99 protein-coding genes and 1 tRNA gene (2 of these 100 cut by a window edge) are annotated in these 115,343 nt (G+C 57.7%); 45 read left to right on the forward strand and 55 right to left on the reverse strand.

What is annotated here, in order from left to right:
* Positions 1–917: the start of a right-handed parallel beta-helix repeat-containing protein gene (locus IT444_02350; protein ID MCC7191598.1), read on the reverse strand. It extends 1,984 nt beyond the left edge of the window; 917 of the gene's 2,901 nt are visible here — the first part of the coding sequence; the start codon lies at positions 915–917; the stop codon falls past the left edge of the window.
* Positions 918–1,120: 203 nt separating this feature from the next.
* The gene (locus IT444_02355) at positions 1,121–1,927 is read right to left on the reverse strand and encodes a prepilin-type N-terminal cleavage/methylation domain-containing protein (protein MCC7191599.1); all 807 of its coding nucleotides are present in this window, start codon (positions 1,925–1,927) and stop codon (positions 1,121–1,123) included.
* 390 nt (positions 1,928–2,317) lie between these two features.
* On the opposite strand from IT444_02355, the gene IT444_02360 reads away from it, so the two are divergent.
* Positions 2,318–3,298, forward strand: a complete 981-nt coding sequence (locus IT444_02360; GenBank protein ID MCC7191600.1) for a helix-turn-helix domain-containing protein — start codon at positions 2,318–2,320, stop codon at positions 3,296–3,298.
* Between the two features lie 65 nt (positions 3,299–3,363).
* Here IT444_02360 and IT444_02365 read toward each other — a convergent pair whose 3' ends face one another.
* Together IT444_02365 and IT444_02370 are read right to left on the reverse strand one after the other, a co-directional pair.
* Positions 3,364–4,152 carry a prepilin-type N-terminal cleavage/methylation domain-containing protein gene (locus IT444_02365; protein ID MCC7191601.1) on the reverse strand — a complete coding sequence of 263 codons (789 nt, stop codon included), beginning with the start codon at positions 4,150–4,152 and terminating at the stop codon, positions 3,364–3,366.
* A gap of 135 nt (positions 4,153–4,287) precedes the next feature.
* Entirely contained in the window at positions 4,288–5,130 is an 843-nt protein-coding gene (locus tag IT444_02370; GenBank protein MCC7191602.1) for a PEP-CTERM sorting domain-containing protein, read from the reverse strand.
* A 537-nt stretch (positions 5,131–5,667) separates the two neighbouring features.
* Here IT444_02370 and IT444_02375 point away from each other — a divergent pair.
* Positions 5,668–6,456, forward strand: a complete 789-nt coding sequence (locus tag IT444_02375) for a polymer-forming cytoskeletal protein (GenBank protein MCC7191603.1) — start codon at positions 5,668–5,670, stop codon at positions 6,454–6,456.
* A 133-nt stretch (positions 6,457–6,589) separates the two neighbouring features.
* On the opposite strand, the gene IT444_02380 is transcribed toward IT444_02375, so the two are convergent.
* The 5 genes from IT444_02380 to IT444_02400 form a co-directional block, all read right to left on the reverse strand.
* Positions 6,590–6,919: a helix-hairpin-helix domain-containing protein gene (locus IT444_02380; GenBank protein MCC7191604.1), complete on the reverse strand. Its 330-nt coding sequence runs from the start codon at positions 6,917–6,919 to the stop codon at positions 6,590–6,592.
* Positions 6,916–8,448 (reverse strand): endo-1,4-beta-xylanase, encoded by a 1,533-nt coding sequence (locus IT444_02385; protein MCC7191605.1) that lies wholly within the window; start codon positions 8,446–8,448, stop codon positions 6,916–6,918. Before IT444_02385 ends, IT444_02380 begins: the two co-directional genes overlap by 4 nt.
* A 271-nt stretch (positions 8,449–8,719) precedes the next feature.
* Positions 8,720–9,256, reverse strand: a complete 537-nt coding sequence (locus tag IT444_02390) for a DUF456 domain-containing protein (GenBank protein ID MCC7191606.1) — start codon at positions 9,254–9,256, stop codon at positions 8,720–8,722.
* A 79-nt stretch (positions 9,257–9,335) separates the two neighbouring features.
* Positions 9,336–10,589: a phosphopyruvate hydratase gene (eno, locus tag IT444_02395; protein ID MCC7191607.1), complete on the reverse strand. Its 1,254-nt coding sequence runs from the start codon at positions 10,587–10,589 to the stop codon at positions 9,336–9,338.
* A gap of 77 nt (positions 10,590–10,666) precedes the next feature.
* Complete coding sequence (locus IT444_02400) at positions 10,667–11,722, reverse strand: aminoglycoside phosphotransferase family protein (GenBank protein MCC7191608.1); 1,056 nt, start codon at positions 11,720–11,722, stop codon at positions 10,667–10,669.
* 155 nt (positions 11,723–11,877) lie between these two features.
* Between IT444_02400 and IT444_02405 the strand changes: the two genes are divergently transcribed.
* Positions 11,878–12,432: a LemA family protein gene (locus tag IT444_02405; protein ID MCC7191609.1), complete on the forward strand. Its 555-nt coding sequence runs from the start codon at positions 11,878–11,880 to the stop codon at positions 12,430–12,432.
* A gap of 77 nt (positions 12,433–12,509) precedes the next feature.
* Entirely contained in the window at positions 12,510–13,445 is a 936-nt protein-coding gene (locus IT444_02410) for a hypothetical protein (protein MCC7191610.1), read from the forward strand.
* A gap of 46 nt (positions 13,446–13,491) precedes the next feature.
* Here the strand turns inward: IT444_02410 and IT444_02415 are convergent, their stop codons facing one another.
* The 5 genes from IT444_02415 to IT444_02435 all read right to left on the reverse strand — a co-directional run bounded on the left by IT444_02415 (position 13,492) and on the right by IT444_02435 (position 20,043).
* The gene (locus tag IT444_02415; GenBank protein ID MCC7191611.1) at positions 13,492–14,619 is read right to left on the reverse strand and encodes an ABC transporter ATP-binding protein; all 1,128 of its coding nucleotides are present in this window, start codon (positions 14,617–14,619) and stop codon (positions 13,492–13,494) included.
* A 63-nt stretch (positions 14,620–14,682) separates the two neighbouring features.
* Positions 14,683–15,852 (reverse strand): ABC transporter permease, encoded by a 1,170-nt coding sequence (locus IT444_02420; protein ID MCC7191612.1) that lies wholly within the window; start codon positions 15,850–15,852, stop codon positions 14,683–14,685.
* 25 nt (positions 15,853–15,877) lie between these two features.
* On the reverse strand, positions 15,878–16,948 hold the full coding sequence (locus IT444_02425) for an ABC transporter permease (GenBank protein ID MCC7191613.1): 1,071 nt from the start codon (positions 16,946–16,948) through the stop codon (positions 15,878–15,880).
* A 12-nt stretch (positions 16,949–16,960) separates the two neighbouring features.
* Positions 16,961–18,991, reverse strand: coding sequence for a hypothetical protein (locus IT444_02430; GenBank protein ID MCC7191614.1), 2,031 nt, complete (start codon positions 18,989–18,991; stop codon positions 16,961–16,963).
* A 110-nt stretch (positions 18,992–19,101) separates the two neighbouring features.
* Positions 19,102–20,043 carry an ABC transporter permease gene (locus tag IT444_02435; GenBank protein ID MCC7191615.1) on the reverse strand — a complete coding sequence of 314 codons (942 nt, stop codon included), beginning with the start codon at positions 20,041–20,043 and terminating at the stop codon, positions 19,102–19,104.
* A 111-nt stretch (positions 20,044–20,154) separates the two neighbouring features.
* On the opposite strand from IT444_02435, the gene IT444_02440 reads away from it, so the two are divergent.
* Positions 20,155–21,861 carry a cation:proton antiporter gene (locus IT444_02440; protein ID MCC7191616.1) on the forward strand — a complete coding sequence of 569 codons (1,707 nt, stop codon included), beginning with the start codon at positions 20,155–20,157 and terminating at the stop codon, positions 21,859–21,861.
* Positions 21,862–21,912: 51 nt separating this feature from the next.
* Here the strand turns inward: IT444_02440 and IT444_02445 are convergent, their stop codons facing one another.
* From IT444_02445 to IT444_02455, 3 genes are all read right to left on the reverse strand, one after another.
* Positions 21,913–22,302 carry a hypothetical protein gene (locus IT444_02445; protein MCC7191617.1) on the reverse strand — a complete coding sequence of 130 codons (390 nt, stop codon included), beginning with the start codon at positions 22,300–22,302 and terminating at the stop codon, positions 21,913–21,915.
* Between the two features lie 116 nt (positions 22,303–22,418).
* Complete coding sequence (locus tag IT444_02450; GenBank protein MCC7191618.1) at positions 22,419–22,940, reverse strand: hypothetical protein; 522 nt, start codon at positions 22,938–22,940, stop codon at positions 22,419–22,421.
* A gap of 258 nt (positions 22,941–23,198) precedes the next feature.
* On the reverse strand, positions 23,199–24,233 hold the full coding sequence (locus tag IT444_02455) for a LacI family DNA-binding transcriptional regulator (protein ID MCC7191619.1): 1,035 nt from the start codon (positions 24,231–24,233) through the stop codon (positions 23,199–23,201).
* 180 nt (positions 24,234–24,413) lie between these two features.
* Between IT444_02455 and IT444_02460 the strand changes: the two genes are divergently transcribed.
* The 3 genes from IT444_02460 to IT444_02470 all read left to right on the forward strand — a co-directional run bounded on the left by IT444_02460 (position 24,414) and on the right by IT444_02470 (position 29,589).
* A complete protein-coding gene (locus IT444_02460; protein ID MCC7191620.1) occupies positions 24,414–26,087 on the forward strand; it encodes a LamG domain-containing protein in 1,674 nt (557 codons plus the stop codon).
* Positions 26,088–26,174: 87 nt separating this feature from the next.
* A complete protein-coding gene (locus IT444_02465; GenBank protein ID MCC7191621.1) occupies positions 26,175–27,305 on the forward strand; it encodes an aminopeptidase P family protein in 1,131 nt (376 codons plus the stop codon).
* 52 nt (positions 27,306–27,357) lie between these two features.
* Positions 27,358–29,589, forward strand: coding sequence for an excinuclease ABC subunit UvrB (locus tag IT444_02470; protein ID MCC7191622.1), 2,232 nt, complete (start codon positions 27,358–27,360; stop codon positions 29,587–29,589).
* Positions 29,590–29,609: 20 nt separating this feature from the next.
* Here the strand turns inward: IT444_02470 and IT444_02475 are convergent, their stop codons facing one another.
* The 3 genes from IT444_02475 to IT444_02485 form a co-directional block, all read right to left on the reverse strand.
* A complete protein-coding gene (locus IT444_02475) occupies positions 29,610–30,416 on the reverse strand; it encodes a prepilin-type N-terminal cleavage/methylation domain-containing protein (protein ID MCC7191623.1) in 807 nt (268 codons plus the stop codon).
* 257 nt (positions 30,417–30,673) lie between these two features.
* A complete protein-coding gene (locus tag IT444_02480; GenBank protein ID MCC7191624.1) occupies positions 30,674–31,489 on the reverse strand; it encodes a ferredoxin--NADP reductase in 816 nt (271 codons plus the stop codon).
* Between the two features lie 135 nt (positions 31,490–31,624).
* The gene (locus IT444_02485; GenBank protein ID MCC7191625.1) at positions 31,625–33,967 is read right to left on the reverse strand and encodes a hypothetical protein; all 2,343 of its coding nucleotides are present in this window, start codon (positions 33,965–33,967) and stop codon (positions 31,625–31,627) included.
* A 283-nt stretch (positions 33,968–34,250) separates the two neighbouring features.
* On the opposite strand from IT444_02485, the gene IT444_02490 reads away from it, so the two are divergent.
* The 5 genes from IT444_02490 to IT444_02510 all read left to right on the forward strand — a co-directional run bounded on the left by IT444_02490 (position 34,251) and on the right by IT444_02510 (position 37,795).
* Positions 34,251–35,009, forward strand: coding sequence for an NTP transferase domain-containing protein (locus tag IT444_02490; protein MCC7191626.1), 759 nt, complete (start codon positions 34,251–34,253; stop codon positions 35,007–35,009).
* An 18-nt stretch (positions 35,010–35,027) separates the two neighbouring features.
* Positions 35,028–35,573, forward strand: coding sequence for a hypothetical protein (locus tag IT444_02495; protein MCC7191627.1), 546 nt, complete (start codon positions 35,028–35,030; stop codon positions 35,571–35,573).
* Between the two features lie 30 nt (positions 35,574–35,603).
* Positions 35,604–36,494 (forward strand): dTDP-4-dehydrorhamnose reductase, encoded by an 891-nt coding sequence (rfbD, locus tag IT444_02500; protein MCC7191628.1) that lies wholly within the window; start codon positions 35,604–35,606, stop codon positions 36,492–36,494.
* 11 nt (positions 36,495–36,505) lie between these two features.
* On the forward strand, positions 36,506–37,546 hold the full coding sequence (rfbB, locus tag IT444_02505) for a dTDP-glucose 4,6-dehydratase (protein ID MCC7191629.1): 1,041 nt from the start codon (positions 36,506–36,508) through the stop codon (positions 37,544–37,546).
* A gap of 174 nt (positions 37,547–37,720) precedes the next feature.
* Positions 37,721–37,795 (forward strand) — tRNA-Pro (locus IT444_02510).
* A gap of 280 nt (positions 37,796–38,075) precedes the next feature.
* Here IT444_02510 and IT444_02515 read toward each other — a convergent pair.
* Positions 38,076–38,831, reverse strand: a complete 756-nt coding sequence (locus IT444_02515) for a prepilin-type N-terminal cleavage/methylation domain-containing protein (GenBank protein ID MCC7191630.1) — start codon at positions 38,829–38,831, stop codon at positions 38,076–38,078.
* 125 nt (positions 38,832–38,956) lie between these two features.
* Positions 38,957–39,685, reverse strand: coding sequence for a prepilin-type N-terminal cleavage/methylation domain-containing protein (locus IT444_02520; protein ID MCC7191631.1), 729 nt, complete (start codon positions 39,683–39,685; stop codon positions 38,957–38,959).
* Between the two features lie 483 nt (positions 39,686–40,168).
* Here IT444_02520 and IT444_02525 point away from each other — a divergent pair, with 483 nt between their 5' ends.
* Positions 40,169–40,663: a hemerythrin domain-containing protein gene (locus IT444_02525; GenBank protein MCC7191632.1), complete on the forward strand. Its 495-nt coding sequence runs from the start codon at positions 40,169–40,171 to the stop codon at positions 40,661–40,663.
* Positions 40,664–40,719: 56 nt separating this feature from the next.
* Here IT444_02525 and IT444_02530 read toward each other — a convergent pair whose 3' ends face one another.
* Positions 40,720–42,420 (reverse strand): LamG domain-containing protein, encoded by a 1,701-nt coding sequence (locus IT444_02530; GenBank protein MCC7191633.1) that lies wholly within the window; start codon positions 42,418–42,420, stop codon positions 40,720–40,722.
* 138 nt (positions 42,421–42,558) lie between these two features.
* Here IT444_02530 and IT444_02535 point away from each other — a divergent pair, with 138 nt between their 5' ends.
* Positions 42,559–43,116: an N-acetyltransferase gene (locus IT444_02535; protein MCC7191634.1), complete on the forward strand. Its 558-nt coding sequence runs from the start codon at positions 42,559–42,561 to the stop codon at positions 43,114–43,116.
* A gap of 22 nt (positions 43,117–43,138) precedes the next feature.
* Here IT444_02535 and IT444_02540 read toward each other — a convergent pair whose 3' ends face one another.
* From IT444_02540 to xseA, 8 genes are all read right to left on the reverse strand, one after another.
* Positions 43,139–43,846, reverse strand: a complete 708-nt coding sequence (locus tag IT444_02540) for a hypothetical protein (GenBank protein MCC7191635.1) — start codon at positions 43,844–43,846, stop codon at positions 43,139–43,141.
* 17 nt (positions 43,847–43,863) lie between these two features.
* The gene (locus tag IT444_02545) at positions 43,864–44,436 is read right to left on the reverse strand and encodes a prepilin-type N-terminal cleavage/methylation domain-containing protein (GenBank protein ID MCC7191636.1); all 573 of its coding nucleotides are present in this window, start codon (positions 44,434–44,436) and stop codon (positions 43,864–43,866) included.
* A gap of 123 nt (positions 44,437–44,559) precedes the next feature.
* Positions 44,560–45,666 carry a DUF89 family protein gene (locus IT444_02550; protein ID MCC7191637.1) on the reverse strand — a complete coding sequence of 369 codons (1,107 nt, stop codon included), beginning with the start codon at positions 45,664–45,666 and terminating at the stop codon, positions 44,560–44,562.
* Positions 45,667–45,793: 127 nt separating this feature from the next.
* Positions 45,794–46,429: an imidazole glycerol phosphate synthase subunit HisH gene (gene hisH / locus IT444_02555; protein MCC7191638.1), complete on the reverse strand. Its 636-nt coding sequence runs from the start codon at positions 46,427–46,429 to the stop codon at positions 45,794–45,796.
* 162 nt (positions 46,430–46,591) lie between these two features.
* Entirely contained in the window at positions 46,592–47,326 is a 735-nt protein-coding gene (locus IT444_02560) for an OmpA family protein (GenBank protein MCC7191639.1), read from the reverse strand.
* 153 nt (positions 47,327–47,479) lie between these two features.
* Positions 47,480–48,775 carry a prepilin peptidase gene (locus IT444_02565; GenBank protein MCC7191640.1) on the reverse strand — a complete coding sequence of 432 codons (1,296 nt, stop codon included), beginning with the start codon at positions 48,773–48,775 and terminating at the stop codon, positions 47,480–47,482.
* Between the two features lie 98 nt (positions 48,776–48,873).
* Positions 48,874–49,185: an exodeoxyribonuclease VII small subunit gene (xseB, locus tag IT444_02570; GenBank protein ID MCC7191641.1), complete on the reverse strand. Its 312-nt coding sequence runs from the start codon at positions 49,183–49,185 to the stop codon at positions 48,874–48,876.
* 68 nt (positions 49,186–49,253) lie between these two features.
* Positions 49,254–50,693, reverse strand: a complete 1,440-nt coding sequence (gene xseA / locus IT444_02575) for an exodeoxyribonuclease VII large subunit (GenBank protein MCC7191642.1) — start codon at positions 50,691–50,693, stop codon at positions 49,254–49,256.
* A gap of 384 nt (positions 50,694–51,077) precedes the next feature.
* Between xseA and gap the strand changes: the two genes are divergently transcribed.
* A complete protein-coding gene (gene gap / locus IT444_02580) occupies positions 51,078–52,103 on the forward strand; it encodes a type I glyceraldehyde-3-phosphate dehydrogenase (GenBank protein MCC7191643.1) in 1,026 nt (341 codons plus the stop codon).
* A 95-nt stretch (positions 52,104–52,198) separates the two neighbouring features.
* Here the strand turns inward: gap and IT444_02585 are convergent, their stop codons facing one another.
* Positions 52,199–53,326 carry an exo-alpha-sialidase gene (locus tag IT444_02585; GenBank protein ID MCC7191644.1) on the reverse strand — a complete coding sequence of 376 codons (1,128 nt, stop codon included), beginning with the start codon at positions 53,324–53,326 and terminating at the stop codon, positions 52,199–52,201.
* 122 nt (positions 53,327–53,448) lie between these two features.
* Here IT444_02585 and carA point away from each other — a divergent pair, with 122 nt between their 5' ends.
* From carA to IT444_02620, 7 genes are all read left to right on the forward strand, one after another.
* A complete protein-coding gene (gene carA, locus IT444_02590; GenBank protein ID MCC7191645.1) occupies positions 53,449–54,684 on the forward strand; it encodes a glutamine-hydrolyzing carbamoyl-phosphate synthase small subunit in 1,236 nt (411 codons plus the stop codon).
* A gap of 230 nt (positions 54,685–54,914) precedes the next feature.
* On the forward strand, positions 54,915–55,886 hold the full coding sequence (locus tag IT444_02595; GenBank protein MCC7191646.1) for a hypothetical protein: 972 nt from the start codon (positions 54,915–54,917) through the stop codon (positions 55,884–55,886).
* Positions 55,887–55,945: 59 nt separating this feature from the next.
* Positions 55,946–57,064 (forward strand): sigma-54-dependent Fis family transcriptional regulator, encoded by a 1,119-nt coding sequence (locus IT444_02600; protein ID MCC7191647.1) that lies wholly within the window; start codon positions 55,946–55,948, stop codon positions 57,062–57,064.
* Positions 57,065–57,283: 219 nt separating this feature from the next.
* Complete coding sequence (locus tag IT444_02605) at positions 57,284–59,128, forward strand: carbamoyltransferase (protein ID MCC7191648.1); 1,845 nt, start codon at positions 57,284–57,286, stop codon at positions 59,126–59,128.
* 123 nt (positions 59,129–59,251) lie between these two features.
* A complete protein-coding gene (locus IT444_02610; GenBank protein ID MCC7191649.1) occupies positions 59,252–59,818 on the forward strand; it encodes a hypothetical protein in 567 nt (188 codons plus the stop codon).
* An 11-nt stretch (positions 59,819–59,829) separates the two neighbouring features.
* A complete protein-coding gene (locus IT444_02615) occupies positions 59,830–60,039 on the forward strand; it encodes a hypothetical protein (GenBank protein ID MCC7191650.1) in 210 nt (69 codons plus the stop codon).
* Positions 60,040–60,063: 24 nt separating this feature from the next.
* Positions 60,064–61,434 (forward strand): hypothetical protein, encoded by a 1,371-nt coding sequence (locus tag IT444_02620; protein ID MCC7191651.1) that lies wholly within the window; start codon positions 60,064–60,066, stop codon positions 61,432–61,434.
* Here IT444_02620 and IT444_02625 read toward each other — a convergent pair.
* The 3 genes from IT444_02625 to IT444_02635 are packed head-to-tail and all read right to left on the reverse strand — an operon-like array spanning position 61,410 to position 62,935.
* Positions 61,410–61,673 (reverse strand): hypothetical protein, encoded by a 264-nt coding sequence (locus IT444_02625; protein ID MCC7191652.1) that lies wholly within the window; start codon positions 61,671–61,673, stop codon positions 61,410–61,412. The two genes, IT444_02620 and IT444_02625, sit on opposite strands and share 25 nt — an antisense overlap.
* Before the next feature lie 25 nt (positions 61,674–61,698).
* A complete protein-coding gene (locus IT444_02630; protein ID MCC7191653.1) occupies positions 61,699–62,547 on the reverse strand; it encodes a hypothetical protein in 849 nt (282 codons plus the stop codon).
* Positions 62,548–62,557: 10 nt separating this feature from the next.
* Entirely contained in the window at positions 62,558–62,935 is a 378-nt protein-coding gene (locus IT444_02635; GenBank protein ID MCC7191654.1) for a RidA family protein, read from the reverse strand.
* A 221-nt stretch (positions 62,936–63,156) separates the two neighbouring features.
* Between IT444_02635 and IT444_02640 the strand changes: the two genes are divergently transcribed.
* Complete coding sequence (locus IT444_02640) at positions 63,157–64,092, forward strand: PEP-CTERM sorting domain-containing protein (GenBank protein ID MCC7191655.1); 936 nt, start codon at positions 63,157–63,159, stop codon at positions 64,090–64,092.
* A 61-nt stretch (positions 64,093–64,153) separates the two neighbouring features.
* Here IT444_02640 and IT444_02645 read toward each other — a convergent pair whose 3' ends face one another.
* Both IT444_02645 and IT444_02650 read right to left on the reverse strand, forming a co-directional pair.
* On the reverse strand, positions 64,154–64,486 hold the full coding sequence (locus tag IT444_02645; GenBank protein MCC7191656.1) for an MGMT family protein: 333 nt from the start codon (positions 64,484–64,486) through the stop codon (positions 64,154–64,156).
* A 124-nt stretch (positions 64,487–64,610) separates the two neighbouring features.
* Entirely contained in the window at positions 64,611–64,895 is a 285-nt protein-coding gene (locus IT444_02650; GenBank protein MCC7191657.1) for a YhbY family RNA-binding protein, read from the reverse strand.
* Between the two features lie 45 nt (positions 64,896–64,940).
* Here IT444_02650 and IT444_02655 point away from each other — a divergent pair, with 45 nt between their 5' ends.
* The gene (locus IT444_02655) at positions 64,941–65,300 is read left to right on the forward strand and encodes a YkgJ family cysteine cluster protein (protein ID MCC7191658.1); all 360 of its coding nucleotides are present in this window, start codon (positions 64,941–64,943) and stop codon (positions 65,298–65,300) included.
* 35 nt (positions 65,301–65,335) lie between these two features.
* Here the strand turns inward: IT444_02655 and IT444_02660 are convergent, their stop codons facing one another.
* Positions 65,336–66,148, reverse strand: coding sequence for a PEP-CTERM sorting domain-containing protein (locus IT444_02660; protein ID MCC7191659.1), 813 nt, complete (start codon positions 66,146–66,148; stop codon positions 65,336–65,338).
* A 304-nt stretch (positions 66,149–66,452) separates the two neighbouring features.
* Positions 66,453–67,856 carry a 3-isopropylmalate dehydratase large subunit gene (locus tag IT444_02665; protein MCC7191660.1) on the reverse strand — a complete coding sequence of 468 codons (1,404 nt, stop codon included), beginning with the start codon at positions 67,854–67,856 and terminating at the stop codon, positions 66,453–66,455.
* Positions 67,857–68,342: 486 nt separating this feature from the next.
* Between IT444_02665 and IT444_02670 the strand changes: the two genes are divergently transcribed.
* Positions 68,343–70,211 carry a TolC family protein gene (locus tag IT444_02670; GenBank protein MCC7191661.1) on the forward strand — a complete coding sequence of 623 codons (1,869 nt, stop codon included), beginning with the start codon at positions 68,343–68,345 and terminating at the stop codon, positions 70,209–70,211.
* A 107-nt stretch (positions 70,212–70,318) separates the two neighbouring features.
* Here the strand turns inward: IT444_02670 and rdgB are convergent, their stop codons facing one another.
* Positions 70,319–70,978 (reverse strand): RdgB/HAM1 family non-canonical purine NTP pyrophosphatase, encoded by a 660-nt coding sequence (gene rdgB, locus IT444_02675; protein MCC7191662.1) that lies wholly within the window; start codon positions 70,976–70,978, stop codon positions 70,319–70,321.
* 91 nt (positions 70,979–71,069) lie between these two features.
* Entirely contained in the window at positions 71,070–72,785 is a 1,716-nt protein-coding gene (locus tag IT444_02680) for a DUF1957 domain-containing protein (protein MCC7191663.1), read from the reverse strand.
* 221 nt (positions 72,786–73,006) lie between these two features.
* Here IT444_02680 and murC point away from each other — a divergent pair, with 221 nt between their 5' ends.
* From murC to IT444_02705, 5 genes are all read left to right on the forward strand, one after another.
* Positions 73,007–74,518 carry a UDP-N-acetylmuramate--L-alanine ligase gene (gene murC / locus IT444_02685; protein MCC7191664.1) on the forward strand — a complete coding sequence of 504 codons (1,512 nt, stop codon included), beginning with the start codon at positions 73,007–73,009 and terminating at the stop codon, positions 74,516–74,518.
* A gap of 112 nt (positions 74,519–74,630) precedes the next feature.
* A complete protein-coding gene (locus IT444_02690) occupies positions 74,631–75,524 on the forward strand; it encodes a hypothetical protein (GenBank protein ID MCC7191665.1) in 894 nt (297 codons plus the stop codon).
* A gap of 149 nt (positions 75,525–75,673) precedes the next feature.
* Positions 75,674–76,933 carry a DegT/DnrJ/EryC1/StrS family aminotransferase gene (locus tag IT444_02695; GenBank protein ID MCC7191666.1) on the forward strand — a complete coding sequence of 420 codons (1,260 nt, stop codon included), beginning with the start codon at positions 75,674–75,676 and terminating at the stop codon, positions 76,931–76,933.
* 81 nt (positions 76,934–77,014) lie between these two features.
* The gene (locus tag IT444_02700; protein ID MCC7191667.1) at positions 77,015–78,298 is read left to right on the forward strand and encodes a neutral/alkaline non-lysosomal ceramidase N-terminal domain-containing protein; all 1,284 of its coding nucleotides are present in this window, start codon (positions 77,015–77,017) and stop codon (positions 78,296–78,298) included.
* A gap of 126 nt (positions 78,299–78,424) precedes the next feature.
* On the forward strand, positions 78,425–79,384 hold the full coding sequence (locus IT444_02705) for an alpha/beta fold hydrolase (GenBank protein MCC7191668.1): 960 nt from the start codon (positions 78,425–78,427) through the stop codon (positions 79,382–79,384).
* 36 nt (positions 79,385–79,420) lie between these two features.
* Here IT444_02705 and IT444_02710 read toward each other — a convergent pair whose 3' ends face one another.
* The 8 genes from IT444_02710 to IT444_02745 form a co-directional block, all read right to left on the reverse strand.
* Entirely contained in the window at positions 79,421–82,774 is a 3,354-nt protein-coding gene (locus IT444_02710) for a hypothetical protein (protein MCC7191669.1), read from the reverse strand.
* A gap of 38 nt (positions 82,775–82,812) precedes the next feature.
* Positions 82,813–84,366 (reverse strand): hypothetical protein, encoded by a 1,554-nt coding sequence (locus IT444_02715; GenBank protein MCC7191670.1) that lies wholly within the window; start codon positions 84,364–84,366, stop codon positions 82,813–82,815.
* 333 nt (positions 84,367–84,699) lie between these two features.
* The gene (locus tag IT444_02720; GenBank protein ID MCC7191671.1) at positions 84,700–86,151 is read right to left on the reverse strand and encodes a sigma-54-dependent Fis family transcriptional regulator; all 1,452 of its coding nucleotides are present in this window, start codon (positions 86,149–86,151) and stop codon (positions 84,700–84,702) included.
* Positions 86,152–86,337: 186 nt separating this feature from the next.
* Entirely contained in the window at positions 86,338–89,217 is a 2,880-nt protein-coding gene (gene ileS, locus IT444_02725; GenBank protein ID MCC7191672.1) for an isoleucine--tRNA ligase, read from the reverse strand.
* 264 nt (positions 89,218–89,481) lie between these two features.
* Positions 89,482–89,829 carry a DUF1232 domain-containing protein gene (locus IT444_02730; GenBank protein ID MCC7191673.1) on the reverse strand — a complete coding sequence of 116 codons (348 nt, stop codon included), beginning with the start codon at positions 89,827–89,829 and terminating at the stop codon, positions 89,482–89,484.
* Positions 89,830–89,940: 111 nt separating this feature from the next.
* Positions 89,941–90,450, reverse strand: coding sequence for an HYExAFE family protein (locus IT444_02735; GenBank protein MCC7191674.1), 510 nt, complete (start codon positions 90,448–90,450; stop codon positions 89,941–89,943).
* A gap of 83 nt (positions 90,451–90,533) precedes the next feature.
* A complete protein-coding gene (locus IT444_02740) occupies positions 90,534–91,829 on the reverse strand; it encodes a histidine--tRNA ligase (GenBank protein MCC7191675.1) in 1,296 nt (431 codons plus the stop codon).
* 70 nt (positions 91,830–91,899) lie between these two features.
* Entirely contained in the window at positions 91,900–92,709 is an 810-nt protein-coding gene (locus IT444_02745; protein ID MCC7191676.1) for a class I SAM-dependent methyltransferase, read from the reverse strand.
* Positions 92,710–92,789: 80 nt separating this feature from the next.
* Between IT444_02745 and rsmD the strand changes: the two genes are divergently transcribed.
* The 14 genes from rsmD (at position 92,790) to IT444_02815 (ending at position 108,545) form a co-directional block, all read left to right on the forward strand.
* Positions 92,790–93,356, forward strand: coding sequence for a 16S rRNA (guanine(966)-N(2))-methyltransferase RsmD (gene rsmD / locus IT444_02750; GenBank protein MCC7191677.1), 567 nt, complete (start codon positions 92,790–92,792; stop codon positions 93,354–93,356).
* Between the two features lie 76 nt (positions 93,357–93,432).
* Complete coding sequence (gene ffh / locus IT444_02755; GenBank protein ID MCC7191678.1) at positions 93,433–94,956, forward strand: signal recognition particle protein; 1,524 nt, start codon at positions 93,433–93,435, stop codon at positions 94,954–94,956.
* A 223-nt stretch (positions 94,957–95,179) separates the two neighbouring features.
* Positions 95,180–98,368 (forward strand): valine--tRNA ligase, encoded by a 3,189-nt coding sequence (locus IT444_02760; GenBank protein ID MCC7191679.1) that lies wholly within the window; start codon positions 95,180–95,182, stop codon positions 98,366–98,368.
* 16 nt (positions 98,369–98,384) lie between these two features.
* Positions 98,385–99,155, forward strand: a complete 771-nt coding sequence (gene recO / locus IT444_02765; protein ID MCC7191680.1) for a DNA repair protein RecO — start codon at positions 98,385–98,387, stop codon at positions 99,153–99,155.
* Positions 99,156–99,223: 68 nt separating this feature from the next.
* The gene (locus tag IT444_02770) at positions 99,224–99,631 is read left to right on the forward strand and encodes a hypothetical protein (GenBank protein MCC7191681.1); all 408 of its coding nucleotides are present in this window, start codon (positions 99,224–99,226) and stop codon (positions 99,629–99,631) included.
* Between the two features lie 82 nt (positions 99,632–99,713).
* Positions 99,714–100,721 (forward strand): SDR family oxidoreductase, encoded by a 1,008-nt coding sequence (locus IT444_02775; GenBank protein MCC7191682.1) that lies wholly within the window; start codon positions 99,714–99,716, stop codon positions 100,719–100,721.
* 148 nt (positions 100,722–100,869) lie between these two features.
* Positions 100,870–101,697: a glucose 1-dehydrogenase gene (locus IT444_02780; protein MCC7191683.1), complete on the forward strand. Its 828-nt coding sequence runs from the start codon at positions 100,870–100,872 to the stop codon at positions 101,695–101,697.
* Between the two features lie 8 nt (positions 101,698–101,705).
* Positions 101,706–102,632: an N-acetylglucosamine-6-phosphate deacetylase gene (locus IT444_02785; GenBank protein ID MCC7191684.1), complete on the forward strand. Its 927-nt coding sequence runs from the start codon at positions 101,706–101,708 to the stop codon at positions 102,630–102,632.
* A 130-nt stretch (positions 102,633–102,762) separates the two neighbouring features.
* On the forward strand, positions 102,763–103,410 hold the full coding sequence (locus IT444_02790) for an acyloxyacyl hydrolase (protein ID MCC7191685.1): 648 nt from the start codon (positions 102,763–102,765) through the stop codon (positions 103,408–103,410).
* Positions 103,411–103,469: 59 nt separating this feature from the next.
* A complete protein-coding gene (locus IT444_02795; GenBank protein MCC7191686.1) occupies positions 103,470–106,343 on the forward strand; it encodes a leucine--tRNA ligase in 2,874 nt (957 codons plus the stop codon).
* Positions 106,344–106,348: 5 nt separating this feature from the next.
* A complete protein-coding gene (locus IT444_02800) occupies positions 106,349–106,666 on the forward strand; it encodes a multidrug efflux SMR transporter (GenBank protein ID MCC7191687.1) in 318 nt (105 codons plus the stop codon).
* Positions 106,667–106,689: 23 nt separating this feature from the next.
* The gene (locus IT444_02805) at positions 106,690–107,130 is read left to right on the forward strand and encodes a hypothetical protein (GenBank protein ID MCC7191688.1); all 441 of its coding nucleotides are present in this window, start codon (positions 106,690–106,692) and stop codon (positions 107,128–107,130) included.
* A 5-nt stretch (positions 107,131–107,135) separates the two neighbouring features.
* Positions 107,136–107,750, forward strand: a complete 615-nt coding sequence (locus IT444_02810; protein ID MCC7191689.1) for an aminodeoxychorismate/anthranilate synthase component II — start codon at positions 107,136–107,138, stop codon at positions 107,748–107,750.
* A 57-nt stretch (positions 107,751–107,807) separates the two neighbouring features.
* Positions 107,808–108,545 (forward strand): hypothetical protein, encoded by a 738-nt coding sequence (locus IT444_02815; GenBank protein ID MCC7191690.1) that lies wholly within the window; start codon positions 107,808–107,810, stop codon positions 108,543–108,545.
* A gap of 234 nt (positions 108,546–108,779) precedes the next feature.
* Here the strand turns inward: IT444_02815 and IT444_02820 are convergent, their stop codons facing one another.
* The 6 genes from IT444_02820 to IT444_02845 all read right to left on the reverse strand — a co-directional run.
* The gene (locus IT444_02820; protein ID MCC7191691.1) at positions 108,780–110,243 is read right to left on the reverse strand and encodes a flagellin; all 1,464 of its coding nucleotides are present in this window, start codon (positions 110,241–110,243) and stop codon (positions 108,780–108,782) included.
* A 171-nt stretch (positions 110,244–110,414) separates the two neighbouring features.
* Positions 110,415–110,675, reverse strand: coding sequence for a carbon storage regulator CsrA (gene csrA / locus IT444_02825; protein ID MCC7191692.1), 261 nt, complete (start codon positions 110,673–110,675; stop codon positions 110,415–110,417).
* Positions 110,676–110,875: 200 nt separating this feature from the next.
* Positions 110,876–111,349, reverse strand: a complete 474-nt coding sequence (locus tag IT444_02830) for a flagellar assembly protein FliW (GenBank protein MCC7191693.1) — start codon at positions 111,347–111,349, stop codon at positions 110,876–110,878.
* A 115-nt stretch (positions 111,350–111,464) separates the two neighbouring features.
* On the reverse strand, positions 111,465–113,453 hold the full coding sequence (locus IT444_02835; GenBank protein MCC7191694.1) for a hypothetical protein: 1,989 nt from the start codon (positions 113,451–113,453) through the stop codon (positions 111,465–111,467).
* A gap of 27 nt (positions 113,454–113,480) precedes the next feature.
* Positions 113,481–115,175 (reverse strand): flagellar hook-associated protein FlgK, encoded by a 1,695-nt coding sequence (flgK, locus tag IT444_02840; GenBank protein MCC7191695.1) that lies wholly within the window; start codon positions 115,173–115,175, stop codon positions 113,481–113,483.
* A 3-nt stretch (positions 115,176–115,178) separates the two neighbouring features.
* A protein-coding gene (locus tag IT444_02845) for a flagellar protein FlgN (GenBank protein MCC7191696.1) crosses the window boundary here: on the reverse strand, positions 115,179–115,343 show its 3' portion. Its footprint extends 363 nt past the window's final position; the window shows 165 of its 528 coding nt (coding positions 364–528); its start codon lies beyond the right edge, outside the window; the stop codon is at positions 115,179–115,181.

The following is a 115,343-nucleotide window of genomic DNA, read 5'->3' on the forward strand; positions in this document are numbered from 1 at the left end:
TCGCGCAAGACCACATGTTGCGTCTCCTCAAGGGAGATCAACGGGCCAGCCAGATAGGAGACGACGATCCGCGCCTGCTGCCAATTTGGGGTCGGATAGATATAGAGGATGCGCGCGGAGCGATCCAGCGCCCAGTCGCCGGGCTGGGTGATCTCTTCGACAGCATTGAGTACGCAGTATTTTCTTCCCTCCCAGATACCGTAGTGAGTTTCGGTGGCCAGACGAATCAGGCCGCGTTCGTGGTCGAGTTCCGCAACGGGTTGCGTCGCAGGTGACCATGCGTGTTTCCAGTAACCAAAGCACCGCAAACTCTCAGCACGAGACCATCTGCGGATTCGATCAATGTCGCCGGTAAAGATCGCACATCTGGAACCAGTTGGATTGGGATCGAGCGATGTCGCGCCGACCTCAAGTACCTTTCCGACGATGGCGTATCCCTCTCGCGGCCAGCGAGACATCGGCAGCGGACGGTCATCGCCGAAAACTTCCATCTCTGCGGGAGTTTTGGGAAACCAGAAGCCCCGCGGGATAGCATCACCAATTTCAGTCAGTCCCAGAGCAGCCAGATCAAGTTGGAGAACTCCAGCAGGCAACTTGTGCCGTAGAACATCATCAGTGATGGGGGTAAATTTTTCAGGAGCGATGCGACGGCCGCCGGAGATGCGCACTTCATCACCCGGCCAGGCGCGGTAAACCACCGGAGACACCTCGCTGCCTGAGTCCTCAGCCGTCAATACAAACGGTTCTACCAGTTCATAACAACCCGCGTGAATCCAGACGGTAACCGGGGTGTATACCCGGCTCTGCCGTCGCAAGGAGCGGATGCGATCGCGTGCACCTGTTAACGTAGCTACCGGCTGACAGGGGGAGCCGTCCCGGCCATCACAGCCGGTTGGCGAAACGTGGATATCGATCATGTCTGGGGTACTCATTGATGAGAGAATTCACGGAGATACTACATGATTCAACTACTAGAGGAGCTACCCGAAAAGTATCAGGTCGAGCTGTGACCGCAAATGAAAGGTTAAAACTTTCTCATAGGAAGGTTCGCTTCCTTGAGGATGTGGCTTGTCACAAAGGTGATTTTCAGAAGATCCGCCGTCCTGTCGCTGCACACCCATCACGGCTCATATTGGCGGTGAGCAAAATACAGGCCGGAGCCCCAGGTATTCCAAAGTGCCCATTTGAAGTCTTTGGTCTGAGAAAACGATACGGACCCATCGTAGTAACCACAATATGCGCCTATCACATTACGAGCATTTTCGGCTGGCGTACCGGGATACAGGTTGTTGTCATTGGTGCCAAAAAATGCGAATGATGGATTCCCCGCGCCGCCTTCGATGCGCCGAACCGCGACATTACTCACCTGTACGGCCTGCCATCGAAGCGGAGCTGGATGTCCGCGTGCGTGAACCAGAAAATCCTGCATCATTTGATATCGGGAGTTCGACGAGGCACGAAGCGGTCCCTGCGCTACTTTGGTGGTCGCAGCCATTGATGGCACGAGATAGCCGGGCAAGTACTCCCAGCTTGCCCCCAGGAACTGACTGGTTTGGATGTTGGCGGCGTCTGACAAAGCAGGCGTACCAACCACCGGATGCGCGGTCGCGGAATCAAATCCATAAGACTTGGCGATGTCCAGCAGATTGACTTTGTCGCCGCCATGATTCACCTGAAAATACCAAGGTCCAAAACCCCAGGGATGGTTATTACTTCGAGGCAGTGTGTCGCGGCTATCGACAGCATAGGTCAGGAATCCCAACTCCATCTGCCGCATGTTATTCGCGCCTTTAAGACGCAGGACCTGTGTCCGGGCTTGTGCCAGCACGGGCAGCAGGATCGCGATCAGTAGCGCGATGATCGAGATCGACACCAGCAGTTCCACCAGCGTAAAAGCAGACAAACTCTGCCTGGTTGGATGTTTCATTTCGCAATCCTTCCCCCGGATCGCGTCGTTCATCTTGATACCCTTTTCGGGCTAGTAAAGGATCGCCCTGAAAGGTACGCGAGGACGATCATTACCTGAGATAAAAGCATTTTACTAATTGACACGGCTTGTCAACAACCCCCTGAGCACTTTTAAGGTAAAAAATTGATCCGATATTCCAACCGCTAGCCCCCGGTCGGCTGCGTCCTTTGGCTCTGATCGTGCCGCGAGCGGCTGCGCCAAATTATTCGTCGCAGCATGAGGTCGAAACCTTCATCCACCAATTATTTCGTCGTTGTCTGAAAATGGATATATTGGTAATAACATGGAATAAAGACGACAGGTTGTTTTGACACGAAGACACTCTCAAAAGTCCGGGGCTATCTCAAAATGAAGCGAGTAAGCGCGCCGCAACGAGCGATGCGAAAAGCCGACGCCGCTGACCCCGGCCAGTGGTTGCGCGATGCACTATCCGGAATGCTGCGCGCAACACCCGACGATGTGATAGCGCGGAACGGCTGGCCGGCGAAGGCGATGCGCGGTCAAAGCATCGCGGCACACCGTAAGTGGCTGGGTAAACACAGCGATGATGACCCCGAAGTATGTATCGCTATTTCCGGTCGCGCGATTATCGAGATTGACACCCGCCGCTTTTCACTGGTCCCGCCGCGATTTGCTGTGATCGAGCCGGGGGTTCCACACAGTGAAGCATTTGTGCGACGCTCCGAATCCTACAACGTCATCTGGCTGCGCATTACCCGCGGTTCGGTGCTCGGCCAGGTCTGCCCCTACTACCTGCCGGAGGAGTGGGACCGAATCGCAACGTACTCCGTACCTTCGTCCGTCGCGCCGTTGTTGTACGACCGGCTGAGCGATGCTGAAAATCAGGTGATTCCCGATCAGTTCGATGGCTTCCGCGCCGAGCTGGTTGCGGTACTTGCAGCCATGCTGCTCAAGGCGACCAAGCCGACACCCCCGCGCAACGTGCGGCATGATCCGTCCACCGGACGCATTCGCCCGCCGCATCACGCTATCATCGAGCATCTCAAAAAACAGATTCTCCATGATCTGAGCCGCCCATTGAACATCAATCAGTTCGCACAGGCGACACGTCTGACCCCGGCTTACATACGGCTGCTGTTCAAGCGTTCGATGGGAATGAGCATCCACGAATTTCTACTGCGACATCGGATGGATGAAGCGATGCGTCTCTGCCGCGAAACACCCATGCTCGTCAAAGAGATCGCAAGGCGGGTGGGCTATTCCGATCCGTTGTATTTCAGCCGCGTGTTTCAAACCTATCATCGTTGCTGGCCAACCGAAGTGCAGCGCAATAATGCTGACCTCTTGAATCAGGCATCAACAAATTGAGGGTTGTGGTGCAAGCCGCCCAAGGCCAACGATTAAGCAGTTAAACCACTGCTGAGTCGTACGGGTCACCACCAATAGGTTGTGTTGTACCCCAGAAAGTGAATGACTGATCCGTTGCCGCCGTTGGCGGGGACGCCGGGGACAAGCGGATCAGGATAGTTGAACACCCACGCGCCGTGACCATCGGCAAAGGAATGGTTGGCACCCTCGACACGAGCCGGGTTCGGGCCGGGTACCCGATGGTTAATCATGTATCCGTAGCGCATCTTCTCCAGCCCCGGATAACTGGCACTCGCCATCCCCTGGAAGCCGAGTTCAAACCAGACCTGATCAGCAAAGACCGTGCGTTCCGACGCTTTTCGATCATCCGTACCCGTCGGCCTGCGGGTTGGATCCGCCTCAGGAGAGTTGCTTGGTGTGCCGTAGCCGTTGGCGACGTAGCAATACCCGGTGATTTTGAACGGAATATTGAAATCGTACATCGAACCATGCTGAGTGGAGACATTGTCCGTCACGATGTACGGTTCGCTGGGACACTTCCAGACAGTCTCCGGGAGAGCAAACCATGCGTAGATATCGCCACGAAACGCATTCAGAGCCAGCCAGTTGGAAACAAGATTGCGATTCTCGATGGGGAAACGATTTTTGAACTCGACCGCATAAGCCGAGGAAAGTATCCCCAACTGTCGCACGTTGCTCAGGCAGGCCAGCCGTCGGGAAACCTCTTTTGCCCGACTCAGTGCAGGGAGCAACAACCCGATGAGCAGCGCAATGATCGCGATCACCACGAGGAGTTCGATAAGCGTGAACCCCCGGCTGAGTCCTCGCTGACGGTTGCTGACGAATATCCGCATAGTCAAGCCCACACTGATGGAATTATACGTTACCGTCCAGAGCACCACATCATGCAGGCATTCATCCGGCCTTTGGCTGCCGGCCATTCACCGGTCGCGCATAAATCGTTCATCGGCCAAAGCCGCGTGAAGGCGTTACGCTTTCTTCCGCCTCAGCACCAGCATCCCGCCTGCCGCCAGCAGCGCGAGGCTCGCCGGCTCGGGGATCGGTTCTTCGGTGCCGATACGGATATTATCGACCTGCGTGGGGCCATTGCCGTTGCCGCCATACATGATCAGGTACATGCCGTTCCACGTCGCGGGGAGCGAGGTCGGGCCGCTGTCGTAAGGGGTGGTTCCCTTCAACAGATCGCTCACGCTGCCAATGAGGGTGAACGATGGGTCGTTCTGGGTCAGGTTCTTCCAGTAAAAGGTACCGGTATCAGTGCTGAAGTCCGCTACGAGCCGGATGGTGTACCAGTCGCCCTGATTTCCGGTCACGCCACGATTGATAAAAGTGGAATTGTAGTGATCCACGCCTACACCACCGGGCTGCTCCAACACGAGTGCCGTGTTGCTGACCCCGAACCACAGAGCGATTTCGCCGAGGGTGAAGCTGGAATCACCGCCGTCGTAACCCAAGCCAATAAGACCTCTGCCCTTTTCATCCAGGTAGTCGAACTCGATCACCGCAGCGGTTTCGGTATTGGAAAATGCAGGGTAGCTGAAGCTCCCATCGTTGACGCGAGACATCGAGTAATTCGCGTTTGCGGTGATAGGCTGGCTGGCGACCTGCGTCGTGTTGGACCCATTGCCGGTGACGGCCTGGGTATTTTCGATGTAATTCGTGCTGCGGAATTGCCAGTTGTCTTGTCCGGCGATATCCGTGTTGGCGGTCAGCGATTCGAAGTCATAGGTGCTCATGGCTGCAGGTGCAGCGGTGGATATCGCAGCGATTCCAGTTACCGCGCCAAGCAGAAGGGGGAATAAGCGACGCATACGTTTCTCCTTTTCCAGTTCCTGCAGTGCGAGGGGTCAAGCCTGCCTGCATCGAATATTCGCTCACTTATGGGCGGAGCGTTTGCCGGACGCGGAAGTCAAATGACAGGATCGTGTGGAAGTACCGGTTATCATGCATAGATATTCAGCCAGACAGGAAACGTAATTCGGAATCCTTAAACTCCGATCAACGTCATACGAACACGTCGTAAAGATAACTCACAAAACGGGACCGTGAAATGGAAATATCCATATTGATATGGAATAAATGGTGATTGCCTGCCTTCTGTTACCGCATCGCTAATCTGGGTAATTTGCCTTTTTTGTAACGCCGTCAGCACGACGACAAAACCACTCTTGTCTTGACAAGCCCTGACCGTGAAGAAGCGATTGAAAACCGCCATCATTTCGCAATAGGTTCACTAACTCAGGTAAGTCACGAATGAATTGGGTTAGTCTGTGAGGTTAGCCTGAAATTTACATTCGCGGCACGGTTTCGACCGATGTCACTCCCGCCACTATTACACAAGACCAACCATGTCAGACGTTGTACCCCCCACTCTCTGCGCCCAAGGAAATATTCGCGGCTCATTCACACTCGAAGGCGACATCGCGCTGACCGGATCATTCACCGGCTCGGTGGTCGTCACAGGAGAACTTACCGTCGGCAAGGACGCCAGAGTTCAGGGAAAAATCGTAGCTGAATCGCTGATCGTGGCAGGACAGTTTGATGGCGAGGCGCAGGCGGCCGGCCGGGTGACGCTGCGCAACGGTGCCTCCTTCTCAGGCAAACTGGTATGCGCAAGCCTGTTGATTGATGAAGGGGCGAAACTGGAAGGCCGGGTCCGGGTCGGTCTCGATCCGGTAAACAAGGCAGGCGAACAGGATCAGGTCATTGCCTCCGATTCCAACCACGAAGATGGGGCTGCGGTTGCCGCGTCTCTTCCTGCGATGCCGATCGATCTGACGAGTGAACCCTTCGATGCCACGATCGAGGTGCAGATTGATCGTGAAACTGCGGATGACCTGGAGCCGCGAGTTGATCCGTTGCGCGTTGTAACGGTCCATTCGGGGAATTCAGGCAAGAGGGACCTGTACAACAGCGTCAAAAGTGATGACACACGGGAAGTGGAGATAAAGAGCGGGGAGGCGGCCGCCGATGCGCCTGCCCTCCCAGAGGTGCGCATCGGCAGTGCCGCTCTCCACACCGCTCTCCTGCGTCGTCGCACCAAGGTGCTTATCGGTGCGACGGCCAAACCCCCGCTCCCGCCCGAATCATCAAACCAGACTTCTCAGACGAAACATCCAGAGCGTAGAACGACGTAGAAGCTTTCTCCTCCCCTCCGCCCCGTGCGCTTTCCACTCCCGCTGCCGCCTTCTCCATCCACTTTCACGCTGTCTTTCTCCATTCGTCTTTCTCCCTTCCGCCCGCGTCGTCATCTTCCGGCACAGACTTCCCTTATTTCTCCCGCAACGCCCCACATTTGACATACGGCAACAATTTTTCAGCTGTCCTCGAACCAATCCCAGTTACGTCCTCGATTTCTTCAACAGACTTGAATCCGCCAACGCGATCACGATGCTCGACGATCCGCTGCGCCAGTCCCGGCCCGATTCCGGGCAGTAACGCCAGAACCGAAGGCTGCGCGGAATTCAGATCGACCCGCATCCCCGTTCGGGCGGGAACCAGTTCATCGGCCCGCACCGGACGGTTAATTCGCAACACCAACGCTCCAGCCAACAGGCTGATCACAGATAACAACAGCAGCAGTGCCGATCTCCAGGTCACGCCACGCCTCGTTCGGTTTGCGTCGGCGCAGTCGCGAGGGTTTTCCGCAGCAGTCCGAAGCGTCGATACGCAGGCTTTGGCTGGAGATCCTCGCTGACGAGTCCCGACAGCGGCAGATCCATCGACTGGTGATCACACAGATCGTTCCAGAGCACCGACTCGACATAAGGCTTACTCATGGCAATCTGAGTCACAGCTTCAAGCCAGCGGCTCTGCACCAAAGGCGACCAGGGCTTGCGCCAGTAGCCGGCGTTGGGATCAACAGGCTCGGCGTCCTCGGCGACCGAAATCATTTCCTGCGTCACCATCTCGCTGGGTGTACCGATGCAGAGATTCAACGGCTTGCCGAATTCCGCGTACTTTTCGATGAGCAGGCTTATCTGCATCAGGTCGCAGGTGTATTGGCCGGACACCGCCTGCCCCATGAGCAGCTTGAGCGACAGCGCGTCGAACTGAATCGCACCTTGAATCAGCAGGTCCGCATACATCAAAGGCGGGATCGATCGCGGGTTGCTCGCAAAATACTCGCCGAACGGCTGACGTATCTCCACGAGCACTTTCGCAGCCGGCTGAATCTTTTTCACCAGCATCGTGGTTGTGCGCGTCAGGTCCATCAACTGTTCGAAGTTGAACGTAAAGTGGCTGTTGACGTGCAAACCGGAGACGACTTTCCAAGTCTGGATCGCATTGCGGTAGCGGGAGACCAACCGCTCCACGTGCTCGTAGATGACATCGCGCACGGTCTCGTAATCGTGCTCCCAGATGAACAGCCAGTCGGGTAAAACCTGCGGCTCGAAGCTGATGACCGGGCCAGCAACGATCGGAATCCGATTGCGCACCGCCCACTCGACCCAGTTATCCAGCGCGGTGAAGTTGTATTCACCCTGGCCGGGGACCAGCGTCTTCCATGGGGTCGGGATGGCGACAAAATCAAGGTTCGCCTGGATGCCGGCCCGGAGCCGCTCATTCATCTGATCGAGGCTGATACCCGCACCGATGGCATAGCGTGGGATCGAACTTGTCGCCCGGCGTTTCTGGAGCAACATTTCCGCGTGAGTCACTGCCAGCTCCTCGGTCCCATCAATCGCCACTTCCAAACATTGACGGCTGAGCTTGTCCGCTTTGATCGGGTCATCCTGCTGCTGGCATAGAGCCTCAATGAATAGCTTTCGCGCCAGGTGCATCCGTTTGGTCACCGGATGCTCTTCGCCAAGATCGAACATGATCCATTCCTCAAGCCGGCTGTAGAGCATCATCAGGCGATGACGCGCCAGTTCGAGGGTGAGGATGTAGGGGTGATCCCGTTCGGGAAGGAGGCAGGTCTGAAGGGTCAGTTCGCCGCATTCGCCGACGGGGAACTGGATAGCAAGTGCTGCCGCACCGGATTCACGCTTATCGCAGACGATTACGCCGTCTTCGAGCGACACCGTAGCGCGCATCGCGGCGTTATCAGAACCCACAAGATACGGGTTCCGGATCGGCCACCGTTGGGCCGGTTGGCCGTCCTCAAATACAAGAAACTTCAACATGTCCAGCTTCCGGGCTCTCGGGGAATAAAAGTATGAATGAGTCCGTTGGGGCCTGTCAGTCAATCGACCGCAGGCAAACAACCCCATGGCCCGCATCAGCGTTTGACGCCGCTCATAACTTGGAGGAAATCAGGCGTTCCTAGCCTTGGGCTCCTTGGTTGATTGCATTTATTATGACTGGAACAAAAACAAATTCAATGGGCTGTTGATAATTTTATTGGCTTGATGCGACAACACAAGCCCGTGCCTGCCAAAACAGTGATCAAAGGGGCTAAATCACCAACGCGGCAGTGACAATGACCCACATGGCTGCCGCGATGCCGACTTTGGCGATGGTACCCGCGAACTTACCCAGCGCGGCCCCCTTCCCGGTCCGCCAGGCATCGGACCATGACCGCCCCGCCCACATGTCACCTGAGAGTGAGCAGATTCCTGCCCCCAGACACGCACCGATCAATGTTCCAAAAAGCGGAATCGGAATGAAGAATGTCCCGATCAACGCACCCACGATGCCGCCGACGATTGCGAGGACCGCTGCTCGTTTACTTCCGCCTACCCGCCTCGCGCCCCACGAGCCGGCAAAGAACTCGATCAATTCCCCCACCAACGCCATGACAAGCAAAATGGTCAGTGTTAACCCGCTGATGGTCTGGTGGTCCCATCGCCACCAAGCAGCCGCTACAGTCAGCGCGAGCATGATCCACGTCCCCGGCAACTGGAGCAGGACCAGAAACACGGAGAAACCGTTAGCGATCACTAGGGCGATCAGCAGCGCCCAGACGACAAAATGGGAGTTCGGGTCAAACATTGCTGACTCATCATAGCGCGCATCGACGTATTTCAACGTCGTCAACGGTCGCGGCACGGTTGGCAACCCGTCTTAAAAATCAGGTGCTCAGCAGTTCTCGTTCGATTTCCAGCAGCCGATTGTATTTGGCAAGCCGCTCTGATCGCGTGATGGAGCCGACCTTGATGTAGTCCCCCCACGCTGTCGCCAGGTCGGCTAACCAGTCATCTTCCGTCTCGCCGCTACGGGCACTGACGACAACTTTCCAATCTGCCTCCCGCGCCAGCTTCCGAGCATCGGCGGCTTCAGTCAACGTACCAATCTGGTTCACTTTCAGGAGAAGCGCGTCCGCAGCTCCCGCCGCGATCGCTTGGCGGACTCGGTGGGGATTGGTGCAGAGGAAGTCATCACCAAGCGTCAGAGTTTTGCCCAGCAAGGCTGCGCGGAGCTTCGGCCAGTGTTCGATTGAACCTTCCTCCAGTCCGTCCTCGACGCTCACAATCGGATACGTATCGACCCATCCCTTCACCCGTGCGATCATGGCGTCGGTATCGAGGGACTTGCCGCCGATGGTATAGATTCCCCTGTCGTAAAAATGACTCGACGCGACATCAACCGCCAGTGCCACATCACGACCCGCGTGCAGCCCGGCAGCCTCGATTGACGCCACCGCGTCACTGAGCATTGCTTCAATGGATGGAAACGGCGGCGCAAGTCCGCCTTCATCCGCCACCAACGGACGAGCGTCATATTTTTTTCGCGTCAGTTCCATCGCTGCGCGATACACCGCAAAGATTATCACCAGTGCCTCGTCCACCGAACTCGCGCCGACCGGCACGACCAGCACATCCTGAATCTCCACCTGTCCACCCGCATGCTTACCGCCGCTGAATAGATTGACGGTGAGCGTCGGCGGTTTGATCGCAGACCGTGGCTGACCGGCCAAATCAGAGAAGTGTTGATACAAAGTCACGCCCCGCTCCAGCGCATGTGCTCTTGCAAATGCCAACGACACCGCCAATATCGCATTCGCGCCGAGCTTGGATTTATTGGGGGTCCCATCCAATTCCAAGAGCAACTGGTCCAACTCCCGCTGTGTTTCGAGAGGTTTGTTGCAAAGTGCGAAAGCGGTGATTTGATTGATATTCAAGCACGCCTTCAGACACCCCAGGCCGGCATATCGTTTCGCATCTTTATCGCGCAGCTCCAGTGCCTCAGCCGTTCCCGTCGATGCGCCCGAAGGCACTGACGCCGACGCGACCGCGCCGCTCTGAAGCTCGCAACAGCATTTGACCGTAGGCCGCCCGCGACTATCAAGAATTTCTCTGGCGTGTAGATGGTTGATCGTAGGCATAAGCGAACCTAACCAAAGACTTCAACAATCCCCCGGATGCTCCCACATTGCAGGCAATCGATATCGACAGATACCGCTTACGATGCAGCATTGATCTGTTTTACAAATGAATCACATAATTCAGACAGTGAACCCGGAGGATGCACCATCATATGAATCACGGTTTCACGCTGCCTCGCCCGCTCGTTCGGGTCAAGATATTCCAGCGGCGATCGACCGCTGACACGTGCCAATAGACATCCCAGAGTGTTTCCGATCGCGGCCTTCTCTGCGTCAGCCGACCAGAGCGTTTTCCGATCGATGGCATCGAGGTAAGCCTGAAAGAGCACCTGCGTTGCCTTCAGGTAGTCCGCCTGCCGCGACGTGACGTGATGTGCTTTGCTCAGAAGATGAGTCAACACAAATCCCAGATCAAAAGCCGGCTCACCCCAATGGCACACTTCATGATCGAGCAACACCAGTTTCCCATTGCGGACCAGAATGTTTTTAGGGCTGAAGTCGCCGTGAACAAGTGTGAAAAGACGATTGCGGGTTTGTTGAATAAGGCGATTATAAAACTCGGCACTTTGCGGAACTTGTGTTGCTGTGTAAGCGTAATATGGCTCGATTCTCAAAGTTTCAAAATAGGAACGGTCGGCAAATACACGGGATAGCTCCTCGCGATTTTCGCAGGCTCTCTGATGAATGGTCCCCAGCAGCCGGCCAAGCTGCACAATGTATTGCTGCAATATGTCAGGATTGAGTTGCCCAGCGAGCAAGACGTCTTTGAGATTATCGTGCGGCTTAGGCACCGCCCGCATTGCCAGCAGATGTTCCGTCGGATCTTCAAAAACAAGCGGCGTGATCGTGCCGGGTGGCGCAAGTTTTTCCAGCCATCGTAAACCCAGGGCTTCGCGTTCAATCCGCGCGGGATCACAAAACCAATCGACTGAGACGCGGAGTTTTGCCAGAGCCTGCTTGAGAACCCATGCTTCTCCGCTTCCCTTTGAAGGTGCCGGCCGCTCAACGAGCACGGTTCGGTTGGACACACCGCCAGCCAGATTGCGGATCACAACGGATTCCTCACGCCCGATGCGACCCGTACAGATGAGGTAATTCCGCAGTGCGGCAGAGTCTTCAATATCCAGTCCCATCCGCGCATCGTAACTTCCGCCTGCTGCAGAAGGCTTCCGTCATACACCTCAGTTCAAAATTTTTGGAGAGATGCGCTCTATGAATTTGCAGTGATTTATCCGACAATCTCAGCGGAACGGCAATCGTTCACTTGAAAGGAACATTCATGCCTGCGTTGATTGGACTTTTTGTCGTACTCGGCCTGGTCGCAATCATGATGCTCTGGGCTATGTCCACCTATAACAGCCTGATCCGCTTGCGTAATAGCGCGGACCAGACATGGTCTGACATCGACACCCAGCTCAAACGTCGGCATGACCTGATCCCCAATCTCGTCAACACCGTCAAGGGCTATGCCGCCCACGAAAGGGAGACGCTGGAAAACGTCGTCAAGGCACGGCAGCAGGCCGTCGCATCTGGAACCGTCGGAGATCAGGCAGCGGCGGAAAACATGCTCACCGGCGCACTGCGACAGATCTTCGCCCTCGCGGAGCGTTATCCCGACCTCAAAGCCAATCAGAATTTTCTTGACCTGCAAAATGAACTTTCCAGCACCGAAGATCGCATCAATGCCTCACGTCAAATCTATAACCAGTCGGTCAACACCTATAACAGTGCGCTCCAGGTTTTTCCGAGCAACATCCTCGCTGGAATGTTCAATTTCACCGCCAAGACGCTTTTCCAGCTTGATTCGCCCTCGGAACGCGCAGTGCCTCAGGTACAGTTTTAATCCTGCAATTGATCGAGATAGGCAAAGGCAAGTGTGCGGATAGCAAGTATTCATAGGGCGGCTCTCCTCCATGTGACGTGCATCGTCGCAATGCCATGATTTGTCACAACGGCCTTCGAGTCTGCGTCGTTCTGATCGGAACAACAGCCGCTGTGTGGCTGACAGTTCCACCAGTTCAACCGCTCGCGGTCTGTGCCTCTACGCAACCCTCCGCTTCTCAGCCTGTCGGCCCTACTGACGAAGATTTTGAAAAACGTGCAGCCTCGTTCCGACGCATTCTGGGAGAGAACTTCACGGTACTGATTGAAAAGCCATTCGTGGTAGCTGGTGACGGCAAACCTGATGACGTGCGAAAAACAACCGAGCAGACTGTGCGTTGGGCGGTAAAGATGCTCAAACAGGACTTCTTCGCACACGATCCTGAAGAAATCCTGATGATCTTTCTCTTCAAAGATTCAGAGAGCTATGCAGCCAACAATAAAGCTCTTTTCGGCAGCGATCCTCCCACGCCGTATGGTTACTTTTCCGCTACTCACAAAGCACTGGTGATGAATATCGGCACCGGCGGCGGCACGCTCGTCCACGAGATCGTCCATCCCTTTATCCACGCCAATTTTCCAAATTGCCCCGCATGGTTCAATGAAGGGCTCGGCTCACTCTATGAACAGTGCCAGGAAAAAGACGGCCGCATAAGCGGCATGATCAACTGGCGCCTCACGGGACTCCGCCGCGCGATCCATGCTGACAGCGTGCCGACATTCAAAAACCTCACCGCCATGAGCCCCGCGGAGTTTTACGGCGACAGTCGAGGATTACACTATGCAACCGCTCGCTATCTCTGTTACTACCTTCAGGAACGCGGTCTGCTGGTCAAGTATTACCATGCGTTCGCGGCAGCTCATCAGGATGATCCGACCGGCTACGAGACACTGATGAAAGTTCTCGATGAAAAAGACATGGCTGCCTTCGAAAAACGCTGGCGGAAATGGGTACTGTCGCTGCGCATTCCTTAATCCGATGAACCAGTCGATCCACTTCCACTCAAAGGCAACACATGATTCAATCTACTGACGGCTCACGACAATAGCTGACATCAGGCGTCGTCGGCTGGCCGTTTTCATAGCCAGGTGCATGCCAGCAGGCGACCCAGTGTTTCGTCTCGACCTCCAGTAGCGGCGGATCGCCATCACTGCATCGCTGGTCATCACGCATGTCTGAGCATCGCGGGTGAAATGGACAGCCGGCCGGTAGGTTCGCAGGATTCGGCACATTGCCCGGAATGGTCGCGAGTCGATCTTTCGCACGGCCAAGCACCGGCATCGACGCGAACAATCCTCGCGTGTACGGATGCATAGGCCGATGGAATACATCCTGAACCGATCCGTACTCGACAACCCGGCCGGCATACATCACCGCTACCACATCTGCGTTTTCGGCAACCACACCCAAGTCGTGCGTAATGAGCATGATCGCCAACTCCCGCTGTCGCTGAAGTCGACGGAGTAACTCAAGAATCTGGGCTTGAATGGTCACATCAAGCGCGGTGGTCGGCTCGTCTGCCAGCAGCAGACGGGGCTGACACGCCAGCGCCATGGCGATCATCACGCGCTGACGCATCCCGCCGGAAAGTTGATGCGGATATTCCTTAAGCCTTGACTCCGGGGCCGCAATGCCGACATCACGCAGAGAACCGACAGCAATATCCACCGCTTGTCGGCGATCCACCTTCTGGTGGAGCAGTATCGCTTCGAGAATCTGTTCACCAATGGTGTAAACAGGATTAAGACTGGTCATCGGCTCCTGAAAAATCATCGCGATCTGCTTGCCGCGAATTTTCTGCATCTGCTTATCGGTGTACTGGAGCAGATCGATGCTGTTCGCGTCCGTGGAGGCAGATGTTCTGTCCGGCTTTATAAGGGTCGAGGAAGATTCGTGATTTATCCCGCTCCGACTTGACGGGTTCCAGAGAATTCGGCCGGAGTCATAATTACCGGGCGGAGTGGGCACGAGCTTGAGAATGGACATCGCTGACACACTCTTGCCGCAGCCCGATTCACCAACGACCGCCAGAGTCTGGGCTGGATAAATCGACAAACTGACGCCGTTGACCGCGCGAACCCGTCCACTCTGTCCCCGGAATGAGACAGCCAGATCGTCGATACGGAGCAGAGGAGTTGGTGATGATATTTCCGGCACGTAAGTCTCGATGATTAAGCGTCGGCTGCCATAAGGGGATCAACCGCGCGTGAATTAGAGCATCGACGCTTTCTTGAGGTGCGGATCGACAGCGTCGCGCACCGATTCGCCGATCAGGTTGTAACCAAAGACGGTAAGAAAAATGACCAATCCGGGATACACAGCGAGCCACCAGCGGAAACCGCCGCCACCCTTGGTGGCCTGATTGAGCAATTGCCCCCAACTGGGTGCTCCGACGACTCCCAGCCCAAGAAAGCTGAGCGTGGCCTCCGCGAGGATCGCCGATGCCACACCGAAGCTCAGGCTCACGAGCACGGGTGACATGCCGTTAGGAAACATATGGCGGAAAAGAATTGATCGCAGGGGCAGCCCCAGAGCCTGTGCCGCCTGGACGAAATCCTGTTTACGCAGGCGGAGAAATTCCGCACGGGTGAAGACCGTGTAGCCGGTCCAGCTCGTCATTCCGATGATGACCATGATGATGTAAATGTTTCGGCCAAAGTACGCCACAAACGCTAACAACAGGTAGAGCGTAGGTATCGCGGAGAAGATTTCCACGAGTCGCATGCCGATGATATCGACCACGCCGGCGAAATAGCCCATCAATGCGCCGATGATGACGCCGATCACAACAGCGATGCCCTCTGCGATAAAGCCGATCGCCAGCGCGATCCGCGAAGCGTGGATCAGACGGGAAGCCACATCGGACCCAAGTTCCTCACACCCCAACCAATGCTGGAGACTCGGCGAGGGATCAGAGTTTGTCTGATCACGCAAGTAGTCCGATGGGGAATAGGGAATCGGCGCATTAAGAACAAATTGCACCCGTCCCAAAGCAGCGGCTTCACGATAAATCGAATAAATCTCCGTCTTAGGTGGATTGACATAAATCAACGAGAAAACCAGCGTTACCACGACGACTACCGCCAGCGTCACCCAACGAATCCAGATCGGAATCCTCCGTAGCAGCAGAAGAGTTACAGCCGCCAATGCGGTGACAAGCAGCGTCACATCCGCAGGGGTGAAATGTCTGAGCATCGGGCTGGACCACTGGTTATCCATCTTGATGAGGAATGGACGACTATTCGCCAGAAGCGGTGCGAAGACCGCCAGAAACGTAATCCCTATAAGCCACGCCAGGCCGAACCTGGCTCCCCATCGGCCCAGCGTGTCGCGGATCACGCCCGTGAGATAGCTTTGGACAGCCCGATTGCGTCGTACCATCGGCACAGACTCGGAGGTCACCGCACTACTCATAGCTCACCCTCGGATCCGCGATGGCGTAGGAGATATCCGCCAGAAGCAGGCTTATCGTTCCGATCAGAGCGACCACAAAGGTGATCGAGAGCACCATTTCGTTGTCGTTCTGATTAATGGCGTCGATGACCAGATTTCCCATGCCGTTGATGCTGAATATGCGCTCGATGATCACGGAGCCGCCCAGCAATCCGGGGAGGATGCCCGCGCCGACGGTGATGAGAGGAATGAGACTGTTGCGGAAAACATGGCGCAGCAGCACGGCGTGTTCACCAACGCCTTTGGCGCGAGCGGTACGGGCATAGTCAGCCGAGAGATTGTCGAGGATCGAAGCCCGCATGAGTTTCGACAGGAAGGCGTATCCGCCATAAGTCATGCAGAAGATCGGAAGCACCAGATGCCAAGCTGTGTCGAGCAGCCACCCGCGCTCGAAGCCTGCAGCAGTCCACATGGGGAGGAATTTCATATGCTCGGCCATCGTGTCGTGAAGGCCGCCTGTTGGAAACCATCGGAAATATTTTTCGCTGGCGAAAAAACCGAACAACATGGCTCCAACCCACATCACCGGCATCGACCAGAGTGCGAAGAAAAGCACTCCTGACGAGACGTCGAACCACTTCCCCCGGTGTCGGGCCGCATAGATACCCGTCGTGATGGCTACACCATAAACCAGCGGAATCGTCAGCAGGTTCAGCAGCAACGTCACAGGCAAGGTCTCAGCCACCAGCCCCAGCACGGGGCGGTCGCGCAAACGACTGTGCCCTAAATCCGGCACCTTGAAACCAAAACCCGTGCTTTTACCTGTCTCGTCATATTTGAACCCGATCGGCAGTACCTGATTCAGCCATCGGCCGTACTGCACGATCAACGGCTTGTCGAGTCCGTAGCGGCGGTTGAGGTATTGACGCAGTGCCTCGCGTTCCTGCGGGCGCATGTTTCCTTCGAGGTTCATCGCCGCCGCAACACCTCCCGGGCGCAGCGACATGCAGAAGAACACCAGCATCGTCACCCCAATGACGGTGGGGATCATCAGCAGAAGTCGGCGGACGATGTATTTAGCCATCGCTCGTCGCCTTCATTTTGTGCTGGTTCGCTGGAACTGCTCGGGAACAAACCATTCCTCACGCGAGTTCATGCCGAGCTTGAGCAACTGAACATTCCGAATCCGACCATCGACAAATCGCAGGCTCTTGGGGAAAAAGAGGAAGGTGTAAGGTTGATCCTCGTAGAGTATTTCGTGTGCCCGTCGCCAGAGCGGCATACGCTCGTGCTCATTCAGCATGCGTCGGGCGCGATCGATCAGACCATCGAGTTCCACGTTGCGATACGAAATGAAGTCATCACCGCCGGGCACCATCTGGCTGGAGTGAAACATCTGGTAGATATCGGTTTCGATACCCGCGGACCATGCGAGAGTGATCGCATCGAAATTTTTCTGACTCAGCCGCTCAGTGAAGACGGTCCATTCCAACGGATCCGGTTCGAGCAGAATGCCCGCTCGGGCGAAGGAGTCCTTCATGAAAAATGTCTGTGCCTCGTAGTTGGCGTTACCTGAGGGGTAAGTCAGCTTGAAACGAAACGGGCGGCCGTCCGCCGACTCAATCAGGCCGTCCCCATCGCGGTCGGCAAAGCCGGCATCCGCCAACAGTTTTTTCGCACCGTCGATATCAAACGGAAGCGGCTTGACATCAGGACTGCACTGCTGACTCGCAGGGTTGAAAGGTCCGGTCGCCTCGGTTGCATAGCCGAGCATCACCTCATGGATCAAGCGCTGCCGATCGATCAGCATCGTCATCGCACGGCGAACACGCTTATCCGCGAAGATCGTCGGCTTGCCGTTCTGCATCTGATTCCACGCGACAAAGCGGTATCCCCCCACTGGCGAGGCATAGTCAAAGTGCTGCGTTTTACGAACCAGATCGGCATCGGCGAGCATGTCACGGTACTGTTCGGGGAAGGCGGATAGCACGTCGATTTCCCCGTTACGAAAAGCAGTGAGTTTCGCCACGTCGTTCAGAATCTGTCGGTAAACAAGTCGATCAAACGCAGGTCGGACACCCCAGTAGCGATCGTTGCGTACGAGTGTGATCGTCTCGCCGGGCGACCATGTCCGTGGATCGGGGAGGCGATAAGGCCCTGATCCCATCAACAGCCCGACCGATTGATTGAATTTCTCCGGCTCGATGGAGCCGTAAAAATGCTTCGGTAAAACCTGGATAGAACCGGCCAGTTCGAGCGATTCGAAATAGGGTTCACGAAAACTGAATGTCACTTCATTAGGACCGGTTTTTCCCACCGATCGGATCATGCGGAGATACGCCCGCTGTCGCGGCGCGGCGATTCTCTCATCCATGACAAAGTTGAAAGTGAAAACCACATCATCCGCAGTAAGCGGGTGGCCGTCTGAAAACGATACGCCGTCGCGAATAACAAACTTAATTAGTGCCGCCGGAGGACACGCTGGATCATTGGCGATATTTTCCGACTTCTTGCCCTCTTTCATCCGGCGCGCGATGTAGGCATCACGAACAGCTCGGGCATCCGCTTCCTTTGATTCGGCGGGGCAGTCCGGCTCCTTGACGATCTCCTCGACGGTCAGCGGTTGCCCCAGCCGCGGCTTGACATAGGCATCAAACGCTTCCGTATTGTCGATGACCTCCCAGCTTCGGGCGATCAGTCCCTGATATTCCAAGGTTTCCGGATCACGTGTGAGCAGTGTTTCCAGAATACTGTCCTGCACAACGCTGGCGTACACATCACCCGATACCAGGGGTGTCAGTTTCGCCACGCCGGAAAAGGCGTCGATGTACCAACCTCCTTCAGCGAAATCGGGCATCTTCCGTGCAGTGCGGATGCGTGCGAAGGGATCGGCGGCGTCCGTGGTCTGCTGCGTTGCAGCGGAAGCAGGCACGGTAACGGCGATGCCACGATCCAGCGTCCGCCGCATCGCTTCCAGATCCCGCGTCTGGGCATCGAGTTTGTTCGAGACAGCCTGGATCACCTCGTATTGGCGGTCGTACTGTTTCATCGCCAGCCAGATGCTCAGCAGCACCGCGATCAGCAGTATTGCGATAATCAGGTCTTTGAATCCGAAGCGATTTTCCATGGGTATTCCCAGAGATCCGGGGCTGAACAGGCGCGAGTTGGCAGCAATGATGCAGGAGTAATGCGGCTGACTTCCCTTAAACAGGGTCGCGGTTTCCGATTGACGTCACCTCATCGAATCCTCCGTGGATCAAGTCTCTCACGCAGTGCATCACCGAGAAAATTCAACGACATCAACGTCATACCCAGCAGCACGCACGGCCAGACGATCAACCACCATCGTGACGCGATGCCGGGCTGCGTCATCGCGTGAATCTGCGAGAGGCCCTCGTTGGCGAGGGAACCCCAACTCGGCAAAGGCGGCTGAACACCGATTCCCAGAAAACTCAGGAACGACTCCTGGAGAATCGCTGTCGGCACGGTCAGCGTAGTGTAAACGACAATCGGTCCGATGAGGTTCGGCAGAAGGTGGACGAAAAATATTCGTGACGGGCGGATACCTAAGGCCCGCGCCGCTTCGACGAACGGACGACCGCGCAGACTCAACACCTGCCCACGAATCACGCGCGACATCGTCAGCCAGCTCACCCCGCCAATCGCAATCAGGAGTGTGGTCAGATCAGCGACGCTGCCCGCTGTATCCGCCTTGAAAAACTTCCCGGCAATGTCCGTCATGCCCGGCTTAAACGCCAGATTGATCAAAACCACCAGTAATATCGTTGGCAAGCCATACAGCACATCCACGATGCGCATCATGATCGCATCGGTCCTGCCCCCGGCGTAGCCGCTGATGCCCCCCCAAGTCACGCCTATGACGACCGCAATACCCGCGGAGCAGATACCCAGTCCCAGGCTGATGGCGCCACCCAGCAGGCAGCGCCACACAACGGATCTGCCAAGTAAATCAGTACCGAAGGGTTGAGTCAGTGACGGCCGTTCCGCAGCGGTGCCGCCGCTGGCGTCACGGGAATATCGTGAGACCGACCACGGCAGAGTAACGAGGCAAGGCACAGCGATCATCAGCAGTAGCGCAAACCCGATGGCCCCGCTGCCTGGCCGACGACGCCGCGGTAAAGCTGACGGTTCGGCGGCGGCGTTGGGAATGGCGGTCATGCGTGCATGATAAACGGACTATGCACTGTTGGGTTGCGTCAACCCGCGCCAGAGATCGATGAAAAATCCGGTTTCTCTCTTTGATGCCATTCCCCGTTAAGATGCCTACGCATGCACGGTGAGTTGCTGTTTCAAATGTGGGTCTGTGTGATCGCGGCAGCGTTCCTCGCATATGCGGCGAAGATCGCACGGCAACCGCTGATACTCGCCTACATCGGCGCGGGAATCCTCATCGGGCCGCTGGGCCTCAAACTCATTGGCACCCACGACGGCGACACCGACGCCATCAACACCCTGGCGGAACTCGGACTCATCTTTCTGCTGTTCATCGTCGGCCTCGAAATCGACATCAAGAGGCTGCTGAGCATCGGTCGGCTCGCGATGCCGGTCACACTCATTCAGGTATGCGGCAGCGCACTGATCGGATGGCTCACCGCGCGCATGCTGGGTTATGTCGGCCTCGATGCTGTTTACCTTTCGATCGCATTCGCCTTCTCCAGCACGATGATCGCGGTCAAGCTCCTGAGCGACCGCAGCGAGCTTGATACCGCCTACGGGCAGATGATCCTGGGGGTACTGCTGCTTCAGGACGTGATCGCCATAGTGGTGCTGGCCCTGCAGCCGAACTTCAAGGGCGGAATCTCGCCGGGCATCGTCAGCCTCGCCATCGGCAAAGGGGCATTGCTCGTTGTCGGCGTATGGTTAATTAGTCGATACGTCCTGCCCCCGTTGTTGAAATGGATGGCTGCGTCCCCGGAAATGGTATTGCTCTCAGCGATTTCGTGGTGTTTTCTCGTCTGCGTCGCTGCGCAGAAGCTCCAATTTTCCGTTGCCATGGGTGCGTTGATCGCCGGCGTGACGATGTCCGCTTTTCCGTATGCGACCGACATCGTCGCCAAAATCCGCGGACTGCGCACCTTTTTCGTGACGCTCTTTTTCGTTTCGATGGGTCTGCTGCTGTCGATGCCGACCTGGAAATTACTGGGGGCTGCCACGCTGATTTCAGCCGTGGTCATGGTCTCGCGTTTTGTCACCGTCTGGCCGTCGATGCGGCTTGTCCGCTACACGCCTCGTATCGGCGTACTCACCTCCATCTATCTCGCACAGATCAGTGAGTTCGGGCTGGTCATCGGCCTCATCGGGCTTCAGCATTACGGACACATCTCGCGCGATCTTATCTCGCTGATCGTGATGGTGATGATCCTCACCTCAGCGGGGTCAACCTACCTGATCCAGTTCAGCCACCGCATTGCGGCACTCTTTGTCCCCAAGGCTCAGGCGATGAACGGAGACAGCTCGCAGTCCACGGTGCTCGTTCACGACGACGCCGATCCGACCGTGGCCCTCATCGGCTGCTTCCGTGTGGGATCGTCGCTGGTTCACGAACTACGGCAGGCGTCGGTCAGCGTCAGCGTCATTGACATCAGCCAGAACGTCAACGAAAAGCTGAACAAGCTCGGCGTGCCGACTGTTTATGGCGACATCAGCCACGCCGATACGCTCGAACACGCCGGTATCGAGAAGGCTCGAATACTGATCTCCTCAATCAGCGATGACTTCCTTCGCGGCACCGACAATCTTCACCTTCTCCGCACGCTGCGCAAGCTCAATCCTCACGCCAAGATTATCGTGGCCTCCGAGTCGATCCTAAAAGCGCGTGAACTCTACGCTGCCGGTGCCGATTACGTCATCCTCACTCGTGTGCTCGTTGCGCGTCACCTGCTGGAAGTGATTGCGGAAATCGGCGCGGGGCTTCTGGAGGAACGCCGGGAAAAGGAAATCAAGCATCTGGGGAATCGCGTAGAGGTGGTGCCGTAGGTTGGAGAGCCTCGTATGGCGGAACGCCTGCGAACCGTCACCGCGAAACGATCATGCCTTGGTATCTCCGCTGCGTTTCTGTTCGATTACTTTTCGTGCTGTTGCCGTGAGTTTTTCGAACGCTTCCGAGTTCATTCCTAACCGTTCCGCGAACTGCTTCAGGATTCCGAGTTCATCGTTCTTGAGTACGCCATCGACAATCGCAACCCCCATCACGATGGTCATTGTGCTGACCGGGTCCGCATGCAGGAGGCGGAACTGCTCTTTGTAGAAATTCTTGTCCGACTTGGCGCGATCGCACATGGCTTTGAGCGATACTGCCCCGACGCCAGCCTTGTCGGCGAGCTTCTGCACGATCGCTTGTTCGCCGGGTGTAATGGTGCCATCAAACCCCGCGATGCAGCAGGCCGCACGCAACACTTCGACATCGGAGATGGACATGGCTGCTCCTTCCAAAGAGTCTCGTTCAAGCCGCAGCGACGGATATTAAGATAACGCACATACATAACCCACCCACAGCAGGCCGCGCGGTGGAAAGAAATTGCGATCGAGCAGGATTACATTTCTTTTATCGCCAGCCAGGTATCGGTAAGTTTGGCGGCCGCGGATAACGCCAGAGGAAGTGACGCCAAGTCGAGTATTTCCTGCGTATTCACCATACCGATTGTCGCTTTGGTAGCGACAACCATATCCGTCGCAGCACGATAGAGAAAGGATGGCTGCCACGGCACGTCCATCTCCACGTTCGACTCATCCTTCACTTCTCTCGTGGGAATGGCCGTCAGTTCGCTGCGTAGCTGAACGATTTGATAACACGACTCGCATACCACGAGACCGCCTGACAGCCAGTGTGTTTCCGCTTGACCTATCAACCGACCGCAGTCGGTACAGAACTCAACATGCGCGAGTCCGAGCTGACGCTTGAGATGACAGTGCGAGCAGATGACTGTCTCGCCTTGAATATATGCAGTTTCGCATCGGGGGATGTTTCGACCGCAATCACTGCATCGCTCAATTACCAGGTCCATGAACACCACCCACGCTCGGCAAACATCACCCCCGTTGAGCGATGCGGTCACGGGTCTCACACCTGACAGCGCAATACCAGCCCAATTTTTGACCGAGTGTAATTTCTACGTAGTTTCACTCGCCGACAAAACGGATCGTCGTGAGTAAACCGGATACCCTCCGTGCCTATAAACTCAACCCTAGCACCAGAGAGGTGAAATACAAGCTCTTATTTTCAATTATTCAGCGATTTTTGTCAGAGGCGAGTTACCATCCGTTATAACCGAGCACAAAGGCCCCACCTTAACCTTGCCGTGGCTGAACGGAACCTAAACCCTCGCGCGGTGAGGCAGATGCTTTGCCTCAAACGGCACCAGAATTTCCGTCGATCCGACCACTGCGCGGGCGCACAGCTCACGAAGCTGGGCAAAGACAACGGTCGCCAATCGATCATGATCAAACCCGATAGTCGGCATCTGTTCGAGACCGTAACGAGGAAGTATCGCCTGCTGACCACCGATAATGATTGCGTCGTCAGCTACCGGCTTGCCCAGAATTCGTCGTGCGGTCAGAAACGCTGCCGCGATGCGGACATCAGGCACGATGAAAGCCGTTGGGGGAGTTTCGACCTTCAGCAAGATTTCGGCTGCACGATCGCCATGCGAGATGACCATCAAGGCGGGATCAACCGGCAAGCCGGCATCAAACAGACCGATCTGATATCCGCGTCGCCACCGATCCTGCCACAGCCCCGGCGCGTCCAGTTCAGATATGAACGCAATCCGTTGATGCCCCATTTCCATCAGCACCCGCACAGCCAATTCCCCCATCGCCATCTCATCCGTCGCCACGATCTGACTGCACCGCGAGGTGAGTTCGTGTCCGGGAAACATCGGGTGTCCCAGGATGACATTCGGGATCGCAGCAGTCTCCAGTTTGCCGATGAGGTTCTTGTTCACATAACCGGAGAGGACCAAGCCGTCGAGCTGCCGGGCAAAATCGAGCACGTTCGAGTTTACCGCCGCCTCATCGCGGATATCTTCAATCGCGTGCAGTTCCATGCGGTCGCCCGATACGCTTACCGCGGAGGTCAGCGATTGAAGCATGCTCAGGTAAACCTCATCCTCGAAGTACGCTCCCAGCAGGACGAAGCCGAACCGTCGCACTGGAGGAGTTTCGCCCATTCGCTTGGCGCGTTTGGCGCGGCGATACCCCACCTGACGCGCAATCTCACGAATACGCTTTTTGGTCGTTTCGTTCACCTGTGGGTGATTGGATAAGGCCATGCTGACCGTCGCCAGAGATACGCCTGCAATGGCAGCAATACCCTTGAGGCCGACGGATTTCTTTGGATCGGAAGCCATGCACAGCCATCTCCGTGAGGATTACAAGCTGGTCGAATTTAAAATTAGTTTAAATTATTTCAAGTTTATTTTATTAAAAATTCAAATTGTGAGACGTTGTATGACTCTTTTTTACGTCTCTGTGAGTGAGATTAGGATGTACGCATCGAAATTTCTCATCAGCAAGCTCGTGAGGTTTCCGTGACAACAACTCTTTTCGACCTTTCTTCGCCGCAGAACGGATCATCGCATCGGTTCGACAACGCCAGGCTCAGGGATGGATTCACCGTCGAAGCGTGGATTCACGCTACCGCTGATACTCGCACCGAAGGGATGCAGTCGCTTGCCTCGATATGGACACCCAGAGAGAGGTTCGACGCATTCACCGCCTTCGATGCCGGCTTAACTGATGGGTTGATTACACGCGGATACTTCGGCGCGTGCTTCGATGGTCGCTACGTTTACTTCTGCCCTGAGCTCACTGAGCAGCTCGCGACACATGCTGTCGTGCTTCGCTTTGACACGCACGGAGACTTCAAGGATCCGCGCAGCTATTCCGCCTACAACGCCAATCCCACCGCGGGGATCGAGTGCCACGGTTATTACGGCGGAGCGTTCGACGGGCGTTACATCTACTTCATCCCTCGACAGCTTGATCGTCGTGAATATCACACGCATCTGCTGCGTCTTGACACACGCGGCGAATTCAAAGATCCGAAATCATGGGACGCCTACAACATCGGCCCGGATCAATCCGGCCAGGGATGCGCCTTCGACGGCAGATATCTCTATTTATGCCCCGGCTACCACGGTAATCCGAACGGCAATCAACTCGACTGCGGCAACTTCATTCGTTACGACACGACCAGACCTTTCAAAGACGCCGCCAGCTACCAAAGCATCGAAGTCAAGCCATTTCTGGGTGAAGGCGCTGGAACGTATGACGGCGCTGCATTTGATGGACGCTACGTTTACTTCGTGCCGCTTTCCTCTTACCCCGTGCGCTATGACACGCATGGCCGGTTCGACGATCCGGCGAGCTGGCAGAAGTTCGATTCGAAACAGATCGGCATGGGTATCGGCGTTGGCGCGATCTACGACGGACGGTGGATTTATTACGTTCCTTACGCCAACTCCATGGCAGCTCGCTTTGACACGATGACCCATGATTTTTCCGATCCGAAAAACTGGCAGATACGCGATGTGGACCTCATGTATGGCAACCGTACCTGTGGTTTTGACGGCGGCTTTTTCGACGGCCGATATGTCACCTTTGTTCCGTTTATTTATGGGTCACCCGAAGAAAAGTACACGCTCCACGGCAACTATCTGCGCTACGACGTTCTTCAGCCCTTTGGCGAAGAATCGAGCTGGCAGGTACGCGATACCTACTTTACGGAAGGCTTGCGGACGGTCGGGTTCAACGCTGGCGCGTTTGATGGACGGTACTTTTACGCGGCACCGTGGCGATCGCTTGCCGGCTTGACGGGCGGACAAATCGGAGTCAGTGGCCGTGTGCTGCGATACGACAGTACGGGCGATGCTGCCACCTTTGCTCTGCGTTTCTACGATGTGGGACATAACGGCGGGCTGTGCGCTGCGACCCCGGGGCCGACTTTTTTAATCAACACCACGCACGGTGCGCGAAATGTCGCCACTCACAAACCACTTCCTGCCGGTAAATATCACATCCTCGGCCGCTACGATGGCTCGGCACTCTCGCTGTACATCAACGGCAGCGAAGTCGCTACTCGCAAAGTTTCGGCAACGCTTCAGCTGAACGATCAGCCTCTGACCATCGGGGCGCTGGCGGGCGGAACCGCTGCATTTGCCGGCCGAATCGAACGGATCACACTGCGCACCGGTATCGTGTAACCGCTGCGCGTACTCTCCGAATGTTGTTTTTGTTTGGGACGATCTCACCTGATGGGTTAGAGTAATTGCCCTTCAAGAGGAATCTATATGCTTACTGCCGCCGGTTCCACCGCACGACAGACCCGTCTGAGAAATGTTCTTGCCGATCAGAAAATAGATGCCGCACTTATCACAGACCACCGCGACATCTATTACTACACCGGCAAAAACTACATGGGCTATTTCCCCTGGCCGGCGTGCCTGTTCATCGAAACCGCAGGCAACTCGTGGCTGATCGGTCCCAGCGCGGACGGTGCAGCCGTGGATGAATGTCTGACGTACGAAGCATCCACGGGTGCGACGATGAACCTCGACTGGATGGACCGTGTTGCCAAGCTGGCGCGAGACCGATTTTCCAAGGTGAAAAATGTCAGGCGACTCGGCTGGACCTCACAGACCACCCCAGGTCAGCTCCGACTTCTGCTGGATGAAATCATCAAGCCGCGCGAAGTTGTCGCGGTTGATCCGATTCTGCATCGACTCCAGCGAAACAAGCAGGACGCAGACGAGTTGGCCGTGATCCAGGCCGCCATTCACGCGGACCTCGCAGCCTACGATGCCGTGCAAAAGGCGATACGACCGGGCGTGACGGAATTGGAAGTGTTACAGGCTGGATATCTCGGCGCGATTGCCGCAGCGGGTGAACGGGTGATCCACGATGGCGACTATCAGGCAGGTGGTCCCGGCGGGTTCGCACGGAATGTCGCGATTCAGGCCGGCGATCTTTACATCATCGACGCATGGACGCATGTTCGCGGCTATTGGTCCGACCTCTGCCGGACGTTCAGCGTCGATAACAAGCCGACTGACGTACAGCAGTCAGCCTATGACCACGTTGCCGCAACCCACGCAAAGATCAGTCCGATGTTCAAACCCGGTGCGCGCGGTACGGACATCGCCAAGGCTGTTGATGAGCACCTGCGCCAGCATCCCGTTTTCAAGGATACCGGCCTGGTCCATCATGCCGGCCACGGGCTGGGAATCCGCGTACACATGGACCCCGACCTCAATCTCCTGCGCGAGGGCATCCTCGAAGAAGGTGACCTCGTGTGCTTTGAACCCGGCGGCTACAACAACGCTCATCGCGTTCATATCCGTCTGGAAAACACGTACCAGATCACCAAAAGCGGTTCCAGGAATCTCGTGGATTATCCGTTCAACCTGATACGAAAGACCTGAGCGCAATAGTTGGCGGACACGTTCCCGCGACGATCCCGACTAAAATGCCGTCATGGCCGACCGTTTCCAACTCGTCAGTGATTTTGCCCCCATGGGCGATCAGCCGGCTGCGATTGAGCAGTTGACGCAATCGATACAGGGAGGCCAGAAGTACCAGACCCTGCTGGGCGCAACGGGAACCGGCAAGACCTTCACGATGGCTAACGTCATCGCACGGGTCAACAAACCCACGCTGGTCATCAGCCATAACAAGACGCTGGCGGCACAACTGTACGAAGAGTTCAAGGATTTATTCCCGCACAACGCGGTGAGCTACTTCGTTTCCTATTACGACTACTACCAGCCCGAAGCCTACATCCCCCAGCGTGACATCTATATCGAAAAGGATTCGTCGCGCAATGATGATCTCGATCGTCTGCGGCTGGCAGCAACCTCAAACCTCGTCAGCCGACGCGATACCATTGTCGTCGCCAGCGTGTCGTGCATCTTCGGACTCGGCTCACCTGATCTCTATAAAAAATCAGTGGTCAGCATCACCAAAGGACAGAAGCTCGATCGTCAGGATTTACTGCGCGCCTTATCCTCGCTCCAATACACCCGCGCGGAAATGGATTTCAAACGCGGAAACTTCCGTGTACGCGGCGATGTGGTCGAAATCAGACCCGCAGGGGATGAGATGGCCCAGCGGATCGAGCTTTTCGGCGATACCGTTGACTCGCTCTCCATCGTCAATCCACTCACCGGAGAACTGATCCGCGATGAGAATCAGTTGTTCGTCTATCCCGCTGTCCACTACATGCTGCCTCAGGAACACGTGTCGCGGGCAGTCGCATCGATCCGCGAGGAACTGGACCACCGCGTCATGCAGTTACGCGGCGAAGGCAAACTCCTCGAAGCACAGCGCCTCATGGCTCGAACAAAATATGACCTGGAACTCATCCAGGAAGTCGGCGTCTGCCCCGGCATTGAAAATTACAGTCGGCACCTCGACGGACGACCGCCCGGCGCCAAGCCTTACACCCTCATGGACTATTTCCCCGACGCATCGAGCGGACAGTACGTCGGCGAATATGAGTTCCGAACTCCTGAGCGGCCGGAACATGTGGATCACGACGCTATGGCTGCGCGGATCAGTCATGACAAGGCAGACGGAGAAAGCGACGCGAACGCTAACTCCCAGTCCTCCCTTTCCAACTGGTTGCTGATCATCGACGAAAGCCACGTCACCCTTCCGCAGATGCGAGCGATGTATCACGGTGACCGACGACGAAAAGAGACACTGGTTGAGCATGGCTTCCGCCTGCCCAGCGCGATGGACAACCGTCCGCTGCGTTTTGAGGAAATTGAGAAAGTCTGGCCCCAAGTCGTATTCGTCAGTGCGACCCCCAGCGAGTATGAGTTGAAGATGTCGGGCGGCATCGTTGCCGAACAGGTGATCCGCCCTACCGGGCTGGTGGACCCGATTATCGAAATCCGCTCCGCATCGGGTCAGGTACCCGACCTCTGTCGAGTCGCCGCGACACGCGCCGCCGCAGGAGAACGCACGCTCGTCACTACTCTGACGAAGCGGTTGGCTGAAGATCTGGCGAGCTATCTGGCGGAGCAGGGTCTCCGATGCCGTTATCTGCACAGCGAAATCCACACGATCGAGCGCGTTGAAATTCTGCGCGACCTGCGGCTGGGTGAGTTCGATGTCCTCATCGGCGTCAACCTGTTGCGTGAAGGGCTTGACCTGCCGGAGGTTTCACTCGTCGGCATCATGGATGCGGACAAACAAGGCTTTCTCCGATCGCCCACGAGTCTGATTCAGCAAATCGGTCGAGCCGCTCGCAACGTCAACGCCACTGTCATCCTCTATGCTGATGAAGTTACTCCCAGCATGCAGCACGCGATTGACGAAACCAATCGACGACGTACCAAGCAACTCGCCTTCAATGCGGAACACAACATCACGCCGACCACCATCGTCAAAGCGATCCGTCGCGGGATGGAATTGGAAATTCGCGCCCATCACACCGTGCGTGAAGCGATCCACGCAGAGGAAAAAGAGTACGACCGTAACGAACTGTTAGCTGATCTTGAAAAGGCGATGCTCGATGCGGCTCAGAATCTCGACTTTGAAAAGGCAGCGATGTACCGCGACCGCATCAAGCAGGTCAAGGATGCGCCGGAGCTAGTCTCTTCCAGGTCTCGCGATTCTCGTGATGCCGGCCAACCCAAACCGGGGACACCGGGAACAAAAGTCATTCGCAGCAGCAAGAAGTCACGACAACCACGTTTTTGACGAGCTGACCGGGGTACCTCTCAGTTATCCATGCTGCCGTAGTACATGCTGCGAATACTCCATTCCATCATGGAGTATCCCGGAGCCATCGTGTCGTAGTAGTAAGGATAAATCTCATTCTTGAGGACAAATCGACCGTGGCCGTCGTAGAACGTCATTGGTAACCCTTCGCCCTTATGCCGCCCCGGGATTGGCGCGTCGGCAAAATAGAAACTTGTGATTCCCAGCGTGTGCTGAAGCCCGCCGCCGGGATAGGCGTATGAAGTATTGATCGCCGCATCCGGTGCCACGCTGCACGATGCGACGAAGATGCGATCAGCCGCCTTGCGGAGTCGCGGCCACGACTCGTTGAATTGTCCGTAGCTCGGATAGTACGTCGGCACCGGCGAATAGTACGTGGAGGTGGGAGTACCAACGTATGCATAGCCCGTCTGGAGTAATGAGTTGATACCGATTGATACAGTTCCGGGTGTGGTGGCGTAGTAATAACTTCCCATGCTGGAGCTGTATGTAGCCGGTCCGTATGGGCATCCCTGGTTGGTGAAGATGTTTTGGTAGATGTAGTTACCAACGACCAGCGTGTGGTGTACGCCGTAGGTTGCTGCGTTCCACTCCGGTCCGGAGCGGGGAAACCAGCCACGATTGTCGTTTTGATACGCAGCAGTGGCGATCTTGACCTGTCGGGTACTGCTGAGGCACTTGACCCGTGACGCAACTTCTTTGGCGCGTTCGAGCGAAGGCAGCAGGATCGCGATCAACAGCGCAATAATCGCAATGACCACCAGCAGTTCGACCAGCGTAAACGCAGCGGGTCGCCGTTGCGTCATAACCCTGGATTTACCGACACCGGAATGCATTTATTTGCTCCGATTGCACAGGTCAGCGTGCAAAGACCCACAAGCCATTATTCAATTCAACCCGAGCCAGTCAATGATAATTATCGACGTTTTCAGCATTATTCTACTGGAAACGGGCGATCATTCCGTGATCGCAGCCCTCTACCGGCTGAAAGCGTCGATTTGACCAACTGCAACCTTACACGAAGTTCTTGCTCCGCTTCGATCCTCTCCGTTCTACCAATGCTTTACCAATACTTCTCGAAATGGATGTTCCCTTCCGGGTTATCTCGTCCTCTGACAAGAAATCCTCGTGTCTCAAGATTCGTGTGAACCTCTGTAATCATGGCAGGGTTTCCGCATAAAAAGACATGCGTCTGATCGGGCAGGAGTCTGACTCCGGTGAGCCGTTCAAAAGTCTGTGGCTCCAGCACGATCTGTACCCGACCGCGCATTCCCCGCCATGAGGTAGCCTCCGGTTCGCGGGAGAGGATGGGAATGTATTTCACTGATGGGTCTTCCCGTGCGATGGTTTCAAGCTCAGCCATGTAACCCAGATCGCTACTCAGTCGGGCTCCGTGGATGAGCACGAGATTGCGCCACCGTTTCTGACTTCGACCACGAAAAGTACGAATCATCGACATGTACGGCCCAAGCCCTGTACCCGTGGCGATCATCACGAGATCTTGATCCACAGGCACGCCTTCGAGCGTGAAATGTCCATCCGGCTGCGGGTCAAGCCAGACGCGACCGTCTAATGGCAGCGACCAGAGTCGCGGCGTGAGCCTGCCTTCCTTCACCAGTACCAGGTAAAACTCAGCGTATTCCCGCACATCAGCGGATGACGCGATCGAGTACGACCGACGCACCAGGCGAGGGCCGCTGGATGCACGGCGAGGCGGCGCATTGGTTGGCGGCGCGACGCTGGGTAATCCCAGATTGCAGAACTGCCCCGGCTCGAACGGCGCGATCTGGCCGACATCCGGCTTGACACGCACGATCTCCAGCTCAGGCGTCACGATCTTTCGATAAATAATGGAAGCATTGAAAACATCGTCACTCACGCATACCTCCATGTTTGGCGAAGCGTATTCGCATCTCACCGGACACAGTACCTCTGCTGATAATAGGCTCTCGCATACGATTCGAAGTCGAGTACGCAGAGGTCCGTTCGCATTCGTGGCGATTCGGGCAGGTGCTTATCCTTTGCCTCGCAGATTCAAGTACTCAAACGAATCGAGCAAGCCTTGACGCTGGGCATGGCCGAGGTAACGGATCATCTCACGATGCACGATGGCCATCGGCTTGATCTCCGGCACCGGGTTCAGCCAGCGAGAGTCATCATTCACGAGGTCTTCGAGTCGGACCAGTCCCGCTTTGAGATACTCGATGTCTCCTGTGTGTTCAAAAGCGATCGCCAGCGCAGCCGCTGTGCTGTATGACGGATAGCCCTCCAGGTAGTTTCGATAGATTGCCTTGGGCATTCCCGAAAGCAGGCGACGCAGGTAATCCACGAGGTCTTTTCTACCCGTGATCTTTGCATATAGATCAATCGCCTCGACCATGTTGAGCATGAAGTAGAAACTCGTAATCAGGCTCCGTGACCATGTGCCGGCACGATCGAAGGATGGCGTATTTGACTTGCCCGCGGGATCGTGATTCATGAAAAAGTCAACGAGACGATTGATTTCCTTTTCAAATTGCGGTTGACGCGAGATGTCGTAAACGTGAACCAGAGCCAGCAGCGCCCAGCCGTTTTCACGATCAAAATCCTTATAAAATTTTCCGCGCACCGGATCGTGGAAATAGATGATGATTTTTTCACCCAGAGCGACAGCCACTTCCAGTACGTCGGGATCGCCGGTCAGACAGTAATACTCCATCAGCCCCTGCGTCCAGAAGTGACTCGGATATGCGCCGGAGGTGGTGTGCCGCGATGAATGCACGGGGCTGGTGCGGTGCAGCCACTTCTGATCGTGGTAATGGAGGAAGTCAACCTCGATGTTATGTCGGACCATCCAGCGAAGCAGCGTCCACCGCTGCGGTTGGCCGGAGCGCATCAGCTCACAGGCGATGGTATGGATCCCGTCGTACTCATTGTTGACCCAGACTCGTTCGTAGCTGAGCGGATTGGACCAAGCGGTCAGCACACTGTTACCTGCGTCGAACGCGCGCGGATAGTCTCCTGCGCCGGCTACTCGGTGGACCCGATTCATACCCAGTGACGGATATGAGGTGGAGTAGCCGCTGTCGGGCGTATCACCCAGGTCAAACATATCGGCTGGAGTGCTGAGGTTGACTACCCGTGACAGAAACCGCTCAAACCGTCCGTGTTTGCCGAACGTCAGCACCTTGTCCTGCTCAAACTCCCCGCAGCGTGACAGCCACTCAGGAGCGACGGAGGCACGACCTTCCCAGAGCGGAACTGAAATCGCCCGGCTGATCGTGGCGGCATTCGGTCGATCACCCAGCAGCGGCGCGATCGTCATAACCTGTCGTCGTGATCGTCCCTGCTGGAGCTTGAGCGTCCCCGCCCTTCCCGGCCAGACATCCAGCGTCAAGCGGTTGCCTTGACCGGCGAGTCGTTTGGGCGGCATGTTGATGAAGTCCTGCATGTGCAGATACACATGCGACTGGCCCTCAGTCACGCCAAGCCATTCGTTTGTCTCGATCAGCGGCGCATCGAGATACGCTGCGTATTGCGTGTCGTCGAGCAGCATGGCTGGATCTTCCACGTGGGCCGCACGACGCTGGCTGTCGGCAACGATCGCGACCGTCTGAGGGTTGAGCACTTCGCGCGGCTCATAAAACTCGCCGTGATAGATCTGAAGAAAGTGCCGCTGCGCAAGACGGGCATCTACCGCGATATCAGCTTCAACGGCAATTCGGTTGACATCCAGATATTCCTGCCCCGGTTCGAGATTGAAGAAGTGATAATCCAGCCGCAAGGTCGGCACACCGGCCCAGGCTTCGACATCCAGCCGGTAGCTGAGCTTGCGTTTTCCATTCGCAGCACAATGCGCGCCTTCGACACGCACCCGGACACGCACGGCGTTTTGCTCAAGGATGGTCAGCTTGCGCACGGTCTCGTGTGTCGAGTCGGCATCGTCCACGACCAGCCGGAAATCACGAGGCTGCGCAAGTATCGTCTTCCCATTTGCCTCGTAACGGGCGATGGGGCCAGGACCATCGCCAGCGAGTGTGATTTTCGAGCGGCCTGTATCCAGCGTAATTTGGTCAGCTGGTTGCTCAACTCGAATCACAGGCGATCCGGCTGTCGCAACCCGCTGCGGCGACACCGTATGCCTGCCGCTTCGGGTTGCCAGAAAACTCACCAATACCCACCGCACGGAGCCATCGGGCCATGAAACCAGCGAACGCACAGAGGAATGTGTCGGCGTACCGTCTTCTGAAATCACACCCAGCGTCGCAGCATCACGGACCTGACCACGCGGAATCGGTACTCCCAGCACGACCGGTGTCGGTTGGTCACGGGCGACCAGTTGGTGAACGATAAGTGTCGGCCAAGAAGTTTCAGACATTGTTGGTTACTCCCGCGCAGGTGTGGGCAAAATGATAAAGCAACGGTCTATGGAGCGTGAAAATCGGTGCATGACCCGTCACCCCCATAAGCAACGCATCGCATGCGGTATCATCGTTACGTGTAATTTCCAAATGAGCTTGATCCTGTTGGACAGCAGGTTGGGAGTTACGCTGCCCACGGGTTTCGTCGCCGGGTAACTGGTGTGGGCGTCAAGAGCAGCACGGCTTGGGAGATTCGACACCGCGTTCCGAAACGGTTCGCGTGATTGAAGGAGCAGAATCATGAAAGGCGTCATCCTCGCCGGCGGACTAGGCACCAGACTGCGACCGCTCACCCTCGTCACCAACAAGCATCTGTTGCCGGTCTATGACCGCCCGATGATCTATTTCCCCATCCAATGCCTGCTCAATGCGGGTATCAGTGAAATCATGATCGTCACCGGCGGCGAACACGCGGGAGACTTCCTCAAGCTCCTCAAAAACGGTAAACATCTGGGGGTCCGCCACCTCGAATACGGCTATCAGGAAGGTGAAGGCGGCATCGCCGACGCCCTCAAGCTCGCGCAGGACTTCAGCGACGGCGAAAAAATATGCGTGATCCTCGGCGACAACATCATCGAGGGAAATATCCGCAAGGCGGCTGGTGACTTCTTCACCCAGCGGTCCGGCGCCAAGGTTTTGCTCAAGGAAGTCGATGACCCGGAGCGATTCGGCGTCGCGCGGATCGACGAGAACACCGGCCGTATCCTGCAAATCATCGAAAAACCAAAAGACCCCGTCAGTCGTATGGCGGTTACCGGGGTTTATTTTTACGACGCTGATGTCTTCGACATCTGCCAGACGCTCAAGCCTTCCGGTCGCGGAGAACTGGAGATCACCGACGTGAACAATCACTATCTTCAGCGCGGTGATCTGACGCACGAGGTGCTTGAAGGTTGGTGGACGGACGCAGGCACCTTCGAGAGCCTGCACCGTGCCAGCCATCTCGTAGCTTCAAGCGGTGCCAATCACCTCAATCTGGAGTCAGTCGCCCGCGTCTGACCGGCATCGGATAATCTCATGGTGAATATCGAACCCGCCTTTGAGAGCCGTTCCGTGAAACGAACTTCCAACGCCATCCTGGGTCCCAAAATTTTCACCGGTGAGTTGAAGCTTGCCCTGGAAACCGCTGAGCGAGATCAGGAGCCGCTTTTCCTTCCGACGACCATCTATGCCGACGACCGCGGCTGGTCGATCATGAACCAGTATCAGGGCGTGCTGACCCCTGACGGGCAGATCAACTACTCCCACATGTATCCCGGCGTCATCAAGGCGTGGCACCGTCACCGCTTTCAGGCGGACCTGTGGCTTTGTGTCAACGGTCAGGTTCGCGCCGGTGTCCATCGTGACGCTGACGGCCAATCATGGTCCATCGTCATGGGTGAAATGCGACCCGGTATCCTCGTCATTCCCAGTCCGCTCTGGCATGGCGTGGCGACCGTCTCACACCTGCCCGCGGGCTTGCTCTACTACGTCACGCGAGCCTTCAACCCGCAGGCTCCCGACGAAGAACGCAGGCCGTTTGATTCCGTCCCCGATTTCCCGTGGACGGTGCAGAACCGTTAATCACATGCGCACATTTGGAAAGAGCGACTCGTGAACCCACCCCACCGCCGGCTGGCAACGCCGCGAACGATCCTGATCGTCGGCGGTAACGGCATGCTGGGGCGCGCCTGGTGTGAATTAGCCCAGCGGGAAAATCTGAGCTACCAGGCTCCCCCGCGCATGGAGCTTGATCTGCTCAACCCAGCCACGATCAATCACTGGGTCACAGATCGATTTGATGCTGTGGTGAATTGCGCTGCATGGACCGATGTCGATGCGGCGGAAACCCACGCCGACGACGCTGACCGACTCAACGGCCAAGCCGTCGGCTTCCTGACACGGCGATGCGCCGAGGTCGGTATCGGACTGGTTCATTACTCCACGGACTACGTCTTCAACGGAACCAGCCAACCCATTCCCACAGGACAGAAACGAGAGCCGCAGAACGCCTACGGCCGGAGCAAGGCGATCGGGGAAGAGTTCCTCGAAAAGAGCGATGTTCCGCATCTGCTTGTGCGGACCAGTTGGCTCTATGCGCCATGGGGAAAAAACTTCGTGCGGACCATCGCGGCGTTGGCGCAACAGAAACCGACGCTCCGAGTCGTCAACGATCAGCGCGGCCGGCCAACCAGCGCGGAGCACCTGGCGGCCGCGACGCTGCAACTCATGCGGCGCGGCGCAGTCGGAACCTTTCACGTCACCGATGGCGGCGTGTGTACATGGTTTGACCTTGCAACTCAGGTCGTCCAACTTTGCGGTGCCAACTGCCATGTGGAGCCTTGCACCACAGCCGAGTTTCCCCGGCCGGCCAAGCGTCCCGCTTACAGCGTGCTCGATCTCTCCGCCACCGAAAACCTGCTGGGGCCTATGCCTCACTGGCACGACAACCTCGCGAGCGTCGTCCGCCGCATGGTCTCATCCGTACCCGTCCGTACTCCTTGAAGGCTTCGATCATGTCCCATCTTCTCGTTACCGGCGGCGCGGGATTCATCGGGTCAAACCTGATCCGATTCATCCTGCAAAACAGGCCTGATTACAGCGTCACCAATCTGGACTGCCTCTCCTATTCGGGGAATCTCGACAATCTGGCTGACGTGCAGACGGACCCCCGCTACACCTTCGTTTACGGAGACATCAACGATCGACCACTCGTCGAGCGTCTGCTGGTCGGATGCGACGGGGTGCTGCATCTGGCGGCTGAGAGCCACGTCGATCGCTCGATCGTTGATGCCAGTCCCTTCGTGCGCACCAATGTTCTGGGTACGCAGGTTCTGCTCGATGCGACTCGGACGCTGACACAGCAAGGTAAGTTTCGCGGTCGTTTTGTCTATGTATCAACGGACGAGGTGTACGGCTCGCTGCCGCTGGATATGCCGGAATTGCGATTCACCGAGGAGACGCCGCTGACCGCCAACAGCCCCTATGCCGCCAGCAAGGCGGGCGGCGACCTGCTCGTCAACGCGTATCACCATACGTTCGGCCTCAATGTCTGCACCACACGATGCTCGAATAACTACGGCCCGTATCAGTTTCCCGAAAAGGTCATCCCCCTATTCGTGACCCATTTGCTCCAAGGTAAAAAAGTTCCGCTCTATGGTGACGGCAGAAACGTGCGCGACTGGCTGCACGTGGACGACCACTGCGAAGCGATCCTGACCGTGCTGGAAAAAGGTGAAGCGGGTCGCGTTTACAACATCGGCGGAAATAACGAGCGATCAAACCTTGAACTGACGCACACGATCCTTTCCATGATGGGACAGGGAAAAGAGATGATCGAACCCGTAGCTGATCGTCCGGGACACGACCGCCGCTATGCCATCGATGCATCGCGCATCGCCCGCGAGTTGGGATGGACTCCCACCCGATCAGCATGGCCCGGCGGACTGGCAGCAACCATCGCATGGTATGTCGATCACCCCGACTGGTGGCACCGCATCAGAGAGGGAACCTATCGGGAACGTGCACGCGCGTATCACCTGAACACCTCACGATGATCCTCGCGAGTTGGGACATCGCTGCCTGCGGAATGATGACGTTTGGTGATGATCCAAGGCATGATTTCCACGACTTTTTCGGGGCGCGACTTCGCCTCAAAATTGCGTCTGCTCAAAAAATGATTCTTCCTCGGATTGGACACCCGCCAGAAGCGGCTTATAAATATGGCTGCTCGGGGTGTAGCTCAGCTTGGCTAGAGCGCCTGCTTTGGGTGCAGGAAGTCGTCGGTTCGAATCCGGCCACCCCGATTTAACCGGCAAAGAGACCCTTCGACTAACAAGTCGAAGGGTTTTTTTGTCAGATCAGGGTTTACGTCGTTCGCGTTCCGGTTCAAACAAGCCGACTCCAATATCGCTCGTCATTCGGTGGCCATTGAACCGGCCCAGCGAGTGGCCGCTTCCTGCATGAAGTCGAACATCCTCGCCGCGCGATGCTGGCCGCGGTAGCGACTGCTCAAGCAGGTGCGGCTAGTGACGGAGGGCAAGGTCTGAGATGAGGCCAGGTGCGGGCGTGAAAACTGTGCGGGCATCACCACCAGAAATACGGCCGGTCGTCGAAGTGGGTGACGTTGTTGGCGCCGCGGCTGAAGGCCAATGCGTTGGGCAGCGCGCCGAGTTGCATGGTAGCCACGTGGCCGTCGGCAAACGCAGCCGGCCCCGACTTCCACGACATGTGGCGGAACGCAAAGCCGAACGTGCTGTAATCCATCCGGCTCACCCCGCCTATCGTATCCGCGAAGGCGAGCACCACCGAGGGCGAGTGGGCCAGTTCGCCGGAGCGACGGAGAGTGAAATAGGGGCTGGCCATGACCGTGCCGTTGGCCCCATGCAACCCCGAGCCCGAGACATAATCGCTGACGCACATGTAGATCGCAGTTCCAGCGGAGTCGAATTCGTAGGTGGTGATCTGCTCGACTCCCTCCATATACGGGCCATCGTAGGGCGAACCCTTGAGGACCAGCGGGCACTTGAATGGGTGAGCGTTGCGGTAAAGCGCCGAGTTCCCGTAGCCCGACCAGCGGTAGGCGGATGGCGCGGTACTGGTATAGAACGCAGCCTGCCACACCCAGCGGTCATTGGGCAGGAACCACTCGCGATTGTCGTTCTGATAGTAGATGTCGCTGGCCTCGATCTGCCGCAGGTTCGAGGAGCACTTGAGGAGCGAGGCCACCTGCCGGGCGTTGTTCAGAGCCGGCAGCAGCATCGCAAGGAGCAGCGCGATGATCGAAATCACCACGAGCAATTCGACGAGGGTGAATGCGCAGCGCAGGTGGGCGCGGGTCATCACGGTATCGACTCCTATCGAAGCAGCGGTCGGCTTGCCGAAGGAGGATCAGGATCACATCCTCGCACTACTTTCATCGGTCCGCTCCGCCGCCGAACCGCATAACAACGCGGACGCTGGCCAGCTCAATCGTTGTCGTCGTAGAAAATATTGACACCCTTGGCGAAAGGTGCCCGCACGAATGCTGCGTGGCCGTCCATGTACGAGACGTTCAACCCCATGCCGTTGTGTCGAAAAATTGTCACGCCGGGCCAGACGGAGTGATTATCCAGTGCCAAACCGAAGCTCGTATCGCCGTAGGTGTAGGCGTAATAGTTGTTGTTTTCGTTGAGCATAAAGACCGTTGAAGTCTTGCGGATCTGATCGAGCTTGCTCAGCCGCGTCACACCCCAGCCCGACGCAAGTGTATCGATCGCATCATCGGCACTGCTGCCCTCGTGCAACGGATTCATGCACGCATTGTGCCCGTAAAGCGGCAAAGGCCAGGAGGGGTACGACTGTCTGAAGCCGTCGGGACAGGCGCGCTCACCGGTGATGATGGTTGACTTCAGATAGTCACCGCCGGCCAGATAGCCCGCGGTGATGAATTGGTTCCAGTACAGCCCAGCATGTCCTGGACTTTGCGGGATCGCCAGCGCGAAGAAGCCGCCGTTGTCCTGGATATAGGTCATCTGCGCCAGTGTCGCCTGTTTCATATTGTTCGCGCAGCGGATCTGATTCGAGATGGAACGGGCTGCTTGTAACGATGGCAGCAGTAACGCGATCAGCAGCGCGATGATGCTCAGAACCACCAACAGTTCGACCAGAGTAAAAGCCTCTCGGACGTACTGCGGTTTGTACGCGCTAGATCCCATGACAGGCTCCGCCGCCGGACGTTCCAGGTTCACACCCGCACCATTGACTACCGCAGACAGTGAGTTTGAATCCAGTCGAGATCGCGGCGTCGTGACATTCATTCAGAATTGCGCCATGAAGTCTATCCGAAGCAACACCAACAAAAAAGCCTGAAATAACTCCAATATTTGAACCATTCACCCAAGCAATGCGTCGCCAATTAGAAGGCCAGCCGCGATGCCGAATGCTATCCTCATCGATTCGGACACATGGAACGCGCCGTAGGCTAATCCGGCACCAAGACTAAACTTTCACGGCGGTTGCGTGGGTCGATCATCATGCTTGCGCTGGGTTACATCCCTATGATCTTGTCCAAGCTGGCTCTCATGCCGGATTCACGCTGGTGGATGCTCTCGTGAGCAACGTCGGATTAGTCGCGTGAGCCTGGCGTTGCCCGGTGACAGGTCCAGCCACGATCCGTCGCCGGGATGGAGACTTTCGAGATGGGATCACTCGATCATCTGATGCACGTTCATGGTGACCTGGACGAACTTTTCGCCCGTCACCGCGACGCGATCGTCCTTCTGAATTTCAAGCAGGCTCTGGAATTGCTGGAGCAATACGAGGTTGAATTACGCCGCCACATGAAGCACGAGGAGGAACAGATTTTCCCGCTTTATGAAGAGCGGGTCGGGCATGTACCCGGAGGCGATCCCCGGTTTTTCTATCTGGAACATGCCAATCTCCTCAAGAATCTTGCGCTGTTCAAGCCGCTGGTTGAGAAGCTCGCTGCGGATCCATCAGCCGGCCCGCGACAGGCCCATGAATGTCTGCGTGAGCAGTCGTCGTACCTGCATCTGCTGGAACATCACGACCTGCGCGAGAAAAATATTCTCTACCCCCAGCTGGACCGAAAGCTCACTCAGGATGAGCGGTCAGCAATACTCAGCCGTTGCGGGTTCGACCATGATCCGCAAAACACACAGCGCTGCGTCTAATCGTCCACGGCGATTGACATGGCGTTTCGCTGGAGGCCGGATCACACCTCGGCGTGTTACTTGCCTCGTTGTTCCCACAACTTTCCGATGCTGCCGGGTGTCAGAGCACCGGCATGGAGCCGTACATCACTAATGCAGCCGTCAAAGCTGCCCACCGCACCACGGCCGATCCGCAGAGGTTCTGCATTTCCCAGATTGAAATGATGACGACGGGGCATGGCGGAGCGATGTGACAACTGGCCGTTGATGAAAATTCGCAGGTCGTTGTCTCGACGTACCATCGCCACGTGCGTCCACTCGCTGCCTATGTCGTGCTCGTGACTGGCGACCACACCCGTCTGACAGGAGAGAACCCGGCCGGCGGTCCGGTCAGGATCGACGTCCTGTGTGCGGGCCTGACTCGCGCCGGTGCAGGCCCAGAGCAGGCCCTTATGCGTGGTGAGCGTCAATACGCGCATCCAGCTTGGGCACACGTCAGACTTCCAGTCGCGGCGGCTGGCGAAATTTCCCAGCAGCGACCAGTGGCCGTCGGTTTCGTAACGGTAGATTTGCGCCTTGGGCAGCACACCGGCGAACAGCTTGCCGTTATGAACGCCCAGCGCGTTGATCTCGTTGATCCGCGCCACACCCGGCTTGTCGGTGGCAAGTCCCAGCAGGCCGGTATTCACCCACTGATCGCCGCCGGCGTGACGCAGGACATAGCCCTGCGGCCAGGTGCCCGCCCAGAGATTTCCGGCGTAGCACTGGAACGAATGGATTTGTGTAATGTCAAACGGTCTCCGACCGATGCACGTCCACTTCTGCCCGCCGTCATAGCGGTAAATCGCAAAGTGAGACGCTCCGTACAACACGCCGCCCACCGGCATCAGACATTCGAAGTTATCTCGATCATCCAGCACGCCAGCGTCGATCCATTGATCGCCTTTGAGTCGGAAACAGTGACCTTGATCGCCGCGGTCGAGGCCGACGAAAAGCTCACCTTCAAAGCTGGCCATGCAGATGACGCGCTGCGCTTTGCCCACCTGACCCAGATCGCGCCACTGAGTTCCGCCTTCGTAACGAAAGACACGAGTCAACGCTGTGGGCGGCGTCGCGCGTCTGGATTCCTCCGCACGGCCCCAATCCCAGATACCCGTACCTGCGTAAAAGTGCCCTTCGTGGACGATCATCGACATCACGCTCAGATGCGACGGATCATTACCCAGACGCCCGCAGTCGATCCATTGATCACCGCCCGCCCACCGGTAAACCTTGCATGCATCCTGCGGTCGGGCGGCATCGGAGACTCCCGCATAAAGCTCGCCGCGATATACCGTCAGGCAAGGCACCAGCGGGTTATCAGCAGCCGGCATGCCGTGATCCGTCCACTCACCGAAGTACGCATCATCGATCCCCGCGTGAACATGACGAGAATCACCGACCGATGAGTAGCTGGCTGAGCTGCCCGATACCCATAGATTCAATCCGCAGCGTCGCTGGGCGTCGAACTTGGAAAGCACGTCGCCGTAAATACCGCGCATCGGCTGCGCACACTTGATCCACGCCGTGACTGAGAAATCTTCACCGCCTAGTTGCAGCGACGGGGCATCTGCGATGTCGATGAGACTGTCCCGGCCATTGAATCGCGCGCCGCCCTGCGGCGCACCATCAGGGCCTGTCACCCACTCCACCTGGTGTAACTTGCCATGATGCTGACCGGCTACGTCCTGAGCATTACCACGGAGAGGCCAATGGCCGATGAGCGGATTCTTTTTCATAAGTCGGGCCATGATATCCCCTGCGGTAAATGTTGCAGAAACCCGGTGATCGTCTCCGCATAGCAGGAAATTTTCCGCTGACCGCCACGACTGCGATATCATTTCGTCTGACGTGCCAACTGCGGGAATCGCGCTTTTATGATCCGCCATGCTTCCATTCAGGATGTCCGAGCCTTCGGCAAGATCATCAACGATTGCGCCGAGTATGGTCTGATGCTCCACCGATCACTGGCGGATCTCTATGAAAACGTCCGCGACTTTCAGGTGGCCATCGAGGACGATCAGATCGTCGGCGTGTGCGGCCTCAAAATCGTCTGGTCCAATCTCGCAGAGATTTATTCACTGGCGGTCAAACCGGAATACCGCAAGCGCGGGCTTGGCCGGCGGCTGGTGCTCTCTTGCATTGACGAGGCGGAAGAACTGGGTATCGCACGGCTGATGACGCTGACCTACGAAAAGCATTTTTTTGAGCGGTGCGGTTTTCACGTAGTGGACCGGCAGACGCTGCCGCTGAAGGTCTGGAGCGAATGCGTCCGCTGTCCGAAAAATCAGGCGTGTGATGAGATCGCGATGATCCGCGACCTTGAGGTGCCGGAACTCGAACCCTTCAAGGATGATCGGCCTAATGCCAGCGCGGTCGCGCGGGAGATTGCGGTGCCGCTGGTGGTCAAAGGCAGACGTGACGACATCGATTGAGGTCTGCTCCGAACCTGTCTGGTTATCTCCCGCGTCCTGCGCCGCCGGGCCGATGAGGCGGACGATCCGGCAGCCCCAGCTCACGACGTCGTTCCATCAGTGCCTTGAAATACTCACCCATGTAGGCCTGATCCTGTGGATCGCCCGTCTGAATACGATCCTGGAACATTTTCTTTCGCTCCTCACGGCGATTGGTCGCGCTGGGTTGACCTGAGGGCGCGGCGCCATTGGACTGAGGCGGTCGATTTTCTCCTTCCGGTCGAGGAGGCCTTGCGGCACCGCCGTCGGGATTCCCCGACCCACCCGGCCCTCGGCGACCCATCATCGCCCCGCCGGCACGCATCGCCTCCATTTTCTGGATGTCCTCATCGAGGATCGCCAGTCGGCGCTGCGGATCAGCTTTGGCGAACTCGCGGAAGCGAAGACCCATGGCTTGCGACTGTACCTTCTGCACTTCCTTGCGCAACTCCGGGTCTGCCCGCATCATCTCCCATCCTTTTTCTCGCTGCTCCGGCGTCATGGTTTCCGCCAGCTCGCGCATCCGCTCGACATAAGGCTCACGCTCGGCTTCGCTGAGCCGTTGAAATCGTGCTGACTTTACCAGTGACATCGCGTCCTCCGCCGTAGCCGGCATCGGAGGTGACGTATGCAGCCACGTGTAATACCCGCCCGCGGACACAGCGGTTATCGCCAACACCACCAATGCCGAGATGCTTATCCACTTCTTCATTACCAACTCCGTGCTGTTTAGAAGTTCCCGGCATGCCCGTCGGCAAAGAGCAGATTACGCACTCCGTGAAACGGGCCGACGATGATCTGACCTACCGTCGTTGTATCGAATGATCCGCCGTCGAAGTCCCGCGCGACCACCACCTCCGGGGCCTGCACAAAACCCATCGCCACCGGGAAGTAAGCCTCCAGCGTGACGCCGCTGAGAGTCGTCTGATACATGTAGCTCGAACCCGACAGCGGGAAAACTTCGGTGTCCGACGGACAGCGGAAGGCGTTCCGCGCATCCTGTCCCGTGCTCGACGACAGGTAATGGTCCAGCACCTGCGTCAGCGGAGGATCCGCGTCGGCAGAGACAAACGGATCGGGCATGTACTTGGCTTTGGGGAACACCCCTTTGAACTCGTCACGGTACATCTGGATCGCCTGACCAATCGAGCGCAGATTGGCTGAACAGGCGAGTTTGTTGGCGCGGCGGCGGGCCGCAGCCAGACTCGGCATCGCAATGCCGATCAGAATTGCGATGATCGAAATCACCACGAGAAGTTCAATCAGAGTAAAAGCGCGAGGGGTACGTTGGTGGGCACGCATGAGGGTTAAACTCTTTGGACACCGCTTTATTGCAGACAAAAAAGAAAATTCAGTTCCCCCATTTGGCGCAGCGGCTTGCTCTCATTGATGGTAATTCAGACAGGTTCTACGCCTGAAAACGGCTTACACGGGTTCAAACCGCAGCACCAGATCGTAAAGTTTTCCCCCCAGATGGTCGGCAACGCCGCTGTCTTTAATCATCGCGATCTTGAGCACATCGCAGGTAAACCGTGCGTCGAGATTGCTTTCGACCGCCCTTCCCATCCCTTCGATAACAACCAGATCAACCCGTTTGCGTTCCATCGCAGCTATCAGTTCCGGGGAAACACGTGTCAGGTCGATCAAAGGCAGGCCATTGCCGCTGGTGACTAGTTCCAGTTGTCCATTGCGGCGAGCATCGGCGATGGTGGCATCCCATGCCGCGATACGGTCGATCAGCGTGAGCAGTTCATCATGTGTGACATCGTTGAGCGTCGGGGTTCGGTTGGCGGTGAGGATCACACCCGTGCCGCGACGGAGCAGTTCCCGCGCCAGTGGAATCATGCCCAGAATTACATCGGAGCCGGCATTGTCCACAAAGAGGATTGCGTTCTCGTGCTTTCGAGAAAGTCCCGACCCAAGGGTGCGTGAGAGCCAATGCTCAAAGTCGTCGATCAACCACGGCCGTGGCGCCAATCGCTGGCGAACCGCGTGGAAGTCCACGCTGCCGTCCTTGAACAGGTCTGCCGTCTGAGTCGCGCCGAGGTCAAAAATGTTGCCGGCAAATATTCCGTGTGTGATCCGCGCGAGACGGTCCGCATCGTCGAGATCGTCGAGTTCACGGAGCACCGACGGCAGGCACGCCAAAGCCGCCTCGTTTTCCCGTGTCTTGGGCAGTCGGTAGGGATCAACGATCCCCGCGCGGCGGAGTGTGCGTTCCCGTTCGATGCAGATGGTCAGAATATCCAGCCGTCCGAATCGACTCGGATTATCCGTCAGCAGATCGAGGTAACGGGAAAACTCCGTGCCCGCCTGACGAACGCGCTGCGCGGTGTCCGCCGCATCCAGGCCGCGGTCAGCTTCCTCCCGTGCCGCCTCGGCGAGCAGCTTCGGAAAATGACTGCGAAACAGCCCAAGCCAGTACTCCGTCATGGGGCTGCTTTTTTTTAGTTCCCACTGACAGGGCACATAGCCGCGCGGGTCAGCCAGCAGCGGAAAAGTCAGATCGTCAGAAAACTTCATTTCCAGCATGGGGCGAAAGTGTAACGTGCCGCGTTGCCACGAGGTTTACATGCGGATTTCGACGCCGGCTAACACGCGGAGCCTGACGGTGGATGTCGTCAGTCATGTCAGCGGTTGGTGTTTCTTAACGCGGGGGTCAGATGCGTGTGAAGTTTTCAAGCATCTTCAATCCCACGCGCTGCGACTTTTCCGGGTGAAATTGTGTCGCCCAGATATTGTCGCGCCAGACCGACGCACAAAACGGCACACCCTGCGGGTATTGCGCCGTGGCGGATGTGAGCACGTCACCCTCGCTGGGTAAGGCGAAGTAACTGTGGACGAAATAGACAGCCACGCCCTGATCGAGGCTGCGAAGGAGCGGGTCATCGCGCCGCCAGGTGAGGTTGTTCCAACCCATGTGAGGCACCTTGAGACGTTGACCGTGCTGAGGCCGGAAACGCCGGACGCTGCCGCGCAGAATTCCCAGTCCGGGCACGAGTCCGCCTTGCGGTGCGTCTTCCTCCGAGCCATCGAATAGAAGTTGCAGGCCCAGACATATTCCCAGCACCGGCCGGCCGGTGGCGATGAACTGACGGATCGGCTCGACCCAGCCGCGCTGTTGCAGATTTGCCATGCCGTCACCAAATGCGCCGACACCCGGCAGCACCAGACGATCGGCATCGCGGGACTCGGCAGTGGGCGCGGCAAATAACTTCGCAGCGGCACCGACCTGTTCAAAGGCCTTCTGCACGCTGCGGAGATTACCCATGCCATAATCAACGATAGCGATCATGGAAATCGAACCCATCACGGCGCGACCGACCGCCGACATCGGCGATTGCGCGGAAGGATGATCGTGCCGCGGTGAAACGGGGAGATTACAGGAAACCCGTCATGCAAGGTGACCGCTCAAAGGTGATGAGAGGAGGCGACGATCAACGGTCGCCGCCATCCATCACTTGAGAACAACCACTTCGACGCGGCGACTCTGGGCCTTGGTCGCCTTGGGCTTCGACGAGCCGTAGCCGATGGTGCTCAACCGACCGCCAGCAACACCGGCCGTCTGAAGGTAAGCGGCAACCGCATCGGCGCGAGCCTCGCTGAGCTGCTGGTTGTCCTTCCACTTGCTCTTGCGGATCGGGTCGGAGTCGGTGTGACCTTCAACGCGGATCTGATGGCCTTTATGAGTACTGGAATTAAGCGCTTTGGCGACCTGAGCGAGGGTCTTGCGGGCATTGGCGGTCAGGTCCGCCTTACCGGAGGCAAAAAGTACATCGCCGGGAATGTGGACTTCGATACCTTCGCTCGTGCGTTCAGCCTTGACGCCTTCGATGCCTTCAAAGCCGGTCTGGTTGGCCTGATTCGCACGGGCTGCGGCGGCTGCTTCGGCGGCGGCACGGTCACGGGCGGCCTGTTCAGCGGCACGGCGTGCTTCCTCGGCGGCACGTTCCGCAGCTTCCTTTTCCGCACGCAGGCGTGCCAGCTCAGCGGCGGTCGCAGTACGATCGTTTTCCGCTGCCTCCAATGCGGCGCGGGTGCGGTTGAGTTCATTCTGCCCTTCGACATTCTGCCGATAGAGCGCATTGCGTTCATCCTGGAGCTGACTTTGCCGACAGCCCGTCATTCCCACAAGCCCCAGGGTCAATGCCAGTGCCGCCGTCACAAAAATCTTCGATCGCTTGCCAACCATCGTTAAACCTTTCGGAAGTTAGTTTCTATTGATGAGTCCCTGACCGCTGATAGTCGATCGGCGAGTGAAAGACATGAAAAAACGTCTTTCAGCGGCTGTCGGCGATCGAAAATCAGCAATCCGCGTTGATTTTATCGGTATCGGTAGATGTGTTCAAAAAGGTAAAAGATTCAAGATCGGCTGGTGGAAGAACATCAACACGACTGTCGCCGCCGCCAGGTACGGGCCGTAGGGAATGACGCGCACCTCGCCGCGAGCGATCCGGGCGACACCGACGGAAATCGCCGCGTATGCCAGCCCAAGGAATGGCGCTATGAAAAAGATCACCACCGCATCGCGTGGTCCGAGCACCGCCCCTACTGCTGCGAGCAGATGCACATCCCCCAGCCCCATCGCTTCCTTACCAAAGGCCAGCGTGCCCAATATGCGCGTTGCCCAGATCATTCCCCCGCCGACCAGATAGCCGGAGACGACGCCCGCCGCGACCCAAAGGGGCCGGGGCGCATCGCTGACGGGTATGAACCAACCAATGATCGCTCCGACGATGGGAAACAGGAGAAACAGCAATTCCTTGCCGACTTCCCAGCGGGGATGCGGATGGGCCAGAAAATCTTCGTGAACAGCAGGCGAAGCGGGAACCATCGAGGCACCCGTACTCTTGTCGTTCTTTTGAGATTGAGCGGGGGTCTTGTTATCACCCGCTGCGCCATCTTCGTGGGGAGCTGGCTCCTCATCAAAGCTACGCGGCAGCCAGCCCAGTTTCAGCAGGCCGCAGGCGATGAGCAGTCCGAGTACCGCCCCTGCTGCCAATCCGATCGGTGAGCCTGGCGCAAGCTCGATGCCGCAGGTCCGTTCCATGAATAGCTGAATGAATCCTGTCAGCGCATCACCGCTGGGGCATACCGTCTCCATTACCGGAATAAACCAGACCCCCAGAGGCAGGACGATGAGCGCGACGGCAGTCGCCATCCAGGGAATTTGGAGCGGAATGATGTAGAGCCGAAAGTCGATCATGGTCGCTGCAATCAGCGATGCGATGAGCACCGCGTGGACGAGCAGTGCCGGCCAGGTCGTCAGCAGTCCTCCCGCGGCATGCCACTCCAGCCAGAGCGAGGTCCAGTGAACACCCGTCCGGTTTTCATAAGACCACATCGGCGCGAGGTAATAGCTCCAGAACATAGCCGCGAACAGTGCAGCCGTCAGGGCTTCGATCAAAGGGTACTGCGCGCTGATGGGTGCTTTGCAATAACGGCACTTGCCCCGGAGCCACAACCAGCCGAGCACCGGCACGTTGTCATAAACGGCGAGCTTGTGCTCGCACGATGGACAGCGCGACGGCGGATGCAGCAGGCTTAATCCCTCAGGCAGCCGATAAATCACCACGTTGAGGAAACTGCCCACAATGGCGCCGTAGATCGCGGCAAGAAAGAAATATGGCCAGAGGTTCACATCGTTTCCCGAAACCGCGACGGGTCGAGCCGCGGACCATCCATCACTCGTCCTGATGCGCAGCCTGTGCCGATCCAATACGGCTGGAGTCGTCAGCCCTATTCCTCAGCGTTCTCATCAATCTCGGCGTCAAGCTGCTCATCATCCTCGTCTGTCTCTTCTTCATCGGCTGCTTCGTCTTGGGAACCCTTGATTTGCAGCCGGCCGTCTGCGTCGGCGGTCAACTCGGCGATCCGCGTCTGGGCATTATTAAGGATGGTCTGGCACCGCGCGATGAGCTTCATCCCTTTTTCATACTGCGTAATGCAATCCTCCAACCCGCACTGGCCGGACTCGATCTCATCAATGATCGTTTCAAGCTGTTCGATAGCCTGTTCGAATCGGGGCGATTTTTCAGATGCTCTGCTCATGGGAATCTCTCGGAAAAGGTGCGGAGACTGACAAACCCGGCTACGCGGAGACCCGCCAACATGCACGGCTACGCAGGTGCGGACGAATCACCAAACAGCGTCGTTTCATCGGCGGCCCGTCTGGGTTGTGACTTCGATTTACGCTGCGTTCGCGGCGGCGGTACCTCTCCCCCATCCACCACCTCGCTGGACACCCGCCCGTCCGCCAATACACTCGTGATGCGCACTCCCGGCGAAACCTGACCCGCGCTGCGGAGAACCTTTCCATCCGGGCCGAGCGTCAGACTGTAACCGCGCTGCAGCACGTTCAACGGGCCAACCGCCTGAAGCTGACGTGACAAAGCTGCCAACTTATCGGCGTCAGCTTTGACACGGCCTGGCAGCGAGCTGACAAGCCGCTCCCGAAGTCGAGCGAATTTTTCCCGATGCGGATCAACCATCCGTTCAGGGCGGCGGAACATCGCGTGTCTCGCAAGTGCTGCGAGCCGTTGACGACTGCTCTCAGCCCGATTGCGCAACATGCGCGTCATACGATCCGCCAGTTGTGTCACCTGCTGCTGGAGCGTCCGGCGGTCGGGGATCAGCGTCATCGCGGCCTGTGTCGGCGTCGAACAGCGAACATCGGCGACAAGCTCGGCAATGGTCTGGTCCGTCTCATGTCCGATCGCCGCAACGATCGGCAGCGCGCAGCGGAAAATCGCATCGGCGACGACACGCTCGTTAAACGCCCAGAGGTCTTCGATCGACCCGCCGCCGCGTGTCAGGATCACCGCGTCGATGCCCAGCGATTTCCCCTGTCGTGACAGAGCATCAATGGCAGCGGCGATCTCCGGCGCGGCTGCGGCGCCCTGCACCCGTACATCCACGAGCAGCAATTCACATCCGCTCCACCGTCGGCCGGCGGTGTTGATCACGTCCTGCAACGCAGCGCCGCTCCGGGAGGTCACCACCGCGACGCGATAAGGCATCGAAGGCAAGCGCTTCTTTCGCTCATTATCGAAATAGCCAGCCCGACGAAGCTCCTCGCACAGGGCTTTGTAGCGAGCTTCCAGTGCGCCTTGACCAACAGGTTCAAGCGCATCGACGTAAAGCTGAAGACTGCCTTGCGCATCGAAGTAGTCGATGCGGCCGGTCGCGACGACTTCCATGCCGTCGGCCACGGGAAACGAAACACGTCTCGCAGCCGACGCAAAGCAGACGCAGCGCAGACTTCCACCCTCATCCTTGAGACTGAAAAACCAGTGCGCACGCTCGGAAAAATTGCTCACCTCACCTACGACACGCACCTTGGGGGGCAATCCCGCAGCCAGCGCATCCTTAATCAAGTGCGAAATCTGGCTGACCGTCAACACCTTCCCACCCCCGGAAGTTCCCCCGGAAGCACGCCTGGAATTTGTCCCGGACGCAGCACCGCCACGAATCACACGAGAGTCTGGTGATGAACGAGATCGAGAGCTAGACGATGGCTGCGCGGGGTCGCGGTCGGGATTAAAGGGAAGTCGAGCCATGTGATGATTCAGAAATCCTCATCCACGTCGGCTGCAACGTCAAACACCTGAAACTCCTCAAAGTCCGCGCATGACGCGCCGCGATCGCAAGGCAGCAGCATTTTCCGAAAGAATCGCTACCGCTGCCTCATACGCGACCCGCTCAACGATCATCTGCGGGCCGTCCTACAATTCTCTCTAGTCAGACTGACCTACTCACCTGCGAAGAGTGAAGATGCCCTGGTATTGAGACACTTTGGTTATTGAGGTGTTGCTGCGACCGGCCGGCCTGCAACAAACGATTTGACATGCAGAGCAAACTTCCTACCTTTGCCGTTTCGACTTGCATCGCTCCCACCTTACCGGCTTTCTAAAATTTGCCGGTTTTTTTAAGGAGACTTAATCATGCCTATCAAGGTTGCCATTAACGGTTTTGGTCGTATCGGTCGTCTGGTATTCCGTGCCGGCTTCCACAATCCCAACATTCAATTCGTCGGGATCAACGACCTCGTTCCGCCTGATAATCTCGCCTATCTCCTCAGTCACGACACGACGCACGGCCGATTCAACGGCAAGGTCGAGGCGAAGGATGATGGGATCGTCGTGGAAGGGAAGTTCGTCAAGTGCGTCTCGGTGAAGAACCCAGCCGAATTGCCCTGGGGTCAGCTCGGCGTGGATTACGTCGTCGAATCGACCGGCCTGTTCACTGACGTTGAGGGGGCGTCACAGCATCTCAAGGCCGGCGCCAAGCGCGTGCTGATCTCGGCACCGACCAAGACGCCTGAACAGGTCAACACCTTCGTCATCGGCGTCAACGAAGAGAAATACAATCCCGCCAAGGACAAAGTCCTCAGCAACGCCAGTTGCACCACCAACTGTCTGGCACCGCTGGCAAAGGTGATTCACGACAAGTTCGGCATCGTCGAGGGCCTCATGACGACGGTGCATGCGATGACCGCGACTCAACCGACACAGGACGGACCGAGCAAGAAAGATTGGCGCGGCGGTCGCGCGGCGGGGCAGAACATCATCCCGGCCTCAACCGGTGCGGCCAAAGCGGTGGCTCTGGTGATGCCCGAACTCAAGGGCAAGCTCACGGGTATGTCCTTCCGCGTGCCGGTGAGCAACGTCTCGGTCGTGGACCTGACGGTCAAGACCAGCCAAGACACGACTTACGAGGACATCGCCAAGGCCATCAAAGATGCCGCCAATGGTCCGCTCAAGGGCATCATGGGTTACACGGACGAGGAGGTCGTCTCCAGCGACTTCATCTCCGATCCGCGCAGCTCCATTTTTGACAAAGGCGCAGGCATCGGCCTGAGCAAGAACTTTTTCAAGCTCGTCAGTTGGTATGACAACGAGTGGGGCTACTCGAACCGTATCGTTGACATGCTCATCCACATGGGCAAAGCCGACGGTCTGGTCAAGTGAGCAATCGCCGCTCCTGCTGTAAAACCGCAGGGGCAGCGTGACTCTGTAAAACGGAATCTGCTCTCAGGATGCAGCGCGGGTGATTACCCGCAGCGTCAGATCTGTATCCGCGCCCAGCGTACGTCTGTCTGATCGGCTCTGGGGCCGGAGTAGAAAACCGTCAGCACGCTGCCATCGGAGAGGAGCGTTGCGTCCGGCAGCCCCAGCGAGAATTCACCCATCTCATTCCACGCATCGGACATGGTGCCTTTTTTCCAGGTCTGTGGTTTGAGTGATGGTTGGTGGACGATCAGTTCGGTTGATTCGGGGAATGATTTTCCGCCGTCGCTGCTGATGCGTGCTTTGATCGCGGGTGTCGCGGAGCGGTCCACATAAACCAGAAGGAGACGGCCATCGAGGAGTGATACCGGCCTCGCAGGTTGTCCCGCCAGTCCGGTGTCCCAGAGCGGTCCCCATGTTCTGCCTGAGTCTTTTGAGGCTCGCGCGTGCATGTTGAGATACGCGGCTATCTGTCGATCAAACGTCCAATAGAAAACCTGCAACGTGCCGTCCCGGAGCATCGCCATGCGTTGATCCCAGCAGAAGACGCGCTTGGAGGGATCGGAGTGAGTGTCCACGCATTCTGTCCACGTCTTGCCTTGATCGCTTGAAAACGTGATGGAGGCGTGATGCTGCCAGGGCGTCGTGTCGTTGTATGGTTTGTTGACTTCAAATTGTGCCCCCCACCGGCCATCGGGCAACACGACCGTTGCGCCGGTGATCGCATCGGGCACTTTGTCATACGGACCAAACGTCACGGGGCGCGGCGTGCTCCAGGTCTGTCCGCCGTCCTCAGACACCAGCGTGGACATGCGCATGTCCACGAGGCCTTCGGTGATTTCGTTGTACATGGCCTGAAATGGTTCGGAGTAATCCTCCCATCCGAGCGTCAGCAGCACGCGATTACCCGACAGCGGAGTGGGAAATGCGGCACGCCATTGACCGGGCCTGCCGCCGATCGCCGGTACGGTCGGAGCCGGGTCGATCATCGGACTCCATGTCTTTCCCTGATCGTCGGAGTAACGGAGACGAACGCGACCGGTGCGTGACATCTTGGCGGGTGCCAAGCGGTACCCGCAGATCCAGCGGCCCGTTTCCAGTGCTGCGATGCCGGGAAAACAGCAGCTCAAAGCATCAGTTAACCGGGTGCTCGCGCAGACGACGCCTTCGGAAATGATGTTCATTGCTGCAGGATAAGAACCGCAATCCGAATCAACAAATGTACCCCGCTCCGCAGGGCTGCGGACGTGCGAAGTTTTTGATTCGCGGCAAGCGAGGCGATTTCATCCGCGTATAATCCCCGCCGATGAGCGAAAATCGAAAACAGCAATTACTCCCGACCGTTCCTGCAAAACTGGCGCTGGAAGACGGCAGCGTCTTCAGCGGGCAGGCATTCGGTAATCTCACCCCGCGCAGCATCGATGGCGAAGTCTGCTTCAACACCTCGCTGAGCGGCTATCAGGAAATCCTCACCGATCCTTCGTACTACGGCCAGATCGTGACGATGACGTACCCGCTGATCGGTAACTACGGCGTCAGCGAAGACGACATGGAATCCCGCCGTATCTGGGTGTCAGGCTTCGTGGTGCGTGAGTTGTCGAACATCGCCAGCAACTATCGCTCGACGCGATCGCTCTCTGACTGGCTCGCCAGTCAGAACGCGACGGGTATTACAGGCATCGACACGCGGGCATTGACACGATTGCTGCGTATTCGCGGTGCGCTGAACGGAATCCTCTCGACAGAGCAGCGCAGCGATGAGGAGCTGGTTGCGATGGCGCGTCGCGTGCCGGGACTGGTGGGGAGGAACATCGTTTCCGCCGTCAGCCGCAGCGATGCCCAGCGGTGGGATGAACATCTGGGTGACTGGGCCCCGATTCAGGGCCGGATCGATCCTCCGACGAAACGATTCAAGGTGGTCGCCCTCGACTGCGGTGCGAAGCTCAACATTCTGCGCAACCTCGTGCAATCGGGTTGCGATGTGACGGTGCTGCCGTACGACGCCACGCCCGCACAAATTCTGGAGCACAAGCCCAGCGGACTATTCGTCTCCAATGGTCCGGGTGATCCGGCTGCGGTGACGCCGACCATCGACACCCTCCGCCAGATGCGCGGTAAGTTGCCGATCTTCGGAATCTGTCTTGGCCATCAGTTGCTGAGCCTGGCGATGGGAGCAACGACCTTCAAATTAAAATTCGGTCATCGCGGCGGTAACCAGCCGGTGCAAAACCAACAGACCGGCAAAGTAGAAATCACCAGCCAGAACCACGGTTTCGCGGTCGATACTGAGTCCCTGGCGAAAGTGGGCGGCGAGCCGACACACATCAATCTCAACGATCGAACTCTGGAAGGCTTCCGGCATAAGACGGACCCGATTTTCGCGGTGCAATATCACCCGGAAGCGGCACCGGGGCCGCATGATGCACGGTACCTGTTTGACTGCTTCATTAACATGATGACCACTGGCCGCAGTCCAACCGGCGAACAGATGGCCGACGCCCAGAACCAGAGAAATAGGTTGACTGCCGCGGAATCAACCTGATTAGTGATGATGAGGTGTCCAAAGGATGTGGGAGACTCTGGTAATTTGGATAAAATAAGAAAAATAGGATATTGATGAGGGAAAAGATACCCTTGATACCTCAAAAAAATCGTATTCAAACAAATTTTATTCCTTGCATCAGGCAAAAGTCTGATGTACGATCCAATCGCACGTTCTCGGGAGAGAACCCGCGTTACATGAGGGAGCGCGGGCTTAGAGGGAGACAAAGGATGCCCATAGTTAGCCGAATTTCGCTCAAAAAGCTGTGCTATGGCTTGGCTGTTCTGAGTGCGGCAGTGATGCCTGCGCAGGCAGTTACCCATGTGATGACCAGCGGTCTGGCGTCGGCGACGTTTGACGATCAGTCCGGGCAGATCACCAGTTGGACGCTCAACGGCGTCGAACACGTCGGTCAAGGCGGATCGCTCGGCGGACTCTCCTATTTCTACCGCATCGGTTCATCCGGCCCCGAAAAAGCCATCGGTAACAATGGCGAGCTGGTCTTCCAAAACGTGGAGCAGGTACTGCCTCACGTCATCAACGCACACTACACCGCGGCTGGAAAGTTTAAAGTCACGCTTATGTACCGCATCCTCGGTGCGGGTACCACGTTTTCCAAGCTGGATATGAACCTCCAGCTGGATACCCTCTCAACCACCGATCAGGACTTCCACCTCTTCGCCTATAACGATCACGGCTTGGATAACCCCCTGGCTTCACCCGGAGACCTCGACGATCAGGTCACCATCTCACCCAGTGCTCCGACAGTCAACAACATCGGCATACAAGTCGATTTTGCAGATGGAGTTAACGTCCGAGACACCATTCTGGGTAACAATGGCTTTGGCCCCGCGTTCCTCGGTCCGCAGGGATATCAGGCTGGAACCGCTGCTTCGATTTACGGTATGCTGACCGACGGCGACGCCGATAATCTCAACGGTACGCTGTCGGCCTTCAGCGGCGATCTGGCTTACGCCTTCCAATACGACTTCCTGCTTCGCAATATCAACGCCCCGCCTGACGTGACTTCTGAAAAGCTATTCACCATTCAGGACTTCAAAATCCTGAATCGACCTGGTATAATTGTTCCTATTCCCGAACCTTTGACTTCATTTTTGGGAATTCTTGGTGTAGGATCATTAGGGCTATACACCCTGCGGCGGTCTTATCGTGGCGACGGTGAGGCACAGCCGGCTCGGTGATTGGAGAAGAAAGCCAGTTTCGGGGCCGGGACCCTATTCCCGGGGAGAGTGAGACCTCAGTGGAAACAAAACCTACGATCGAAAACAGTTCATCGGCACCAGCCGACGCGCTGTCTCGCGGGCAGGAGGATGTATTCGCCCGAGAGGACGCACGCGAGTCGGCACAATCCGAATCATCAGCGGCATCTCCTGTAGCCGTGCGTGGTGACGGTGCTGCCCAGCCGATGATGGTGTTCCGCAGCGAGTGCATGCACCGCCTCTACGGTGCCATTGAAGCCGTAGGCCGTCGTGAAGTCACCGCAATGATCCACGGCGAATCGGGTACCGGTAAAGAACTCGTCGCACGCCAGCTTCACCTGCTGTCCAGCCGCAGCTCACGTCCTTTCGTTCCCGTTGACTGCACCACACTTCACGACTCGATGATGGAGTCGCAGTTGTTCGGTCACGTCAAGGGATCGTTTACGGGCGCGCAGCAGTCCACCATCGGCTTCTTCCGTTCTGCTGAGGGCGGCACCCTTTTCCTCGATGAAATCGGCGAGCTTCCGCTTGATGTTCAGGCCAAGCTCCTCCGCGTGATTCAGGAGCGGGCAGTCACCCCTCTGGGTGCAGTCAAGTCGATCCCGATCGACGTTCGTCTCGTCGCAGCTACTCACCGTGATCTGGAAGCGATGGTTCGCCGCGGAACCTTCCGCGAAGACCTCTTTTTCCGGCTCAACGTGATCCAGCTTCGTGTTCCGCCGCTGCGTGACCGCGTGGATGACATCGTTCCGCTGGCGGATCACTTCCTTGGCCGTCTGGCCAAGCTCTACGATGAGCCTGCCAAGAGTCTCGCACCTGATGCGATGGCAGCTCTCCAGTGCTTCGACTGGCCCGGTAACGTCCGCGAGCTTGCGAACGCGGTTGAGCACGCCTCGGTCTTCTGCACGACCGATCTCATCCGCGCCAACGACCTGCCTGAAAAGATCCGCACTGCCAGCGTTAATGCAACGCCGACTCTCGACCAGCGGGTCGTCCCGCTCGAAGTTGCTGAGCGTAACCACATCGCCCACGCACTCCGCGTGGCTGATGGTAATCAGGCCAAGGCAGCTCGTTTGCTCGGCATCCAGCGTCAGCGGCTGTATCGCAAGATCGAGCTTTACGGCCTTGACACGCTCACTCGTACCGGTGGCGTCGAATAATCAGCCGTCGAAAATCCCGATTCTTACCCATTATTGAATCGCCATCATCCGCCCGCCGCTATTCCGGCGGGCGGTTGTTTTTCCTGGAACTTCAGCGGAAGGTGCCTCTCTGCTTCGTGACCTGGCAGGCCGTCTGTAATGCGGCTGCCCGGATAAAACAGAAAAATATCGCAGAAAATCTGCGCCGCAGAACAGGTCGCGCGTTAAATTTCGACTCTGATGACGGCTATTCTGGGTATCTCCGCGTTTTACCACGACTCCGCAGCGGCACTGGTGGTTGATGGCTCGATCGTCGCCGCAGCTCAGGAGGAGCGATTCACCCGTCGCAAGCACGACTTCGAATTTCCCATCCATGCGATCGACTACTGCCTCTCCGAGGCCGGTCTGAAGCCTGAGCAGCTTGATTACGTCGGCTTCTACGACAAGCCCTTCCTGAAGTTTGAGCGACTGCTCGAAACTTATGTCGCCTATGCGCCTGCGGGATTCCGCTCCTTCGTCCAGGCGATGCCGTTGTGGCTCAAGCAGAAGCTCTACTTGCCGCGTGAGATCCGCAAGGGCTTGCGCGGGGCATACAGGAAACGCTGCGTCTTTACCGAGCATCACGAATCACATGCCGCCAGCGCATTTTTTCCGTCTCCCTACGAAGAGGCGGCGATCCTCACGCTCGATGGCGTCGGCGAATGGACGACCACCAGTTTCGGCATCGGACGCGGCAACAAAATCCAGCTCACGCATCAGATCAGGTTCCCGCACTCGCTGGGGCTTCTCTACTCCGCGTTTACTTACTTCACCGGATTTCGTGTCAACAGCGGCGAATACAAACTCATGGGGCTGGCTCCCTACGGCAAGCCGATCTATGCCGATCTCATCCGGGAGAAACTGATCGACATCAAAACTGACGGCTCATTCCGCATGGACATGTCGTACTTCAATTACTGCCAGGGGCTTACCATGACAAGCCCAAAGTTCGACAAGCTCTTCGGCGGGCCGCGTCGCAAGCCGGAGTCTCCGGTGACTCAGCGAGAAATGGACATCGCAGCGTCGATCCAGGCGGTTACCGAAGAAGCGATGGTCAGGATCGCCCGTCACGTCAAGCATGTCACCGGAATGAAACACCTCTGTCTGGCTGGCGGCGTGGCTCTCAACTGCGTCGGAAACGGCAAGATTCTGCGCGATGGAGCCTTCGACGATATCTGGATCCAGCCCGCAGCAGGTGATGCGGGCGGAGCACTGGGAGTCGCGCTGTTCATCTGGCATCAGCTTCTCGACAATCCGCGCACCCGAAAGGCGGGTGAGAGCGATCATCAGGCCGGCTCACTGCTGGGGCCGCGTTTCGGCGATGAGCTAATCCGTGAATTTCTCAACTCCGCCGGCGCGAAGTACCGCCGCTTCGACGACGACGAGTCGCTCTGCGATTTCGTGGCTGATCTGGCGGCCGGTGAAAAAGTCATCGGTTGGGTGCAGGGACGAATGGAGTTCGGCCCGCGGGCGCTGGGGTCGCGATCGATCATCGGCGATGCCCGCAGTGAAAAAATGCAGTCGGTGATGAATGTCAAAATCAAATTCCGCGAATCGTTCCGTCCATTTGCGCCGGTGGTGCTGCACGACCGCACGCATGAATACTTCGACATGCGGCAAGGCCAGGAAAGCCCCTACATGCTGCTGGTCGCTCCAGTGAGACAGGAGCGGCGTCTGAAACTCAACGGCGGATCCGAACACCTCCAGGGCATCGACAAGCTGAAAATCAAACGCTCGGATATCCCGGCTGTCACGCACGTCGATTACTCCGCCCGCGTGCAAACAATCGACCCGGTGCGGCACGGACGATTTCACATGTTGCTGAAAAAGTTTGAGTCGCGCACAGGATGCCCGGTCATGATCAACACCAGCTTCAACGTGCGCGGTGAACCGATCGTCTGCTCGCATGAACATGCTTACCGCTGTTTTCTGGCGACAAACATGGATGTGCTCGTGCTCGAACGCAACGTGCTCATCAAGGAAGAACAACCGAATCTCAAGCCGATCGACGTGGCGAAATATCTGGCGGAGTTCCAACTGGACTGAAATCTTTCCGTTCTATTCAGCAGCTTCGGATCGCCCATGAACCTGAACGCATAACAAAAGGAAATCCTGACTTCTTCCCGTGAGTGTTCATATCGAAATGGTTGCTGTCCGCGTGAGAACTCTATGGCTGTCATCGAAATCAAACTCAACCCGACAAAACGCGACCTGCGAATTTTCGCGTTGATGTTCGTCGCATTTTTCGGCCTGCTGGGGCTGATCGCGCTGGGCAAGCGCGAAGCCTTGCTGATTATGGCTGCGGTGACCGGCGCAGCCTTTTTGATCAGCATCGCATTCAATCGCGACCAGCCACGAACCATGCAACTCCTGGGCGTGCTGATTCCGCTGACTCTGCTGACCATCGGCGGAATCGAAGGGCTGGGTGTCGATCAATGGACCGTAGCTGGCGTCGCCTGGGGTGTCGGGGTCGTTGGCGCGATCCTGACGCTCGTTTCACCCGTCATCGGCAAAACGCTCTACACCGGCTGGATGTATGCCGCACTACCGCTCGGCTGGACGATGTCGCATCTGATTCTCGGCATCGTGTTCTACCTCGTGGTCACGCCGATCGGCCTGGTGATGAGAGTGTTCGGACACGATCCGATGCAATGCCGCATCGACCGCGAAGCGGCGACGTACTGGACCACACACGAGACGACGGCAGATTCCTCCCGTTACTTCCGCCAATACTGAAAAGGGTCATCATGTCTGAACCAAACGACACTCAAAAGCGAAACGACTTCGAGCAGCAGGCTCAGCAGGAATCCCCCGGCATCATCCGTGAGTTGACCGATTTTCTGGTCAACAGCACAAGCTGGTGGCTCATCCCGATCGTCGTTGTGCTGCTCCTGGTGGGTGTGCTGGTCGTGCTTGGCGGCAGCGGACTGGCCCCGTTTATCTACACGCTGTTTTGAGTTGCGATCATCCGGTGACACGAAATGCCCGCGACCACACTCGCCTATCAACGATTTCGATATGTCACGACATTCGTCGCGATACTGGCGCAGTGGCCGCTGGCAGCAACTTTGTTTTCGACGGGTGAAGGCTCGTTAACACGAACTGATTACCTCGGCCTGTGTGCGACGGTGGCCGGCTTGGCGCTGTGGCTTGTCGCTTTGCGCGGCCGAGCGGTATCCCTGCTGATCATCCTCGGATCGTTCGCGCTGGCTGCGGGGGCGTATCTATGCATGCGCGGTACGTCCCTCAACGCATGGCTGGGGTTTTGTGTGCTGCTGGGACTCTTGACCACGGCCAGCCTCGCGTTCATACAACCCGGCGTCGCAGCCAAAATCACGCTCGCTTTGACCATTCTTTTGATCGGCGGGATGATCGGCGAAACAGTGACCGGCCGCGGCTGGTTGCAGCACAGCCAGAGCATCTCAACGGGTAGTTTCACTGGTCAGATCGAGGGGCCGGATCGACAGGCTTTCGCGCAGCTTCTGCCTCTGTCCTCCGCACGCGCCAGGAAAACCAAGTCAGACGGATCGCTCGACTTTGATGTCCGGTACCACACGGATGCGGTCGCCAGCCGAGTCGTGCCGGGTCGTCCCGATCAGGGACCGGAGATTTTTCTGTTTGGCTGCTCGTTCACTTTTGGCGAAGGGTTGGAGGATGACCAGACCCTTGCTGCCCGATTGCAGTCACTCCGATCGAGTGATCGGATTTATAACTTCGGTATCCGTAATGCCGGCACCTCAGACGCATGGATTCATCTGAAGCGGAAACTGGAAGCGGGCGCCCGTCCTCAAAGGTGCGTCTATCTTTTCATGGATGACCACTTCCGACGCACAGGCCTGCCCGATGTGACTGTCGCAACCCAGCCGGAAAGACCGCGCTTCATCCTTCGCGACAGCCAGCCGGTTCTCATGGGTCGTGCTGGGGATACCTTCTCTTCTCCGCTCGAAGCCTTTCGCGTCAACCTTGCTCGTCGCTCGCATATCTATCGCTCACTGGCATCCCGCTGGGTTCCCGATGAGAGAGTGACTGACCTGATCGCGGGTCTGGGCGATGCGATGCATCGGGAGTGCCAGAGCCACGGCGTGAAGTTTCTGTTTGTGATCTTCGCCTCTGACGGTTCGCGTTTCGACGTGCCGATTGACAGGATCAAAACAAAACTTGAAGCCACAGGCGTATCGATTCTGGACAGCCGACCGCTGCTGAACGAACACATGACCAGGACGGGAATGACGAGCAACCAGCTATTCTTCGCCGACAGTCACCCGCGTCCGGAATATGCGCGTCTCATCGCATCATGGATCGACAAAAAGCTCAGCGATGAGACCGCTCAGCCCGTTGACGCAAAGCAATAGATCAAACCCACCACCGAGGCGATGGCGAAAGCGAGGTTCGCCACGGCCGGCTGCCAGGCGCGCTTCGATGCCGAGACGACCAACAGCGCGATCTGCCCCACGAGCTGACAACTGTAAAACACGATATTCGGATCAAGGCGTCGCATGCTCATCATCAAGTAAGAGAAGAGCATCAGTGCGGTACCCACCCAGGCGATGATTTCCCACCTGCTTCTTTTTTTAGGAGGTTGCGTTTCCATGCGGATAGCGTGACTCAGGCTGACCTCACTTGGCCAGCCGTTTGAGAGCCGCGTCGATCTCCTTTTTGATTTCCGCTGTGCTGTTGAGCGGCTCGTTGGGTTTGGGAATCGGGGTTACTTTCGAGTATCCCGGTCCTTCCCAGTCGATCGCCCCGTACCGAGCGGGTTTGCCGGATTGGGTCAGCACCTCGTAATAAGCGTCGCCGCTGTTGTAATGCCAGAACTCGTAGGGATACTCGATAAATCCGTGCTTCCGCATCAGGGCTGTGATATCCCGACGATTTTTTCGCTGGGCTGCACTGATGAAGGGAGACGTCATCGGCGTTAATTCGGACATCTCCAGATACGGCTTGCCGCGGTCGATTTCCTTCCGGGTTTTTCGATCCAGCACGCTGATATCGATCGCGCTGCCCGACATGTGCGTGCCGACCTTGGGCATCGAGGCGACGAGCGTCATGCTGCGCTTCATGAAAAATTCCGGGCTGGGTGTCTTGCCTCCCAGTTCCCAGATCACGCTGCGGAGGATCGCGTCAAACACGCCTGGAGTGCGCGCCAGGTGTTTCTGCATTTGCCGTGTGCGGTAACCATCCTCGACGCGCATGACCCATCCGCGTTTATTCATCGCGGCGGCGGCACCAATGAAACCCTCAATCTGTCCGGCTCGCAGGTAATAGAGCCGCGGCAGACCCAGCACATGCGGTTTATCAGAAAACTCAACTACCGCGCCGGCGTCCTTGGCGGCGTCCTCAAGCGATACCATCGCCTCGCCGCACTCATTGACCGGGTAAGTCCACATCCGCTGCATGAACGCATGCGCTTCATCGAGCTGTTGCGTCCAGTATTTTCGGCGAGCGTCATCGTCACGGGAAGACATTCAGAGTTCCTTATTCCTTCGCGGGAAGCTCACAGGTAAACGCCGCCTCGACGAGCATCCCCGCCTGAAGATCAACGCCGACTCCGCATCGCATCGGCGGATGCGCACCAAAATACTCGCGATACACCTCGTTGACCTCAGCAATATCGCGGACGACATGCTGAAGATACAACTTAACGGAAACAACGCTCGTCTTATCCGTACCGGCTGCGGCCAGTACTTCGTCGAGCTGCCTGAAAATCTCACGCATCTCCGCCGACGCGCCGCCGCGAACCGGCTCACTGGCTCCGTCCGGGATCGGCACGATCACCGTTTCCAGAATCCGTCCCGAATAGACCACCGCATCACATATCGGGAAAGTCCTGCTGGGATTGATGAACTCTGCCAATGGCATCTCCTCGTCGCCGATTCCAATCCTTCATCTTTACCCAAATTCACACACAAGAGGTGACCGTTAGTCGCATATCGTAACTGTGTATCAATTTAAGTCCATAATTTCAAGGAGTTTACGGATAAATAGTGTTGCCTGTGAATGAGAATCCCCGAATACTAACACCATAAGGTTTTGGCTGCGTTCAGCAAGCACTTTGACACCTTGTGGAGGAGATGATGAGAACCCGCGTATTGGCCGTGATTCTGCTCAATGCCTTCCTCGCTTCCGTGGCTCAGGCATACACGGAAACCTTTGACACTGATGTTACCAGCCTCTGGCGGGTCGGGACGCGCCAATGGGACTTTGCTGACGGCCTGGATGAAACAAACACCCTCATACGCCCTATCGTCACCAGCACACCCGGCTGGACAGGCTCGACCATCACCGCGGCTGTCCCCACCAATGGATATCCCACCTCGACGAATACTCCAACCTACCGTACCCAGTTCGTCGTGGTTGACCGCTCGCTGGATACCAACGGCGACTACCTCAACATCTTTCATACCAACTTGGGCAATGCTGACCAGATCAGCGCAACCTTTCGCCTGAGCAGCAGCATCACGGATGGCACCAACTTCATTCGTGACGACTTCTGGAAGTGGATCGTCCATCCACAGAACGATGGCTTTGCTTCACACTTCCGTTTCTGGTTCGCTGGTGATATTCACGGCAGTAATGATGACCGCCCGTACATCACGCCGGGCAGCGATCCCAGCTTCCCCGGCGAGCCTTACGATGCGTGGTTCTCCAAGGCATACCAAGGCACTTATCCGAACTTCGTTAATTCATACGCACATCAGATGCAGGACAACATCTACGTCACGCTGAGTACCGCACTCAACGACCCGTCCCTCTGGACCTCAAGTAACGGAAAGCTCGCAAACTCCGACCCCGAAATCCTCGCGGAGTTCAACGAAGCACGGCGCGATGTGCAGACGATCGGTTTTACGCTCGGCGGCGGGAACTACGCTGTCAACGGATTCGCTTTCATGAGTGCGACAGGTGGCGTGTTTGAAATCGACAGCTTTACCGTAACCCCCGAACCCGGCTCAGCACTCCTGCTGGTATTAAGCGGCATAGCTGCCTTAAGCCGCCGTCGTCATGCCGCGTGACCACGACTCGCCATCGTCACAACAGCGAGTTGCCGTCACGGCGCGCCTGCCGGCATGAGTTTCAGAGCGTCGTAAAACTCTGAGTCAGGTCCACGCGGGAGGCTTTCAACGCCACGCCCTCTTTTCGCAGCATTTCGCGTTTTTTATCGATGCCGTGAAAAAATCCCGTCAGCGCGCCGCTGCTACCGACCACTCGGTGACAGGGAACAGCCGGAGCGTATGGATTGCGGTTGAGCGCGTTACCGACTGCCCGGTAGCCGCGTGTGCCGAGTTTACGGGCGATCTCGGCGTAGGTTGTGACTTTACCGTGAGGTATGCGAGCGGTCAGTGCCCAGACTTTCTGATTGAATGTCATTCCCTGACGAATACGCCCTGCTTTGATGTCCGCTTCCATCGTGATCTCCTTTTCATCACTTCGCTACTGCAATCTCAGAGCTGGTAGCCTGCGACGGCCAAACGGAGTCATCGCATCAAGCTGCGCTTACATCCGGTCAGCAGCATCACCCGGCTTTTTGATGCTAGGCTGTTTCCTCAGGTTTTTTCTTATACACCAGCACCGTTCTGCCGACCACTGCGACGCACTGGGCGCCAATCGCGGCGCACAACTCCTCGGCGAAGGATTTGCGACTCGCCCCTTCGAGCTTCTCTGCAAAGCGGACCTTTGCCAGTTCATTCCGCGCCAACACCGCACGGATATGCGCGAGCATGGCGTCACTCAGCCCTTCCTTACCCACGCGAGCGTCATCGGCAAGTTTCTGCCCACGGGACTTCAACGCTTTTTTCTCTTTCGTCGTCAACGTCATGATGGGATGATACCGTCCATCAAGCTGACAGCGGCAGGAGACAGCGTGGAAAAACCTGACTCATTTTTTGAATGTGACGGCTGCGGTGCCTGCTGCAAGACATGGCGCATCCTCGTCTCGGCAGAGGACGCGACGCGAGAACCGAGAATCACCATCGAAGGCCGCTCACTTCGAGAGGACGCGGCCACGCCTTACTGGCGGTACCAGCTATTCCCCTTGCCCTTCCACGAGGCGTGCTGCTTTCTCGACGAGGCAAACCGCTGCACGGTTTACGACACACGACCTCGCGTCTGTCGGGAGTTCGCTGCCGGCAGTGAGCGTTGTCAGGAAGCTCGTCGCGAGCAGGGAATTGGCGCCCTTGCGCCTTCCGCCATCCCATTGACAATTAAAAAAGATTTCGCGTAACCGCGACCCGAAGTGTCGCGACATTCCCGTTCCGTTCAGCCGTGCCGCTTACGGGGGAAGATCATCACCGCGCCCAGCGCCAGGAGGCCAAGACTCGCCGGCTCGGGCACCAGCACGGTGAGGTTGTCGCTCTGGCCGCCGCTGGCACCGCCGTAGGCCTCGGCGTACATCGCGTTCCACAGGCTCGGCGCGGGGCCGGAGGTAAGAAGGCTGAGGTTAAGCGGTCCGGTGATCGCCGTCATGGCACCAGAGGTCGTCAGGTTCTGCGCCGATAGCACGCCCGACCCATTACCGCTGTTGGCAGTCAGATCCATGTCGAGCCTAACCCGTATCCAGTCTCCGACCGCAAACCCTGAGGGAAAAGTCGTGTACGAGAGGAAAAAGGTACCGCCGTTGATCATCACCATGAAGTGCGGCGTGCCCGAATAGTAATCCGCGCCGATGACGGGGCTTAACTCCTTGAGCGCGACGCCCGCCTGTACACTGCCGGAGCCGTTGACATCGTACCCTACACCAAAAGTCGCCTGGCGGTTACCGCCCGTTGGGAGGCGGAAGTCGAACTGGAGCACCGCAGCGGTCTCGCTTCCGGTAAATGTCGGGATGCTGAAGCTGCCGTTGTTGATGCGTGATCCAAAGCTTTCGAGGCCTGAACCAACGAACACTCGCGTTGACGGATTGCCCGTCCCGCTCGGGGTGCCCACAGACGCCACACCGGCGTACGACGTCCAGTTGTCCTGCGTCGCGATCGCCCCGGTGCTGAGCGATTCAAAGGTGTACACCGATGCAACGGAAGTCGATACCCACGCGCTGCTCAGCGCCGCCGCGATTCCCAAAGCCCAGCGTTTCATCGTTTTTCTCCCGCTCCGCTCGAGAGCTTGCTTGATATGGCTAAAGGCAACTTTCTAGGGACAAAATTTACCGCAAACCTCAAAAAAATCAAGACTGGTTCAATGAAAAAACCGTCTGGTCACGACCCGAAAAAAATCGCATCGAGATCGTATAACCATGGGGGAATTAAATGTTTTCGAGAAATTACGCTTTCGACTTCCAGCCGCTCATTCAGCCTGCGGTGTCTTTCTCAAGCCCACTCCTCAATTGCTAGGAATGGTCCCGGTCACGCACACACCCGCAGTAGCCGAACTCTGCACAGCTTCACACCAATCCTGCACTGCCGGTCACGATCGGCTCGCTCACATATTCGCGCGGGTCGGTGACGTGACCGGTCAATGCGCTGGCTGCGACGGTCAACGGCGACGCAAGATAGACACCCGCCTCTTTGTGGCCCATCCGACCGGGGAAGTTGCGATTGGTCGTGCTGATGCAGGTCACCGGCTCGTTGAGCCGGCCAAACGTATCCGCAGGCCCGCCCAGACAGGCACTGCAACCGCTGGGGCCGACCTGACAGCCGGCATCCATGAGGATTTCCTCGATGCTCTTTTCACCCGGCTTAAGCGGCTCTCCCACGAGATTCAGGGCTTTCATATCGGCATGAACTTCCGTGCTGCCGGGCACCACGAAAGTCGGCACCTTCACCTGATGCCCCTTGAGAATCGAAGCGGCAAAGATCATGTCGGTGATCTTCCCGCCGGTGCAACTTCCAATGTACGCGCGATCCACCTTCACATGGCGGCAGTTGTGCGCGGTGTCTTTGTTGTCGGGGCTGTGCGGCTTGGCGACCAACGGATCCATCGTCGCCAGATCAAACTCGTACTCCGCATCGTATTCGCAACCGGCATCGTCACGGTACACGGTCCAGTTCGGGCGCGTTGATCGGGCGCGGACATATTGCAGCGTTTTCTCATCCACATCGCAGACGCCATTTTTGCCGCCAGCCTCAATGGCCATGTTGGTCAGTGTCATCCGGTCTTCGAGCGTGAGTGACTCGATGCCTTCGCTGGCGAAATACATCGCTTTGTATGTCGCACCGCTGACGCTGATCTGACCGATGACGGCCAGGATCAGATCCTTGGCGGTGAGGTACGGCGGGATCTGTCCGTGAAAGGTGAACTTCATCGTCGGCGGGACCTTCAACCAGGTTTTTCCGGTGCCGAGGGTGAAAGCAGCATCGGTGTTACCGATGCCGGTGGCGAACTGGCCAAACGCGCCAGCGGTGCAGGTGTGGCTGTCGGTACCCAGGAGAATTTCACCGGGGCGGACGTGACCTTCTTCCGGCAGGGCTTTGTGGCAGACGCCCTTGTAGCTGGTGCGATTCGGATCACGATAAGGCGAAGGCATTCCCGAACCCGCAGCCGCCGAAACAAACTCCGGATCGTAGTAATAGCGCAGCCCCTGCTCTTTGACGAAGTCGCGGAGAATCTGCACGTTTCGGTGGCACTTTTCATCAGCGGTGAAAATGTAATGGTCGGGCACGATGACGACGCGATCAGGATCCCAGACGCGCGCCTTTTTGCCGAATTTTTCATGGAAGATGCCGATGGTCCCCGGCCCGCAGACATCGTGAGTCATGAGCACATCGACGTTAACCCACACGTTTTCACCGGCACGGACGGAGGCGCGGCCGGAGTGGGCAGCCATAATCTTTTCGGTGATCGTCATTTTGGTGGACACGGCGTAATCCTTGCAAAACGGGAAACAAACGCGCCGCTGACATCGGCGGCATCGAGTCGGGCATTCTAGCGTGATCATGCCCCTGCTTTCCTCATGGGCGACCCGCTATGCGGCAACGACGGCAGCCCTTCCCATCATAATATTACAACCTCTTGATAATCCGCTAGTTACAGGCGGCAGCATTTTGGTTCTCTTAATAAATTCCAATCCATTACGAATTCTGCACCATGCACAAGTCTCTAAAGTCCGCAGTCAATCCGGCAACAGTCGCGTTCCTCGGCGGGGACGGGAAGGCTGTCGGCCTGTTAAAAAAATATCTAAATAATTACTTGACAATGGGCACGTGTTTATCATAAAATGAACCGCCGCAGCACGCCGACCGCCGTCTTGCGATCGGCCTTCCTCTCGTAAACGCTTCGGGTTGACGATGATTCATTGACGTACCCGAACTACCCGACTTATAGTTGCCCCACTATGAACTTCACGCACCCGCATTCCGAAGGTGTCTTCATCCGTCACATCGCTCTGCGCATCAACGCTGCGCGGATCATCCTGCTCCTGGTCGGCTTGTCGCTTTCCGTCGTGCTTGTCGGCTGTCACAGCCCGATGGAGCGGGCGGAGGAAGAGCAACTCCGCGACCAGCTCATCGCGTCGAACAAGGCATACCTCAAGGCGGTTGCGGACGGCCCGATTGTCGAGATGACTCGCACACAAAGCGAGGTGGACAAAGACGCGGGCATGACGGATGAGCGCAGGAAGGATCTGGAAACACGAGCGGGGCCGACGGCGTATGAAGGCGTCCAGCCGGACCTGGGCCCTGACCTGTTGAACAAGATCGACGCCACCGGCGTGCAGATGAGCCTTCAGCGGGCGGTACAACTGGCTGTCGAGCACAACCTCGAAGTCAGGCAGGCGCGGCTGGTACCGGGGATCAGCGACGCGCAACTGCTGGCTGCCGAAGCTGCCTTTGATCCGGTCTTTTTCGCAAACTTCGACTGGCAGCATCTGGACACGCCCCGACCCAGCACGAGTGCGGGTGTTTCCTCGGCTTTTGGGGCCAACAAGAGTGAGACGACCAAGCTGGAGACCGGCATTCGCAAGCCGCTGTCGCACGGCGGGGAGATTCGCGCTCAGACGGAGTTCAATCGTAACTTTGCCGATCCTTCGTTCTATGCGCCGCCGGGTGACAGCGATTTCCGTTACTACGACGCCAACGTGCTCGTAGGGATCAATCAGCCGCTGCTGCGAAACTTCGGCAGCGATGTCACGCGATCCAACATTTCCCTGGCGCGCAACGCACGAGGGCAGAGCGTCGCTGACCTGCGCAAGACGCTGCTGCAAACTGTCGCTGACACTGAAGACGCTTATTGGGCACTGGTCCGCGCCCGAAAAACTCTCATGATCCAGAGCCGTCTGTACGCAGCGGCAGGCCCGGACATCGAAACGCTGGAACGGCGGCGCGAGTTTGACGTCAATCGCATCTCGCTGGCACAGGCACGCAGCTCGGTCGAGGAACGCCGCAGCAATGTCCTCCGCGCTCGTCAGGCGGTGCGACAGGCCTCCGACGCGCTCAAGAGGCTGATCAATTCCCCCGACCTGCCTCTGGCAGGTGAGACCATGATCGTGCCCACGGATAACCCCACGGACACGGGTATCCGTTACAGCCTGCTCGATGCTGTCACCGTCGGCCTGCAAAAGCGGCCCGAACTCCAACGGGCAATCCTGGAAATCGACGACGCATCGATCCGTGTGCAGCTTGCGGACAATGCCCGGCTACCCATTCTGAATCTCTCCGGCGCGATCCGGTACAACGGCGTAGGCGGCAGCGTTCACGGCGCGTATGACAACGTGACCGAGGGAGACTTCATCGACTACCTGCTGGGTGCGCAGTTCGAGATGCCTTTGGGTAATCGTGCCGCCGAAGCCGGCTACAGTCAGCGAAAGATCGAGCGACAGGCGATCACGCTCAACTACCAGCGTGCTGCGCAGGATGTTCTGCTGGACATCAAGAACGCGCTGCGTCAGCTCAACACGTCCTATGAAGTCATCGGTGCCGCCCGCGCCAGCCGGCTGGCTGCGACGGATAACCTCGTGGCCATCGACGACCAGCAAAGGATCGGCATCAACCTGACACCCGAATTCATCGACCTCAAACTCCGCACACAGGAACGAGTCGCGCAGGCGGAGCTTAATGAGCTGGAGTCGATCATCAACTACAACATCGCCATCGCTCGCTTTTATCAGGCGATGGGCACTCTTCTGGAACGTAACAACATCAACTTCGAGGATCCCTATCCCGGTCCTGAAAAAGAGACATCGGGCTGGAAACGACTGGTGCGGTAAGCCCAGCCGCTGCTGCCGATGCGGGATTTCGATAGAAACCGGCAGCCAAGTTGATCTTGCCGAGCGAGCTTGCGTAAACGGTTCATGGCATCCGTGATCAAGCGGCTTCAGGAGTTCTCAAGCGTTTCTCGTCTGCGCAGGATTTCTTCCCACATCCGTCGTGCTGCTGCGCCGCGGTGACTGATACGATTTTTCTGATCCTGAGTCAGTTCCGCAGTCGTCATATCCATTTCGGAGACATAAAAGAGAGGGTCATAACCAAAGCCATTGCTCCCTCGCGGCTCCTCGTCGGGGCCGAGGATCGCGCCTTCGACCGTGCCGCGTACAACAGCGACCGGAGCGTTGCGGCCGGGCACACATAACGCCATCGCGCAAACGAACCGCGCCTGGCGTTCTTCCGCAGGGACTCTGGCAAGATTTTTCAACAGCAAGGCATTGTTGGCGGGATCGACGACGCTGCGATGACCTTCGATGCCCGCATAACGTGCGCTCTTGACCCCGGGCGCACCGCCGAGGGCATCCACCTCAAGTCCGCTGTCGTCGGCCAGACATGCGTGATTCGTTTGTCGGGCGTAATAGCCGGCCTTGAGAAACGCATTGCCTTCAAAGGTCGGCTGATCTTCGTCAGGCTCGGTGATCTTTCTGTCCAGAGAGTCAAGCCCGATCAACTCAATCCGCGGTAAAGCAGCAGTCCGCAGCGAGTTGAACGCAGCACGAATCTCGTCCACTTTATGAGGATTGGAGGTTGCAAGAAGGATACGAATCATTGGAGATCACTTGGGTTAAGGGCCGCGACAAGCCGCGTCGCTGAATGTGCCGACAACGCAGCGATGACAAATCGCCTCGTGACTGCGCTTCCTACATATTCCACCAGCTCAAATCGATCTTTGGGAATACCGGATCATGCAAATCCGAATCACGCACCTCAAACTTTTCCAGCTCTGTTGGCTTTTCGCCACGATTAACTTTTTCCGCCAGATCGCAAAGGTTTTCAAATCTTCCTGCGTGAAGGACGAAACGCTTGATGCCGTAGTCGATCGCCTGGCCTCGGCTGATGACAAACGGCCAGTCACTCGCCTGCATCAGGAGCAGTTCTCGACCGGCTTTTTCCAGCAGGTCACGCAATTCTGTTTTTTCAGGATTGCGCCAGGGCAGGTTGTACGTCAGCTTGCCGAAATGCGCCTCCGCCCGGTATTCCACTTCCCAGATCCATCGCGTCTGGTCATTAAACCACACACGGTGATCGCCGCCCTCACCCCAGGAGCCTTCCTTGAAGGCCATCACCTTGTCAGGAGGATGCTGCTTGAGGTAGTCAGCCGAGGTCGAAACATTCACCTGCGGATCATGATGAAGACTCAGCAGTACATCGCGCAGAAACCTTGGCCCCTCAAACCACCAGTGCCCGAAAAGCTCAGCGTCGAAACAGGCGATCACCGCACCAGTGCGTCCGGTCCGCTGACGGTACTCGGCAAGCCGGGACTTGACCGCGTTGCAAAAGTGCTGCGCATGCTCGAAAACCTTGCCGGCTGTCGGGTGCGGGTCGTAAAGCTCCTTTTGCCCCAGGTCCACACCTTTCCCCGTGATCCTCCAGTAACGCAGGCCGCGGCGCTCACCATATTTTCGGTGGAACTCCAGAAACGCCCCATCGGCTGGATAACCAATCGAGCCGGACCAGACCTGCTCACAGATGCGCGGGTCACGGGCAAACGCAGCCAGCCGCCCCGGCCCGCCGTCGGAGTTCACCATCACCGGCTCGTGCACGTCGTACCAGCCGCGACCGGGATATTTCGATCCTTCCTCCCAGTCGACACGGTGGAATCCGCCGTCGGCCGCGGACTGGACCCCTTCGGATCGTCCCTGCTCGATGAGGTGATGCTCCACAAAGAAATGCGTGATGCCTTCATCACCGGCGAGGTGTTCGAGACCGATCCGGTTACGTTCGTTGTTGAAGACGACCGAAGGCCGCCACGGTCCAGCAGGTCGATAGGCACATTCGGGAAACCACATGCCGGTCGGCGAAAATCCCAGCCGGTTCCGCGAGGCAGCAACTCCCGCCCGGATCTGCGCCCGGATGGACGAATCCTCCAGCAGCAGAGGCATGTAGCCATGTGTCGCGTTGGAAGTAAGAATTTCGATCGATCCAGCCCGCGCTCGCTGGGCGAAGGCTCCCGGTATGTCTCTGCCAAGAGCTTCAAATCGCTCGCTGAGCGTCGTAAAGGTCCGCGCCCACCACCCGGCGAGGTAGGCCAGATGCTGGTGGTAACCGTCGTTGTGCTTTTCAAAGTCAGCCCGATCCGCGTGGGCTCGGTCGACACGCTCTTTCAGGTAGTCCGCGAAACCGGACTTAAAACGAGGATGGGCGAGTTGTTCGAGGAGTATGGGTGTCAGGCCGATCGTGAACCGAGGGATGCCGCCCAGATGATGAATTTCATCAATGGTGTCGAGGATCGGCAGGTAGGTCTCAGCCGCAGCCTCGTAAAGCCAGTCCTCACCATGCGGCCAGACACCGTGATGAAGGACATAGGGAAGATGGCCGTGCAGGACGAGAATGAAATCTCCAAGCGAGTCACTCATGGCGGCATCGTAGCAGCCGCAAGGCTGGGCTGGTCAAGCGGGCTGTGTCGAGATTCTTCACAAGCCCGGCTGAGCGGGTGGAGTTAGCTCGGCGAAGGGATGAAATTGACTCAACGGACGCGAGCTGGAGACCGGTCAAAATGAAATTCACGGACTGCCCTCTACTTTGTCGATTCGAGCCATCGAACCCCTACAATCACCCATCGAGAGTTGTCCCGCCAATGACAGCCACGATCAGCCCCGCGCTTTCAACCATGACCACCGTGTCCAACACGCCGCAAACCCCGAAAGTTCCCACTAACCAGCCGGTCGCGCTGGCGGGAAAGCATGTTCACTTTGTGGGCATCGGCGGATGCGGCATGTCAGGGCTGGCACGCATCGCCCGTAAATCAGGCGCGATCTGCTCCGGTAGCGATAACTCATCCGGCGAGGCGATCGGCGCATTGGTAGACGACGGCTTTGCTGTCTCGACCAGCCAGACGGCCGCGACCGTTCCCTCGGAGTGCAACCTGCTGGTCATCTCGGCGGCGATCAAGGCGGACCACCCTGAAGTCGTCGAAGCCCAGCGACGAGGCATCACAGTCCTCAAATACGCCCAGATGCTCGGACAGCTGATGATCGGTCGGCGGGGTATCGCGATCTCTGGCACACACGGCAAAAGCTCGACGACCTCGATGCTCAGCCACATCCTCATCGAGTCAGGGCTGGACCCGTCATTTATCGTCGGCGCAGTCTGCCGACAGATCGGCGGCGGCTCGCGCACCGGTCAATCCGACCTGCTCGTGGCGGAGGCGTGCGAATTCGACCGCTCTTTCCATAACTTCCACCCGACCCATGCGGCCATCCTCAACGTCGAGGAAGATCACATGGAAATCTACGGCACGCTGGAAAACGTGGTCGAGTCATTCCGTGTGTTCGCCCAGCGACTGCCGGAACACGGCTCGCTGCTGATCAACCACGAGATGCCGCACCGCCTGACGATCACCGCTGGACTCAAGTGCGCGGTGGAGACAATCGGCTTTGCTCCGCAGGCGGACTGGCGTGTTGAGCTGGGCAGGCAGCGGGCCTCCGACCGCGCAAGCGGAACGGCCGCAGCACCCGGCCAGCCGATCACGAGGCTCTATCACCAGGGTGAACTGGTCGCGCTCTGGCCTAGTCCCATGCCCGGCGAGCACATGGCCTACAACGCGGCAGCGGCGGCGATCCTGGCGCATCGCGTCGGCGCGACCTGGGAACAGATTGCCGCTGCGCTGCCGACGTTTCTTGGACTCGATCGCCGGATGCAACTGCTGGGCAAGCGGAAAGTCGGGCGCGGATTCGTCACCGTGGTGGACGACTACGGCCATCATCCGACCGAAGTGGACACGACGCTCCGTGCGCTCAAGCGACACTACAAGCCCAGCCGTTTGATCTGCGTCTTTCAGCCGCACCAGCACAGCCGAACTCGCTTTCTGATGGAGCAGTTCGAGCAGAGTTTCAGCGAGGCGGATATCACGATCGTGCCGCACATTTATTTTGTGAGGGATTCAGAAAAGGAACGGCACGCGGTCAGTGCCGCTGATCTGGTGGATCGCCTCCGTCAGCGAAAAAAGCAGGCCATGCATCTCTACCCCTTCGGTGCCATCGTCGAACAACTCGAAATCATCGCCAAGCCGGGCGACCTCGTGGTAACGATGGGAGCGGGAGACGTTTACAAAATCGGCAACGAATTCCTCAACGCGCAGCCTGATTAACTCCGCTGGTCCCATCTGATCGGAACTACATCTGCGAATCTCGGCCTTGTGTCTGCCGTGGCGGCGGTTATCGGCCCTCAATCTCTTTCGCTATCGGGTCGATGTCAGTTTTATGTCCGCACAGGATGAATCCAACGCCATCCGGACGCCCGCGCCTGCGGAGCGGAGCGTGCGCCGCCGCCGATTCTGGCGTCGCGTGATATTGCTTTCGTTGCTTGTGCTCGTCTGCGGTGTGGGCGGTGTGGTGTTTCTGTCTCGCTCCCAACCCACACACTGGAAAAAGCATCGCGAGTTCCTGCAGACGCACTCGCGGGAGCAAGTCGAAACGCTCTCGCAAAATGTTGATCGCAAACTGCTGGCGCTCTTCGACACTTCCTCGAACACAAGACACGTTTCACCCGACGGAACACCTGCCGACGTCGTCACGGCAACGAACAACGATCCATCGACACCCAAAGCAGCGGGGATCGACCTTGCTGATGCGGACTCGGATCAACTGCGCGAAATTCATCTGACGATGGATGAAGTCAACGCATGGCTCCATACCAATCTCGATGAGTGGATGCGGGAACGCGGATATGACAAGCCAGCTGAAATCACCAACCCGATGATGGCACTCGAAAACGGCAGACTCATCGCGGCATTCGAGTATCGCAAACTGAACATTTCCCAGATCTTCAGTGCCAGTTTTAACACACGATTTTTGCCTGACGGCAAGGCGGCCTTGTCGCTTCAGGATGTCACCGCAGGTCGCATGCCCGTGCCCGTCGGTGCGATCGGCAGCACCATCGCGATGACCGGCCCGGATGAGCAGGCCAAGCACGTCGCACAATGGATCAACAAACTTCAGAACGTCGAGTTCCGCCCCATTCTCAAGCTCGCGCCGGGTAAGAAAATCCTTGTCACCGACTACAAAGTCATTCCAGACGGAATCGATCTGACCGTCCGGCTCGTACGACCCGGCGATGCAGAAATCCCCTCGTCTGCCGCAGCGGGGATGCCCTGATTTTTCATCACTAATAGATTGCCGCCGACTGCGATAACTCGCAGGCGGGTAATCCTGCGCGACCTGAGATCGCAGCGCGATAATGGCTTGGCAGGATCAGCGTTTTTCGAGGATACTGCCGACTAGTCCCCTTATTGGAGTTACCGCCCATGTCCACATTAAGTGCTGCTGCCGGACGTCTCGCCATCGCCGGAGGTACACCTGCCGCGCAAGGGCTGGTTTGCCCGCCCTGGCCGCCGACCGACTCGAAAACCGAGCAACGATTGATCGAGATTTACCGCAGCCGCGCGTGGTCTTTCGGCGGTGCAGCCGAGATGGCCTTTGCGCAGAACTATGCGCGCTATCACGGGGCAAAGCACGGCATTTTCATGGCCAACGGCACGGTGACGCTCCAGACCGCGCTGCTGGCGTTGGGGATCAAGCCCGGTGATGAAGTCATCGTTCCCGCGTTGACGTGGCTCGCCACTGCGATGGCGGTGCGCTATGTCGGCGCGGTACCCGTGTTTGTCGATATCGACGCGGAGACGCTGTGCATGGACCCGGCTGCGTTTGAAGCGGCGATCACTCCGCGCACGCAGGCGGTCATCCCCGTCCATCTTTATGGTTCACTGGCTGATCTGGAACGCATCCTTGCGATTGCGAAAAAACGCAACTTATTCGTAGTCGAAGATTGCGCCCACATGCAGGGTGGTAAATGGGCCGGCCGAGGCGTCGGCAGCTGGGGTGATGTCGGCAGCTTCAGTTTTCAGCAATCCAAAACCGTCGCCAGCGGCGAAGGCGGCATCTGCCTCACCAATGACGATGATCTGGCGGAGCGCATCTACCGCGCCAAACACATTGGCTATGCCGCTCAAACCAAACAAGGTCAGGCTGCCAGCGGCCCGCCTGAGGGCCTGCTGTGCCACAACTTCCGCGCGACGGAGTTTCAGGCGGCGATTCTTGACGGCCAGCTTGAAGGACTGGCTGCGCTGATCGACCGCTACAACGTACACGCCACTCGACTCGAAGCGCGGGTGGCGGAGGTGGCACATACCGGCCTGCATGTGCAGGCGCGGGGACGAAAAGCCTCTCCGCAGGGCTACTATGCCTTCACCATGCTGGCTGATCGCGGCGAGATCGGCGAGATACCCATGAATGTCCTGCGGGACGCCTTCGCGGCTGAAGGATTTGGCTTCGGCGGAACCTACGGCACGGTGTACACCCACATGCTCTGGAATCTGCCCAAGACGGAATTCCGCTTCGGCGGTCCGTGCCCCGTGGCCGACGGGCCGGTAACCAGCCGGGCGCTGACCTTCGCACACCAGTGGCTCGGTGCGGATACCTCGACGATCGACCGCATCGGCGACACCATCGTCAAGGTCGCAAGTCGGCTGGACGATCTGCGTCGGATCAATCCGTCATCGCGTTGATCGTCACAATTGCAGCCATGCCTCATCCCAGGCGAGCGAGCTGAGCTATAACCGCGTCTTGTTTGCGGGTATCCTTCCAGCATGATCGCAGCAACCGCTTCGGCTGACATCACACCCGCGCCTGGTCTTGCTCTGCAGGGTCATGCCGGGGCGTTACCTTCTGAGTCAGTCCTCCGCCCGATCGAGGTGCGGACACTGGTGCTGCAACATGAAAACGTGCGGGCAGCACTGGTGACGGTTGATGTCATCGGCATCACGCGCCAGACCACCTCGCGCATACGCCATCGCATCGCTGCGGATACGGACATTCCCGCTGATCACATCATGATCGCGTGCAGCCACACGCACTGCGCACCGGCAACGCTGCCGACACTCGGCCTGATACCCGACGAGGCGTTCATGGCTTCGCTCGAAAGCGGTGTGGTCGCTGCTGTCACTCAGGCGACACGGCGCCTCCAGCCGGTGACTTTCGCACTAGGATGCGGCAGTTCGCACATCAACATCAATCGCCGACCTATTCAAGGTCCGCAACCCACGGCGGATATGACGCCTAATTACGGCGGTATCGTCGATCGTCGTGTGCGCGTTCTTCGCATCGACACCGCGAGCGGGAAACCGCTAGCGATACTTTTCCACTACTCGTGTCACCCGACATCGATGCCCGGCACCGCGAGGATTATCTCGCCTGACTACCCCGGCTTTGCACGGGATCAAATCGAGACGGCGCTGGGTTGTCATGCGTTGTTCATGCCGGGCTGCTTCGGCAATGTCCGGCCAGCATTTTTCGATACCAATAACCGATTCATCAGCGCGACTCCCGCTCAGGTCGAGGCAGCTGGCCGCGAGGTTGGTGCGGCGGCGGCCGGTGCCGCCGGCTCGCTGCGCACACAGCCCTGCGACCGCCTGAGCGTCTCGACAACGACGATCGACTTTGAATTCACACCGATCACGCCTGCAGATATCGAGACCAGAGTCACACAGGCGGGCGGCAACAAGCTGGTCAATTTCTGGGCTGCCAACACGCGCGGACTGCTCGCACGTGAAGGCCTGCCCGCGCATGAACGCTCACAGATGCAACGTCTGACCATCGGGCCGCTCACGCTCATCGCCATACCCGGCGAACCGGTTCAGGAAATCGGCTACCGCCTGGAAAAAGAGCTTTTCGACATGAACTGTCAATGTCGCCAACCTTGTGAACTCTGGGCGATCGGTTACACCAACGATATGGTCGGCTACCTCGTCACTGAGCGGCAGAAACTCGAAGGCGGATATGAACCCAATGCCTTCGTCTATTTCGATCGGCCCAGCGGCTTTGCGATGGAGGAGAACACCATCGCCGCTGCCGCTGCGTCACTCATGGTCTGAAGCCGCCTCAGTCAACCTCGTATCTCGGAACACGTCAAAGCGTCTGCGGTGCATAACGCTGCTCTCTCCCGATGCGGAGCATCCTGATCGTTGTTGCTGTCGTAGTCCACCATTACACTCTGATCCATGTCTCAATCATCCATCGTCTCCCGGATACTCGAAGTGATGGGCTCCGCACCGCGTGAAGGCCAATTGGTCAGCCCCAATGTGCGCATCGAAAGCGAAAATCGTGAAAGCGGCTATCTCCGCCGAAAGATTTCGTTTGAAACCGAACCGTCCGGCGCGCCGGCAAGCGACCGCTGCTTTGCATGGGTGACGATTCCACTCAAGGAGGGCGCGGCAAGTGTGAAGTCTTCGTTGTCACGATTTCCGGCGGTGATCTGCCTTCATCAAACCACACGTATCGGCAAGGATGAACCGATGGGACTGGGCGGGCTGCCGAATCTTCACTACGCGAAGGAGCTGGCTTCGCGCGGGTTCGTCACCCTCTCGCCGGACTATCCGAACTTTGGAGATTACCGTTGTGATGCGTACGCGCTGGGTTACGCCAGCGCGACGATGAAGGGAATCTGGAACCATCGCCGCGCGGTGGATGTGCTCACGTCGATGCCGGAAGTTGATCCCAACCGCATCGGATGCGTCGGCCACTCGCTGGGCGGGCACAACACTCTTTTTCTTGCCGCCTTCGAGCCGCGGATCAAGGCTGCGGTGTCGAGTTGCGGTTTTACGCTTTTCAAATACAACCGGCATGGCGGCGAGGGCGGGCCGGGCAACATCACTGACTGGTCACACGCGGGCTACATGCCCCGTATCATGGAACGTTACGGAGCGCGTGCGGAAAACATGCCTTTCGAGTGGAACGATGTCTTGTCCCTGATCGCGCCGCGCCCCATCTTCATCAACGCGACGACGCAGGACTCCTTCGATGTCGAGGGCGTGCGCGAGTGCGAAAAGCTCATCCGCCCGATTTACAAAGGCCGGGATGATGACTTCATCGTGCGCAGTCCGGATTGCGGGCATGATTTCCCGCAAACCGTGCGAGAGGAGTCCTACCGGTTTCTGGAACGAGTTCTCAACAGGCCCTGAACATTCATCTGCTGATAACGTTTTCCGTCATGCGGATTAATGCTCGATCACGATGACATCCGCATCGTCGAGTTGATCCAACCGCAAAACGGCCGATCCCTTGTCAGCAGCATCGATGCTGACTTTCCGCTTCATTGCTGTCGTCACCCCTTTGACCGCTCGGAGTCCGGGAACGGTGATGACGACATCTTTGGCAATGCCGTCCTGATACTTCGCAAGATTGATCAGCGTGATGAGGGTGTGCGTCTTGCTTTGGAGGATGTTTGTCACAATTCCAGCACGATCAGCCTTTGCCTCAGGTGCCAGGTTGGAAACGGCAAGCAAAATCACCTTTGCAGCATTCGCGTCATAGTTGAGCGGCTCCCACTGGGAGAAGTTCCACTCCGGTCCGCCCTTACCCATTGGTTGCGCGGGCATCAGTCCCTTGCGCACGTACGCCTGACCGGGTAGCAAGCCGCTCTGGTACACCACGCCCTTACCCATAGCTTTGGACACCAGCGCGGGCTTGTGGTCCTGATATGTACCCAGCACTTCCGCACCTGAAGCTACGTTCAACACCTCGCGCGAGCCGATCACATCAAACGATCCGGCCGCATCTCCGCCGGGCAGTTTGAACGAAACACTGTCGAGAACGGGCACCTGAAGAAGCTCCAGCTTTGCACGCATCGGCCCGCCATAGAACACCGCGTGAGGATCCTCCGCGTTGCGGCCAAGCCAGTTGTCCAGATCCGTCAACGGCTCGTCGTATTCATTCCGACGGGCGGCACCGGCTGTCAGGAACAATCGCCCGCCGCCGGTGACCCAATCCGTGATCGGCTTAACCGTCCGCTGATCCAGGTTATGACCGCATACATAGAGTGCTGCGTAGTCTTTGAGACGACCTTCAGCCACGTCGTTTTCCGTCAGCACATCAACCAGATAACCGTTATTGCGCAGGCAATACCAGATATTTTTGCGCTCTTCCTGACTGATGTTGCTCTCCGGAGTACCGGGTGCGATGACTCCTTGTCCCTGACCGTTCGTTTCCCATACGTCGCTCGTCTCGCTGAGCAGCACCGCGATGCGGGCTTGCTTAGTCCGCGCGGGAATGAGCGCATCCTCGATATTGCCGGCCATTCCGCTGATCTGTCGCATAGCCCGACCGGTTTCGGCGTGACCGCCGCGGCTGTGGATGTAGTTCTCCGTGCCGTAGGCATCAATGCCGGAGTTGAAGAAGTCCAGGTCCTGCACACCCTGTCCCCAGAGCGTGACAGCATTCTGGATCAGGTGCTGCCCACTGTTACCCGGATAGTGAGGCATGCAATAGAACATCATCGGAGTGTCGTGATACTTCGCGCCGGCTCGCAGGTAGGCGGCCTGCCAGTCGATGACCAACCGCGTGACTTCCGGTTGGCAGTAGTCGTAATCTTCGCTCCAAGCCAGGGTCATGGCATTGCCGCGGAAGGATTCGATGAAACTCGACTGGTGCATCCAGTAGTACGGGTGCATGCCGCCGAGATTGGCGGTGGTCTTGAAATGCGGGCCGATCATCGCGGTCAATATGCGGGTTTTCTCCGCGAAGTCGTCGATCCCTTGCTGGATGGCGAACTGGCTGGAGAGCCAGTAGAGCCTCTTGATGTACCGACCGGCATCACCTTCGGGCAGTTTCGCCGCCGTGCCGTCGGTCGGCGCAGGCAGCACACCGATCTGCACAGCGACATTCGCGGTGTAAGAGGTCAACGGCTTGATCGTATCGTATGACTCTGCTCCAAGTTCTGACGGCTTGACCCCGCGTGCCTGAAGGAAGGCACGGAACTGCTGTAGCTTGTGCTCATCTTTGACATCGATCCGAGGCAGGCCGATCTCATCGCCGTAGGAGACGTAATAAAGTCTCCGGGCGATTTCCGGCTCGGACAGTTTTTTGCGCACCAGCTCGACATCCTGCGTGTGGTGATATGTCGCGGACATTTCGACAAACGGGGCGTTCTTGCTTGCGTAGTAGGCCTTGGCAGCGTCAATCAAATCGACATCCGCAGGATCGACGGGCACGGTGTTTAGTCCCAGTGCGATCGCGTAATCCATCGTCACAGGGAAGTCGGGGCGCGTCGCCGTCAGCGGCCCGAGGTAGCCGATACCGATGTAGCCGTAGAGCTTGAGCTTTTTCGGCATCGGGCCGACACGGGGGAAAGTATCGAGTAATTTGGTGACACGACGGAAGACATTGACGGTTTTATCCGTCGTCTCTACTCCTTCCTTGCGGTGCAGGTCAGGCTGGATGAGCACATCGAGTTGCGGCTCGCCGGCGTCCATCGCAAAGCTCTTGAGGATCTTGCTATCAGCAGGCTCGGACGCCAAATCCATCGCCAGCGGGTATCCAAGGACTTGCTTGCCCGGCTCCGCGGGCAATGCAGCCTGCACAAAGAACGGGCAACTGTTTTCCGTTGTCATCGTCGGACCGATGTCGATCCATGGCGTCGTCGCGCCTGGCGCGACCGGCTCGGTCCATTGACCTTTGGGATGGGTGCGAGGCTCTCCCTTGTCGTTGAGGACCATTTTGCCGTCAGCGCCGAAGAAGCGAACCATCACGGCTTTTTGCGGGTCGATCTGGTAGTAGTAAGTCGCGCGGTGGTTCCAGTGGCTGTAGGTGATGAGGACCGGTTGAGTGCCGTTATTTTTGAATCGCGCGTAAACGTGATTCGCACACATGAGCTGTTCGATCAGCGGAAAATTATTGAAGTCAGTCTTCGCATCGCCGTTGGAAAGCGTGCTGATGAGCGAGGTGATAAGAATGGCATCGACGGATCGCGCCCCGACGGGCGCACCTGCCGGCCCTTTGGCCTTATAAAGCGTCACACGGACCTTGCCGGCGGGCAGTTCGGATTCGTAGCCTTCGGCGGCGTCGTGATCCATGCCCCAGTTCCAGAACAGATCACCGCTCTTAAGTTTCTTGTTGAACGAAAAATGTTTCAGCGAATCGCGTAGTCCGTACACCTTGTCGAAGATCGCTTGACCGGCTGGCTTGCCGTCCGAGCCGAGTGTTTCGATGCGCACACCAAAGGGATAGTTGAAAAACGGAGGCACTTCGTACTTTGCCCAGACTTTGTATTTGCCGGCACTGGGGATGGTGACATCCTGAAATACCTCTGCGGGGGTATCGCTCGCATCGGTGACAGCGTTGGCCATGCGACTGGACCACACGCCGCCGAAGATCATGTTCTGATGGAGGTCGCGTCCCCACTGGCCGGCGGTCCACTCTTTGGTAAACCCCTCCGGCCCCCACTTGACCCCCTGCATGTCTTCACATTCGATGGGAATCCGAGTAATACCATCCGCATCCGGCGAAGCGGCTGTCGCGTGACCAGCCAGCGTCAACACCATTGCCATCAACAACAGAAAAGTTCGCTTGAGCATGGAAACTCCTCAGATGTAATCGCCTCGAACTGAAGTCGTCATTTGATTTCGATCAGTGCTTCCTCGACATATTTTGCAGTGATCGCAAACCGGCGCACGCGGGCGTTACCTTTCGGTTCGCCTTCCTTGTTTTCGTCACCGTCTTCAGCAACCCACAACTGGGTTTGCTGGGCATTAACTGCGACAGCGGACGGATTCAGAAACTCCATCGTATCGTCCGCCAGGCCGGGTACACCGAAGCGGTCGATCAACTTCAGATCATCGCCAGTATCCCACAGCAGAACCACTTCACCGCCGCCGCCACTGTCCCAGAAGGGACCATAGCCCGGCCCGTGACAGACCCACCACACCAGCCCGCCACCGGCGCAGCCGCCAGTTGGCCGGGCGAGTTTCAGAGTCGGTGGAGTCGTGCAAATGATTTTGACCTCTTTGCCGTTGTCAAAATGTTTCGTCACCTGATCCGCGCGACCGCAGGTGTAAAACGCACCGGTCCCATCACCGCAGATATAGCGGTCAAATCCCTCATACTCAGGAAGCGTGAACATATAAAGGATGCCGTCATGGCCGTTCTTCGTGCGGTCGTACACTCTGCCGTTGGCGTATGCACCTCCTGGGATATAGAGACGATGGCTCGGACCAAAGGCGAACGACGCCGCCCACGGCGTACACCATTTGCTGGTGTAGGGCGATTCCTCCCAGCCGCCGATGGTCTGTGTCGTCAGCTTGCCCGTGTGGTCATAGACCAACAGTTCGTGGCCGGTCGAACCTAATAGAACATTGCCATTGACCGGATCGACGCCGAAGGGACGAAAACGAAGATAGCGATCCGAATCCAGAACGATCGAGCCTTCGTTGCCGAATGATGTATCGAGATTGCCTTCGCGATCCATTTTGAAAATGCGGGGACCGTGTTCATTACGGCGGGTGACGAGTTCCTGAAGTCCTAGCTCCATTTTTTTGACCAGCGCGATTGAATCAGGAGTGAGTACGGTTTCATAATTGCTGACGACCTGGCTCTCCCCCTTTTTGCTGATCATCTGCAAGGCACCTTGATTGGTATTGATGAACCTGCCGGTGATCGAAGTCTTGTCAGCGATCGTGGTCACGGTTATTTCATTGAGAAACGCTGGCCGTGTCTCAGGCAGGAACTCCCCGGCATCAAAGACGTAAAGGGCATCACCAACGCAGGTGATGTCGGTGGGGTTGAGCCACTTGGGGACTTTCGCATCAGGCCGTTTCACCGCGGAATCAAACCGTACTTCCACACCGCTGCGATAACGCACCTTGTAGGAACCCGCGGGTAAACCCGCTGGTCCGCCCGTCACCGTAAAAGACTGCGGCGTAAGCAAGGGGCCGGCGTGCAAGGTCTTGATGACGGTGCCTGTGGCTGCATCAACGATCTGGAGCAACGCATTACCCGAACCATTGCCGGGATCGACATCGATCCGTACACCCGCCGGCTCAGTTATGGATTCGACACGCAGTCCCTTGGCGTCGGCGAGGTTGGTCAGAACAAATATCAGGGCCATGACTACCGCAATCACGCGGAAATGCATGGCTGCGATCTGATCGCGGAGGCGGGTTGGATCCATCGTTTGCTGAGTGTGCATATCACGTAATAAAGCGTTTCCGCGACTGATTTCGTACCGATCACGCTCTCATTTCGCTCGTGTGAGCCGGGTTGCTCCACCATGTCGGCAATGGAATGGTATTCATCGGAAACACGAATGAAGCAGCCCCTCAGTATATGGTTGACCGCTTCTCTGAACGAACCCCGACCGCAAAGGCAGCAACACAAAATAAGAGGTGAACTCCACGATGCAGTACGTGATACGCAGGTCATGCGACACGATGATCGCACGGAGATAAGACACGCACCGGATGCGATGTCCCGCGGATCAGTAGTGGTTGAGGGGAACAGGTTCTCAGCGCGGCTCGTCGAGGCTGTACTGCTTGATCTTTTTGTAAAGCGTCGTTCGGTTGATGTCGAGCTGCCGTGCGGTTTCCTGACGGTTCCACGCATTGGCTTCGAGCGCAGCGAGAATGATCTGTTTCTCCGGCTCCTCCAGTGCGCGCTCAAGCGGCATGGGTGTCCAGCCGTTGACCAGCGCGGGAATGAACATCCCGCCTGCAGAGTCGCGGGGACGGTTTGGCGTCGGTATGCCGCCTCCTTCAACTACCGCACGAATCGTATCCGGCAGGTCATCGATCTCGATGCGAGGTCGCTTGCTGAGTACCACTGCCCGCTCAACAGCATTTTCTAATTCCCGGACATTACCCGGCCAGGCATACATCCTCAGCGCAGCCATGGCTTCATCACCAAATGTTCGGTCCTTACCCAGCTCCTTGCCGTACTTGGTCAGAAAAGCCTCGACCAGTAGCGGGATATCACCAGCTCGTTCGCGCAGCGGGGGCAGCTTTAACGAGACAACATTAATCCGGTAGAACAGATCTTCACGGAACTGCCCCTTCTGCACCAGTTCCGGCAGCGGTTGATTGGTTGCCAGCACAAAGCGCACATCGACATTGATCGTCTTGGTTGAACCGATCGGCTCAAACGCTTTTTCCTGTAACACGCGGAGCAGTTTGAGCTGCAAGGCGGGTGTCGCAGAATTGATTTCGTCAATAAACAGCGTCCCGCCGTGTGCCGCTTGGCACTTGCCGGTTTTATCCGCGTCGGCTCCGGTGAACGCCCCTTTCACATGACCGAAAAGCTCGCTCTCCAGGAGCGTCTCAGGGATCGCCCCGCACGCGAAAGTGACGAACGGCCCGGCACGACGCGGGCTGGCGGTATGAACCGCGCGGGCAACCATCGTCTTACCCGTACCGCTCTCGCCGTCGATCAGGACCGTCGTCTTGCTCTCGGCCACCGATTCGATCAGGTCGTAGATTTTCTGCATCCGGTAGTCAGCACCGACAAGCGCGCCGAGTCCGAATCGCTCCGTGAGCTGGCTGCGCAGTGTCTGGTTTTCCGCCAAAAGCGCATGCTGCTGGATAGCCTTACCGACCGCGACACGCAGTTCGTCGTCGATGACCGGTTTGGTGAGATATTCAACTGCGCCGAGCTTGATCGCTTCGACCGCAGTTTCGATCTTTCCGTAGCCGGTGATGATGATGACCGCCAGCGACGGATATTTTTTTCGGATTGCTTTGAGGAGTTCCATACCGCTGGTGCGCGGCATGTTGACATCGGTGATGACCAGTCCCAGCGGGCTGCCGACGCCGGCCTGTGCGGACTCGAGTACCCCCAGTGCTTCGCTGCCGTCATTGGCGGTGAGCACGGGATAACCCTCACGCTTGAGAAACTCGGCAAGCGAATCGGCGACGATCGGGTCATCATCGACGATAAGGATGCGCGGCAATTCCACGTCGGCCATGGCGATCATTCGCGTCAAACTCCAGCGGTGATGCTCAGTAACGACACACTACCTCTGATTATCGACCCGTCCGGGCAGTGGGTTAAGAGCAATGTCGCATGAACGCAACACGGCAAAGCCTGCGCAATGATGCGGGAAATCGACAATCGCACGACGAAACTTTGCGACTTTCAACCGCGCTGCCGATCACGAAACTCCGATGGCTTTGGCGTCACGATCTGACAACATTCCCTCATCCGACCGTTGTTTCACCGTGCCGTCACGTTTCCAGGAGCGTTCGCAACGAGGTTCCTGGCGCAAGTCAATCGCCTTCACTCCATCGACGTTGCTTTCCCTCGTAAAGCGACTGATGCCGCAGAGGTCCGCCAGGTCGATTGGTTCGAAGTCCTTCATGGCGGCGTCCGCCGGGACAACAAGGCCGATGTCGAGCGGATTATCAATGCCCCCCTGTGACCGCGCTTCTTCGATTGCTTTCAACCACGTCGAACGTGCCGCAATTACCGCCGGCCAGTTGGGATGAACTGTCCGTACCGCCGCTTCGGGGAATAGTTCCAGATGCACGGTGCCGTCCGCGTGGCCGGGCTGCATCCGCCAGGCTTCATCGGCTGTGTGCGGAAGAATCGGTGCAACGAGCCGGATCAGCGCGCCGGCGATCTCGTGCATCGCGGTCTGTGAGCGGCGGCGACGCGGGCCGTTAGCCGGATCGCAATACATGCGATCCTTGGTCGCAGCCAGATAAATAGCTGAGAGCGTCTCATTGCAGAAGTTAAACACTGCCTCGTGAACCGCGCGGAAATCAAACCGCTCATATCCCGCACGCACCGTCTTCACCAGCACGCTCAGCTCACCCAGTGCCCAGGCGTCGAGAGATGTCGCATCTGCAGGCGACCAGACGTGAGAGTTGCTGCGCGGGTCGAAGTCGTACAAGTTGCTCAGCAGGTACTTGATTGTGTTGCGGACCTTCCGATACTCCTCACCCGCGAGCTTGAAGAACTCCGGGTCAACCTTGATGTCATTATCCGTGTTGATCGAGGAGACCCACCAGCGGCAGACATCTGCTCCGTGATCCTTGAGCAGCGTCTCGACCTCGAGCGCATTGCCCAATGACTTGCTCATTTTCTTGCCGTCTTTGTCCACCATGAATCCATGCGTGAGTACCGCACGGTAAGGCGACTCGCCCCGAGCAGCGACAGCCGGCAGGAGTGACGCCTGAAACCAGCCGCGATGCTGATCGCTGCCTTCGAGGTACAGGTCCGTGAGCGGGCCGGTCGCCCAATCATGACCCAGGCTGCGCTCCTCGATCACCGCAGCCCACGATGTCCCCGAGTCAAACCACACGTCGAAGATGTCGCTGCCCTTGACCAGCCGCTTGCGGTCGAATGATGCTTCGCGGATCCATGCGGGTGCGTCCGCATCCTGAGCCGGGTCATAGGCAGCCAGTAATTCCTCAGCTGACAGCTTGAACCACGCATCGGATCCGTGCTGTGAGATCGCCTTCGCCACCGCGCGGACTGACGAGTGCGTGAGCAGGCAATCTTTTGATCCCTCACGAAAGAAGGCAGGTATGGGTAATCCCCACGATCGCTGCCGACTGATGCACCAGTCGGGGCGGGACTCAAGCATGCCGCGCATCCGGTTACGGCCCCAGTCGGGAAAGAAGCGAACTCGATCAGCGGCGGCCATTGCTCGGTTGCGCAAGGTGTCCTCGGCGGTGCCATTGATGGTGAACGGTTTGTCCACGCCGACGAACCACTGTTCCGTAGCGCGGAAGATCACCGGAGTCTTGCTCCGCCAATCGTGCGGGTAGCTGTGGGTGAAGCGATGGGCGAAGAACAGGTGCTTCGACTCGCGGAGTTTGTTGACGACCAGATCGTTCGCCTTCCAGACATCGATATCTGCTCCCTCGGCGCGCAGCCACTGGGGAACCGTGTCGTCAAACGTGCCGTCTTCCTTCACCGGGCAGTAGATCGGCAGGCCGGCTCGCAGTCCGGTCTGATAGTCCTCGACACCATGCCCCGGCGCGGTATGAACGAGACCCGTGCCGTCATCGAGCGTGACGTAATCGGCGGGGACGACCGGCGAGGTGCGATCGATAAACGGATGGCGGTAGGACACCCCGGCCTGCACGAGTTGATTACCCAGGCAGCGGCCCAGATTTTCGATCCCTGTCGCCCCGCCGGAGCCAAGCACCTTGTCGGCCAGCGTGTCCGCAAGGACGGCAAGGCGCGTTTCATTTTGAACCGTGAAACGATACAGGCCGTACTCCGCACGCGGAGCGACCGCTACCGCGAGATTGGCAGGAAGCGTCCACGGCGTCGTCGTCCAGATCATGAGACTCACCGGCCGGCCGGCGGGACAATTCAGCGACGGCGGAAGCATCGTCGCATCGACGACCTCAAACATGACGTAGATGCTCGTATCCTCGCGGTCCTGATACTCCAATTCCGCATCAGCCAGCGCGGTCTGATTGGCGATCGACCAATGCACCGGCTTAAGCGCGCGATAGACAAGCCCTCGCTCCACCAGATCAGCAAAGACTCCCAGCACTCGCTCCTCGTACCGCGGAGTCATGGTCAGATACGGATGCTCATAGTCCGCCAGCGTGAGCAATCGCTGCATCTGGCCGGCTTGAAGTTTCACGTACTTTTCCGCATAGGCCTGACATTTACGCCGAATCTGAAACGGCTCCATCTGACGCGCTTTGTCACCCAGTTCAGCGATGACCTTGTGCTCGATCGGCAGGCCGTGGCAGTCCCATCCCGGCACGTACGGACAATCGAAGCCCTCCATCGTTTTCGAACGAACGACGATGTCCTTGAGAACCTTATTGAGCAGGTGCCCCAGGTGAATCGAGCCGTTCGCATACGGCGGGCCATCGTGAAAAACATACTTTCCTCTCGATGCAGCCGTTCCGCGGGCAGCCCGGATTTTTTCATAGAGCTTCATCTGCTCCCACCGCTTCATTGATGCGGGTTCGTTCTGCACAAGGTTGGCCTTCATGGGAAAGGCGGTCTGCGGTAGATTCAGCGTGGATTTATAGGAGCGTTTCTCAGCAGGCTGGGTCATGGTTGGCGTCTCAGGTTTTTGTTGCGTGTCTGAATCAGGTTCGTTTGAGTAAACAAAAAAGCCCCACCGATCGGCAGGGCTTCTGGATTCCGGTGCAGCAATCGCAGCCCTACCGACTATGGGTGCTGGTAATGGTAATGGTAATGATGATGCGGAAAATCGTACGGTTGGGAGGCATGCGTCTCTCTTTCGGGGGCGATTATAAATGGAGGATCGGTCGGAGCAACCGCGCGGGTTGAGCCGTTCACGGTTACAGGCCGTGGATTATCGCACGGGGCGGGAAACAGACTCGACTTTTCGGCGCAGCGGCTTCCCGGCTGCTTCTTCCTCGTCCTCAACCCGCTGTATGACCTCAACCGGTATCGCCCACAAAGCCAGCGCCAACAGCAGAGGCGCGATAACCATGTCATCGATCCAGCCGGCGAAGGGGATGATGTCGGGCACAAAGTCAATCGGCGAGAGAATGTAAATAACCGCCATCAGGGCAACGAGCCGACTCCACCACGGTGTGCGTGAATCGAACATTGACCTTGCGTACAGCCGGATCCGCGGCCAGAGCATCAGCAGCGATCCGCCGCGGCGCAGGCGTCGAGTTTTGGAAAAGAATCCCACGAATATATGGTAGCGCGCCGACGGACTGTCCGGATGAATTATTTTCGGATTTTGTCAGCAGGTGTCGCATCCCTGCGCTACGTGCATTTTCGGCTGGTAACCGTCTGATCATTACAGCATTTGCTTCAACGGTTTAGTGTATTGGTTAAAGCTCGCGGATGGAATATTCACCGTCCCCCAGCGTGCGCTTCGCGGGCGCAGATCCCGGACATAATCGACGAGTTTCACCGCCAGCACGGCGTACCACTTGCCGGAAAACTCAAACATCTCCTGAAACAGCGCGTCCGGCGGCTCGGCTTCGCACCAGAACATGAACACAAAGGCTGGCTCAAATCCCGCTCCGAAAATTTTCGCCCACTCCGACATGCACTCCACGTCATCCTGAGTCACCCAGTTCTGAAGTGATTTCCCGGATCGGCCGGAGTGCTTCCGGCCTTTCACATCCACGAGCAAGTTAGACGCGGCTTTGCTGTAAACGACGAAATCAAAACTCTTGAGCGTGATACGTAAATCCCTGCCTTGAAGCGCACGCCTGGCCTCATCAACCGCCACATAGGGGATCGCATTAGCGCGCAGGTAGTGCTCAAAAGCCAGCTCGTAATGGAAGCGACGCTGAGCCATGGGAATTGATTGCTGTCTCCCCGTGACAACTGCATCCGGGACAACTCAACTCAAAGAGTCTCACGATGGCGAACAAAAGCGCGTTATTGCTGACTCGACAGTCGATCCCGTAACTGTCCCAAGTCCACGTTTGTCTGCTCACCTGTCGCAAGGTTTTTCAATCCCACGATGCCTTGCGTAATCTGGTCATCGAGGATCACCGCGAATCTTGCGCGGCAGGCGCTGGCATCCTTGAGAAGTTTTCCGACGTTGCGGGTTGTCTTGTAGTTCATTCGCGCATGCAACCCGGCGCGGCGAAGCCGTGCGACAAGCTGGCCGACCTCTGCTGCGCCCGTGTCGGTTCCGGCGATCACATACACGTCGGGTTGCGGGCCGACTTCCTCGGGTATCAGACCTTTGTCAGTGAGCACGTTGGAGAGGACGACATCCCCCATACCAAAGCCGACAGCGGGAGTTGCCGGGCCGCCAAAGGTTTCGATGAGCTGGTCATAGCGTCCGCCGCCAGCCATCGCGCGTTCAGCCCCGCTGCGTTCGTGGATTTCAAAAACCGTGCCGGTGTAATACGCCAGCCCGCGAACGATCCCCAGGTCGTACTCGCACCAGTCGGCAATACCGAAGCGGCGCAGCTCCGCGTCGAGATTTTCCAGATCGGTTAAATCGCTGTCGGCCCCCAGATGCTGGTGAAGCGCGCCTAGCGACCCGCTGGCGTATTTCATACGACAAATCTGGTCGAGCCGCAGCACATTGGGTTCGGTGAGGTTCAGCTTGCCCGCAGCCTGGATGAACTCCTGATCGGTAATCTTGGCGCGGCGATCGAGCAGATCAAACGCCGCGGTCGTGTTTTCCTCAGCAACACCGAGCTTGCGCAGCACCTGCTTGGCGGTCTGGCGGTGGGAAATTTTGACACGAACATGATCGGGACGAAGACCCAGCTCGGCGAGGAGATCGACAGCGGTAAAGATGCACTCCGCGTCGGCAATCGGCGTATCGAGGCCGAGGATGTCCACGTTCCACTGCCAGAACTCACGCAGTCGGCCGCGCTGCGGTTTTTCCGCACGGCAGAGGTTAGGCGTGCAGAACCATTTGATCGGCTTAGGTAACGATGCCGCTTGCGCCGCGACCATGCGCGCCAGTGTCGGGGTGAACTCCGGTCGAATCGCCAGCTCACGCTCACCCCGGTCAGAGAAATGGAAAAGCTCGCTGACGATACCCTCGCCTGACTTAATCTTGTAGAGATCGAGCGGCTCAAAGATCGGGCCATCAACTTGTTCAAAGCCGTTACGGATGGAGACTCGGCGCCACGCATCGACGAGGTGGTTGCGCCACGCCATGTCACGGGGGTAGAAGTCGCGGGTGCCTTTGGATGCCTGGAGTTTCATACGTTTTCGATCTGATAAAAAGGAAACACAAGGCAGAGAGCAAAATACCCCTGCCCGCGGGACTCGAATCTTACTTCACCCCCACGACGCTCGCGATCCACGCTGGGTCGCTTTCCCCATGTTCCCGTTTGCGCCACACGTTATCGCCCTTGCCGGTCTTGCGGTTGGTGCCTTCCCAGTAAACATCCGCGAGACGAAAGCCCGCCTCGCGCAAAATCTCACGGACCTCAGGAATCGTCCAGAGTCGCCAGTGGTAGGCGAACGCTCTTTGGATCGAGCTGCCGTCGGGAAACTGAAAATGGATGTAGAAGTCGCAGTCGTGGGTGATCGGGTCAAACCGCGCCTGCTCCCAGACGTACTTGAATGATCGTCTGCGATGCCGGATCGTGCGGACGTCGCTTCTGCCGTCCTGAAAAGTTTCCCAACCGCCAACGATATCCAGAGCCAGCACCCCCCGCCGTGCCAGATTCTGATGCGCCGCGCGGAAATATCGCCGCAGTTCGTCACGAGTCTTGAAAATGGAGTAGGAAAAATTCAGCGCGGCGATGACGTCGGCTTTCTCTCCGACCACCGAGCGGGCATCACGCTGAAAAAACTCGATCCGCTCGCGAGCTCCGGCGGGAAGAGCGGCGACGTTATGCGCGATGCCCCACTTTATTGGCTCTGGATCGAGGTCGATGCCATGAGCGCGCCGGTCGCGGGAAGCTTTGACCCACTCACAGCACACCGCACCGGCTCCGCAGAAGTCCTCACGCAGCAATTGCGGCTTTCGTCCGTAGTAGTGCTTGTACAACCGCGCCAGAAAATAGGCCTCGTGATCAGGAGCCTGCACGGACAGTTGATAAAGCTCATATTTATCTGCGCGGGTGGCGTCACTCATGGTGGGGAAGATATCGGCAGCGGAAATCCGCGTAAACATCCCGCCTGCTGCGCATCCTTTTTCCGCTGTACGATACGTCCATGCGAATCATCGGCGGCACGCACCGCAGCCGTAACATCCTCCCGCCCAAGGACGACCAGACCACACGGCCGATCACCGACCGGGTGAAGACCAGTCTGTTTGACCGGCTCACCAGCATGGAGGCCTACGACGGCCACGCGCTGGATATCTTCGCAGGCACGGGTAGTCTCGGACTCGAAACTCTCTCCCGTGGAATGGATTCCTGCACCTTTATCGAACGCGATCGCAACTCCCGCGATCTCCTCGAAAGTAATCTTGAAACACTTGGTTTCCACGCTAAAGCAACAGTTCTCAGCGTCGATGCGTTTTCCGCCGCATGGCTGCGCCTTCTGCCGCACCTGCCGGTGAACCTGATTTTTCTCGACCCGCCTTATCGCATGATGGCTGATGAGAAAGATCACGATCGGATCATCGCTCTGATGACCCGGCTGGCGGGTATTGCTGCAGCGCACGCACTATTGGTCCTGCGAACCGAGTCACACGACAGCGGCCCCAGAGTGGACGGATGGAACGGACCGGAGTCCTTTTCCTATGGGTCGATGACGCTGCACTTTTACGAGAGATAAATTCCGCCGACCCGCACGACGGATGCTGTCTTGATCCCTCGCACCAATCTTTGCGCATATTTCCTAAGATATCCCTATGTTTGGAACTCTTACCGATCGTTTTTCATCCGTTCTGCGCACGCTATCCGGGCAGGGCAAGATCAGCGAATCCAACGTCCGCGAGGCGATGGAACAGGTACGCACCGCGCTCCTCGAAGCGGATGTCCACTACGAAGTCGTGCAGAACTTCACCAAGAATGTGCAGGAAAAATCGCTCGGAGCCGAAGTGCTCCAGAGCGTCAAACCCGGCCAGCAGATGATCAAGATCGTCTATGACGAGCTGGTTCGGCTCATGGGTGATGAACACGGCGACGGGGAACCCGCAGGCGGTGCGCCAGCCTCGCCTATTCTTTACGTCACACCCGGCCCGACGGTCATCATGATGTGCGGCTTGCAGGGATCGGGAAAAACCACGACCTGCGGCAAAATCGCAACCTATCTCAAGAAACGCAATAAAAACGTCATGCTCGCCGCAGCCGATCTTCAGCGACCGGCTGCCGTGCATCAGCTTGAGGTGCTCGCCAATCAGGTCCGTGACGGAGATTTCTCCGGCGGAGGAGGAGGCGGCAATGTTTATTTCTACTCCGAACCGGAAAAGGTTGCTGAATACGGCAAAGCCGTCGGTGCCGCGGTTACCGTCTGTCGCAATGCGCTCAAGGCGGCGAGGGAAAAGCACGCCGATGTTTTAATCCTCGACACCGCCGGTCGGCTGCACATCAACGATCAACTCATGGATGAGCTGCGCCAGGTCAATGCAGCGGTGCAGCCCCACCAGATTTATCTCGTGATCGACGCGATGACCGGCCAGGATGCGGTGAACTCCGCCAAGGCGTTTAATGAACAACTTGAGCTGGACGGAGTCATCCTCACCAAGTTTGACTCCGATACCCGTGGCGGTGCGGCACTCTCCGTGAAGCAGATCACAGGCAAGCCGATCAAGTTCATCGGTGTGGGTGAAAAGCTCGACGCGATTGAAGAGTTCCACCCCGAACGCATCGCCTCACGCATGCTCGGCATGGGTGACGTGGTGAGCCTCGTCGAAAAGGCGCAGGAGCAGGTATCTGCTGAAGAAGCTATGGCTCTCCAGGAAAAAATGGCCAAGGGCAAGATGACAATGGATGACTTCCTGGGCCAGCTCAAGGCGATCCGCCGGATGGGCTCGATGAAAAGTCTGCTGGGGATGCTGCCGGGCATCGGTCAGTCGCTCAAGGGCGTCGATCTGGATGAAAAACAGATCGACCGTACGGAAGCGATTATCAAATCCATGACTGCTGACGAGCGGAAAGACGTGGACCTGCTCGACAACTCCCGCCGCCGTCGTGTCTCGCGTGGCAGCGGAACGAGTCAGAACGATGTCAGCCATCTGGTCAAGGGTTTCAACATGGTGAGCCAGCTCAGCAAGCAGATGTCGGGGATGGGCATGCTCAGCAAGATGAAAGCGATGACGCAGATGGGGCCGGAGTATCTGGCGGCCATGAACGGCGGCAAAGGATCACCGCAACTGTCCAACAGCCCGGTGAAAGAAAAGCCGAAATTCAAGGAACGGAAAAAACGCCGCTGACTCACATGGAATCACGACAGATTTTGACCCGCCTGACCATCCGGTCGATAATTCTCCCATGCTCGCCTTCCTCCCCATTCCGGTCGTCGTTAGCTAAGCGGACGACCCGCACACCTCGATCGCCCCGCGGCTGCTCATCGTTCGTCCGTCTCGCGTTTCCGTTAACTTGATTTTCATCCAAAGCCCGGACATGGCCATGCCTGGGTGTTTGACAACAATCACCATGACCACTGAAGAACTCGCCAAGCAATACCGACCCGCCGACGTAGAGCCTGCCATCCTTGAGCGATGGACGAAGTCCCGCGCATTCCACGCTGACCCGATGGCACCCAGCCGGCCCTACTCCATCGTGATCCCGCCGCCGAATGTCACTGCCGCCCTGCACATGGGGCATGCGCTCAACAACACGCTCCAGGACATTCTCATTCGGCATCGCCGCATGGCCGGCGACAACGCGGTATGGATTCCCGGCACCGATCACGCAGGCATCGCCACGCAGACCGTGGTGGAAAAGCGTGTGCTGCGCGAGGAAAACAAAAAACGCACCGATTTTTCACGCGAGGAGTTTGTCAAAAAAATCCAGGCATGGAAGGACGAGTACGAGGCCACCATCACCAATCAGCTCAAGCTCATGGGCTGTTCGTGCGACTGGGACCGGCAGGCGTTCACCATGGATGCACCTCGCGCCCGTGCGGTGCGTGAGGCATTTTTCCGCCTTTTCAAAGACGGTCTGATCTATCGCGGCAAACGTCTCGTGAACTGGGATCCGGTGACACAGACCGCGCTGGCGGATGACGAAGTGGAAATGGAGGAGATCGACGGCCACTTCTACTACCTGCGCTACCCGCTGGAAGGCCCGCCGCTGGCAAACGGTCAGAACTACGTAACGGTGGCGACGACGCGGCCGGAGACGATGCTCGGCGACACGGCGGTGGCGATCAATCCGAAAGACCCGCGTGCCGCCGAATTGCGCGGTCGGCTCGTGCTCCTGCCGATTGTGAACCGTGTCATTCCGATCATCGAGGACGACTATGTGGTGCTGCCCGACCCGGAGGGAGATGACCCGAAGGCGAAGTTCGCCACGGGTTTCCTGAAGGTAACGCCGGCCCACGACCCCAATGACTATGAGATCGGCCAGCGGCACAAGTTGCCAGTGATCAACGTGCTTGCCCCCGATGCGAGCATCAGCAAAAACCACGGCTGGCCGGCGAATGACTGGACCACCGACCGCACCGGCGGCTACGAAAACGACGCAGCATTTCTGCTGGGTATGGATCGCTTCGAGGCGCGACGGACGATCGTCCGCTGGTTCAAAGATCACCAGATGCTCGAAGACATGAAGCCGTACAAGCACGCGGTCGGCCACAGCTACCGCAGCCATGTGCCGATCGAGCCGTACCTGAGCGACCAGTGGTATGTGAAGGTGACGGATGACCGCCTCGCCGGCGCTGCCCTGCGATCCATGGCCTCGGATCAGCGCGATGACTCATCAGGCCGGCTCCGTGGGATAGAGGAAGCCGCAGACCATCCCGGTCGCGGCTCGTCAGAGGCGGGGCTGCGTTTTTATCCGGAGCGGTATGCCAAGACATTCCAATCCTGGCACGAAAACATCCGCGACTGGTGCATCAGCCGCCAACTCTGGTGGGGCCATCGGATTCCGGTGTGGAGCTATCCACATGAAAAATATCAATCTTCGACATTGGGAACCAATCTAAAAAAATGGGGACATAGCGATCGCGTGTCGATTAATTACCGTAATCGAACACTCCCGGATGCTCTTGGAAAACCTGGTGACGATAACGTCATTGGACATTTTGTCTGTGTGCGTGACGCAGACGACCAGGAAGTGATTAACGCCCTAGAACAAGAGGGTTTTACACAGGACCCCGACGTTCTCGACACATGGTTCTCCTCCGCGCTCTGGCCGTTTTCCACGCTCGGCTGGCCGGAAAGCACACGCGAGCTGAACATCTGGAATCCCGGAGCAGTGCTCTGCACCGCGCGAGAGATCATCACCCTCTGGGTGTCGCGCATGGTGATGACCAACCTCTACTTCCTCAACCGTCTGCCCTTCAAGGATGTCTTCATCCATGCCATGATCCAGGATGGCGAGGGTCAAAAGATGTCCAAGACGCTGGGGAACGGCGTTGATCCGCTCGACATCATCCACTCGCACGGCGCGGATGCGATGCGCTTCACGCTCGCAGCCATGACTACGCAGACGCAGGATGTGCGAATGCCTGTCAGCGCGATTTGTCCGCACTGCGGCAAGGTGTTTACCCCGACAATGACCGCTGTCTCCGGCGGATACCGCGTGATGTCGCCTGCATCCGATTGCCCGCAGTGTAAAAAAACGATGGTGACCAGCTACGGCGTTAATGCGGGTGAAAAAACAACTGCGGAAAAACCCGCTGCGCGGAACACCAGCGAGAAGTTCGACTATGGCCGCAATTTCGCCAACAAACTCTGGAACGCGACTAGGTTTGCGCTGGGAATACTCGGCGATGCAAAGCCGGATAATGCAGGCTCCTCGGCCGCGAATCCGGCAACATCGAGCACGCGATCGGAGCTTTCACTGCCGGATAAATGGATCCTCTCACGTCTGGCGACCACGGTACGGGCGACCAACGAAGCTCTCGCCAATTACGAATTTTCCGCTTATGCGCAGGGGCTTTACGACTTCATCTGGCGTGATCTGTGTGACTGGTACATCGAGGCGATCAAGCCCACCGCCGGTGAAAATGCCGTGCAGCGTCGAGTGCTGGCTTTGTGTCTTGATGCGAGTCTGCGCCTGCTCCATCCCGCGATGCCGTTCATCACGGAAAAACTCTGGGAAAAACTCAATGAGGTAGCACCGTTGCGGGAGATCAGCGGCGTGACGCTCACGCCTGGTGATCTGCTGGCGACCGCAGCCTGGCCGCTCGTCGCGCCGGAGTTGATCGACGAAAGCACGGAAGCAGAGTTTGCCCTTACGCAGGAAGTCATTTCGACACTTCGTCAGGTGCGAACGACCTACAAGGTGCCGCCGAAGCAGAAGGTGCTGATCTCCGCCAAGGCCCCTGCCGCCATCGCATCGCGTCTGCTGTCGCAGAAGGCTCTAATTGAGACGCTGGCTAATGTGACCTGCGGAGAAATCGGGCCGCGGGTGGAAAAGCCCGCCGACGCTGCGGCAGCGCTGATAGCGGGCACGGAGCACTATCTCCACGGCCTGGTGCAGGCTGACGCGGAAAAGGCGCGGTTGACCAAGCGGCTCGAAGAAGTGACCAGGAGCATCGCGGCACTTGAAGGACGGCTGGCGAATAAGTCCTATGCCGACCGTGCTCCAGCCAGTCTGGTGCAGCAGACACGCGACCAGCTCGCAGCGGCTCAGAAAGAGGCTGAGACATTGCGGGCACAGGTCGCAGCGTTGTGACATGGTTTGAACAGCTATGGCCAGTGCGCGATTCAAAGATCAGGCTGTCTGCATCCGCCATCTCGACTGGTCGGAAACCAGCCAGATCGTTGTGCTCTTAACTGCTGAGCACGGCAAGATTCGCGGGCTGGCTAAAGGATCCAAACGCACGAGCAAAAGCAGTGTGCAGCGGTATTCAGGCGGGATCGACCTGCTGACACGCGGTGAAATCGTCGGCATCATCAAACCCACGGCTGACCTAGCGACCCTGACCGAGTGGGATCTTCAGGAACCATATCGTCACCTGCACCTCGACCTGGCTGCCCAATGGATCGCGATGTATGCGGCTGATGTCTCCAACGCACTGATGGCGGACCACGATGCGCATCCGGTGATGTTTGATGAGATGGTGCTGCTGTTGGAGTCGCTGCGGGATCGCACCAAGCCGCAAGCAGCATTGGCACGCTTTCAGTGGCGGATGCTGGTGGACCTGGGCTATAAGCCTGAAGTGAGCGTCGATGCGGCAAGCGGCGAAGAACTGCCGACGGCTGCGACGTACACCTTCGACGCCAGAGCGGGAGGCGTCACCTCACAGCCGGCCGGACTGACTTCTCCAGGCAGCGGTGTCGGCCCGTGGCGTGTGCGGCGGGAAACGGTCGAAGTCCTGCGGTCGCTCGCAGGTTCAGGCGAATGCGCGACTGACGAGCAGGCTCTGCGTCGAGCCAACCGGTTGCTGTGCGTTTACATCCGGGCCATTCTCGACCGACCGCTGCCTACGATGGACTACATCCTCGAAGGCAGCGATTGACTAAAGTTCGCTGCTGAAAATGACGGCTTGATGTATCCTAACGGCCCATACGCATCCCAGAGGTTTTCATGAGCGCTACCGCATCAGTCGGCACGACCACCACCGGAGTCCTTTTTGAAGTCGCAAGCGATTTCATCACGCTCTCTCTGCCCGGCACGGATTACCGGATCCATCTGGTGACAAAGGCTCCGATCGGACTTGCCGTCGGCCACCGCATCACCGGCCATATTCACGCCCGCGCTAAGCGGGTGGATGTCCTGACTTCGGGTGGACGTTATTTTGAGCCGATTTACGGCCGGCCACGTCGCATCCAGGGCATGGTTGTGGCGACCGACACGGAGCACAACACGATCAGCGTGAAATGCAACGCGGTATTCATCTGCGAGCTGACCGCCAACCAGTCTGCCGCCAACTTTCAACACGGCCAACTCGTGGCCTGCAATATCGAAAGAGGCGCGTCATTTGAGCCGATCTAAGCATGGGTCAGAATACGGAGACCGATATTTCCGGTCTCTTTAACCCAGACACGCATCCCAAACTCCGACCCTGAAACCCTTCATGGCTGACTCCCTCAAACGTATCCTTGTCACCGGCGGGGCTGGCTTTCTCGGCTCGCATCTGTGCGACCGTCTGGTCGCGCAGGGGCATGATGTGATTTGCCTCGATAACTTTTTCACCAGCCAGAAAACCAACGTCGCTCATCTGCTCCAGAAGCCGAACTTTGAACTGATCCGCCATGATGTGACGCACCCGTTGTTTCTGGAAGTGGATCAGATTTACAACCTTGCCTGCCCCGCTTCTCCGGTGCATTACCAGTTCAACCCGATCAAGACCATGAAGGTCTCGGTCATGGGTGCGATCAACGTGCTGGGCATGGCCAAGCGATGCAAAGCTAAAGTCTTTCAGGCTTCCACCAGTGAGGTGTACGGCGACCCGGACATTCACCCGCAGCCGGAAAGCTATCGCGGTAATGTCAACCCCATCGGCATCCGCGCCTGTTACGACGAAGGCAAGCGAGCTGCGGAGACGCTTTTCTTCGATTACCACCGCTCCAACGGCGTCAACATCCGCGTCGTCCGCATCTTCAATACCTACGGCCCGCGCATGCACCCCTATGATGGCAGGGTTGTGAGCAATTTCATCCTCCAGGCTCTGGCTCACGAAGACATCACCATCTACGGCGACGGTTCGCAGACACGTTCATTCTGCTATTGCGATGACTTGATCGAAGGTTTCATCCGAATGATGAACGGTCCCGATTCCTTCATCGGTCCGGTGAATCTTGGCAATCCGGGCGAGTTTACGATCAAGGAACTCGCTGAAAAAGTCATCAAGCTCACCCACTCCCGCAGCAAGATCACTTATCTGCCGCTACCGGCAGATGACCCCACGCAGCGGCAGCCGGATATCACGCTGGCACGGAAACACCTCGACTGGGAGCCTAAAGTGGCGCTGGAGGAAGGGCTGCGGAAAACGATCGCATACTTCCAGTCTCTGGACCTCAAAACCTTCCGCAAGCCGACGGACCACACCGCCCACAAGAGCAGCCAGTCGGAAAAGCATTAACACCTGAGTCGTTCAACCGCGGCGCAGCGCGATCTCCTGCACTATCGGTTCGCACGCCTGTGCTTGCCGCTGTACGGCAAACTTTCTCCGAACATCACCCCTGGTCGAAATCCTTTATGCTACGCGGCTCTGATTCACGGAGACTGCGATGGCTAAGCAGACCAATCCTTTCGATCTGACCGGTAAAGTTGCGCTGATCACAGGCGGCGCATCAGGCATCGGCATGGCGATAGCTGCGGCATTTGTGCAGAGCGGGGCCAAGGTGCTCGTTGGCTCGCGCACACAAGATAAAGTCGAATCCGCCGCCAAAGTGCTCGACGGATTGCGTGATGACACAGGGGAAGACCCCGTCGCCGGCGGGATTGTGCTTGATGTCACCAATGACGGCAGCGTGGAACGTGCTGTGCGCAAAGCGGTGGATCTGTTCGGGCGGCTGGACATCCTCGTCAACTCAGCAGGTGCGATGCTCCGTAAGCCGACCTTTGAACTCAAGTGCGACGATTTCACCAAAATCTATGAGACGCATGTCACCGGATCGCTTCGCTGCGCACAGGCGGCGGGGCATCTGTTCTACGAGCAACACTCCGGCTGCATCATCAATCTCGCGTCGATCTCCTCGTTTGTGGATCTGATCGAAGTCGCAGCCTACGCTTCGGCGAAAAATGCGGTGATCGGCCTGACACGCAGCCTCGCCAATGAATGGGCCAAGCATGGCATCCGTACCAACGCGATCGCTCCCGGCTTCATCCCCACTGACATCAACCGCAAGATGATCGAAGGCACCGAGCGAGGCAGACGGATCATCGAGCACACACCCATGGGACGCTTCGGCAAAGCGGAGGAAATCGCTCCCGCAGCGGTGTTCCTCGCCAGCCCGGCGGCATCGTTCGTCAATGGTCACGTGCTGGTGGTCGATGGAGGTTACCTCGCCAGCGGCATCGGCGACGCGACCGCGCCGTGGGTAACCGAGAAATAAACACGCGCATGGCTGAAGACTTCATCGACATCCAGGTCAACGGCTACGCGGGAGTCGATTTTCTCGGAGAACTCCCCACTGCCGAGCAATTTCATCACGTCGTTGACCGGCTCCGTGCCGGCGGCAATCGCGCGGTCCTGCCGACGATCACGACCGACGACATCACCACGATGGCCACTCGTGTCCGTCACTTGCGGTTGCTGATCGACAGCGATCCGACAGCGCGACGACTGATGCCGGCTTTTCACATTGAGGGGCCGTGCATTTCGCCGGAGGAGGGTTACCGTGGCGCACACCGCCCGGAAAAGATCAAGCCCGCGACGCCTGATTTGTTTGAACCGATCATGGATGCGGCTGGCGGTTGGAACCGTATCGCCATGGTGACGCTGGCACCTGAAGTCGATCGAGATTTGAGAACGACAAGATCACTGGCGGAAAAAGGCGTCGTCGTCGCGCTGGGTCACACGAACGCCTCACTCGACATTCTTCGTGAGGCCCAGAATGCCGGGGCGTCGATCTTCACGCATCTGGGGAATGGCTGCGCGTCGATGATTCCCCGACATGACAACATCATCAATCGCGTAATGTCGCTCGAAAAAATGAAATACTCGCTGATCCCGGATGGGCACCATCTGCCCTGGTTTGTCATCAAGCTGTGGATCAAGACACTGGGCATCGAGCGATTTGTCTTCACCACGGATTGCGTCGCACCTGCGGACGCTCCGCCTGGTCGCTACACCGTGGCACAATGGCAACTGGATGTCGGGGTTGACGGCATGGTTCGGCCGGCAGGCCAAAATCACCTGGCGGGCAGCTCGCTTACGATGCGGCAGGCGTACGATAACGCAATAAAATATCTGGACTTATCACCTCGCGATGCCCGGCGTCTTACCAGCGAGCTACCTGAAAAATTGATCCGCCGATTCCTTCGCTAAGGAGCGATTTTTGACAAGGATGGAATTTGTGGATTGTGTATCAATGAGTTGAATGGCTATGGCCGATGATTAAAATGCAAAAAATCAAGGTCACCTTTCAGGCTGATTGGGGAATACAAACGGAGTCGATATGAAAAAGCTTTTCGCCGCTGCACTGTTGCCGTGTTTGCTTGGTTCGATGGTTCTGGCTGACAGTAACCCCTTCGAGACTCTGGCTCTGGCGACGGAGAGCCGCTCCTCGTCCAGCTCGGACATCAAATCAGAACATACTCGCCCCAGTGATCCCTTCCAAGAAGGGAGCTGGGTTTTTACCGCGTACGGTTCCGCAGCTTTTGGTGATGACAGCGGCGAGGTTTACGCAGTCCACGTCGGCGGGGGCTACTACTTTATCGATGGTCTGTCGATCAATCTCGAAGCGGTCGGTGCGTTCGCCAGCGTCAACGACAGCGGACCGCTGCATGAAGGCGGCGACAGTTTAGGCGGCGGACTTGACCTGCTCCTGCGATGGCACTTCCTGCGCGATAAGAATGAAGGCCGCTGGTCGATCTACGCCGATGGCGGTGCGGGTATCCTCTATACAGGTGAAAGCATTCCCGCCAACGGCTCGAACTTCAACTTCACCCCACAGATCGGTCTGGGCGCAACTTACAAAATCTGCGACTGGGCAAACCTCATGGGTGGTGCTCGTTGGTACCACATTTCCAATGCGGGCACCCACAGTGACAACCCCGGCTACGACTCGGCTCTGGTGTACCTGGGTGTGCTGATCCCGTTCTGATTTTGAAAAGTCCAGCCAATTAGCCCCCATCGTCTTCGCATGGTGCTTATCATGACACTATGCAATACGATTTTCGCGCTATCGAACAGAAGTGGCAGAACTACTGGGCGTCGGAAGGTACTTTCCGTGCGCCGAATCCGGGCGATCCGCATTTCGATCACGAGAAGCCCAAGTATTACGTCCTCGATATGTTCCCCTACCCGTCCGGCGTAGGGCTTCATGTCGGTCATCCGCTGGGCTATATCGCCACCGATATCATCGCTCGCTACAAGCGGATGCAGGGTTTCAATGTTCTGCATCCGATGGGTTATGACGCTTTCGGCCTGCCCGCGGAGCAATTCGCCGTCGAGCATGGTGTGCACCCCCGCATCACCACCGAAAAAAATATTGCCAATATGACTCGGCAGCTCAAGCTGCTGGGGCTTTCCTACGACTGGGATCGCTGCATCTCGACCACCGATCCGGACTACTACCGCTGGACACAGTGGATCTTTCTTCAGTTGTACAACTCATGGTTTGACCCCAGCACCAAAAAAGCACGTCCCATCAGTGACCTGGTCAAGGCTCTCGAAGGTTCGGACTACTACATCGACTTTGAGAATCAACTGGTACCCGCGGGTAATCGCGAAGACCTCGAAGCCCTTGCCGGCCCGCCGGACGGTTTCCGCAAGTGGTACGAACTCTCACCAGACGATCAGCGCACGATCATCGATGGCCAGCGGTTGGCGTTTCTCGATGAGGTGCCGGTGAACTGGTGCCCCGCGCTGGGTACGGTGCTGGCTAACGAAGAAGTGACCAACGATGGCCGCAGCGAGCGCGGCAATCACCCCGTGTACCAGCGCCCGCTCAAACAGTGGATGCTGCGCATCACCGCCTATGCCGACCGACTGGAGTCAGAGCTGGATCTTGTGGACTGGCCTGAGCCGATCAAACTGATGCAACGCAACTGGATCGGTCGGAGCACCGGAGCGGAGGTGGATTTTGAAATCGCGCCCAGTGAGCAGCCCGCGACTGACGCTTCCACCGCGTCGGATGCGGACCTCGCCATCATCACTGTTTTTACCACACGACCCGATACGCTTTTTGGTGCGACCTACATGGTGCTGGCGCCGGAACATCCGCTGGTCGAGGAGATCACCACGCCAGCCCAGAAAGCCGCAGTGGACGCCTACCGCACACAGGCAGCGAAAAAAACGGATCGTGAGCGACAGGTCGAAGCTACGACAGGCACCAAGTCGGGTGTCTTCACCGGGGCCTATGCCATCAACCCCGTCAACGACAGCCGCATACCCATCTGGATCGCCGATTACGTGATGATGGGCTACGGCACCGGAGCCATCATGGCCGTGCCTGCGCATGATGAGCGAGACTTCGCCTTCGCCAAAGCGTTCAATTTGCCCATCAAGCAGGTGATTGCGCTGCCGACAAACGAAACCTCGGCAGACCATCCCACGGGAGAGCTTACGGAAGCATTCACTGCGGATGGCATCAACATCAATTCTGCAAACGCCAGCATCTCGCTCAACGGACTGACGACGGATCTCGCTAAGGCCAGGATTACTCAATGGCTGGACGCCCAGGGCGTTGGACACGCCAAGGTGCAGTACAAACTGCGCGACTGGCTGTTCTCACGCCAGCGTTACTGGGGTGAGCCGTTCCCGATCCTGCACGGGCCGAAGGGAGAAATCGTACCCGTGGATGAACGCGATCTGCCGGTTGAACTGCCGGAGATGGAGGACTTCCGCCCTGCTGCCAGCGACGATCCCGACGCCCCGCCGCGACCGCCGCTGGGTCGTGCGCCCGAGTCGTGGCGTTATGTCGTTCGTGACGGTGTGCGCTATGAACGCGAGCTAAACACGATGCCCCAGTGGGCCGGGTCCTGCTGGTACTACCTGCGCTTTCTCGATCCGAAGAATTCCAGCCGCCTGGTCGGCGAGGTAGCGGAAAAATACTGGATGCTCCCCCGCAAAAAAGATCCCCAACCCCGTGAGGGAGTGGACCTCTACGTCGGCGGCGCGGAGCACGCGGTGCTCCACCTCCTCTACTCCCGCTTCTGGCACAAGGTGCTTTTCGACCTCGGACACATCAGCACGCCTGAGCCGTTCGGCAGGCTATTCAATCAGGGCTACATCCAAGCGTTCTATTACGAGGATGCCCGTGGCACACGCCGAGAGGCCAGCCAGATCGAGGAACGCGACGGCAAATTTTTCCATCAGGGTGAGGAAGTCAATCGCCTCATGGGGAAAATGGGGAAGTCACTCAAAAACGCCATCGCCCCTGACGAAATCGCTGCACAGTATGGCTGTGACACCTTGCGCCTTTACGAAATGTATCTGGGGCCGCTCGACCAATCGAAAGTCTGGCGAACTCAGGACATCATCGGCGTCCATCGCTTTCTCCAGCGGCTATGGCGCAACTTCATCGACGAGAGCACCAGTTCGCTGCGTGTCAGCAAAGGCCCTGCTCCGCCTGAAATCCTCCGCCTGTTGCACAAGACGATCAAGCGTGTCACCGATGCGATGAACAATCTCGCATTTAACGTCGCCATTGCCGCACTGATCGAGCTAAATAACGAGCTTGTCGGCAAACCCTCGGTCACGCGCGACGTAGCGGAGCCGATGATCCTGCTGCTGGCTCCGCTGGCACCGCACATCGCGGAGGAGCTCTGGCGACGACTGGGTTATGAAAAGTCACTGGCCTATCAGCCCTGGCCGGCCTATGCCGCCTCCATGCTTGAGTCTGACGAGATTGAATATCCGGTGCAGATCAGTGGAAAGGTGCGCGGAAGGATCATGGTTTCCAAAGAAGCCACGGACGACATGATTCAGTCCGTCACCCTGGCGAATCCCGCGATCAAGCCGTATCTCGACGGCAAGACCATCAAAAAATTCATCGTGGTCAAAGGTCGAATGGTCAACGTGGTGGTGAGCTGATCGTTATGCCCTGGCTCATTCTCATCCTTGCCGGCCTGCTTGAAATCGTCTGGGCGGTCGGCCTCAAAGCGTCGCAGGGATTCACACGTCTCTGGCCGAGCGTCTGGACCATCGTCGGGTTTGCGGCAAGTTTCGCGCTGCTCGCCCGTGCCATGAAATCACTGCCGCTGGGCACCGCCTACACGGTCTGGACCGGCATCGGCGCCGTCGGGAGCGTCATTGCCGGGGTCTTCCTCTTTAACGAAGGCGTCACCTGGCCTCGAATGGTGTGCATCATCTTTATTCTTGGCGGCATCGTCGGGCTTAAGCTCACCACGCCTTAGCGTCACCCTGCTAAAATGCAGTCATGGTTCGCTGCTTATCTGCGTTTTTTATCACCCTGACAGCTTTCGCGCTTGTCGCCTGCGAGACGCGGGAGGTGTCGCGCTCTGGCTACCACAATCCTACGTATCTGACACCCATCCCGACACGTATCGAAAACAGCACTCCGCCCAGCAATACCGTCATTAAAAGCTCCGGCTCTAATTTCGATCCGCTGGGTGACATCGGTCGAGGCTTCGCCAAACTCTTTCCCGACAATAAGTCCAAGAAACCTTCAAGCGCAACCATCCAGACTCGATCTGCCGATGGACAGGTGAATTCACTTCCGCCCGGTTATTCCGGGACATCGGACTATCACTCATCTGACGGCAACAATTACAAACTCAAGTTCAAAGACGGCACGCTCATAGGTGTTGAAGACGGCGGCAGCGCGAAAAAACCGACCTCAGAAAAGAAGGCAGACTAGCCGCCATGATCCTCCTCATCGACAACTACGACAGCTTCACCTACAACCTGGTCCAACGCATCGGAGAGATGGATCCCAGCCTCGATCTGCGCGTGATTCGCAACGACAAGATTACTGCCGCACAAGCTGTCGCCATGAAGCCGGATCACGTCATCGTCTCACCCGGTCCGTGCTCACCCAATGAGGCGGGTGTCTCCAACGACATCATCAAAGCCTTCGCCGGTAAAGTTCCACTCCTGGGTGTCTGCCTCGGTCATCAGTGCATCGGCCATTCGTTCGGCATGAAGGTCGTCCGCAACGCGCGACTCATGCACGGAAAGACCAGCCCGATCCGTCACGATGGACGGACGATCTTTGAAGGCATGAGCAATCCCTTCACCGCGACACGCTATCACAGCCTCGTCATTCTCAAGGAAAGTTTCGATCACCAGCGATTTGAAATAAGCGCCTGGACCGACGAAGGTGAGATCATGGCTGTGCGTGCGAAACCGCAGACATTCGGCCCCGCACCGCTGGAGGGCGTGCAATTTCACCCTGAGAGTTTCCTGACTCTCGAAGGGCCGCGACTGCTGGCGAACTTCCTCGGACTGCCTGCGCCCAAACTGGCCCAAGTGGGATAACTTCTTATTCATCGAACCATCACAACCTGGGCTGACTTCCGTACTGCATGGGACGGCGTGCGCAACTTTCTCATGGCGGGTGAATGCGTGCCTTTCGACTTCACTCTCCCGCCGATCGACCGCGTCGTCGATGAACTCCGCGCCGATCCGGACGTTCGTATATCGTCGGGTAACAAGGGCAACACGCTCGATCTGGGTGATATCAGCGAAAAGTTTCGCTCGCTGCCGATCGAGCAGGCGGTCCGATCGTCCTTCGGTCTGGCGTGCTATCGGCTCGGCGCGTTCGATGCGCCTGGAAAGTTCCTGCACGGTTTTCGTGAACGAGTCATCGAGCCGTGGCAGGCAGCACTCAGTAGAAACGGCTTCACCTGGACACGGTGTTACCCGATCATTTTCATCTCCGGGCCGGGCAGCGCGACCAACTATCACATGGATTTTTCCCATGTGCTCGCCTGGCAGATTCATGGCCATAAACGGTTCTGCGGCCTGCGCGATCCAGATCGATGGGCGCCGCGACAGGTGAGAACACGCTACTTACCCAAAAATTTCCACCGACCGGCAGAGCTCGGCGAGCAGGACGCGCTGTGCTACGAGATGGGACCGGGGACCGTACTCTGGAATGCACTGCTCACGCCGCATTGGGTCGAAGCCGGCGACGACGCAGCGATGAGCATCAACGTGTCACACGGCGGACTACGGCTCAACGGCAAACTCGCTCCCAACGAGCAGGAACTGATGGATTTCATCGCCGCCAATCCCACGGAAGCACCGGCATTACCCGTCGGCGGATATTGAATCTCTGACAGCACGCATGAGCCGCCATGCCCGCAGGTACCTGCGAGGCTTCACGCTGCTTCCGCTTGCCGTCCACACATGAGTTGTGTTTTCTGCGCATCAAAAACCCCCGCGGATTGATCCGCGAAGGTTCGGGGGAAGGGAGGAAATCGTCTGAGTTAAGTCCGGGGTCCATGCAGCAGGAACACCCGCACTGCCTCGATCCGAAAGTTCAGTAGGTCGAGGCTTACCGGTTTATGTCTGGAGCAGACGCAAGACACTCTGAGCTGTCGAGTTCGCCAATGCGAGCGTCGAAGTCCCTGCGTTTACCAGAATCTGAGCGCGTGTCAGTTTGCTGGTTTCAGCGGCGAAGTCCGCATCACGGATGTTGCTCTCCGAAGCGGTGAGGTTTTCCAGTGCGATCTGCTGACTGCGCACCGCGGTATCGAGCGTGTTCTTTTCAAAGGCACCGAGTCGGCCACGCATGAGCGAGATTTGATCAATTGCCGAGTCGATAACTTGCGATGCGTTGTCCGCCTGCCCCGCGACGAGGCTGTTGGCCCCGCCGGTAACGATTGAGTTGAGGAATCCGGTGGCCTCAGAGCCGAGCCGACTTGCCGCCACGGATTGCACACCGAAGCCAACCTGCTGGCTGGAGTTGACCGATGGGCCGATCTGATAGCTCGCGCCACCGCCTGTGATGCTGAAGTTGTAGGTCGAAAGCTGCTGTGCCGCAGTCTGGGTGAGATTCAGCTCGATGTTGAGAGTCGTCGAGTGCATGGTGAGCTTGGTGCCGTCACCCAGAGCGAGGTTTCCGTTGACTAGAGCAAGCACATCCTGGCCGGTATCACGATTGACTGCCGAGCCGCCCTGTGCGGTGAAGCTCTGGAAGAAGGAGCCGCCGCTGAGCTTACGAACGCTGACAAACGCATCGCTACCGAAAGAAGTGCTGACGATATTGAGACCTGATGTCTGATTGCCCGCACTGGCCAGCGATGCGGATACTCCGATCGCATCCTTAACCTGGTTGATGGCAAAGGCGACCGCTGACAGCGCGGTACCTGAAACGAAGCTGAAGACTTCGACGCCCTTGTTGCCGGTGACCTCGAAGCTGACGCTGGAGAGGAGTTGACCCGGCGCGCCTGCGGTATTACCCGAAATAAAGAGTGAAGCGGTTTCTGCGCTGTTAAGCACTTCCACATTCACCGGGATATAGGCCTGCGTACCGAAGTTGGCTCCAAAGACTTTGACATCCTGAATCTGGGTCGAGTTGATGCCGCTGGTCGTGTAGTCCAGCGAGCCGTTGAGCAGTTTCAGGCCGGCGAAGCTCGCCGTGTTGGAGATTCGCGTGATGGACTCGACAGCCGAGTCAATCTGAAGCTGGTTGGCCTCGATCTCAGCGGGGCTGAAGGCGCCCGTATTGGCGGCCTGGACCACCAGACCCTTGATCGAGGTCAGCAGCGTCGAGATCTCCGCCAGTGATCCTTCCGTCGTCGAGATCACATTGGAAGCGCGCTCGATGTTGTCGATCGCCTGGGTGATTCCGCCGATTTCGCTGCGCAACCGTTCACTGACGATCAAGCCCGCCGGGTTATCCGCGGCACGATTGATCTGAAGGCCGGTGCTCAGCCGTTGCAGGCGAACCTGCATATCGGACTGCGCTTTGACAAGGTTGTGCTGGGCGACCAGTGCGCTGACGTTGGTGTTGATTCTTGACATGACAATCCTCCTTGATTGTCGGGATGCCTAGACGTTTAAGGGGTTCCCGTACCGGTGACTCGAGATCCTTCCCGAGTGCTGGTGCCGACGTGATTACCCCTGGTCCCTGTAACCCGGGTGTTGCCCGGTCCCGTGTGAGTAAGAGTTAAAGTTCCCGATCATCCGAACGCTTTATCCCTGCTGCGCTCCGGGGTACGGTCCCCCAGCCCGACGCAGATTTTTGTTCGCAACATTGAGATCATCGACCTGCACCCGAGCGGCCTCGGCGTTTTCCCGCTGGATCGCCTCGTAAACCTCTTTCCGGTGCACATGCACACTCCGGGGGGCATTGATGCCCAGACGAACCTTATCGCCCCGGATATCGACGACGGTGATTTCGATCTCGTCGCCGATCATGATCGTCTCGTCGCGCTGACGGGAAAGCACAAGCATTAAAAACTCCTTCCGTGGCTGCTTCTCGACACATCCTTGCGTCGAGTCCCGTTTTCAGGTTTGCCGTCAGTGTTTGCCGCCGTCTATGGATTCATCCGAATCCATCCAGTCAGCATCTTTTTGACACCCAAACCTCACGCACACCGGCCGGAGTTTTCGCTCTTACCGCGAAACCCCGACCTCTGAATCCTTCGTCAGACTTATCCCGCCATCGCTTCGACACCAGCCCGCAACTCCAGCAGCGGCACCCGTGTGGTGAAGCGACGGTCAGACAGCACAAGCTGTTCGCCGACCTTCCGATGCACATGAATGACCAGCGGCCCCTGAAGATTTCCCGTCAGCAGCGTGTCACGCTTGTTGACGATCACCAGCACCTGGGCGTGGTCCAATGACTCGAGGCCCAGTTCCTCCATCTGCTCCGGCTTGATCGGGACCTTGTACGACGAGACGAACAGGCTCGGATCAGTGACGACGAACGCCAGGTCCGGCGTCTCGATCGACTGAAGCCAGAAAAAATAGCTGTCCGCTGCGGGCTCCATGAGCACAAAGGTCTTGTACTTGGGAAATCCCAGAAGACCTTTGGGGAAGGTGATGATGCGCTGCTCATCCACCTCTACCTTCCCGAATCTCGTCGTGTTGATCATCATGGCGACTGTTCCTGTTCGGCCATCCATCCTGGATCTCCGGACCACACGATCCGGCCGACGGCTTCCTGCCGTCTCTGTTCGGGTCAGTTCCACCGGCCGAAGGCGGTAACCGACGCGCAACCCTTGCGCTTCACGCGCAGAATCAACGCAGAAAATCCAGCAGCGACATCTGAAGATTTCGGGCACCGACGCTCAGTGCCGCCTCCATCTGCTGCTGGAGTTGAGTAAACCGCGTAATCACCTCCGTGGGATCCGCGTCCTGGAGCGTGCTGATTATGCTTTGTTCCACGAGTTTCATGTCGCCTGACCGTTCCTGCTGCTTCATGACCCGCTGCGCTCTGACGCCGACATCCGCCCGCGCCTGTGCGAGCCGTTCGATGTCGCGTTCGATATCTCCTCCAGCAACTGTGATGCCAGACGAATCGTCGCGCAATAAAGCATCACGCAGTGCGATGAGATGAGAGAAAATGCTGTCCACCCGAACCGGGCAGTTGTCCGTACCGTTAATCGTGCTGCCTGTGCCGGCATTCTGGTAGATGCCCAGATTGTCCGCCGCCAGACTCTGGCCAAGCTGGACCACCCGGAACGCCTGCCCCCCCGCCGTACCATCCTCGATCACGATGCCGTTACCCGTCGTCGCCAGCCCGATGTTGATATCCGTCCCCGCTGCGCCGGGTGCGCCGACATTCAACACGACCGGAGCACCGCCATTGGTCGCGTTACTCGTCGCGGCAGACTGTATGCGGCTGATGACATCAGCGACGCTGACTGCGCCGTCGAGGTTGACCGTCACGACCGTGCCGTTGTGCAGACGAATCTCAAAGTCGTCACCCGCGGGGTTATCGACTCCCTGCGTGTGGCGGAAGTCCGAGAGCAACGTACCCATCGCAAAAGTACGAAGCCCCAGATCTTCGGCTGTCGTTCCGCCGTTTTCGCCGATTGAAACATTGATGCCGCTGATTTCGCTGACGAGATTCAGGCTGTTGGCATCATCGTTGACCTCCAGCCGCAGGCCTATATCCAGACCATTGATCACGCTCATCATGTCTTCAATGGTCGTCGCGGAGCTGAAGTCAGCGACTTTGGTCGTGTTCCCCTGAGTGATCAGGAGGCCGCCGTTCCAGTCGATGGAAGGTCCAAGTGACGCCAGCGTCGTGTATTGGGTGAGTCGAGGGTCTAAATCGCCGCCAGCCACCGTTGCAGCGGTCGCGGAAAGTTTGATTCCCAAGTCCGCCGCCGCCACGCCCGCACCCATTTCACCAATGGCGACCGTGTGACCCGCCGCAGCCGTCAGCGAAAATCCCGAACCGGAGATCGCCAGTGATCCGGCTGTGGCATCCACACCGCTGATGGCGTTATTGATGCGCGTCACCACATCGCCAAGCGTGGCTGCATCTGTCAGGTCCACGTTGACCGCGGTTCCATCAATATCGACGACCACGGACCCGCCGCGAAATCCCGCATTCATCGCACCGTTGATATCCGCGATGCGAGTTGCAGCAGTCGCCTGCGGGTCGAGATCGATCAAGCTGCGGACACGGGTTGAGAGCGCATTGAAGGCATCTACGCCGTTGGAGTTAAAGCTCAACGGGTCATCGAGGCCGGTATCGGTTCCGAGGTTGTTCCGTTGCCCGACATACTGAATGCCCCCCAGCTTATCGATGAAAACATTGCCGCCGTTGGCGGGGCTGTAGCTGCCGCCGAAGAGGGCAACATCCTGAAACTTGCGATTACCGACATCCATCATTGCTTTAATCTGGGCGTCAATGACTGCCGCCTGGTTTCGGCGTGTATCAGCGTTGGAGCCGATGCCGACCTGACTGGATGCGATGCCGCGTGACTCGACCAACAGATCAGCCGCGTTTGAGAGGGCGTTGTCGGTGTTATCGAGCACGCCTGAAGCGTGCTGGAGGTTGCGATCGTGCTGTTCACGTTCCGCGAGGCGGCGTTGCAGCAGCAGGATTGACGCCGCCTTTGCAGGGGCATCGGATGGTTTGGAAACCGCCTTGCCTGTGCTGATTTCGTTCTGCGCCTTGATCAATTGCATCTGCGTGCGTCGCAAAGACGAGAGCAGAGAATTGGCGCTGAGCTGCGCGGTACTGCGGGTTGAGAGGATTCCAATGCGTGACATAAGGCTTCAGTCCGTCCAGATGCGGATTCAGAGCAGACCCAGCAACGTCTGATACATTTCGTCCACCACTGACAGAAACCGCGCGCTGCCTTGATAAGCCCGCTGAAACGCGAGCAGGTTGATTGCTTCTTCGTCGGTGTTGACGCCGCTGACTGATTGCTGCTGCGCTTCGAGGTTTTCGCGGACCACGGTATCCGCCTGGAATTTCTGATCCGCTTGCCCCAGCCGAACCGCATAGTCCTCGACATGGCGTGACCATTGATCGGAAATGCTCAGACCGCCGAGTGATGCGAGCGGCCGAGTCGCCAGCGAAGAAATCGCCAGGGCGTTGCGGTTGTCGCCGGATACGTGATTCTGACCGGCGGCGACGTAGGCGGGATCGCCGGATACCACGCTGTTTACCGCGAGATCAGAAGCATCCGTGCCCTGGAAGAAGGTGTTGATACCCAGGGCCGCCAGCGTACCACTGCTATCCTCGCTGAAGGAAAGCTCAAAGTCACCGCCGCCGGAATTCAACCGCAGCCTGCCGTCCGGCGTAATCGAGGCATTCACATTGGCGACCGTGTTGAGCTGTGCCGCGAGGCTGGTCAGCGTGGTATCCGTACCGATGCCGTCAAGATCGACGTTGATCGTGCTCGTGGTGCGCTGGCCGGTTGATTTCTGCGTGACGTGGATGAGGAAGGTGCCGTGGTTGGGAGAAAACGCCAGTCCAGCCGCATTGAGAGCCGCATTCGCATCTGAAACTTTATTCGTCGCTGTAACCGACGAATAGCCCTTCGTACCTTGTCCCTGAGAGTGGGCACGGTTGACCTCAAATGCAAGCTGATTGGCGAAGGTATCGAGGGTATCGACCGCAGCATTGACATCATCACGACGTGATTTAATCAACGCACCAAGGCGTCCTGACGTCGGCTGGAGAATGCTGCCGTCTGCCGACAGCACCACATCCATCTGAAGATCACCGTCAATCGTCTGGCGGCGAACCTCCAGCCCGCGGCTCTTGCCTTCGAGTACGACCGGCAGCGAGCCGACGAACACATCAACCGCGCCATTGCTCTGCTCAATGGTCGATACGTCAACGTACTGGGCAAGCTCCGCCAGAATCTGATCCCGTTGATCGCGCAGGCCGTGGGCACTGCCGGTGCCCTGCTCAGCACGGACGATCTGGGTGTTCAACTCCTCCACACGCGAGAGCAGATCGTTGGCTGCGGAGACATCTCCAGAGATGCTCTCGTCCACCTGCGCCCGCACAGCGGTGATTCCCGTCCGCAGGTTGCGGATGTAGGACGCAACGGTTTCGCCCTTCTGAACCACGACGCGGCGCACCGAGTTATCCAGCGGATTATTCGCCAACTCACTCCACGCATTGAAAAATTCACTGAGCTGCGAGGAGAGATCGTTGTCGGATAATTCATTCTGAAGCGACTCGATCTGACTGAGGATGTCGCGTGTGGCAGCGGAAGCCGACTGATCCGACACGCCGCTGCGGATGCGACCCTCGAGCGCGTCATCCACCTGACGGTTGATTTCCTGAATGTGAACGCCGCGACCAACGAAGATTCCTCGCTGAATTTCCTGGTCACGGTTGGCCGCCAGGACGATTGACTGCCGGTGGTAGCCCTTGGTAGCGACATTGGCAAGGTTGTTGCCGACGACTTCGAGCGCAGCCTGATTGGCCACGAGTGCCGAGCGTCCGATTTGTAATGCGCCGCTGAGGCTCATGACTTAGGCCGTGGTGTTAAAGGTGCTGATCGCCAGTGCCGCCTGTGGCGGCGTGCCGGCTCGGTTGTAGGTGCCGATACCCGTCACCGCGCTGCCGATGGATTGCACAAGTCCGTGCATATGGCGAACGAGCGATTCCGTGACTCGCCGCGCCAGACCGGCTTCTTC

This window comes from Phycisphaeraceae bacterium (assembly GCA_020851465.1).
GTDB lineage: Bacteria > Planctomycetota > Phycisphaerae > Phycisphaerales > Phycisphaeraceae > JADZCR01.

Excerpts from the sequence above, each read along its gene's own strand:
- IT444_02355 (MCC7191599.1), bottom strand. The coding sequence starts at position 1,927 with ATGAAACATCCAACCAGGCAGAGTTTGTCTGCTTTTACGCTGGTGGAA.
- IT444_02360 (MCC7191600.1), top strand. The coding sequence starts at position 2,318 with ATGAAGCGAGTAAGCGCGCCGCAACGAGCGATGCGAAAAGCCGACGCC.
- IT444_02365 (MCC7191601.1), bottom strand. The coding sequence starts at position 4,152 with ATGCGGATATTCGTCAGCAACCGTCAGCGAGGACTCAGCCGGGGGTTC.
- IT444_02370 (MCC7191602.1), bottom strand. The coding sequence starts at position 5,130 with ATGCGTCGCTTATTCCCCCTTCTGCTTGGCGCGGTAACTGGAATCGCT.
- IT444_02375 (MCC7191603.1), top strand. The coding sequence starts at position 5,668 with ATGTCAGACGTTGTACCCCCCACTCTCTGCGCCCAAGGAAATATTCGC.
- IT444_02385 (MCC7191605.1), bottom strand. The coding sequence starts at position 8,448 with ATGTTGAAGTTTCTTGTATTTGAGGACGGCCAACCGGCCCAACGGTGG.
- IT444_02390 (MCC7191606.1), bottom strand. The coding sequence starts at position 9,256 with ATGTTTGACCCGAACTCCCATTTTGTCGTCTGGGCGCTGCTGATCGCC.
- eno (MCC7191607.1), bottom strand. The coding sequence starts at position 10,589 with ATGCCTACGATCAACCATCTACACGCCAGAGAAATTCTTGATAGTCGC.
- IT444_02400 (MCC7191608.1), bottom strand. The coding sequence starts at position 11,722 with ATGGGACTGGATATTGAAGACTCTGCCGCACTGCGGAATTACCTCATC.
- IT444_02420 (MCC7191612.1), bottom strand. The coding sequence starts at position 15,852 with ATGGTACGACGCAATCGGGCTGTCCAAAGCTATCTCACGGGCGTGATC.
- IT444_02425 (MCC7191613.1), bottom strand. The coding sequence starts at position 16,948 with ATGGCTAAATACATCGTCCGCCGACTTCTGCTGATGATCCCCACCGTC.
- IT444_02430 (MCC7191614.1), bottom strand. The coding sequence starts at position 18,991 with ATGGAAAATCGCTTCGGATTCAAAGACCTGATTATCGCAATACTGCTG.
- IT444_02435 (MCC7191615.1), bottom strand. The coding sequence starts at position 20,043 with ATGACCGCCATTCCCAACGCCGCCGCCGAACCGTCAGCTTTACCGCGG.
- IT444_02440 (MCC7191616.1), top strand. The coding sequence starts at position 20,155 with ATGCACGGTGAGTTGCTGTTTCAAATGTGGGTCTGTGTGATCGCGGCA.
- IT444_02445 (MCC7191617.1), bottom strand. The coding sequence starts at position 22,302 with ATGTCCATCTCCGATGTCGAAGTGTTGCGTGCGGCCTGCTGCATCGCG.
- IT444_02455 (MCC7191619.1), bottom strand. The coding sequence starts at position 24,233 with ATGGCTTCCGATCCAAAGAAATCCGTCGGCCTCAAGGGTATTGCTGCC.
- IT444_02465 (MCC7191621.1), top strand. The coding sequence starts at position 26,175 with ATGCTTACTGCCGCCGGTTCCACCGCACGACAGACCCGTCTGAGAAAT.
- IT444_02470 (MCC7191622.1), top strand. The coding sequence starts at position 27,358 with ATGGCCGACCGTTTCCAACTCGTCAGTGATTTTGCCCCCATGGGCGAT.
- IT444_02475 (MCC7191623.1), bottom strand. The coding sequence starts at position 30,416 with ATGACGCAACGGCGACCCGCTGCGTTTACGCTGGTCGAACTGCTGGTG.
- IT444_02485 (MCC7191625.1), bottom strand. The coding sequence starts at position 33,967 with ATGTCTGAAACTTCTTGGCCGACACTTATCGTTCACCAACTGGTCGCC.
- IT444_02490 (MCC7191626.1), top strand. The coding sequence starts at position 34,251 with ATGAAAGGCGTCATCCTCGCCGGCGGACTAGGCACCAGACTGCGACCG.
- IT444_02495 (MCC7191627.1), top strand. The coding sequence starts at position 35,028 with ATGGTGAATATCGAACCCGCCTTTGAGAGCCGTTCCGTGAAACGAACT.
- rfbB (MCC7191629.1), top strand. The coding sequence starts at position 36,506 with ATGTCCCATCTTCTCGTTACCGGCGGCGCGGGATTCATCGGGTCAAAC.
- IT444_02515 (MCC7191630.1), bottom strand. The coding sequence starts at position 38,831 with ATGACCCGCGCCCACCTGCGCTGCGCATTCACCCTCGTCGAATTGCTC.
- IT444_02520 (MCC7191631.1), bottom strand. The coding sequence starts at position 39,685 with ATGGGATCTAGCGCGTACAAACCGCAGTACGTCCGAGAGGCTTTTACT.
- IT444_02525 (MCC7191632.1), top strand. The coding sequence starts at position 40,169 with ATGGGATCACTCGATCATCTGATGCACGTTCATGGTGACCTGGACGAA.
- IT444_02530 (MCC7191633.1), bottom strand. The coding sequence starts at position 42,420 with ATGAAAAAGAATCCGCTCATCGGCCATTGGCCTCTCCGTGGTAATGCT.
- IT444_02535 (MCC7191634.1), top strand. The coding sequence starts at position 42,559 with ATGATCCGCCATGCTTCCATTCAGGATGTCCGAGCCTTCGGCAAGATC.
- IT444_02540 (MCC7191635.1), bottom strand. The coding sequence starts at position 43,846 with ATGAAGAAGTGGATAAGCATCTCGGCATTGGTGGTGTTGGCGATAACC.
- IT444_02545 (MCC7191636.1), bottom strand. The coding sequence starts at position 44,436 with ATGCGTGCCCACCAACGTACCCCTCGCGCTTTTACTCTGATTGAACTT.
- IT444_02550 (MCC7191637.1), bottom strand. The coding sequence starts at position 45,666 with ATGCTGGAAATGAAGTTTTCTGACGATCTGACTTTTCCGCTGCTGGCT.
- hisH (MCC7191638.1), bottom strand. The coding sequence starts at position 46,429 with ATGATCGCTATCGTTGATTATGGCATGGGTAATCTCCGCAGCGTGCAG.
- IT444_02560 (MCC7191639.1), bottom strand. The coding sequence starts at position 47,326 with ATGGTTGGCAAGCGATCGAAGATTTTTGTGACGGCGGCACTGGCATTG.
- xseB (MCC7191641.1), bottom strand. The coding sequence starts at position 49,185 with ATGAGCAGAGCATCTGAAAAATCGCCCCGATTCGAACAGGCTATCGAA.
- xseA (MCC7191642.1), bottom strand. The coding sequence starts at position 50,693 with ATGGCTCGACTTCCCTTTAATCCCGACCGCGACCCCGCGCAGCCATCG.
- gap (MCC7191643.1), top strand. The coding sequence starts at position 51,078 with ATGCCTATCAAGGTTGCCATTAACGGTTTTGGTCGTATCGGTCGTCTG.
- IT444_02585 (MCC7191644.1), bottom strand. The coding sequence starts at position 53,326 with ATGAACATCATTTCCGAAGGCGTCGTCTGCGCGAGCACCCGGTTAACT.
- carA (MCC7191645.1), top strand. The coding sequence starts at position 53,449 with ATGAGCGAAAATCGAAAACAGCAATTACTCCCGACCGTTCCTGCAAAA.
- IT444_02595 (MCC7191646.1), top strand. The coding sequence starts at position 54,915 with ATGCCCATAGTTAGCCGAATTTCGCTCAAAAAGCTGTGCTATGGCTTG.
- IT444_02605 (MCC7191648.1), top strand. The coding sequence starts at position 57,284 with ATGACGGCTATTCTGGGTATCTCCGCGTTTTACCACGACTCCGCAGCG.
- IT444_02610 (MCC7191649.1), top strand. The coding sequence starts at position 59,252 with ATGGCTGTCATCGAAATCAAACTCAACCCGACAAAACGCGACCTGCGA.
- IT444_02615 (MCC7191650.1), top strand. The coding sequence starts at position 59,830 with ATGTCTGAACCAAACGACACTCAAAAGCGAAACGACTTCGAGCAGCAG.
- IT444_02620 (MCC7191651.1), top strand. The coding sequence starts at position 60,064 with ATGCCCGCGACCACACTCGCCTATCAACGATTTCGATATGTCACGACA.
- IT444_02625 (MCC7191652.1), bottom strand. The coding sequence starts at position 61,673 with ATGGAAACGCAACCTCCTAAAAAAAGAAGCAGGTGGGAAATCATCGCC.
- IT444_02630 (MCC7191653.1), bottom strand. The coding sequence starts at position 62,547 with ATGTCTTCCCGTGACGATGACGCTCGCCGAAAATACTGGACGCAACAG.
- IT444_02640 (MCC7191655.1), top strand. The coding sequence starts at position 63,157 with ATGAGAACCCGCGTATTGGCCGTGATTCTGCTCAATGCCTTCCTCGCT.
- IT444_02645 (MCC7191656.1), bottom strand. The coding sequence starts at position 64,486 with ATGGAAGCGGACATCAAAGCAGGGCGTATTCGTCAGGGAATGACATTC.
- IT444_02650 (MCC7191657.1), bottom strand. The coding sequence starts at position 64,895 with ATGACGTTGACGACGAAAGAGAAAAAAGCGTTGAAGTCCCGTGGGCAG.
- IT444_02660 (MCC7191659.1), bottom strand. The coding sequence starts at position 66,148 with ATGAAACGCTGGGCTTTGGGAATCGCGGCGGCGCTGAGCAGCGCGTGG.
- IT444_02665 (MCC7191660.1), bottom strand. The coding sequence starts at position 67,856 with ATGACGATCACCGAAAAGATTATGGCTGCCCACTCCGGCCGCGCCTCC.
- IT444_02670 (MCC7191661.1), top strand. The coding sequence starts at position 68,343 with ATGAACTTCACGCACCCGCATTCCGAAGGTGTCTTCATCCGTCACATC.
- rdgB (MCC7191662.1), bottom strand. The coding sequence starts at position 70,978 with ATGATTCGTATCCTTCTTGCAACCTCCAATCCTCATAAAGTGGACGAG.
- IT444_02680 (MCC7191663.1), bottom strand. The coding sequence starts at position 72,785 with ATGAGTGACTCGCTTGGAGATTTCATTCTCGTCCTGCACGGCCATCTT.
- murC (MCC7191664.1), top strand. The coding sequence starts at position 73,007 with ATGACAGCCACGATCAGCCCCGCGCTTTCAACCATGACCACCGTGTCC.
- IT444_02690 (MCC7191665.1), top strand. The coding sequence starts at position 74,631 with ATGTCCGCACAGGATGAATCCAACGCCATCCGGACGCCCGCGCCTGCG.
- IT444_02695 (MCC7191666.1), top strand. The coding sequence starts at position 75,674 with ATGTCCACATTAAGTGCTGCTGCCGGACGTCTCGCCATCGCCGGAGGT.
- IT444_02700 (MCC7191667.1), top strand. The coding sequence starts at position 77,015 with ATGATCGCAGCAACCGCTTCGGCTGACATCACACCCGCGCCTGGTCTT.
- IT444_02705 (MCC7191668.1), top strand. The coding sequence starts at position 78,425 with ATGTCTCAATCATCCATCGTCTCCCGGATACTCGAAGTGATGGGCTCC.
- IT444_02710 (MCC7191669.1), bottom strand. The coding sequence starts at position 82,774 with ATGCTCAAGCGAACTTTTCTGTTGTTGATGGCAATGGTGTTGACGCTG.
- IT444_02715 (MCC7191670.1), bottom strand. The coding sequence starts at position 84,366 with ATGGATCCAACCCGCCTCCGCGATCAGATCGCAGCCATGCATTTCCGC.
- IT444_02720 (MCC7191671.1), bottom strand. The coding sequence starts at position 86,151 with ATGGCCGACGTGGAATTGCCGCGCATCCTTATCGTCGATGATGACCCG.
- ileS (MCC7191672.1), bottom strand. The coding sequence starts at position 89,217 with ATGACCCAGCCTGCTGAGAAACGCTCCTATAAATCCACGCTGAATCTA.
- IT444_02735 (MCC7191674.1), bottom strand. The coding sequence starts at position 90,450 with ATGGCTCAGCGTCGCTTCCATTACGAGCTGGCTTTTGAGCACTACCTG.
- IT444_02740 (MCC7191675.1), bottom strand. The coding sequence starts at position 91,829 with ATGAAACTCCAGGCATCCAAAGGCACCCGCGACTTCTACCCCCGTGAC.
- IT444_02745 (MCC7191676.1), bottom strand. The coding sequence starts at position 92,709 with ATGAGTGACGCCACCCGCGCAGATAAATATGAGCTTTATCAACTGTCC.
- rsmD (MCC7191677.1), top strand. The coding sequence starts at position 92,790 with ATGCGAATCATCGGCGGCACGCACCGCAGCCGTAACATCCTCCCGCCC.
- ffh (MCC7191678.1), top strand. The coding sequence starts at position 93,433 with ATGTTTGGAACTCTTACCGATCGTTTTTCATCCGTTCTGCGCACGCTA.
- IT444_02760 (MCC7191679.1), top strand. The coding sequence starts at position 95,180 with ATGACCACTGAAGAACTCGCCAAGCAATACCGACCCGCCGACGTAGAG.
- recO (MCC7191680.1), top strand. The coding sequence starts at position 98,385 with ATGGCCAGTGCGCGATTCAAAGATCAGGCTGTCTGCATCCGCCATCTC.
- IT444_02770 (MCC7191681.1), top strand. The coding sequence starts at position 99,224 with ATGAGCGCTACCGCATCAGTCGGCACGACCACCACCGGAGTCCTTTTT.
- IT444_02775 (MCC7191682.1), top strand. The coding sequence starts at position 99,714 with ATGGCTGACTCCCTCAAACGTATCCTTGTCACCGGCGGGGCTGGCTTT.
- IT444_02780 (MCC7191683.1), top strand. The coding sequence starts at position 100,870 with ATGGCTAAGCAGACCAATCCTTTCGATCTGACCGGTAAAGTTGCGCTG.
- IT444_02785 (MCC7191684.1), top strand. The coding sequence starts at position 101,706 with ATGGCTGAAGACTTCATCGACATCCAGGTCAACGGCTACGCGGGAGTC.
- IT444_02790 (MCC7191685.1), top strand. The coding sequence starts at position 102,763 with ATGAAAAAGCTTTTCGCCGCTGCACTGTTGCCGTGTTTGCTTGGTTCG.
- IT444_02795 (MCC7191686.1), top strand. The coding sequence starts at position 103,470 with ATGCAATACGATTTTCGCGCTATCGAACAGAAGTGGCAGAACTACTGG.
- IT444_02800 (MCC7191687.1), top strand. The coding sequence starts at position 106,349 with ATGCCCTGGCTCATTCTCATCCTTGCCGGCCTGCTTGAAATCGTCTGG.
- IT444_02805 (MCC7191688.1), top strand. The coding sequence starts at position 106,690 with ATGGTTCGCTGCTTATCTGCGTTTTTTATCACCCTGACAGCTTTCGCG.
- IT444_02810 (MCC7191689.1), top strand. The coding sequence starts at position 107,136 with ATGATCCTCCTCATCGACAACTACGACAGCTTCACCTACAACCTGGTC.
- IT444_02820 (MCC7191691.1), bottom strand. The coding sequence starts at position 110,243 with ATGTCAAGAATCAACACCAACGTCAGCGCACTGGTCGCCCAGCACAAC.
- csrA (MCC7191692.1), bottom strand. The coding sequence starts at position 110,675 with ATGCTTGTGCTTTCCCGTCAGCGCGACGAGACGATCATGATCGGCGAC.
- IT444_02830 (MCC7191693.1), bottom strand. The coding sequence starts at position 111,349 with ATGGATGGCCGAACAGGAACAGTCGCCATGATGATCAACACGACGAGA.
- IT444_02835 (MCC7191694.1), bottom strand. The coding sequence starts at position 113,453 with ATGTCACGCATTGGAATCCTCTCAACCCGCAGTACCGCGCAGCTCAGC.
- flgK (MCC7191695.1), bottom strand. The coding sequence starts at position 115,175 with ATGAGCCTCAGCGGCGCATTACAAATCGGACGCTCGGCACTCGTGGCC.